This is a genomic window from Paraburkholderia dilworthii, assembly GCF_000472525.1.
Taxonomy (GTDB): Bacteria; Pseudomonadota; Gammaproteobacteria; order Burkholderiales; family Burkholderiaceae; genus Paraburkholderia; species Paraburkholderia dilworthii.
Genome location: NZ_AWZT01000027.1, coordinates 1 through 96,077, shown reverse-complemented (window position 1 = coordinate 96,077; position 96,077 = coordinate 1). Strand labels below are relative to the sequence as shown.

Below are 96,077 nucleotides of genomic sequence, written 5' to 3'. Positions count from 1 at the left end.
CGTAATCAACGGCGGCACGATCGACTGGTCGAAGAGCACAGGCATCGTCAGCGCGCTTTACGATATGAACGGCGGCTTTAGCGCAGGCACGCTTGTCGCTAACCCGGCCTGGCTCGCGCCGCTGTACAGCGGTCTCGTGACGCAGATAACCGGCTACCAGCTCGTCAACTCGCTCACCGACCTTCAGAAGATNGAGAACAATCTTGCCGGCAACTACGCGTTAGGCAAAGACCTCGACGCTGGCAATTCCACGTTCCAGACGCTTGGTTTCGCTGCCGGCACGTCGTTCACCGGGCAGTTCGACGGTATGTGGCATACGATCTCAAACCTTTTGCCGACCTACGTCGCGGTGTTTGGCGATATCGGTCCAAACGGCGTCGTGCGCGACCTGAACGTCAAAGCAAATGTCGGCAACCAATCGCCGGTTTTCTTTTTTGACGGGACCGCGATAGTAGCCATTGACAATTATGGAACGATCGCCAATGTCTTTACGTCCGGGGCCATTGCCTCATCGTTCGGTGATGCAGGCAACGTCTTCGCCGGGCTTGTCGCTGTCAACTATGGGTTGATCGCGCGCTCTGGCAGCAGCGCTACCGTCACGGCGGATAGTACTGTCGCCGGGCTGGTTGTCGGTAACGAAGGCACGATCACCGAGTCATATGCCACCGGCCCGGTCGTCGGATTTAATTCGCACAGTTCAGCCGGAGGACTCGTTGGATCATTCGTAGGGAACACCGGCGCGATCACACAGTCGTTTGCGTCCGGAAGGGTGGCCGCACTATCGGGGATAACTGGCGGTATCTGCGCCAGGTGCGGTGCTCTTGGAAGCGACGTTTACTGGAACGTCCAGACGACGGGTCAACCGTCGAGCGGTGGCAATCTACCGGCATCGAACGGGCTCACTACCGCTCAGATGAGCGACCCGAAAAGTTTTTCCGGCTGGGACTTCGGCCCGAACGGCGTGTGGGTGATGCTGCCCGGTGCCACCCACCCCGTTCTCGCCTGGCAGGTCGCGCCGCATTGAACCCAACGTCCGTCTGCGGAACATTTATAGCTGCGGGCAGTGGAACTTGCGTTCTCTCCGGAACTGGCCGGTTGACCCATCGTCTTCAACCGATTGATTGCTGCTCCAATTGAGGAGTTGTCAGGGAAGTGCGCACGGACAGGGTTTGGCGTAGGTAGGTCGCCGGAGGCCTGCCCGGCAAGGCCCCTTCAATACTTCGACGACAACGAATAGCAAAACTCAGAGACCTGCCTGCGGTCGTCCAAGTTGAGCCATTAGATGCTGCAACGGAAACAATAAATTCCGCTATTCCGTCATTCCGGGCGGTGTGTCTCCACTTGTCTGGGTGCGTCTAAATCCGCCACGCCGGCATAGGTTTGCCGGCGTTATGCAGCAGACTTAGCTAGACTTTCTTCTCTGACGACATGAGCGTCTTAGCGGCACGCGTAGTGCCTTGAAGTATTGTTTTGCGCATTGCGTGGCGGGTTGGCAATGATCCGTCGTTATCCGGATCAGCGCCCGACCGTTGCTTTATCGACTCGCCCGGATAGCGGCGTACGGTGCCGGCTCCGCCCTTATGCACTCGTGCTCAAGCGCGCCGAACTGAGCGTTGCTTATTGCCTGATGGTTGCCATTGCGATCCTCGAAATCGTTCTGTTTCGCGTTGCGTCCGGCGAAGCGGTTTCATCCTTCAAAGTGCGAGCGCTGCAGCGCGCATCTTCCGGACTTGAACTTCCCCGCTCATACAAGTGCCTCGCGATCTGTTGCGCGCGTAGACGATGTTCGATGACGGCGAGTGTGGGGCGAACGTCGAGTCGGGAGCTCGAGGCCGATCTGAGAGAGCATTCTTCATTTTCGGCCACAACAAAAAAGTTTTTGGGATAAAGCGTGCGCAAGCGCGCATTCGAGAGCCGATTCCGAGCGTTGCACGGTGGCAAATAACATAATCTGGGTGTACCGCAGCAGCCGAGCGGCTCGTTGAACGGACTGACTCCGCGAGAAGGACGGCCACCGTCCAGTCTCAGTACATACCCTATTGTCTACGCGAAAAATGAACAGCTTCGATACGAGCATCGAGACTTTTTTTAGCGGATTCAATTCTTGTGCTCTGTGCAATCATGCCGTGCGAGCCATCGCGGACATGTACACGTTCAAAGGTTTGATTCTGGTTCCCGTTCTATGGTGGCTATGGTTCCAGTCGGCCGAGCATCGGCAATGGCGGCGTGAAGTCGTTATTGCGACTACCGTGAGCGGACTATTGGCTCTTCTGGCTGGAAGACTTCTGGCACATTTTTTACCGTTTCGCATGCGCCCAGCGTATTCGGCCGAGCTGCATCTTCATTTCCCCGTTGTGCCGCAAAGCGAAAGCCTGTTGGCAGGGTGGAGTTCATTTCCGAGCGATCACGCAATGCTGTGGATGTCGATTGCGGTAGGCATCTTCATCGTCTCTCGCCGCGTCGGCATTCTAGCGCTCCTGTATGTCGCTATTTTCATTTGCATTCCGCGCGCCTACCTCGGGTTCCATTACCCCACGGACCTATTGGGAGGAGCCGCGATTGGCATCGTCATTACTTTCATCATGACTCGCGATTCTGTGAGAAGACATTACGCGACCTATATGCTGCGTTGGATCGAGCGCAACCCGGGACCATCGGCGATGCTTGGATTCGTGCTTTGCGTGGAACTTGTTACTCAGTTCGATGAAATTAGAGCCTTCGCCACGTCCGTCCTCAAAGTTGTTTGATTCGTTTGTTTTCCATACGGTTGACGGAACGATCGAGGCGGAGGTGCTCGTGCGAAGGCCGACCGTCTTGTCTCGCATCCCCCCGGAACATGCAGCTAGGAGGTCGCTTTGCGACGCCAACGAAGAGGCGGGATGAGCGCCAGCTTTCTTCCAAAAGATATCGCAGCGCAAAACGTCGACACAGTCAGAAAAGGAGCTTTGATGACTGCTCGAAAGGGAACGGTGCAGAGTGGCAGGCCGTTGTATTTGTGGAGCATCTGGCTGATTGCCACTGTTGTGGCTTCATCGCCGCTCTTCGTCTCGTCGATGCCACCATTGGGGCAGCACTTCTATAACATCGTCAGAGTAGACATTCTGGGGCATCCGGGTTCCTACGCTGGCAACTTCATAGTTAGGTGGGACCCCTTACCCGATCTTGCGATGGACCTGACTGTCCCGTGGATCGCGAAGCTGATGCCGGTAGAGTGGGCCGCATGGCTTTTTATCGTCGTCGAACTCGCGTTGCTGAGCTCGGGCTGCCTGATTCTCAGCCGTGCCGTGAATGGCCGCTGGTCGTGGTTCCCGCTGCTCAGTTTTCTGCTTCTCTACAACTGGATCCTGATACGCGGTTACGACAACTTTCTGTTCGGGGTCGGCCTTTGTTTGTGGGCCATAGCCTTGCATGTGGCGCTTCGTCCGTCCACGGTCGTGCGAATCATAGCGTCGTCTTGCTGCGCGCTTGTGATTTACTTTTGCCATCTTTTTCCTTTGGCCGTTTTTGCACTGGTCATAGGGACTTGGGAGCTTGGCTGTTTCCTGCAGGAAGGGATGCTGCTAAGCCGCTCGCTCGTCAGGCACGCAAGCGCAAGCCTGGTTCCGTTGATACTTCCCTTGGTATTGCTGGCGCATAGCAGTACCGGCGGACTTCGTGGCTCGGTCGATTTTGGCTTCGTTCATATATTCGCCAAGGTCCGCGGTTGGCTCGATGTCTTCGCTATCGGCAATCCCCCGGCCGACGTCACAGTTCTGGCGAGCCTGGGTCTGACGTTAGCCGTCGGCTTTCTCTTGAGATGGTGGACGTGTAAGCCTGAGTGCCGGATAACGGTAATTGTGCTTCCGCTCGTAGCACTGTTCGCGCCGTTTTCCGCATTTGCTTCTTATGGCGTGGTCGAGCGATGCGCGCTCAGCTTCGCATTCCTGCTGACTGCACTGGTGGATGTGCGGGCGTCGGCACCGCGTCTGCAACGTGTCGGCGCGCTCGCGCTTGCAATTGTTTTCCTGTTTCGCATTGCGACGGTGACGGCCGATTGGCGCGCTGCAAAGCCTGCCATTCAGGCATACCGCTCTACGTTCGCGTCCTTGAAACCGGGCTCGGTCCTGTTTCAATACAAGCAGGATACGACGTACCCATCCCCAAGGGTCGACCCTCACCGCTGGAATCCGTACCTGGATAAGGTCGTCGCGCTTGCAACGCTTGATCGGGTCCTCGTACCGGACCTTTATCTGAAGCCTGGCCAGCAGCCGGTGCTTTACCGCGCTGAAAACGTCGCATTGAGGAAGTTCCAGGACGATATCGAAAACGGCGACACTGCATTCCTCGCAAACGACGGCATGTTGCGCGCGTGGGCGGCAGACTTGCAAGACAGATTTCCGGACCTGCAAACCCGATTCACGGAAGTCTATCTGGCCGTGTTCGATCCGCAACGGCGCCTGTCTGAAACACTGACTGGTTGGCAACTTGTTGCGACTCTACCGGAACATCGACTTTACCGAATGCTTCCTCGATGAGCAGAGCTTCGCGCCTTCTTTTACCGCACGCAGCCGGTGTGCACGGTCGATCAGCGACGCAGCCAGCCGAGGGCAATCGGTGTTGTGAGCAGCTTGCGATACAGCGCGATCGCTGAGGATGTTATGGGCGTGCCGCCGATTCTCCAGAGCGGCGTCATCAGCGCGTAGGCGAGGCACGCGACAACAGCGGCCCCCATCATATCGAGCGGAAAATGCACGCCCACGAATACGCGTGCCCAAGCGACTGCCGCGCCGACGAATAGAGCGAGTCCTGAGCGCTTCGAGCTTTGTCATCGCGAAGAAGTATGTAAATTAATTCGTCAGGGGAGGTGTGCGGCTTGCCGCGTCACAAATCAGCACAGGAACAACGTCGAGTCTGATATCGGCATATCGACCGCGACAGTCCCGCCATCGGCCTCGTGTGCCGCTTGACAGGATCTCGCACGCGCTCGCGACAGTTTCATTAGACTCACTTGCTCCATTGCATCTCGCCGGGCGTGTTCCTGTCGAGTTGAAGCCGCTTGTCGATGGTTTGAATGATCTGCTGAACCGGCTCGACATCGCATCACAGTCTCAACGCACATTCGTGGCTGACGCCGCGCACGAACTTCGTTCGCCGCTAGCCGCATTGAAACTTCAGATACAGACTGCGGAGCGTGATGGCTCAGTAGCCGGTTCGACCACGTTTGCGCGCATCGAGGGCAGGCTCGACCGGTTGATCCACCTCGTGCAGCAACTCCTGACTCTTGCACGCGAAGATGCTCCCCGTGCTGTGCAGTTCAAAGTCGTCAGTCTGCGGGGATTGGCGGAGCGCGCAGTTGCAGACGCTTCCGTTCTCGCCGAGGCCAGGAAAATTGATCTCGGGCTGGAGTGCGACGATGCCTCCACTGCTCATGATCTCTATAACGTCCACGCAGAAGCCGGCGGTATCGAAGTCCTGCTAAACAACGTGATTGACAACGCTATCCGCTATACGCCGGAACACGGGAAGGTCGACGTAATACTTGCCCGAAACGGAGCGGAAGTCAGCGTACGGGTCGTCGATAGCGGCCCCGGGATTCCCGAGACAGAACTTGAACGGGTTTTTGACCGCTTCTATGGCAGCATCGGGAGAAAGGAGCAGGGTAGTGGTCTGGGACTGGCAATTGCGTCGCGCATCGCACAGAGGCATAACGCCACGCTTCGTCCGGAGAACAATAACGGGCGGCCCGGACTTAGCGTTGCTTTAACAGGTCTGCGCAGCGGCTAGCAAGCGTCGCGACGATCCGCTGGCCCGGAAGCCGACACAACGCGCAAGCGCCGTCCAGCCACGCGTACCGTGAAGGCGGGCGGTGGCATCCGAGTTACTTTGCACATTTTTGAGCGGCCATAGATCAGGACTGTACGACATTGGAAAACGCAAAGTGCCAAGACTCCGTCCGCTAGCGCAAATGGTGCGCACTGGTGCTCGGACGGCGTTGAGGGCCGCTATTATTCCAGGCGGCTGCAGACGCTGCGAGCGGCGTCCGCAGCCTGAACCGTCTAGAAGCTTCGTGCGTCGAAGCCCGGCAACGGCTGCGTGCCCTCCAATACCACTGCGTCAAGCAGCTTCGGATCGAGCCCGAGCACGCGCAGTATCGTTGGCGCGACCTGCGTTGTCTGCACGCGCTCACCGACCTCCCGACCTACACCGGGAGCACCGGGTACGTAGACGATGAGGCCCAGGTGGCTGTCATCCGGCGCATTGCCTCCGTGTTCCTCGTCCTTCTTGGTGCTACTCGTGTAGATGACGCCAGGGTTCGGCTGAACGATGATGTCCGGTGTTCGGCCCCGCGCTGGGTCGCCAAAGCGCGCCGCCAGCGGACGGCCATAGAGAATATAAGCCTGCGGGCCGTCCGCGCAGATTCCGGGCGCATTGCAACTCAGGTTGTCCTTAAGCGTCTTGACGGCGGCGGCGAGCTGACTCTGATCGCGCAGCCACACGAGCCCGACGTCGTCGGTCTGTATGAAGCCTGTAGCTGTGAGTTCTGTTCCGTCATTGAGGCTGCCGCTTTTTGTATTCGCTTGTCCAATGTTGCCGCCCGGATCGAAATAGTTGCCTGATTCAAGCAGCTTGGACAGCGTGTCGCCGTTTTTCACCAGCTTCGAGTGGTCCGTGGGCGACTGGCCATGCTTTGAGGTGACGATAATCGCGGTGGACTGATAGAGGCCGCGCTGCTTCAGTTCGGCCACCATTCGCCCAAGGGATGCGTCGATGTACGCGATGGCCGCTGCGACTTGCGGGCCGGGCGTGAAGCTCGCATCCAGGTAGCCGCCGCCGGTGGCCACTGGCGCCTTTTGTGCAACGCTTAGCGTTTGGAAGTTGGTGCCGAGCACGGTTGGCACACTGGCCGCTGCATCGCCCTTCGATGTCTTGCCGTCGATTTGATTGATGATTGCTGCGACGTGGAGGTCATCGAACTTTTCGGTATGGTTGTAGACATCCGTGTAATCGGTGCCGGTCGCGGGGTCGATCGAATTGATCTCGGTTCGCATGACATCGTCGACGCCGCGTCCGGAAGGGCCGTTCAGCCAGTCATAGCCCCACGCATGCTTGTCCGCCCAAGCCGTGCGCGCGCCTCTAAAATTCTGTTTGACGACTTCGAAGAGCGTGTTGGTCTTTACATAGTCGTGCGGATAAACGGGCTTGCAAACCCCATTGATCTTCGCGTGAGGGATGGCCTGCGGATTGAATCCGCCACCGCCATCAAGATGCGTCAGTGCGCCGCCATTCTCGGCGTCGATGCCGGTGGTTTCGTCGAACACGACGTTCCAGCCTTGGGGACCGCTGCATGTGGAGTCGGAGGGCGCGTATAGCGTTCTGTCGTACGAGACGTCGTAGAAAAGCCCTGCGCTCTTAGGCGAGCCGCCGGTTACAAGCGCGGCGAGACCCGGAAAAGAGTCTGACAAACCCGGCGTGTGGGCATTGGTGTAAATGGTGCCGGCCTTGGCAAGAAGCGCGATGTTAGGACACGCGTTCGAGGCGATGCATCGCGCCACGTCTTGTTCGTGCAGACCGTCGAAGCTGATAAGAAGCACGCGCGCGACGTCTGAGTGGCTGCCATGACGATCGCCATCTCGCCCGCGATGATGGTCCTCCCCTGCAGTTGCACTCGCTGCGCAAAATGCCGCGAGCGTCACGGCTGCACTTGACAACAAATTTTGCAAGGGCCATTGCGGTCTTCTTCGGTTCATGTCTCGTCCTCATTGATGGATAACAGAACAACCTGTCGGACCATCAATTTGCAACGCGTTTGCGTCGAGTCCGTGAACGTTGACTTTCGATTAGCTGTATTTCGCCGGGTTTGCACAAGAATTTAAATCGGGGAGCGTTAGGCTCGGTTAAGGTTTCCTTAAGGATGTCGTGATGTGGCGTGCGGAATGTATCGGTATCGACTTCGACGCAGTCACTCGAGTGGGCGGGGAACCACTGCGACGGTCGTCGCGTGTCCATATTAGTGCCGCAAGTCGGTCACATGGTGCCGGCCATCGCGGTGGTGCCGGGCCGAACGCTTACGCGCGACAACGGCCCTTGACTAGCGTGCGCACGAGGGACTGAAGAGTCTGAAGCTAATGACCGCCAGAGCGGTCTCGTGCCTGGCACGTCGTCGCAGCTCCTCTGCGAGCAGTTCCTGGAACACTGCCAATTCGGCTTCTCCATACGTCTCGCAAAATCCGGCGAGCGTCTCACCAATAGCGCGCTGTTCGGTTTCTGGAGTCAACGTGCTACTTATGTGCGACGAGCCGCGCGCCAGTTCGAGCGCATAAGCGATGCGCGCGCTCGCCGACACGGCACCGCGCGATTTTCCCTTTCTCATAGGTTTTGCTCTGTTATCTGTCCGCGCACGCCGGCTACTTGAAGGAGCGCGCTCGGTGCTTATTTACCATCCGATGCTTAAGGAAAATTTAAGGCGCATTCTTTTGAAGTGCAGTGGTTGGAATGTAGGTGAGTGCCGCGGCGGCTGCAAAATAGAAGGCTTCCGCAAAGTGCGGCTGGCAACGTTCGACACTCTGCTAAGTCATCGCCGGTCGAAACCACTTCATCATGTCCCTGAACTGCACCGCGACGCATGCAGGCGACGGCGGCCGGATACACCACTCGCGACAGCTGCTCAGCGGAATGAAGCGATGTTCGTGCATGAAGCTTTGCGGTGTCTAGTCAGTTAGCTGCAATTCCGCGACGTGGGCACTTCCAGGGAGCGGGGGATGCGCGCGATTTCGCCAAGCCCGACGCAGTCCATAGAGGGAAGGACCGGGAGTCGATTTAAGCGGCGGCAACGGTTGCCCCGTCGAGCGGTACTGAACACGCTCGTGGCTCACGCCGCTTATTTGGCGTACCTCGCCAACAACGAACGGATCGCCGGGTCATTCATGTTTTTCGGCGTAACGGTGACCACGTCGACGAATATATTGTGGGGCGGCGGATGACCCTGCAGTGCCTCGACCAGGGACGCCAAGGCGAGGTAACCCATGCGGTAAGGGTCCTGCAATATGGCGGCGTATACGATTCCTCTTTTGAGGCCTTACAGGAATTCCGGACGCCAGTCGAATAGCACAAGGCGCGGGCGCTGGCCAATTGCCGCGGTTTCAATTACTCGCACAACGCCGTAGGAGATTGGTTCGGCCGGCGCGAAAACGGCGTCCAGGCGGGCTGGGTAGGCGTTTATCACCTCAGCGATCAGCGCTTCAGCATCGCGGGGTCGATACCCCACGTAGGTGTCGATCACCACATCCCATCCCTCTCTCCGTGCGACGCTTAAGAATCCGCTTTCTCTCGCGGTAGTCGAACTCACGTTGGGCGCGAGCCGCAGCAGTCCGACACAAGCGCCGCATCGGCCGACACGCCCCAAGCATTGTGGTCCCCCTTCCGCGGAGGCGACGAGCAAGAAACGCGTGATATGTCCTTCCGCGCCATCTGCAAAGCAGCACATAACTGGCCGCTTCAGGCTTTCGCCCTTATATCGGACTGACCCTCTAGCGCTGAACATTGCCGGATGCGCCGTCAAACCGGACGCGCGCGGCATGGATGTCGGGATAACGACGATCGGCCCAATCGATGAGGGCCGCCATCGGATCCAACAGGGATTGGCCTAGTGGGGCGAGACGATATTCGACGCTTGGCGGGCTGGTGGGAAAAACGTGGCGGGTGATGAGTCCGTCGCGCTCCAGATAGCGGAGTGTCTGGGTAAGCATGCGCTTGGAGATGTCCGGGATAGCTCGGTGAAGCTCACTGAAGCGCTGCGATTGCGTCGCGAGCTCCATGATCATGAGCATGCTCCATTTGTCGCCGATGCGGTCGAGCACGTCGCGAACCGCGCAGTGTGCGGGCTGGGCGTCGCCCAACTGACGTTGATATCGGCTGAATCTCTCGATCGCATTCTGAGCGGTGGTCATTCGGGTTCCCTTTAACTCTTCTGGTAACAAAAAACTGCCTCCTTACGGCGCAAGGCATAGGTCTCTATGATAGACCTGCTCTCAGACAAAGACCGTCCCTCAGGGAGTTCTGATGCCAAGACCTGCGTCGGCCCCCTTTAGTAGCGGACTCGGGCGGACATCCGGGCCGGCGTGTGGTGGAGTCGCAGGGGGCGCCCAAGATTCGAATATCACCGCGTCCAGCCGCAGCCGCAGCCGCAGCCGCAGCGGCGGTCGCAGAAATATTGGTGTTTAAGGGCAATATTCATTTCAGGAGAAACACATGTTTTTGGTAATGGGAATTACGGGACGCGTAGGCGGCGCAACGGCCCAACATCTGCTGGCGCAAACCAGGAAAGTACGGGCGCTGGTCCGCAATCGCGAGAAGGCGACGAATTGGGCGGATCAAGGTGTGGAACTCGTCGACGGCGACTGGAATGATGCGGCCGCCGTAGAGAGAGCGCTCGAAGGGGTCGAAGGTGCATTTGTCATGCTGCCAGCTGTCTGGGCACCCTCGCCTGATTTCACGGAAGCAAAGAGCGTAATCGCGAACTATGTCGAGGCGCTGACGAAGGCGGCGCCGCCGCGGGTGGTCGTGCTGTCGTCGATGGGTGCGAATAGAACCAGCGGGCTGGGAATGATCACGGCCCTGTCGCTTCTGGAAGAAGGGCTACGCCACCTGACCGTGCCGATCGCCTATGTGCGAGCCGGCGGGTTTTTCGAAAACTTCCTTTACGGCTTGCACGTCGCCCAGGGCGGCACGCTACCCGTCTACTACAACCCGACGAGTCGCAAGTCGACAATGATAGCGACCGACGATATCGGCGCCGAGGTGGCGACGCTGCTGACCGGGCCGGCGTGGTCCGGGCATCGCGTCGTCGAGGTTGGCTCGATGGTCAGCGCGGATGAAGTCGCAGCCCAGCTGGGCGAAGTCTTGCAGCGCGACGTCAAGGCCTTTGCCGTCCCGCGGGACGGCTGGCCAGCAGCGTTCGAACAGTTCGGCGTCCCGAAGGGCCGGACTGGACCGGCCGAAGCGATGTTCGATGCCGTCAACGCGGGCTGGATGGACCTCGGCGTCGCGGGTACGGAGCACGTCGCGGGCACGACGTCCCCTCGCGATGTCTTTGCAGCGGCCCTCAAGGCCACTACGGCATGAACAGCGGAGATCGTCCGGCTCGTCAACCAGGCGGCCACACTGGCTCGTCGGCAGCGCCCTCATCGGAGAAGGTAGAACGAATGTCCAGGATTTCCTGGCGCCGAGTATTACCTTGGGTTCTTGCCGCTTTTTTTGTCGTGGGATCGCTCAGCAACATCGTCGCCCCGCGATCCATCTTCGAGGAATACCTGAAGTGGGGATATCCGCACTGGTTCCATTTCGTGACCGGTTCGCTGGAACTCATGACCGCCGTTCTGCTGGCGCGAGCACGGACGCGGTTGTGGGGCTCGGTGCTCGGCTGCACCGTGATGTTGGCTGCGCTGGCAACCGTCACAGTCCACGGCGAATACGGACATGGAGTGGCGCCACTTGTCGTGGCGGCACTATCGATTGTTGTCGGCTGGATTGCCTGGCCCAAGCGGCTCGCTGCCGGTTCTGTGGCTCGGGCCTAAACCTTACTCGGCCTTCAAGAGCCCAAAAGCATGCTCCGGACCGCATGACACATGAACCGGTTTGCAGGCGGAGCTCGCTCTTTACCAGCTTAAGAAACGACGACTGTAAATTCGAGCCCCGATTCGAAGTCCAGCGTCGTTGTCGAAAAACGCGGATTGTCGTCGAGGTAGCGCTTGTACGGCCGAACGGCGTCCTCCGCCGTGTACATGTTGTCTGCGAGAACGATAGATCCCGGGCGCAGCAGGCGCTCAGTCTGCTTGAACAGATCCAGATAGGTGTTGGCCCATACGTCGATAAACACCATATCGAAGGTGCATTCCAGTTCGGAAACGGTCTGGAATGCATCGCCTTCCCACAGATCGACATAGGCATCTACACCCGCCGCTTTGACGTTGGCCCGAAGATGTGCGCATTTAACCGCGTCGAATTCGGTCGCTACAACCATTCCACTGCCCAACGTGCAAAGGGCCTCGGCGAGATACAGCGTGGACACGCCGCAGGAACTGCCGAGTTCGAGGATTCGAGCCGGTTTATGCGAAAGCACCAAGTTGTGTAAAAACCTTCCCGTTTTCGCTGACACGGCTAACGATAGGGGAGTGCCTTGCGACGATTCGAAATCTTCGCTAGATAGTCCGAGCGTTTCGAGAAACCGTCCACGCAGTCGAGGTGCGAGCGTGTCATATTCTTCCGCGAGAGTCAGAAACTCATCGCTCGATCCCTCGAACTGCGCCTGTGCGCGGGCTATTATTTCTGTCTGGCTCTGTTCGTGAAGCTGCCGCAAAAGAACTGCGCTTGACGACGCCATGTGCGCTCCTTGACGAGATCGGTAGTGTTGATGAAGCATCCCGCGACTGACCGCTACCTCAGGCAGCCCGCGATGTCCTTACGCCATGGGCAAAGACGTATGGCGCTACGCCGTTCTGGCGAGCGTGATCGCGCGTTCAGGGCACGCGGTCACGCAAAGACCGCAAGACCGGCAGGCGTCCGCGTTCGGCGTATAGGCGACTTTCATTCCATGCACGCGTAGCTTGAGGCGATGCATCAAATCGAGACTAAGATAATCGACCTCGTCTATGCGCCTGATCTCAAACACATTCTCGGGGCAGACATCGAGGCAATCGGCCTTACCTTCGCAACGTTTCAGGTCGATGACAGGCGCAATCACGCCCGCCTTCTGTTTGCAGTCGGCCGTTGATTTCCCGCGCATATTCAATCTCCCGCGCGCCGGGCGCGGCCCGATCGCCATGCCGTCTGGAAATGCTCCCGTTCCTCAGGCGTCATCGCTTCCCACTTGCGCCAATGACGCCGTTCGCGCCAGCCGCCATGTCCGCGGAATCCGCCGAACAGGATGCGGCTCAAAACCAGCAAGCCCAACGCATGCGCGAAGTCGATCGCACGGGCGCCGACGAATAACGCCGGAATCACCCAGTTCCATAGAGTCATGACCACCCACCCGAGCACGCCTATGCCGACCACCACAAGCAGCACCTTACCCACACATCTGATTCGATATTTCATGCGTCGACTCCTCTAAATGCCTAGTTCGTCATAAATGGCCTGCAATCGGGCGCGCAGATGCAAGACCGCGTAGCGTTTGCGCGCGAGCAGTGTATTCAGCGTGACACCGCTTTCCGCCACCATGTCTTTGAAGGACCGTCCCTCGAACTCGTGCCCGATAAACACCTCCCGTTGATTCGGCGGCAACTCATCAAGCGCATCCTCCAAGGCCTTAAGCAACAGGGCGCGAGCGTAGAGCGCTTCAGGACCCGCATCGTGGGCCGGGAGGGCGAGGTCGAGGCGATACTCACCGTTGGTGTCATCCTCGCCCTCGGACAAATCTGTCAGAGGCTCTTCTCTCTTCTTGCGAAAACGATCGATGATGCGATTGCGCGCGGCGCGGAAAAGCCACGCGCTCGCCTGTTCGATGGGAGCGGGCAGCCGGTAGGCCTGCACAAATTCATGGAGCACATCCTGCAGGATGTCCTCGGCATCGTCTGGATCGCGTATTCGTCGCCGGATAAAATTGACGAGCCTCGTGCGCTCACGCACCACGGTCGCGGTGATGTCGTTGTCTCGTTCGGTCATCGTGTGCGAGGTGGGTGGCGGTTCCATGCGTCTGAAGACGTTTCAGGAACGCGAATATTGTGGCAAGTGTGAAAATTCTTTCCCTTGGCAACTGCAGGGTCGCCTGAGGCAGTGCGTAACGGGGTTGTGACCCAAGTGACAGTAAGAAGTCAGCGCGTTTCCGTAAAGATGCGGCTGAACCAACAAACGCCGATGGGCCCGATCGAGGCATGGCCGGGGTTCGTTTCAGGCAGAGTTGCGACGGTCGGCGTCCGAGCGCACGCAGCCTGGAAGCCGGGCGCAGGTCGCCAGTGGACATAAGCCGGAAATGAAGCGTTATGCAGAAGGGCGGAAAATATGTCGATGACCTGCGTCGACATTAACCGTTCGTCGGAACGCATCGGAATGTTGCCCCCGAAAAAACAGCAGTAAATTGCGAAACACAATTGATGCGCGCCGGGTTCACCCCTTTAGATGGAACGCAAAAAGGCTGCGGACATGCCCAGCTGGAGGTCGGATGAAAGGTTCCGCGAACGCGCTATCTCCTTGGTGAGCTGCATGACCGTACGGGAAGCAAGCGTCAGTTCGCCGTGGGGAGACATGGCAAGCGCAATGAAACGTGGCACTGGAGGGTCGACCACGATCGACGCCTGCAGCCGGCATTCCTTTTCAAGATTGGCAATCGCGTACGGTCCGAGCAAGGCATAGATCCCGCCGTCGGCCACGATATGCGCCTGGAGACTCAAAGAGTCCGCTTCCGCCGCGAAGTTGAGGGAGATCCGGTGTTCATCGGCAATCTGCTCAAGGCGGTCGCGCCAGCTGTTTGGGCGGCAGAAAGAGACTAGAGGGACCCCATCGAGCTTTGAAAAAGCAATCGTGGACTGCTTCAACAAAGGATCGCCCTCGGCGCCGACCAGGTAAGTCGCCGCCTTAACCAGATACTCGTCACCGTTTTTGGGCGTTGGACTGTTTCGAAAAAGGATTGCGAGGTCGACACTGCCGTTCTCCAGCCACGTTTCCAATAACGCCCCTTGACCTTCGCGCACCTGTAGTTGCACTAGCGGATAACGGTCTCGAAGACGATGGTAAAGGGTGCTCACAAGCGGATGCGCGGTTGACGGCAGGATCCCGATTCTGACCACGCCGATCGGCTCTCCCGCCGTACTGCGAATGTCGTTTGATAACTGTGCCGTACTGGCCAGCCACGCCCTTACACGCGGGGCGATACGCGCCCCCAACTCGGTCAATATCACGCCTCGCCCGGTCCGCTGAAACAGACGGCCACCGCAGTATTGCTCAAGCTCAACAATCTGACGGCTGATGTGCGGCTGACTTGTCCCATAGGCAACCGCGGTCTTACTCAGGCTCCCGAGTTCTGCGGCGTCGATGAATAGCTTCCAGGCAGCGTAGTCCACTCATTGCCCCGTTGAGATATGCCAATCCAGTATAGCTGAAATGTCCATTCGAGCAGTTCCTGCATAGGACGCGCCTCCCTACACTGCAACGCATGCACCGTTGTTCCGGCTTCAAGCGAAACGAGCAGCGGGCTCTCCTCTGCGGACAGAGGAGCCGAAAAGCTCAATTTGGATGGAGACGTCATGAAAGCGATTGATCTGCGCGGTTTGGTCCCGGCACCCGTCACACCCTTCACCCGCGACGGAGCGGTGGACCACGCAGCAATTCAACGGCTGGGTTCCTGGCTCGGCAGCATCGAGGGTGTTAAAGGCCTGACGGTTCTTGGACACGCTGGAGAAGGTACGTTCCTCACGCAGAAAGAACAGGCTGAGGTCATCCAGAGCTTCGTGAAGTCCGTTGACGGCAAGATCCCGGTCATCGCCGGTATCACGCTGGAAGGCACGGAAGTGGCTGTCGAAGAAGCGAAGCGTGCGGTGGAAGCGGGCGCGTCGGCCGGTCTGGTATACCCGTCGCACGGCTGGCTGCGCTTCGGTTACCAGAAGGGCGCACCGCAAGACCGTTACCGTGCCATCTACGAAGGCAGCGGACTGCCCCTGATTCTTTTCCAGTACCCGGATGCTACCAAGGCGACCTACAACCTCGAAACACAACTGGAGATCGCCGCACAGCCTGGTGTCTTCGCGATGAAGAACGGCGTGCGCAACATGCGCCGCTGGGATGTTGAGATCCCCATCATTCGCCGCGAGCGTCCGGAACTGCAAATCTTGACCTGCCACGACGAATATCTGCTCCATACGATGTTCGACGTTGACGGTGCGCTCGTCGGTTACGGCGGACTGGCCCCCGAGCCGCTCATCGAGCTGATCAAGGCAGGCAAGGCGAAAGACTACCGGGCGGCTCGCGCGATCCATGATCGCCTTCTGCCCATTACCCGCAACGTCTATCACCGCGGCTCGCACATGGAAGGCACCGTTGCACTCAAGCACGGTCTCGTTGCCCGAGGCATCCTCGAGCACGCCTCGGTGCGTTCACCCTTGCTGCCGCTTGCGGAAGGCGCAGACGTTGAAATTGCAGACGCGCTTCGTTCGGCGCGCCTCGTCGACTGACGTGGGAACTGTGGATCCATAGCTCGATGACGATAGCGAAGCGTCGACCCGCTTCGCTATCAGCTTTAACAGTCGGCGACACGCGACACCTCGCTCCGCGTCTTGCCCATAACAGGATCGGGAAACGATCGAAAAAAGCTCCGCGGCCGCGACACAAAAGATAAAAAGTGCGATCGGTGCTTCAAACAGGAACAAGACGAGGGTCCATAAAATGCAGCCTTACAGGAGACAGCATGAATACCCCTTCGACCGCCTATGGCGTGGGCTTTGGTCAATCCGAAAGCGAAACACGCACCGCCGGCGAGCAGTTGCGTGCGGCGAACCTACTGTTCCGCATAGAGAACGTACCGTTCTGCAGGTGGCACACCAAGGCACGCATTGTCATGGGCAGCGCGACCCTCTTTGACGCGTTCGATGCCCTCTCGCTTGCTTTCGTGCTTCCTGTGCTCGTCGGCCTCTGGCATCTTTCTGCCGCCGAGATTGGCGCGCTGATTGCCGCGGGCTATCTCGGCCAGGTCGTAGGAGCGTTGGTGTTCGGCTGGCTTGCTGAGCGCATTGGCCGGGTGCCGAGCGCGACGATAACGGTGGGTGTCATGTCGGCAATGAGCATCGTATGCGCCTTCACCGGCAATTTGCATATGTTGTTTTTGATGCGCTTCCTGCAAGGTATCGGAGTAGGCGGAGAAGTGCCAGTGGCGGCCACGTACATCAACGAGCTGTCTCAAGCGCACGGCCGGGGACGTTTCTTCATCCTGTACGAACTCATTTTCCCGCTGGGTCTTCTTGCGGCCGCACAACTCGGTGCCTTCATCGTCCCCCGCTTCGGCTGGGAGTATATGTTCCTCATCGGCGGGATCCCGGGCATCGCCGTAGCGATCATGATTGCCCGCCTTCCGGAATCGCCGCGCTGGCTCATTGGAAGGGGTCGTTTCGATAAAGCGGAACGAATCATCGAGCGTCTGGAGGCAAGCACGACGAAGCGCAGCCTCGACACGCAAACGCAGAGGGCCGAAGTTGACGAGCGCATCGGGAGCCTTCTGGACGGACTCCAGTCGAAGAAAAAGGGAACCTGGAAAGAACTCTTCTCCCCGTTCTACAGAGGACGCACCGTTGTCGTGTGGTTGCTCTGGGCGAGCTCTTATTTTGTGGCCAATGGCATTAACAACTGGCTACCGAGCCTCTACCGGACGGTCTACCATCTGCCTTTGCAAGAGTCGCTTCATATGGCGTCCATCTCCAATGTCCTTAGCACCAGCGGGGTGCTTGCCTGCGCGTTGCTGATTGACCGGGTAGGGCGCCGCCGCTGGGCCATGACATGCTTCATCGTCAGCGCAATACTGCTCGCCGCTCTGGGCATTCATGGAGCAAGCAGCGCCTGGTCAGTGATGTTCCTCGGATCGTCGGCCTACGCTGTGATGGCAACCACAACCGTACTTCTGTACCTTTACACCCCTGAAATCTATCCGACCCGGATGCGCGCCATCGGTACTGGTCTCGCGACTTCCTGGTTGCGAGCAGCGTCTGCTGCCGCACCAGCGATCGTCGGCGTCGTGTTGACAGGGAAAGGCATCGCTGCGGTATTCATCATGTTTGCCGTGGTCAGTGCAGTAGGCTTCTTCGTAGCTGCACGAATGGTGGAGACGACCAATCGCGCTCTTGAGGAGATTTCCCCGTAGCCACGCGCGTCCCTGGCGGCTCCTTCTCCTGACATGGCTCGAGGGGAGGAGCTGCCTGGCTCGTAACACCGTTAGCTTCTGCGACATGCTTGCGACGCGCGCCGTCACTCAAAGATGGTCAATAGGTAGTACTAACAAAAAAATAACTGGAGACAACCCAAATGAAAAAGGCACAACGGGTAATCGCCCGCTTTCCTGCGCGGAAAGTCGGCACCAGGCTCGGCGTTACGGCGCTTTTCTGCTCAGGTCTGGCATTGACTTCTGTCGACGCACACGCAGATAGCGGCTCCCAGGTACAACTTTATGGTCTCATCGGCACCTATGTCGGGAGTGTCAAACGTAGCGACATGCCGCAAGCTGCGGTACTGATGGGGAGCGGCGGACTTACCACTTCTTTCTGGGGAATCGGCGGAAAGGAAGACCTCGGCGGCGGCGTAAGCGCGATCTTCGCCCTTGAGAGCTTCTTCCAGCCTCAAAACGGCGCGCTGGGTCGCAGTGCGGCGGACCCATTCTGGTCCCGCAATGCGTACCTGGGATTTAAAGGCAACTTCGGCCAGTTAACCTTGGGGCGGCAAAGAAATCCGACTTATACGGCAGAATCTCTCGTCAATCCATTCGGATCATCTGTCGTCTTTTCCCCTCTCGTCGTTCAGACATTGGTGGCCAATTACGGGGGCACGATTATCGGAGATACGGTGTGGAATAACACTGCCAGGTACGCGACCCCGAACTTCAAGGGCTTTGGCGCAACGGTAATCTACGGCCTGGGTGGCGTTGCGGGTTCACCTGGCATCGGTAACCTCGGCGTTCACCTGAATTATCAAGGTCACGGCCTCACGGCGGTGCTGTCCGGCCAGCGCGTGCGGTACACGGCAGCAGGGCCGGCGGGAGCGCAGTATGCCTATCTCGCGGGCGCAGCGTACGATTTCAAGGTCGTGACGCTCTACGGGGCGTGGGCGATGACAAGTGACGTGAGTACACCTACAGGAAGCCACACGTATGAGGCGGGTCTGTCGATTCCCTTCTCACCGGCTGATTTCCTGCTCGCGGAGTGGGCGCGCACGCAACGGTCAGGGCCTACGCATACGACCAACAGCCTTCGCAACACTGCCGCTCTCGGCTACGACCATCTGCTATCCAAGCGGACGGACATTTACGCGATTTACTCAATTGACAAGCTGAGTGACCATCCCATCGGCAACACATTTGCCGTCGGCATTCGGCACACGTTCTAGGCAGCGTTCGTTTCTTTGTCATCGCTTCGTGCCTCTCAAAAACTCGGCGGCGAAGACCGCTTACGGCGGCTCGCATCCCTTTCGAGGCACCAAATCCGGTACCCGCTTTGTCGAGGCCTCGCGGGAACTCACGTGCGATAGTTTCCGTTATCAAGGGTGCTGTTTCTTAGGCATTGGTGAGCTCAAAGAAGACGATTCGATCACCCACGGTGGCCGCACGGGGCAAAGCGCGCGTGGTCCGTTGAAGGACCGCCTGGTCGGACGGTCGTGGTCCGCTTGTACCGTTGCATGGTCCACTGACATCCGTTTTGCAACCCAAAGCCGCCGTTGATGTTGCCTGTTCCGAAGTCTTCCGCAACGACTCACGTCCGGAGTCCGGATCGACGCAGTAGAACGGCACCGTTCATTCCACAGCGAGCGTGTGCAAGCGCGCGGTCATGTACTCGACGAACACACGAATGCGTGCGGGAACTGACTTCCGGTTCGGATAGCACAGATAGTGGCCGCTGTCGTCCGGCGCGTATTGCGCGAGACAGCGAAGCAATTTGCCCTCTGCAAGCAGGCCACAAACCTGATAGGTGGGCAATTGAGCAATGCCAAGACCATCCATGACGGCCTGCACAATCAGACTGGCATCGTTGAACGTGTGTTGTGCCACGAACTGCCGTCGTTGCGCAAGGCCGTCAACCTTGAATGTCCATGCCTGAATGCTCCCGCAACCAGTGCGAAGGTTGATGCAGCGATGATCCGCGAGGTCGTCGACAGATTGCGGCAAGCCGTACGTTCGCGCATAGCCGTGCGAAGCACACACCACCAGTTGCCGCGGCATCAACCGGCGCGCCACGATTCCCGCCTCTTGCACGGAACCCTCGCAAAACCACAAGTCGATGTGGTCTTGCCGGAAGTCGGCAGGACGATCGCTCAATACCAGTTCGAGCGCGATCGCTGGGTAGCGCGCATGAAAATCGCTCAGCAGTGGTGCCACGATCTTGCGGCCGAATCCGTGCGTCGAGAGAACGCGAAGATGGTCACGCGGCGGCCCGTTGCGAAGATCCCGCATAGCTTTCGTCGTCTGCGCATTGCGGCTAATGGACTAACGGCGCATGCCGGCCGACTCGCGCACGCACCGGCTTGCACGCATGCCGCCGATGAGGCCGCTAGTTCCCTTGCTTCTCGGGAACGAGAATTGGCGCGCCCTTGTCCTTGAGAAGGAGCACGAGGAACTTTGCGGGCTGCGTCTGGCTGGCGTTGCGCCCCACCGTGTGCACGTCGTGCGGGCCTTCGTAGAAGGTCTGGCCCGGCGTGAGCGTCACTTCCTGGCCTCCTTTTACCTGCATGACAATCGACCCCTCCAGCACATAAATAAAGCCGTGCGCGTGATGGCGATGCACCGGGTCCGCGGCGCCGGGCGGATACTCGACGGTAATCATCAAGGCTTCCTTGCCCGGATAGTCGGCAAGTGGCTGAGTCATCAACGGTGTGACGCTGGCCTCCGCAGGTGCCGCTGCGTGGACAGCGCCCACCGACGCGCCGACGGCAACCAGTACCGCTAATACCGCATGTTCCAAGCATTGCATGATCGTGTGCTCCGGTATGAGCCGGCCTGCAGCTTCCACAGGCCGGCGCAGAAGAAACGTGCAACGGAGGTGTTCAGGTGAGGTTGGCCTTGTCGAGGCCGAAAGCCTTGTCCGCGGAGCCCGGCACGGTCCTGAACGCGACGTTCGCCCGATTCCAGCCATTGATTCCCATGATTTCGTACGTAAGGTCGGAGAGCTCCTTTTCCGAGAATTGCTCTCGTACGCGTTCGTAGATGTCGTCCGGTACGCCATGTTCCGGCAGCTTCGTGAGCACTTCGGTCCGCGCTAGCGCAGCGCGCTCACGCGGCGCGAACAGCGTCGACTCGCGCCATGCGGCGAGATGATGAATGCGCAACTCGCGCTCGCCATGAATCTTCGCTTCCTTCACGTGCATGTCGAGGCAGAACGCGCAGCCGTTAAGCTGCGAGGCGCGTATCGATACAAGATCGCGGATGGACTCTTCGATCGTCCCTTCTTTCGAGAGATTGCTGAACTCGAGAAACTTCTTGAACAGTTGCGGAGATTGCTGGATGTAGTTGATACGCTGCGTCATGATGCCTCCTGTCGATAGTGAGCGGATCGCGGATATGCGGATTCGCTGATGCCCTAGGCGCTGGCCAACCGCATGAATTCATCTTAGGGACGCGCGACGTGTGGCGGTAGCCACTGCCGCTGGCTCACAGTGTTGTCGGCTACGCATCAATCGATGCGATGTTGGTATCGCGGGACTGGCGCACCGTGTTTGCGCCGCAAGCCTGGCGGCTGGCGGCTCATTTATGACCCGCGCACCGGCGGTCGATCTTGCACGTGCTCTTTCCCGCAGCACGCGTCGAAAGTAACGAAAGGGCGCGTACAGCACAAGCGCGAGCGCAATCGCGCCCAACGCCTGCCAGCAAAAGCGCCAGAGAAGCGGAACGGTATGGTCGATCTGCGACGCGAACATCGCACCTGTCGTGAGTGTCACAGACGCCCAAGGGCCAAGACCCGCACAGTCGTGCAACACGAACGGGCGCCATCGAATCGCCGTGGCGCCGCATAGCGGCACCGAGACGAACGAGAGTCCCGGTACGAACCGCGCGATGACAAGTATCCGCACACCGTAGCGCCCGAAGAATCGCTCCATGTGAGCGATGCAGGCGTGGCGTCCCACCGACAGTTTGCAAGCACTGCAAAGCGCTCGTGCGCCATAACGCTTGCCGCACAGAAACCAGACGAGATCGCCAAGCGCGCCGCCGGTCACGGCAGCGCCCAGCATTACGCCGCACTGCCCGATGGTCGACGATAAATCGCCCGCGGCGAGCGACATGCTTGCGCCAATCATGAGCAACGTTGGCGCTGCGGGTAACGGCAAGCCGAGCGAAGACCCAAACACATTCAGGAATACGATGAGCACGCCGTACCGCGCGATCAACTCGTGTGACAACATGATGTTCTCCTTCGCGCGGGGGAAACCCGTCAGGAGAAATCGTAGGTAGCACAGAGGCGCGGCAGTAGCCCTTGCGAGCGGCTCACCGTGTTGTCATCACATCAACAATCAAGGGCAGAACGAAAGAGGGTGGACTTCGGTGGAACATTGCAGATCGAGCGCGCGGATCTGTTCGGTCATGTAGTCGATGAACACGCGAATGCGCGCCGGCAAATGCTTGCGGCTCAGATAGCACGCGTAGTGGCCGCGGTCGTCCGGTGCGTACTGTGCGAGGCAAGCGAGCAGACGGCCCTCCCGCAGCAGATCGCTTACCTGGTAGGCCGCGAGTTGAGCAACGCCGTGGCCAGCGAGCACGGCTTGCAGCGTCAGTTCGGCGTCGTTGAAAACGTGCAGCGCCTTGGGGACGACCTTGCGGCCTACGCCGCTCACCTTGAATTCGCATTCGGCGATGCGTCCCGACGCAAGCCGGAAATTGATGCAGCGATGCGCATCGAGGTCTTCGACGGTGCCCGGCAAACCGTGCTCACGCGCGTACGGGGGCGAGGCGCACACCATCATCTGCATCGGGATCAGTTGTTTTGCCACGACCTGGCTGTCGTCCATCTTGCCGTCACGAAATGCGACGTCAATGCGCTCGGAGGTGAAATCGGCCGGTCCGTCCTTGAGCATGAAGTCGATGGCAATCTCGGGGTATGCCGCATAGAATCCGTTGAGCAGCGGCGCGACGATCTTGCGGCCGAAGCCTGTTGTCGAGCAAATGCGCAATTGGCCGCGCGGTGGTCCCTGGCGAAGTTCGCGCATGTCCTCGAGCGCCTGCATGATGCGCTCCACACCCGGATTGCAGTTTTGATAGAAAAGCTCGCCCTCGCGCGTCAGCGCGGTGTTGCGCGTGGTTCGCAGAAAGAGTCGCGCGTCGAGCTGCGCTTCGAGCTTCTGAACATTGCGGCTCACCGCCGAGCGCCCAATGCCGAGCCGGTCACCGGCCTTCGCGAAGCTGCCTTCACTCACCACCGCAAGGAAGGAAATCACGCCGACGTAGCTGGTGGCGAAGCTGGTCGCGAGAGAGTCCTCGCTCGCGGGGGGAGAAGTCGTCGAAGTGGTCGGGATGAGCATGCGCTTTTCCATTCGGTTCACGAACACCTAGTGAATTGACGTGCTGCGGAACTGCGGACGCGCATTTTCGACGCCAGGAAACAACGCAAGCGCGGATCTGATTGATAGGGCTGCAAAGGTATTCGGACAAACCACAACGTTAAGCTACGTGGAACCGCAGCGTTACCTCTATGGCATGGAATCGACAGTCTCGCTCTTCGAACCTGTACTTATACCCACGGCTTTCACAAATTACAAGTCTCGCCGCCTTTTCCGCAGCGCCGCAATCACGGCGCGTTTCCGCATCGGGCTCGACGTCCGATTGTTGTCTATCAGGCAACATCGTGCGTTGCACTCCAGGGCTTCCCCATTACACATAAGGCGGTTACGATCCCGCGCAGGGATGAATGAACCCGTTTGCGCATCGCGCCATTTGATTTTTACCGCACGCCGATTTGAAGAAACAACGGATCGACATCATGGATAAATTGACTCCGCCACCTTTGACCCTGCTCGACAAATACTATGGTCCCGAATTTCAGGGGCTGTACACGGCCCATATCCGCGTGACGGGTGGCGAGGCTGGCCACGGCAGGGCGTCGGGTGTCGTTCGTTCGGACGACGGCAATCTCGAACTGAATTTGCGTTTGCCCGAGGCGCTTGGTGGGCCTGGCGGCGGCACGAATCCCGAGCAGTTGTTTGCCGCCGGCTACGCTGCCTGCTTTCACGGCGCGCTCATGTTGATTGCGTCGAAGAACGGCATCGAGCTCGGCGAGAGCGCGGTGGACGCCTCCGTTACATTCGGCCGCGACCCCGTCGACGGCATGTATATGTTGACTGCCGACATTCGCATCACTTTGCCGGGTGTAGAGCGGGCGATTGCGGAGCAGCTAGTGCGCAGCACCGAGCGCGTTTGCCCCTACGCCAAGATGGCGAGACAGGGGATTACCAGTGTGATCTCGCTGCACCTCGATCCACCCGTGGCAGGGCACCCGAATCCCGCCGGCGACAAGCCTTGAGCGATTGGAGCTAATCCCGGCCATTGCGCACGGCCTGGGAGTTCAGGTGAGCGACATGCCGCCGTCGACACTCAGTTAATGCGGTTGATGAAGCTGCTTTCGTCGCGGAGAAGAAAGCCCGCGGGGCGCGAGTTTTTTGGGCCGGCCAAGTCGGCCAAGGCGACCCAGCGGTACACCGCGCGCAATAACTGCTTCGAACGCGGGCTGCTCGCTGTCCGGGACGCCACGCTTCGAAGGAATGGACGTGTCGACGGGTCCCGGGCTCATGACATTCACTCGAATGCCGCGTGCGCGGCATCCGCGTGCATTACGCAATCGCGCCTGTGATCGCCGCACACCGTACCGAACATCTCATTGCCTGCCCGTCGTGAATTGTTGTCCTCCGGACAACATGGTGTACGCATCCGCGATGCTACTGGCGTTCGCCCCTGCTAACTACAATCTGTCACACGCTCGGTCGAAATGCGAGCCAAACGAAGCGCGAAATTCGTGGTCGTGCTCGTGAACCGTGCCGCGCAGTGCGGCCTACTCCACTTAATCAACAGGACTCTTAATGATGAGCCAAACAACCCGCAATGTGCGGCCCGTTACCGCGAACCTTGGAAAAGAAGGTTCAGGCGAACTCGTGCCTTCCCGCTACGCCGTGCGCGTCGGTGACGTCGACGTCGTGCTGATCAGCGATGGCGTACTGCCGTTGCCGACCTCCACCATGTCCACCAACGTGAGCGAAGCGGACCGCAACGAATGGTTCGATGGTCGTTTCCTGCAACGTGACATGTTCGACTGGGCTCTGAATATCGCGCTCGTGCGCAGCGGCGAGCGCCTGATCCTGATCGACTCGGGCGTAGGCGACGGTTTCGAATACTTCACGCGTGCCGGTCAGTCGGTGATGCGCCTGGAAACGGCTGGCATCGACCTCGCTGCGATCACCGACATCGTGATTACGCATCTGCACATGGATCACGTCGGCGGGCTGAACGTTGATGGCGTCAAGGCGAAGCTGCGCCCGGACGTACGCATTCACGTGTCGGCCGCCGAAGTGGAGTTCTGGAAAAACCCGGACTTCAGCCGGACGGTGATGCCGGAAACCGTTCCTCCCGCGCTCCGCAAGGCTGCTGCAAAGTTCGTGAAACTCTACAGCGAAAACATCGTGCAGTTCGATCGGACCGTGCAAGTCGCAGCGGGTGTGTCGGCGCGCGTGACGGGGGGCCACACGCCGGGGCACTGCGTCGTGGACGTCGCGTCAAACGGCGAGAAGCTGACGTTCGTAGGCGACGCGATTTTCGAAGTCAACTTCGACAATCCGGATTGGCAAAATGGCTTCGAGCACGATCCTGAAGTGGCTATGGATGTGCGTATCGCGCTGCTCAACGAAGCCGCTGAAACCGGCGCTCTGCTGGCCGCAGCGCACGTCGCGTTCCCGTCCATCGGTCACATTGCAAAGAACGGTGAGGGCTTCCATTTCGTGCCGGTACAGTGGGACTACTGATTGATGCTCGACGGTCCATCATCGCTTGACGGTGATTGCAACGACCCGCAACGAATTTCGATTCGGAAAGCTAACTAAATTGGGCGTGAGCCGCTATGAAATAGAAGGTCGGGATTTGTCGACACGGATTGCGCAACGGAAACAGATCGATGCGGTACTGGATCTGGTTGGCAATAGCACGGTGCTGGATTCTCTTGCAATGGTGCGCCGCGACGGCAAGGTGTGTCTTGCTGGCTGGCTCGGCGGCCTTGCGCCGATTCCCGACTTTAACCCGCTTTTGCAAATGCCGAGCGGAGTTGATTTCACGTTCTTCGGTAGCTTTGTGTTCGGCACGCCCGAATTTCCGTTGTCCGATGTTCCGCTCCAGTCTATTGCAAGCGACATTGCCGCGGGTAAATATTCGGCGGCGCCGTCGCGCATCTTCCGCTTCGACGAAATTCGCGAGGCGCATCGTGTCATGGAGGCGAATGAAGTGAACGGAAAAATGGTTGTCGTTCACGACGAATAGAGCGGAGCGGCGGTCCATTTACCAGCATTAATCGGGATGCGCTGCCTCGCTATGCTTGAATGTGGCCCTAATCTGCCAGCTCTTACCCAGGCTCCGTATTGTCTTTTTGCCGTTGGCGAAACTTTGCCACTTTGTGACGGTTCCCGCAGATGGCCATGCTGCACCACCGTCTACGATGGGCTTTAGTTTTATCGTAGAACCATAATACGCAGTCGTCGGCCTCGCACTTGCGAACAAGATTGAAATCGCCTGTCGCGATCAGCTCTGCAGCGGCTAGAGCCACTGGCGTCAGAAGCTGTTCCGGTGTGTCCATATCGAAGTGATGCCTGACTTCCAACGTGCCGTCGTTTCCCCGTGCAAGCTGCACTTTGTATCTGCCGTGCATCAGAAAGGAGTTGAGCGCACCAATATCAATGCTTTTGCCGGATTTGCGCTGCATAACCAGTTTCCGGACGACTTCTCTCAACGCCCGCGCTCTGTCCGCCAAAATCTCGCGCGGAAAAGTGCGCTGATCTCTGCCGTTGAGATATCCGATGCTCTTTAACCAGGCTACCACGTCTTTATTGGTTTCCAAATACTCCACCGGCCCCTCTTCGCCTTGCGCAAGGGTATTTAGAAAATCCAGCGCCGGGTTGTCGGCAAGTATCAGGAATTCTTGGGCGGGCATCAGGCGTTCTCCGGTAACCGAGAACTAATTGTAACCATTGAAATAACATATAACAAGTTATCGATAACTGATGTTGGCTATAGCTTTCGAACCTTGCAGTTAAGGTTTGCTTTCTTCAACTCTGACTGGCGGGCGAGTCCTCAAACGTCTGCTCCGCAGGCTGTCGGTGTTTGTGCCGTTCTTTCCGGCCGTCGATATTGCCCGGCCTGATCTTGAACCAGATGGAGTACATCGCCGGCAGGAAGACGAGCGTGATAATCGTCCCCGCAAAAGTGCCGCCGATCAGCGTGTAGGCGAGGGTTCCCCAGAACACCGAATGAGTCAGTGGAATGAAGGCCAGGATCGCCGCGAGCGCAGTCAGGATCACCGGGCGGGCACGCTGCACGGTGGCTTCCACAACTGCGTGGAATGGATCCAGGCCCGCCTGTTCGTTCTGGTGGATCTGCCCGATCAGAATCAGCGTATTGCGCATCAGGATGCCCGACAGTGCGATCAGGCCGACCAGCGCATTGATGCCAAATGGTTGCCGGAAAAGAATCAGGGTTGGCACCACGCCGATCAGTCCCAATGGACTCGTCAGAAACACCATGACCATCGCGGAGATCGATCGCACCTGCAAGATGATGATCAGCAGGGTGATCGCCAGCATGATGGGGAAAAGCGGCAACATGGCTACCGTCGCCTTGCCTGATTCCTCGATGGAGCCGGCCTGCTCGATGCGGTAGCCGCCTGGCAATTTCTCGACGATGGGCTCAAGCTGCTTCGTGATTGCCGCTGACACGTCCGGCGGCTGCAAGTCATCGGCGATGTCGCCGCGCACCGTGATCGTCGGCATGCGATCGCGGCGGCGCATGACCGGTTCCTCCATGCGCACGTCGACCTTGCCCACCTGTGACAGCGGGATGCGCTGGCCGTTGGCGCCAGCCAGCGTGAAATCGCCGATCCGGGCCGGATCGAGCCGGACATCGCCGGCTGAACGCGCCATGACCTGCACTGTTCGAATGTCCTCACGCACGGTGGTGACAGGTACACCGGTCAGCAGGAATTGCAGTTGTTGCGCCACCGCGCTGGAGGTGAGTCCCACCGCCTGCAGCCGGTCCTGCTGCAAGGTGAAATGCAGCGTGGGCGTGCGCGTGCCCCAGTCGGTGTTGACCGTGCGCATCATCGGACTTGCCTGCATCACGTGTTGCACGTCGGCCGCGATATTTCGCAGCTTCTCCGGGTCCGGGCCCGTGACGCGGTAGGCGACAGGGAAGGGCGAATACGGACCGAATACGAGTTGCGTGACACGCACGCGCGCCTCTGGGGCGAGACCGCCGGCAATCGCCTCGCGCAGTCGCTGCTTCAACGCGTCGCGTTCATCCTGGCTGTCGGTGCGCACCACGATCTTCGCGAACGACGGATCAGGCAGTTCGGGGCCCATCGCGAGATAGAAGCGTGGCGCACCCTGGCCGACGTAGGCGGTGACGATCCGCGCTTCCTTCTGTCTGGACAGCCAGGCTTCCACCTTCTCCGAAGCAGCGCTGGTTTGGGAGATGGACGTGCCATAGGGCATCTGCACTTCGACAAGCACTTCGGGCCGGTCGGAGATCGGGAAGAACTGTTTCTTGACCACGGACATGCCCACCACGGCCAACACGAAAAGACCGACCACCGACCCGGCGACCAGCCATTTGCGCGCGACGACGCGCCCGAGCAAATCGCGAAACCGGTTATAGCGCGGCGTGTCGTAGATCGCGTCGTGGCCGCCTTCGACCTTCTTCAAGTCGGGCAGCAGCTTCACGCCCAGATACGGTGTGAAAACCACTGCGACCACCCACGACGCGATCAGCGCAATGCCGACGATCCAGAACATGTTGCTCGTGTATTCACCCGCAGTCGACCGGGCGAAGCCGTTGGGCATGAAGCCGACGGCCGTCACCAGCGTGCCAGACAGCATGGGCGCAGCGGTGTGGCTCCACGCATAGGCGGAAGCAGCGACGCGGCTGTAGCCTTCCTCCATCTTCACCACCATCATTTCGATGGCGATGATCGCGTCGTCCACCAGCAGACCGAGCGCCAGAATCAGCGACCCCAGCGTGATGCGGTCGAAGCTCTTGCCGGTCGCGGCCATCACCACGAAGACGGCCGCCAGCGTCAACGGCACCGCCGCGGCGACCACGAGGCCCACGCGCCAGCCCATGCTCACAAAGCAGACCAGCATGACCACGAGCAGCGCGGCGAAGAACTTGATCATGAACTCATCGACCGCCGAGCTGATATTGACCGCCTGATCGGTGACTTTCGTCAGGCTCATGCCCAGCGGCAACCCGGCGTTGATTGCGCCGACCTCGCCGTCCAGCGCCTTGCCGAGGTCGAGCCCATTCCAGCCGTCGCGCATGACGATGCCCAACAACAACGCCGGTTCGCCGCCATTGCGAATCATGAACGTCGCCGGATCTTCATAGCCGCGCTTGACGGTGGCAACATCCGACAGCTTGAGCGTGCGACCCTGCACGACGACTGGCGTGTCGCGAATCTTCTGCAATTTGTCGAAGGCGCCGTCCACGCGAACGAGCACTTCCGGGCCCCTCGTCTCTATGGAGCCGGCCGGCGTCAGCACATTCTGACTATTGAGCGCGGCGAACACGTCCTGGGCGCTTATACCGAGCGTTGCCAGACGATCATGCGAAAACTCGACGTAGATGCGCTCCCCCTGTTCGCCGATGATGTTGACCTTCTTCACGCCCGGCACGTGCAGCAGCCGCTGACGCAGCGTTTCCGCGTCGCGTACCAGCAGGCGCTGCGGTTCGCCTTTGGCCTTGAGCGCAAAGAGGGCAAACGTGACGTCTGCGTATTCGTCGTTGACCATCGGTCCGATCACGCCGGGCGGAAGGTTGACTGCCTCGTCGCCGACTTTTTTGCGGGCCTGGTAGAACTGCTCCTGCACTTCCGAAGGCGGCGTGCTGTCGAGCAAGGTCAAGGTCGTGAAGGCAAGCCCTGGTCTGGTATAGGTTTCCGTACGGTCGTACCAGCGCAGTTCCTGCATGCGCTTTTCGATTTTCTCGGCGACCTGGTCCTGCATTTCCTGCGCGGTGGCGCCAGGCCAGGCGGTGATGATGGTCATTACCTTGACCGTGAAGGCGGGATCCTCTGCACGACCGAGCTTGAAGAATGAAATGAGACCGGCCAGCGAAATCAGGCAGATCAGGAACAGCGTGATGGAGCGCTCGCGCACGGCAAGCGCCGACAGGTTGAAACGGCCTTCGCTCACGGACGTGCTCCCTCGGTCGTGGTCGCGGCGGCCTGGCCGGCGACCCGGACCAGCTCGCCTTCGCGCAGCAGATGAGCGCCGAGCGCGACGACCCGCTCGCCTGGCTGAAGTCGACCGGCGATGCGTGCGCCGTCGTCGTCGAGATGTTCGATCGCGACGGGCCGCCAGCCAACCTTTGCCGGCTCGCCGTTGATGACCCACACTCCCGGCCCCTTGCCCGCGTCGAACAGGGAGCCGATCGGCACCTGCAAGCCGCCTTGCACGGAGGAGAGTCCATCCGGAATCCGGATCGTGACCGTGGCGCCCAACGGCGCGTTGGCGAGCGCGCCGTCCAGTACATAGCGCGCCTCGAATGTGCGGGTAAGGCGATCCGCCGTATCCGAGAGCTGCCGCAGCGTGGCCGCGACACTGACGCCTTCCTTGCCGAACAGCGTGGCTTGCGCGATCGAACCAACCGCGGGCCGCAGAGTTTCCGGCAACTGGATGACGGCTTCGCGGCGCCCGGCGTGGGCGAGGCGCACGACTGTCTGTCCCGCGCTAACGACCTGGCCGGGCTCGACCAGCGTTTCCATCACCACACCATCGCCATCCGCCACGAGTTCCGCATAGCGGCTCGCATTGCGGGCCACGTCGGCCTGCGCTTCGGCCGCACTCAACTGGGCTTTGGCAGCGTCTGCCGCCGCCTTGATCTGATCGTAGGCCGAAGCCGAGATCGCGCCGGTGCCGCGCAAGTCGCGGTAGCGCGATTCATCCTCCGCTGTCTGTTGCGCGCGCGCCCGCGCGGCCGTCACCGCCTCCTGCTGCGCCTGCGCAGCCAGCTTCAGATCGACGGGATCGATGCGCATGAGCGGCTGGCCGCGTTTCACGGTCTGCCCGGCATCCACAAGGCGCTCCAGCACTTTGCCGGAAACGCGAAACCCGAGGTCGCTCTGCACGCGGGCGGCTACCGTTCCGGTGAACGAACGCGACGCGGGACTCGCGCTCTGGACGATGGCGGCCCGTACGAGCGGCGCTTCCATGCGCGGATCGGAAGGAGATTTTGCGCCGCAAGCGGCCAGCGCAAAGGGCAAGGCATAGACCACGGCAGAGATTGCGAGGCGACGCGAGCGCATGAAAGTTCCACCGACGAAATGAAGATGGCCTTCATTATGGTTCTAGTGACCAAATTAGTCAACAGTCACCATCGCCTCGCTTTAAGGAGAGAGGCTGCGAAGCACCAGGCTTGACAGTTTCGCCGGCGCTTCGTCGGTGTAATCGAAGCTGTGCTGAAGCATCAGCGGGTTGAGATAGGGGCGCAGGACCAGGTAGACCGCCATTGCGGTTTCGTCCAGCGGCGTCTTGCGTTCGAAGTCCCCGCTTTGCCGGCCCTCCTGAAGGATGTCCTGAAGCAGCTTCTGGATACGTTTTTCATAGGCGAGCGTCGCCTGCCAGTGTTCGGTGGCCGCCGACGTGGCAATTTCGTAAAGCTTCCGGTCCTGTGAGAATAGGCGCAGGCTGGCCTCCACGATCGCCTTGAACATCCGCCGCAGCTTCTCGGGCGGCCGGTCGGCTTCGTCCACGGCCGCCTTGACCTCGCTTTCGATCTCGCGCAGACAGTTCGCGCAGATCATCTCGCCAATGGCCTGCTTGGATTCGAAGAACTTGTAGATGTACGCCTTGGAAAAGCCGATTGCCTTCGCAAGATCGGAGACGGTTGTCTTCTCGTAGCCGTAGCGGCTGAAGTGCTCGGTGGCGGCCGCAACGATCTGGTCGCGCACGTCGTGGTCGGCCGGACCGCGGCCCGGAGTCGGATAGGTGGCTGCGTTTTTCATGGTCCTAGCTTACCGTCGTGCGCAGAAATCGACAACAAGTGACTAATATGTATTATAGTCACAGCCATTCGTTCCTCTTATCGGAAGAAGCTCATGCTGCCCAAGCGTACCTTTGCCATGCTCATCGTCGCTAGCCTGTCGGCAGGCTGCGCCGTCGGTCCCGATTACGTTCGGCCCGACGTACCCATGCCCGAGCGGTTTCAGGGCCAGGCCGCGGTCGATCAGCGGCAGGCGAGCGCCACTGCCGACCTCGCCGCGTGGTGGGCGGGCTTCGGCGATCCACAACTGGCAAGATTCGTCGCGCTTGCGCTCGAGCAAAACCTTGATCTCGCGCAGGCATCCGCTCGCGTCGAGCAGGCGCGCGCTGGACTCGGGGCGGCGAACGCGGCGTTGCTGCCTTCGGGCAATGTCAGCGGCCAGGCGGCCAGAGTCTATCAATCGGTCGAAACGCCCTTGGGGCGGGTCTTGAACTCGGCGCCCGGTTTCGACCGCTACGGTAACGATTACGAGGCCAATCTCAGCGCGAGCTGGGAACTGGACGTGTTCGGAGGGCTGCGTCGCGGACGCGAAGCGGCGCTGGCCGAGTACCAGGCTTCGGAGGCGGGCGCAGCGGCCACGCGCCTCGCTGTGGCGGCACAGACCGCCGACATCTACATCAGCATCCGCGGCTTGCAGGCGCGTTTGAGCGTTGCCCGGCGGCAGGTGCAGACGCAGCAGGATCTGCTCTCGACCATCAACCTTCTATATGGCAAGGGTTTGGCGGCCGAGCTTCAGGTAAGGCAGGCGGAGGGGGCTCTCGCCCAGGTGCGGGGCTCCGTTCCGGTCCTCGAAACGGGCCTCGACGCGGCCATGAACGCACTGGACGTGATGTTGGGCGCGCAGCCCGGCACGCATCGGGCGGAACTGCTGGAAGCTGGCGACATTCCGGCCGCCCCGCAGATCGCAGCCACCGGGTCGCCAGGCGAGCTGCTCAGGCGCCGGCCTGACCTGATGGTGGCCGAGCGGCGCCTCGCCGCATCGAATGCGCGTATTGGTGTCGCGATCGCCGAGTACTACCCCAAGCTGTCTCTGAGTGGACTGATCGGCAGCGCGACATCAGTAGCCAGCGGCAACCTGTTCTCGAGCGGTGCGAGCCAGGGAGCCGGCGTGCTGGGTCTGCGCTGGCGTCTGTTCGACTTCGGCCGTATCAATGCGCAGATCAACCAGGCTAAGGGTCAGGAGGCCGAAATGCTGGCGGTGTATCGGCTTGCTGCGCTCCATGCAACTGAGGACGTAGAGAACGCTTTTTCCGCGCTGGTCAAGCGCGAGGAACAGGCCGCTGTGCTAGCCCAAGGCGTGGACTCGCTCGGGCGCGCGCGAGCGGCTTCGTTTGCAGCCTATCAAAAAGGTGTCGTCAGCCTTATCGAAGTGCTGCAGGCCGACGAAAATCTGCTACGCGCCTCCGATGCACGTGTGCAGGCGCAAGCGGAATCAGCGCGCGCAGCGGTCGCTGCCTTCAAGGCGCTCGGCGGTGGTTGGCAACCCGATGCGTTTAACGCAGTCGCCGCCAGGTGACAACGGTACTTGTCCATAGCGCCGGTGACGAGCGAAAACCAGCGCGTTGGCCTGTGTAATGCACGTGCGGCCCCGATTGCGGGGCAGGACGCCCAGACCCAGCAACGCGAGATTCACATGTGCCAGATGGCGAGATACCTTGTCGCATGCAACGCAAACGCTTGAGCCGGGCAGAATCCCGCGAGCAGACCCGCCTGCGCCTGCTCGAAGCAGCAGCGTTGAGCATTGCCAGAAAGGGACTGGCCGCGACCAGCGTTGAGAGCATTGCCGCCCAGGCAGGCTATACGCGCGGTGCGTTCTACTCGAACTTCAACGGCAAGAGCGATCTGTTCGCCGAAGTGCTCCGCGTCGATCATCGGAATATGCAGGAACACTTGCGCAAGCTGCTTGACGCAGCCCAGTCCAGCGAAGAGCTGCAAAAGCGGCTCACCTCGTTCTACGCACAGCGTTACCGCGACAAGGATAACTACGTCATCTGGGCTGAGGCGCGTCTCCACGCTCTGCGAGACGCGAAGTTCCGGCAACGCCTGAACGCTTTGTGCCTGGAAAAGCGCGATATGCTCGCGTCGTTCATCGAGCAGTTCGTCGAGCAATTCAGCGATGGCGTCAATGTGCAGTTGCCAGGCCCTTGCGCCGACTACGCACTCGCCGCCATTGCATTGATGGACGGCGTCTTCTATTTTCCCATGACCATGCCCAGCGAGTTGCCGAACGATGCGGCGGAAGCGGTTTTGAGCAACATCTTGATGAGGATGTTGCTCAGCCCAGTGTCCTGAACTTCGTTGGCCGTGCGGCGCCGCTTCAGGGCTCGCGCGCCGCCGCGAGCCGTCATTCGACATCATCTGCCTGGATCTTCGACAATCGATCTCCCCCGCGTGGGCTAGGCTACGATCGAAACCGCCCGCTAACTCATCGTGCAGGCAAGCACTATGCGTGAAAGGTCACTTTGCCCATTCGCCGATGCGTAGTTCTCAAGCCCTTACCAGGTGCCGTCGTCACTGATGCCGAACGGCGAAATCAGAACTTGTGCCGCATGCCGATGCGCACGAGCTTGATGCTGTCCGACGATGACGGCGTGAGTACGTTAATCGCGGCGACGGCCGGGCTATTGGTCGAATCGGTGCCGGACGCGTGCTGGTAGATTGCCGACAGGTACAGGTCGGTCGTCTTCGAAAGAAAATAGTGGGTGCTCGCCTCCGCCTGGTGATATGTGGCGCCCTGGTTGACGTTGTTCGCATGTCCTTTCGTGTAGTCGTAAGCAATGCCGGCCATCCACACTGGCGTGATCTGGTAGCTGAAACTGGCTTCTGCGTTGTCGAAGGTCGCATTTCCGGTGTAGTGGGCGGGATTCGGCCCGGACGTGGTGTCGCCCATGTTGCGAAAGGAGATGTTCGAGTAGGTCGCGCCGAGCGTCGCCTTGCCGATCGTGTACGACGCGCCCACACCGATATCCTGATATGAGTGCGCGGACAGGAAGCCGCGATACACCGGCGACGCCGCGTTGGCCGCCGCAGCGGTGGCGGTCGTCGACAGGTTGCTGCCGAACAGGCTGGTGTTCGGATTTCGCACGTTCAGATAGGCCGCGCCAACGGAGAACGGACCATGCGTATAGCGCGCGCCCACTGCCCAAACCTGGTTGCGCGTTTCATCGCCGGCCGAGCCACCGAAGGCATACGTGCCGCCGAACGAGAAGCCGTTGTAGTTCGCGCTCGTGAACTTCACCGAATTGTTGCTGCGGAAGCTGTAGTTGAAGTTGTCGAGATCGCCCGGATGCGCGGAGACGTAGCCACCCCACTGGTTGCTGACCGAGTACTGGCTCACGAACTCGATCAGCGAGTCGTACTGGCGGCCGAAGGTCAGGGTGCCGTTCCTGCTGGCGAGGCCGACATAGGCCTGTCGGCCGAACAGCAAGCCGCCCTGGCCAAGCTTGCCGTTGGTGATGTCGAAGCCGTTCTCGAGACGGAAGATCGCCTTCAGTCCGCCGCCAAGGTCTTCGCTGCCGGTAAGGCCGAAGCGGCTGCCCTGGTTGACGCCGCTCGTCATCGCCAGGAGGCGGCCGCCTGACGCGTTCGACTGATAGTTCAGGCCGACATCCATGATGCCGTAGAGGGTCACGCTGCTCTGCGCATGCGCGGCGGTGCTAGCGACCCCAGCAACAGCGATGGCGAGAAGGGAGAGTGGGCGGGATTTCATGGTGAGTCTCCGTTGTTGTGCTTGTGGATGACACGCGTGATGAGAAAGGGCGCGAGCCGGCACGCGCGGGCAGCAAAAGCGTCGCGCGTCAGCTTGCTGCGTTGAAACGGGTATGAGCTATTTATGCAGTGCTGGCACTGCAGCACCGCCGACGTGTTTCGACAGGCATCGAGGCGAGGCCCCAACGCCATGTGAGGCCGGCCATATCAGCGGCACTCCGAGCTTCAGGTCCGCCGCGCTACGTCACTGTCGCGGGTTGGCCGCGTCGTGCGGGCCGACCGCGATCACAGTGACGGCGCCGATCAGCATCAGCGCGGCGAGGTAGTACTGGCCGGCTGCGAGCGAGTGCGTCGTTTCGTTCAGCCAGCCCACGATGCCCGGACTGACCAGGCTCCCGAGTCCGGCCAGCGTGCTGATCAGCGCGATACCGCCAGCGGCGGCGTGCCTGCTCAAGTAGAGGCTCGGCATCGCCCAGAACGGTCCCATTGCGGCAAAGGTGCCCGCGGCGGTCACCGTCAGCGCGACGACCGACAGCGCCGGACTCTCGCCGACGAGCGGCAACGCCGCCCAGCCAATGGCCGCGATCAGGCCCGCGAACGCCGCGTGCCAGCGGCGCTCCCTGCGTGCATCCGAATGGCGCGCCATCAAATACTGGCAGATGAATCCGGCGACGTAAGGCAGCGCGGAAAGCAGTCCGAGCGTCCACAGGTCGACAACGCCGGTACGGCGGATGATGGTCGGTAGCCAGAAGAACACGTTCGCCGTTCCCGCGAGCAGAGCCACGCCCATGCCGGTCAGCAGATAGAAGCGCGGTGAGCGAAGCGCCGCGGCGAACGACTTGTGTTCGGTATGGCGCGTGCTTTCACGGTCTGCACGCAGATCCCGCTCGATGATGGCGAGTTCATCCGCGCTGAGCCACGGCGCCGAAGCGGGCGTGTCATGCAGCATCCGCGCGACGAAGAACATCAGCACCAGCGCGGGCAGCCCTTCGATCAGGAACAGCCAGCGCCAGCTTTGCAGGCCGAGCACGCCGTGCATCGTGTGCATGATGAGCCCCGACACAGGGCTACCGATCACTCCCGCTATCGGAATCGAGGCCATGAATAAAGCGGTGAAACGCGCACGGCGGGAAATCGGCACCCAGTAGGTCAGGTAGAACAGAATGCCGGGAAAGAGACCGGCTTCCGATGCGCCGAGCAGGAAGCGCCAGAGGTAGTAGCTGTTCTGTCCTGTCATCGCGGCGAGCCCGGCGGAGCACGCAGCCCAGAGCAGCATGATTCGCAGGAAGGTCTGCCGCGCACCGATGCGGGCAAGCAGCAGATTGCTCGGTACTTCGAACAACATGTAGCCCGCATAGAAGATGCCGGCGCCAATGCCGAACACCGATTCGGAAAGCCCCAGGTCATGCAGGAAGCTCAGTTTTGCGAAGCCCACGTTCGAGCGGTCGATGAACGCGATCACATATAGCAGCATCAGCAGCGGCATCAGGCGCCAGAGCAGCTTGCGATAGACCATCTGCCCGGCCAGTGCGGCGTCAGGTAACGGGCCGGCGTGCGGCGCGGTTGTCTCTACTGCCACGGATGTCTCCTGGTTCTTTCTGATTAGGCGGCTCACTCGACGGTGGCCCCGACAACCCGGATTAAAATGCCATCGCTCATAAAAGTCAATAACATGACCTTTAGGGTTTTTACTGTCCTTGAAAGATCATAAACATGGTTTAATAGTCAAAGCGCAGGGCCTGACTCACGGCGGCGCGGGAATCTTCGCAAACCAGCAACAGACGGGCATTTCAATGAGCGGACCTCTTTCACATATCCGCGTCCTCGATCTCAGCCGCATCATGGCGGGTCCGTGGAGCGGGCAGATTCTTGCCGACCTGGGCGCTGACGTCATCAAGATCGAGCGGCCGGGCAATGGCGACGATACACGCAGCTGGGGGCCGCCGTTCCTGCGCACGCTGGACGATGCGCCGTCGAAGGAATCGGGCTACTTCCTGTCCGTGAACCGCGGCAAGCGCTCGGTGACCGTCGATCTGGCGACTCCCGAAGGGCAGGCGACCGTACGTGAGATCGCCGCGCACTGCGACGTAGTGCTCGAAAACTTCAAGGCGGGCGCGCTCAAGCGCTACGGTCTGGGCTACGAAGACCTGAAGGCGGTGAGGCCCGACATCGTCTACTGCTCGATTACCGGCTTCGGCCAGAATGGACCGAAATCCGATAACGCCGCCTACGACTTCATGATCCAGGCGATGGGCGGCCTGATGAGCGTGACCGGAGAGCGCGACGACGAACCGGGCGGCGGACCGCAGAAAGTGGGCGTGCCGATTGTCGACATCATGACGGGCATGTATGCCACCGTCGGCATTCTGGCGGCGCTCGCGAATCGCTCGCAGACAGGCGAGGGCGAGTACATCGACCTCGCGATGCTCGACGTACAGGTCGCGTTCCTCGCCAATCAGGCAATGAACTATCTCGTCTCGGGCAAGCCGCCCGCGCGTAACGGCAACAAGCATCCGAACATCCAGCCGCAAGACGTGTTCCGCTGCCGCGACGGCTATCTGGTGCTCGCCGTGGGTAACGACGGGCAGTTCCGCAAGTTCGCCGAAGTCATCGGCCATGCGGAACTCCCCGACGACGAGCGCTTCGCCACCAACGCGCAGCGTGTACGCAATCTGCCGGAGTTGCATGCGCTGATCCGCGCGGCGTTGCTCGAAGACGATCTCGCCGTGTGGCTCGCGAAGCTCGACGCCGCCGCCGTGCCGTGCGGTCCGATCAACACTATTCCGATGGTGTTCGACGACGCGCAGGTCAAGCATCGCGAGATGCTGCGCCATCTGCCTCATCCGGTGTCGGGCACCGTGCCGCAGGTCGTGAGCCCGCTGCGTCTGCGCAATGCGCCGCTCAGCTTCGACCGCGCACCGCCCACACTCGGCCAGCACACCGGCGAAGTGTTGCGCGAACTCGGCATCGTGGCGCGCTGACGCGCACCGGCTTTCCCTTACGAGGACTTATCTTGGCTCGCATTCCCCTGTTTTCTCCCGATTCGATGACGCCCGACCAGGAGCGCGTGTATCGCGCGGTGGTCGATGGTCCGCGCGGCACGGTGGTCGGTCCGCTGCGCGCGGCGCTGCATCGGCCTGAACTGGCCGACCGCTGGCAACGCTTCGGGGAGATCCTGCGCTACGGCACGTCTTTGCCCGCATGGGCGACGGAACTGGCGATCGTCGTAACGGCGCGGCGCTGGAACAGCCAGCTCGAATGGCATGTCCATGCGCAGGCGGCGGCGTCGGCCGGCATCGACGAGGCCTCGCTGGAGGCGATTCGTTGCGCGGGCGAAGTGCGCTTCAACGATGCGGAGCAGGCCGACATCTATGAATTCGCGCGTCAGCTTCAGCAGAGCGGCAACGTCGACGAAGCGGTGTATCAGCGTGTGATGAACCGCTGGGGCACGGTGGGTGTAGTCGAACTGGGCGCGGTGATCGGCTACTACACGCTCGTGTCGATGACGCTGAACGTGCACGATATTCCGCTGCCTGAAGGCGTGCGTGCGCCACTCGAACTACTGGGCGCGCAGCGAGGCGCGGGTGCGGCGCAGGCGCCCGGGGAGCCGTCGCTGCCCGTTCTTAAGCCGGCGTACATTGCGCAGGCCGAGCAGTGAACGGAACAGGACGGCACGGCGTGATGGACTCAGCGCAGACGGCGAGTACCGGAATGGTCAATAGGCTAGACGACCGGTTTTTTGCTTTACACTGGCAAGGTTTATCCGTGCGCGCAGGCGCGCCGCACTGTGTGGCGCGTGCGCGAGCGCATTTGACCTTTTCCGGAGTTGTAATGGCGACAGAAACTGCCGTCAGTCCTGCCCGTTCACTACCCATCGACTTCAGCCTGAGTGGCGTTGCGCGCTATATCCAGCTCGCTACGCTGTTCCGGCGGCGCATCGAAGCCGGGCAATGGCCGGTCGGCCAGCAGATCCCCACCGTCGACGAACTGGCCGAGGAATGCGCGGTCGCGCGTGCTACGGTGCGTCAGGCGCTCGACATCCTCGAAGACGACAAGCTGATCGAGCGCTTTCGCGCGAAGGGCACTTTCGTGATCCGGAAGCCGCAGAGCCAGTTGTGGTGCGCGGTGCCGACCGATCTGTCGGGTCTGCTGCTTGCCGCCGAAGGCGCGAGCATCGAACTGCTCAAAACCGAGAAGGGCGTGATGCCCGCGCACCTTCAGCACGATATCGGCGAGCTCGCGCCGTCGTACCAGCATTGGCGGCGGCGTCACTCGCGCGAAGGTCAGCCATATTATCTGGGCGACGCGTATGTCGACGAGCGGCTCACGCGGCGGATTCCGAAGTCCGCGTTCAAACAGCACACGACAATGCGCATTCTGCGCGACCTGCCCGGGCTCGAACTCAAGGAGATCGATCAGACGCTCACGGTGGGTACCGCGGATGTGGAACTATCGCGCATGCTCGCCATTCCGCTGAATGCGCCGGTCGCCCATGTCTACCGGACGGCGACGGACAAGGACGGTACCGTGGTGTTCGTCGGTAACGGCGTATATCGCGGCGACGTAGTGCGGCTCGACATCAAGGTAGAACTTTAGCGGCGGAGGGTCGTGGGTCGACCGATGATGCGTGCGCGATGTCATCGGTGTTTTCGCCCGTGGCGCTCCCGCCTTATAGGCCAATAAGCCATATGATTCGCTTTAACCGCGCGACCGTTGTCGCCGCATTGAACCGGAAGAGGATTTGCCGATGAAATTGCATTGGTCGCCCCGTTCGCCATTCGTCCGCAAAGTGATGGTGTGCGCCTACGAAGCCGGCGTTGCCAGCCACATCGAATGCGTGCGCACACCGGTCGCGATGGACACGCCGAACCTTGCGCTGCTGCGCGACAATCCGCTCGGCAAGCTGCCCACGCTGGTGCTTGACGATGGCAGCGCGCTTTTCGATTCGTCGGTGATCTGCGAGTACCTCGACACGCTCCACGAGGGCGTGCCGCTCTTTCCCCCAAACGGCCCCATGCGGTTTCGCGCGTTGCAGCAGCAGGCCTTCGCGGACGGCCTGCTCGACATCTATCTGTTATGGCGTCAGGAGCGCAACAAGCCGCCCGCGCAACAGCGTCCGCAATGGCTTGCCGCGTTCAAGGTGAAGTCCGATGCGTCGCTCGATGCGCTCGAAACCCTCGCGCCGTCGCTGCGGCTCGATGCAATCCAGATCGGCGATATCGCGATTGCGTGCGCGCTTGCGTGGCTCGACTTCCGCCTGCCGGACCTCGAATGGCGCGCAAATCGTCCGGCGCTGGCCGCCTGGCATGCGCGTTTTGCTGAACGCGATTCGATGCGCCGCACGCAACCCGGCGATGACGAGTGACGCGATGAACGCTCCGTCTCTTAACTCCGATCCGCTGCGGCGCACCGACGCCGTGCCCGCGAACATGCCGCGCGCGCCGGCCGCCGCACTGCCGCCCGATGCCTGCGATACCCATTCGCACGTGTTCGGTCCGTACAGCCGCTTTGCGTTTTCGATGGCGCCGAGTTATCCGCCGCCGCTCGCGCCGTTCGAGAGTTATCTGACGATGCTCGAGACGGTCGGCGCGCGACGCGGCGTGCTGGTGCAGCCCGCGCCGTATGGGACGGACAACACGGCGCTTGCCGATGCGCTTGTGCGCGGCGAAGGCCGGATCCGCGGCGTGGCCGTCCTCGCCCCCGATGCCGACGACGCGACGCTGAGCGCGCTCGAGCGCAGCGGCGTGCGCGCGCTGCGTTTCAACGAAATGCCGAGCCCGCAGACGGGCAAACCGTATGCGGGCAGCGTGGGTATCGACGCCGCGCTTTCACTGGCGAGCCGCATGCGCGACATCGGCTGGCACGCGCAGGTGTGGGCGCGTTGCGCGGACGTGCCGTCAATCGCGGACAAGCTTGCGAGCGTGGGGCTGCCCGTCGTATTCGAGCACATGGGCTCTCTTGACCCGGCCCTCGGCACCGGACACCGCGACTTTCAAAACCTGCTCGCCCTGCTGCGCGAGGGACGCATTGCCGTGAAGCTCGCAGTGTGCCGCGTATCGAAGCAGGCGCCGCATTACGCCGATCTGCGTCCGTTTCACGACAGGATGATCGAAGCGAATCCGCGGCAACTCGTGTGGGCATCGGATTGGCCGCATGTGCGAATGGGCGATGCGGCGCCCGATGTCGGCGCGTTGCTCGATACCTTCACCGATTGGGTGGACGACGCAGCGATCCGCAACGCGATCCTCGTCGACAACCCGGCGCGCCTGTACGGCTTCGGGTGCTGAGTGGCGGGGCGACGGGGGCGGCGGGGCGGCCGTCAGGTATCGAAGAGGCGAATGCAGATTCACACCCGGAAACAGAGATAGACACGCAAACAGGAGACAGCATGTCATTGAAAATCGAAAAGCGCGACGGCATCGCGATTGTCACGCTCGACCGTCCGCCCGTGAACGCTTTGACGCTCGCGCTTTACGCAGAGATCGCCGATCTGTTCGAAGGGCTCGGCAAGGAAATGGATGTGCATTGCGCGGTGTTCACCGGCGCGGGCCGGCGCGCGTTCTGCGCGGGTCTCGATCTGGACGAATTCCTGCGCGCGACGCCCGAGGAAGACCCGGCGCGCGCGGCGATCGTGCGGCGCACGTTTTCCTCGGTCTATCGTTGCGCGATTCCGGTCATCGCGGCGATCAACGGTCCGGCGCTCGGCGCGGGCTCGGTGCTCGCCACCGTGTGCGACGTGCGCATCGCGTCGAGCGCGGCGCGCTTCGGTACGCCGGAAATCAACGTCGGACGTTGCGGCGGCGCGGCGCATCACGGGCGCCTGATTCCGCAAGGCGCGTTGCGCCGCATGTACTTCACCGGCGAGCCGATCAGCGCGCAGGAGGCTTACCGCCTCGGTCTCGTCGATGAAGTCGTCGAACCGGACGAGGTGATGCCAACCGCGCTAACGCTCGCGGCCAGGATCGCCGCGAAGAGTCCGCTTGGCTTGCGCTACGCAAAACAGGCGCTCAACGATATCGAATCGATGCCGCTCGAAGCCGGTTATGAGCACGAACAGGGCTTCAGCACGAAGCTCATGCACACCGAGGACGCGCGCGAGGCGATCCGCGCATCGGTCGAGAAACGCACGCCGGTGTTCAGGGGCCGCTAGACGCGCCACGTGTTGTTCGCATCGTTCGCAGCCGTTTCAGAAGAGAGGCTGTGCTGGGAACTGTCGGGTGGAGGAGCGCATGTTCATCCATACGTCGATCTGTGTGGTGTGGCGCCGCTATCGGCGACCTCACCCATGTATCAACCGAGCGTCATCAGTCGATGGTATCAATCGACCATCATCAATCGAGCGTCGCGTACGCTGCAATGGCAGAGCGTACGCCACCCTCCAGTGCGCGTAGCGCGCGTAGAAGCGCAGCGCGCAGCGCGGGCGCATCTGCAAGCGACTCGGGGAAGACCTCCCTGAAGCCAAGCATCGCGTCGACGAGCTGTTCGGCGTCGTCCGCGTTCGTGGCGATCTGCGCCAGCCTGTCCGCGAGCGGATCGCTAATCACATACCGCTCGCCACTCTCAGCGCGCCCGCGCAAAAAGACGAACCACGACGCGATCGCCAGCGCGAGCCGCTCGAACGGCTCGCCATCACCCAGGCGCGCCCCGATCGTCGACAAAATGCGCGGCGGCAATTTCTGACTGCCGTCCATCGCGATCTGTGCGCAACGATGCTTGAGCGCCGGATTCGCGTACCGTTCGAGCAGCGCATCGCGATAAGCGAGCAGATCGAACGAGGCGGGCACGTCGAGCGTCGGCGCAATCTCGCGCGTCATCATCGCGTGGATGAGCGTGCGCAAGGGCGCGTGGCTGACGGCATCGCTGATGGTTTCGAAGCCCGCGAGCATCGACAGATACGCGAGTGTCGAATGTGTCGCGTTGAGCATGCGCAGCTTCGCGATCTCGAACGGTGCGACGTCCTCGACCAGTTGCGCGCCCACCGCTTCCCATGCTGGCCGCCCGGCCGGAAACCTGTCCTCTATGACCCATTGACGGAAAGGTTCACAGGGCACCGGCGCTTCGTCCGACACACCAAGCGCCGAGCGTATGGCTGCGCGATCCGCGTCGGTTGTCGCGGGCACGATGCGATCGACCATCGTCGACGGAAAAGCCACCTGTTCGTCGATCCACCCGGCCAGTGACGCATCGAGCTTCGCCGCGAAAGAACGGACCACCTGCTTCAGCGCCGCGCCGTTGTGCGAGAGGTTGTCGCACGAGAGCACGGTAAAGGGCGGCGTGCCGGCCTCGCGGCGCGCTTTCAATGCCGCGGTGAGGATGCCGGGCACGGTGGCCGCTTCGGCCAGACGCAGAAGGTCGTGCACAACTCTTTCGTTGGCGAAGTCCACATCGCCGGTTTGTGCGTCCCTACAATAGCCTTTCTCGGTGACGGTCAGAGACACAATTCGCACGCGCGGATTCGCGAGCAGCTCAAACAGGCGCGCTCGGTCGAAGGGCATTGCCAGCACTTCGCGAAGCGCGCGCGCGACCGTCACGCGCACGCCGCCAGGGCCGCGCTCGACGACGCTATAGAGCCCGTCCTGCGCCATCAGCGCGTCACGCTTCGTCACGTCGCCTTGCAGCGTCACGCCGCAAATGCCCCAGTCGCCGCCGCGCGCGAGCATCGCTTCTTCCGTGTAAAGCGCCTGATGCGCCCGATGAAAATTGCCGATGCCGAGATGGACGATGCCAATCTCCGGCTCATGCCATTTCGGCGAAAGCAGATGGGCGCGTAGTGCGTCGAGATGGGTGCGGGAAAGGGTGGATTCGCTGGTCATTTGTCGATCGAATAGAGGGATTCAGCAAGAGTCATTGAAGGGAAAACCCTCAGTGACTTAGTAACATACTGGTATGGTAGTATCGTCTCGACGGCTTGGCCATCTGAGGAATTCCCTATGAAGATCGTTCGCGCTGATGTCATTGTGACGTGTCCCGGACGCAATTTCGTCACGCTCAAAGTGGTTACCGACGAGGGCGTGTACGGTATTGGCGACGCGACGCTCAACGGCCGCGAACTCGCGGTTGCGTCCTATCTGAAGGACCACGTATGTCCGCTTCTGATCGGACGCGATCCCGGGCGTATCGAGGATACATGGCAGTTTCTCTATAAAGGCGCGTACTGGCGGCGCGGCCCAGTGACAATGTCGGCGATCGCCGCTGTCGACATGGCGCTCTGGGACATTCTCGGCAAGCTCACCAATACACCGCTTTACAAGCTGCTCGGCGGTGCATCGCGTGAGGGCGTGATGGTCTACGGGCACGCGACCGGCCGTGACATTCCCGAAGCGCTCGAGCGCTACGAAGAGCACATCGAGCAGGGCTACCAGGCGATCCGCATTCAATGCGGCGTGCCGAACATGCGCTCGGTGTACGGGGTCTCGAAGGGCAACGGCATGTACGAACCCGCGACTAAAGGCTCGGTGGAAGAGCAGAGCTGGTCGTCGGAAAAATATCTCGATTTTGTTCCGAAGCTATTCGAAGCGGTGCGCGCGAAGTTCGGCTTTGACACGCATCTGCTGCACGACGTGCATCACCGCCTGACGCCGATCGAAGCGGCGCGTCTCGGCAAATCTATCGAGCCCTATCGCCTGTTCTGGATGGAAGATCCGACTCCGGCCGAGAACCAGGCCGGCTTCCGCCTGATCCGCGAGCACACGGTTACACCGATAGCGGTTGGCGAGGTCTTCAACAGCATCTGGGACTGCAAGCAGCTGATTGAAGAGCAACTGATCGACTATATCCGCGCGACGCTCACGCATGCTGGCGGCATCACTCACTTGCGGCGCATCGCCGATTTCGCGTCGCTCTATCAGGTTCGCACCGGTTGTCACGGCCCTTCCGATTTGTCGCCCGTTTGCATGGGCGCGGCGCTGCACTTCGATTTGTGGGTGCCGAACTTCGGCGTGCAGGAATACATGGGCTTTCCCGAGGAAGCGCTCGACGTGTTCCCGCATGCGTGGTCGTTCGATCGCGGCATGATGCATCCGGGCGATGCGCCGGGACATGGCGTCGATATCGACGAGAAGCTCGCGGCGAAGTATCCGTACGACCCCGCGTATCTGCCGGTCGCGCGCCTCGAAGACGGCACGCTCTGGAACTGGTGACACAAAGACGCTATCAACTCATAGAGACACAAGGTTCATCATGCTTGCAGCCGTTCTCCACGAAGCAAAAAAACTTCGGATCGACGAAATCGAAACGCCGCAACCGCTGGCGGGACAGGTACAGATCCACGTGCGCGCGGGCGGTATCTGCGGGTCCGACCTCTCGTACTACTTCAAAGGTAAAAGCGGAGACTTCGCCGTGCGCGAGCCGTTTGTGCTCGGACACGAAGTGGCGGGCGAGATCGCAGCGCTGGGCGAGGGTGTCACGGGTTTGCGCGTCGGGCAGCGCGTTGCCGTCAATCCCGGCCTCAATTGCGGCGAGTGCCGGTTTTGCGTGAAGGGTATGCCGAATCATTGCCTGAACATGCGTTTCATGGGCAGTGCATCGACGTTTCCGCACATGCAGGGCATGTTCCGCCAATACCTGACGGCAGCCGCACGGCAGTGCGTGCCTGTGCCCGATACGCTCGACTACGCGCAGGCGTCGATGGCAGAGCCGCTCGCGGTGGCGCTGCATGCGCTGAGGCAGGCGGACACGCTCGTCGGGGCGAAAATGCTGCTGGTGGGCTGCGGGCCGATCGGCTGCATCGTGCTGGCGGCGGCCCGTCGTGCTGGCGCGCATCGCATCGTCGCGCTCGATCTCGCGCCTAAAGCGCTGGAGATGGCCGTCGCGCTCGGTGCCGACGAAACCGTGCTGGCAAGCGATCAGACGAAGATCGACGAATGGTCGCGCGAACGCGGCACTTTCGATGTGGTGATCGAGGCATCGGGCAGTCCTGCGGGTCTCGATACCGCGTTGCGCGCGGCACGCGCGGGCGGCACGGTGATCCAGCTTGGCAATCTGCCGGCCGGACAGTCGCCGGTGGCCGCGAATCTGGTGATGGCCAAAGAGTTGCGCTATCAAGGCTCGTTCCGCTTCACCGACGAGTACGCGATCGCCGCGGAAATGCTCGCGTCGCGACGCATCGATCTGACGCCGTTGATGACGCATTCGTTCGCACTCGAAGACGCAAATCGAGCGTTCGAAGTCGCACTCGACCGCAACCAGTCGATGAAAGTCCATATCCATTTCGACTGATACGGCGCTTTGCCGTTCAGGAATCAATCGAGCCGCCATCGAAGCACCAAAACAACACGCGGCCTATCGGAGACACTCATGATCAAAAGCCAACGATGGTTCGTCGTGAGCCTGCTGTTTCTCGCGGGCGTCGTGAACTACCTCGACCGCGCAGCACTCTCGATCGCCGCGCCGCTGATCCAGAAGGATCTGCACTTTTCGCACGCGCAGATGGGCGTCGTGTTCAGCAGCTTCTTCATCGGCTATGCACTATTCAATTTCGTGGGCGGCGTGCTGTCCGACAAGATCGGCGCGAAGAAAGTGTTCGGCGGCGCGATGGGTATCTGGTCGCTGTTCTGCGGCGCGACCGCGCTTGCGAGCAGCCTTGTCTCGCTGATCGTGTTGCGCGTGCTGTTCGGCATGGGCGAAGGACCGTTCAGTTCATCGAACAGCAAGATGGTCAACAACTGGTTCCCGCGTCGCGAAGTGGCGAGCGCGATCGGCGTCATCAGTTCCGGTACGCCGCTTGGCGGCGCGCTGGCGGGACCGGTCGTCGGCTACATGGCGATTCAGTTCGGTTGGCGCTGGGCGTTTGTAGTCATCATGATCATCGGTTTTGCGTGGCTCGTGCTGTGGACGCTCACCACAACCGAGCATCCGCAGCAGAACAGCCGCGTGACGAAGAACGAACTTGCGCTGATCGTCGCAGGACAGCAGACGCAAGCATCGATGGAACACAGCGCGCAGAGTGACAAGGCGGGTCTCGGCTTTTATCTGCGCCAGCCGATCATTCTCGCGACGGCGTTCGCGTTTTTCGCATACAACTACGTGCTGTTCTTTTTCCTGTCGTGGTTTCCGACGTATCTGACCGAAGCGCATCACATGTCGCTACACGACATGAGCATCGCGACCGTGATTCCGTGGTTGCTCGGCAGCATCGGGCTTGCAGGAGGCGGGTTCATCACCGACGCGATCCTGCGCATCACCGGTAAGCCCTTGATGTCGCGCCGGCTCGTGCTATCCATCTGTCTGGGCATGGCGGCGGTGTGCGTCGGCTTTGCTGGACGTGTGCAGACGACGCAAGGCGCCATCGCGTTGATGTCCGTGTCGATCTTCTTCCTCTATGTTACTGGCTCCGTGTACTGGGCGGTGATTCAGGACACCGTGCGCCGCGAGAACGTGGGTGGCGTCGGCGGATTCGTGCATCTGCTTGCGAATCTTGCAGGAGTGATCGGGCCGGCGGTGACGGGCTTCATTGTCGAGGCGACACATGGCGCTTACGGCGCGGCATTCGTGCTCGCAGGCGCTATTGCGGTGCTCGGCGCGCTGTGCGCGTTCGTGTGGATCCGCGAGCCGAGGCATGCTGCGACCCGCGAAACGCAAACGCGCAACGGCGCCGTCACGCGCTGATTTATGGACGCTGATTTATAGACGCCGGCTTCTATTCGATGACTTTCACGCACATCGGTGTGCCGATCCTCATCTCGTCGGCCTTTCCCACGATGCAGCCGCTTGCTTCATCGCGCCGCCATACGACGAGGATGTCGCTGTCCTGATTGGCCGCGAGCAGAAAGCGATTGGATGGCGACAGCGTGAAGCTGCGCGGCGTCCTGCCGCCGCTCGGATGAAACCCGCGACGTTCGACGATCGCGCCGTCGCTCGCAAGCGCATAGACGCCGATGCAATCCGCGCCTCTGAACGATGCATAGAGAAAGCGGCCGTCGTTTGAAATTGCGAGGTCGGCGGCATGACTTGCGGGGCTGTCGGCGGGCAATCCGTCGATTGTCTGCTGCAACGTCAGCGCGCCGCTCGCACGCTCGTAGCGGAGATGGCAAAGCGTATTGCCCAGTTCGTTCACGACATACAGGCAATCGAGCGATGGATGAAACACGAGATGGCGAGGTCCGCTGCCGGGCGCAAGATGCAGCGGCTCGATCTCCGGTGGCAGCAAGCCGTGCCCGTCCGGGTCGATGCGATACGTTGAAAGCGTGTCCGTGCCGAGATCGGTCACGCACGCGAAACGGTTGTCCGGCGACGCCACGACGCAATGCACGTGCGGCACGCCTTGCCGGTCGGCACGCGGCCCGGCGCCACGGTGCGCATGCTCGCTGACAGCCGGCGACAGCCCCCCGTCGGCCTGGATCGCATACGCGACGACATGGCGGCCGGGCAGTTCGTCTCGTGTCTCATGCGCGTAATTGGCGACGAACACATAACGTCCGTCACGATCGGTCGAGCAGTGGGCGCTCAGGCTGCCGCGCGTCGAATGAGTTTCGCCTACGCGTGTGAGCGAGCCGGCATTGTCGTCATACGCGTACGCTGCAATCGAGCCTTCTGTTTGGCCGAAAAGTTCGCTCGTCGCAAAGAGCATTGCGCGCGACGGCTGTATCGCGAGATAGGTCGGATTGTCCACGTCGCGGAACTCGGCGAGGTGCCGCAGCTTACCGGTCGATTCATTGAGCGAAAGGGTCGTCATGCCACGCCCGTTTGCTGCTCCAAAATGCGGCACGCCGCGATTCAGGCTGCCTACGAATACCAGCGATTCCTTGCGTTGTTTCATCGGGTCTCCTTACGTGCTCTGAATAAAACGAAGGTTACTCGTGCCGGGCGCGTATGGATTCCGGAAAACTACCTACTTGTATGGTAGTAGGTTGGAACCTATGATTGCATCACCAACGGGCCGCGACAAGACGGTCCGCGCGACAGCCAGTCGCCACCGTTCATTCAGATCATCAAGGAGACAACCGTGCCATCCAGTTCCATTCGCGTTGCAAGATTCGCCACCTTCACGCTGGCCGCGCTTAGCGTTGCGGCCTCCGCTGCCGTAGCGACGGGCGATACATCCAGGGACAAGATCGCGTTGTCCAACAGCTACGCGGGCAACACGTTCCGCCAGCAACAGCTGAAGAGCTGGGCCGAAGTGGCCACGCAGGCGAGGAAGGCTGGGCTCATCGCCGATGCGCCCGCATACACGACCGCCGAGAACCAGGCGACCGAGCAGGCGCAGCAAATCCAGAATCTCGTGCTTCAGGGCTACAAGGCAATCGTCATCAACGCCGCGTCGCCGACGGCGCTCAACGGCTCGGTCAAGCAGGCGTGCGCGGCGGGTGTGGTCGTCGTGTCATTCGACGGCATCGTGACGGAACCGTGCGCGTATCGCATTGCGGCGGACTTCCACAAGATGGGCGCGCAACAGGTGGACTTTCTTGCAAAGCAGTTGAACGGCAAAGGCAACCTGCTCGAAGTTCGCGGGCTTGCCGGTGTGTCGGTGGACGATCAGATTCATCAGGGCATTGTCGACGAGATGAAAAAATATCCGGGCATGAAGATCGTCGGCTCGGTGTACGGCCAGTGGACGCAGACGGTCGCGCAGAAGGAAGTGGCGGGCATTCTGCCTTCGCTGCCCCAGATCGACGGCGTCGTCACGCAAGGCGGCGACGGTTACGGCGTCGCGCAGGCGTTCCGCGCGGGCGGCCGCAAGATACCGACGATCATCCTCGGCAATCGCCAGGAAGAACTCGCGTGGTGGCAGCAGCAGGGCGTGGGCACCTACAAAACGATGTCGATTGCCGCCGACCCCGGCTCGTCGACTTTCGCGTTCTGGGCCGCGCAGCAGATACTTGCCGGCAACAAGCTGCCGCATGATATGTCGCTGCCGACGCTCACGGTCACGCCGGAATCGCTTCCGACTGTCTTGCCGAAGACGGCGCCCGGCACCGTTGCAAGCAATGTGTTCTCGCGGGAACAGGTAGTCGACATGGTGCAGGGCGCGAAGAAGTAAGCGCACGCGGCTCTGCGTGAGCCGCTTTTTCGATCCTTCTGAGGCAAGTCGGATGAATCATTCCGGAAGCGTTACGCTCGACGAGCCGCACGCTCATACGAAACTCCCGACGCTGTTATCCATTCGCGGACTAGCTGTGTCGTTTGGCGCGGTGCGCGCATTGCAGGGCGCTGACTTCGATTTTGCGGCGGGCGAGTGCGTCGCCATTGCCGGGCATAACGGCGCCGGCAAATCGACATTGATGTCGGTATTGTCAGGCGCCCGACGCGCGAGCGAGGGCGCAATTGAAATCGACGGTGACCGTTACGCTGACGGTTTCGATGCCCCGATCGCGCGCTCGCTCGGCATTCGCTGCGTGTTCCAGGAGTTGTCGCTGTGTCCGAATCTGACCATCGAGGAGAACATGCGCGCGGCGCATCCGCAACTGCGCGGCTTCGGGTGGCGCAGGCGGGCGCGGCAGACCATCGAGGCAGAGCTCGACATGATTTTTCCGGGCCACGGCTTGCGCGGCACGGACGTTGTTGGCGACCTGTCGCTGGCTCAGCAGCAGATGGTGGAAATCGCGCGTGCTTTCGCGCGCGTGGACGCGCCCGTGCGGCTCGTCATTCTCGATGAACCGACGTCGAGTCTCGACCGCTACACCGCGCAACAACTTCTCGCGCATATTCGCGCGTGTGCGGCCAACGGCATCAGTTGCATTCTGATCACGCACATGCTCGAAGAGATGCTGCGAAGCGCCGATCGCGTCATGGTGATGCGCGACGGCAAGATCGTCTCGACACTGCCGGCACCGAATCTCGAGAAGGAGCAGATCATTCGCGCGATGGGGCAGTTTACCGAAGCGGCAGAGCCATCGCCGCAGCGGGAGGCGAAAACGAGCGCGGCCGATTCCGCGTTCAGTTGGGCAATCGGGCCACGCGGACGCACGAGGATCGAGGCGGCGCGCGGCAGCATCGTCGGTTTTGCGGGCCTTGCAGGGCAGGGCCAGACCGACGCGCTGCTCGCGATTTACGCGCACGCCCGCAAGCGCGGCTCGCATCAGACTGTCGCATTCGTGGCCGGCGACCGTCGAGCCGATGGCGTATTCGCCGACTGGAGCATCGCGGAAAACTTCGATATCCGCGCGCTGTATGACGGCAAGAGCCGGGCATGGATCGACCGCGAAGGCTTGCGTGCATTGTTCGACACCTGGAAGGCGCGCATCAACATTCGCGGGGCCGCTGCGTCCGCTCCGATTCTCGCGCTGTCCGGCGGCAATCAGCAAAAGGTGCTGTTCGCGCGCGCCCTCGCATCCGACGCAGAACTCGTGCTGATGGACGATCCGATGCGCGGCGTCGATATCGGCACGAAGCTCGAGATCTACACGCTTTTGCAGGCCGAAGCCGCGAAGGGCCGCACATTCGTCTGGTACACCACCGAGAACGACGAGTTCGCCTACTGCGACAAGATCTATGTTTTTCGCGCGGGCCAGGTGACCCGCGTGCTCGACGCCAGCGGATGCACGGAAGATGCATTGCTGGCCGCGAGTTTCGACGAGGTGCCCGCATGAATACGACGACGGCCGCACACGCGGCTTCGACGCGGACAAAACGCAGCGCGGACCTGCGCGCCGCGCTGCCGGTGGTGTCGCTGCTGGCGGTACTCGTGCCGATGGTGATCATCCAGCCGAATACGTTCAGTTACTTCGGCATGGTGATGCTGCTGAACCTGGGCGTCCCGATCGTGTTCGCGACGCTTTCGCAGCTTGCCGTGATAACCGCGAACGAACTCGATCTGTCGATTGGCTCATTTGTGAGTCTGGTCGCGTGTATCGGTGCGACGCTGCTGGTCAAGACGCCGTGGCTAGGCTGTCTCGCGCTCGCGGGATGTGTCGTGCTCTATGCGCTGGTCGGCGCGCTGATCGAATGGCGGCGCATTTCGTCGGTGGTCGTCACGCTCGGGCTGTCGTTCGTCTGGAACGGACTCTCGGTGCTTCTTTTGCCTTCGCCCGGCGGCACGAGCCCGGAATGGCTGTCGACGCTGATGGGTTTCCAGTCGCCGGTCATTCCCACGCCACTCGTGTGGACCGCGGGCATTGCGCTCGCAGCACATCTGCTTCTGATGCGCTCGTCAGCAGGTGTGGCGCTGCGCGGCGTCGGCGGCAATGCGCACGCGATGCGGCGCTTCGGATGGTCGATCGTCCGGGCCAAGGCGCTGCTGTTCGGCTGCGCGGGGCTGTTCGGCGTGTGCTCCGGACTCGCGCTGCTCGGACTCACGACATCGGCGGACGCGAACATTGCGTTGCGCTACACGCTCCTGTCCGTGGCGGGCGTGATCCTTGGCGGCGGCGAGTTTGTCGGCGGCCGCGTGTCCGCGCTCGGCGCGGTGCTCGGTGCAGTCACGCTGACGCTGGCGTCGTCGTTCCTGTCCTTTTTGCAGATTGCGCCCGAATGGCAGATCGGTTTGCAGGGGCTGATTCTGATCGTCGTGCTATCGCTGCGGCTCGTGTTTCGCAAACGGGGAGGTCGTCAGTGAAAGCCATCGACAACGGTTTTATCGCCCGCACGCGTGAACTGCCGTGGCTCTGGTCGGTAGCCGGCGCAGTGATTGTCGGCATCGCCGCAATGATCGCGTTCGGGGCGTTCACGGCTGGCAACATGCTGTCGGCCGCATCGGCATTCGTCGTATTTACCGTGCTGGTCGGACTCGGGCAGATGCTCGTCGTGACGAGCGGCCCGGGCAACATCGACCTGTCGATTCCGGCGACGATTGCGCTCTGCGGCGGCGTTGCGATGCGTGTGATGAGCGCGCACGACGGCGCGTTGCTGGTGGGCGTCGCGGTGGCGATCGGCGTGGGCATCGGTATCGGACTGTTCAACTACGCGCTGATCCGGCTGCTGCGGATTCCGCCGATCATCGCGACGCTGTCATCGAGCTTCGTTCTGCAATCGATTGCGATCAGCCTGGGGCGCGGCAGCGCGGCGCCGCCGCCGATGCTTGAGAACTTCGCGCTTAGCCGCATCGCGGGCGTGTCCAGTCTCGCCTTCGTCGCACTGGCGGCGACGATGTTGGTGGCAGTCGTGCTGTTTCGCCTCGTGGCGGGGCGCAGCCTCTCCGCCGTCGGCCAGAACGCGCAAGCGGCGAATCTTGCCGGGGTGCGCGTCGAGCGCGTTCGATGCGCGACCTACGTAAGCTGCTCGGTGCTGGTCGCGCTGGCGGCGTTACTGCTGGCCGCGTTCGCCGGCGGCGCGACGCTCGATATGGGCGCAGACTACATGTTGCTGTCGGTGGCCGTCGTGGTGATCGGCGGAACGCAGGTATCCGGGGGGCGCGCGAGCCCGACAGGCGTATGGGGCGCGGCATGTTTCCTGTTTCTCATCAACGCGCTGCTGAACGCAAGCGGCGCGGGAGCGGGGCTGCGAGCGGTCGTGTACGGAGGACTGATCATCGCAGTGACGACGATTGCCGGCGGCGCACCCGCCGCGCGCCGGTAGTCCGCACGGGGTATCGGATCTTCGGAGAGTCCGGCTCGATAATGAAACATAGTAGGATGGCAGTATGGCAGGCGCACTGCGTTCCCGAAGCCTGCGTCTCACTACTTACCTGACCGCACCATCGCCATGAAAGCATCAAAATCCGACGACGCTATTTCGATCAACGCCGGCAGTGCCGAACTCGCGAGCCCGGCGCGAAAACGCGCGCGCCGTCGTCTTGGTGCAATCGAATCGGAAGGGGCGACTCTGCCCGACTTGCGCTCCCAGGTGTCAATGGATTCGTCTGAGCCCATCACACGGCAGATTCATCGCGCGCTGCGTCAGGCCATCTTCGCGGGTCAGATGGTGCCCGGTACTCCGCTGTCGGAGAAAGAAGTCTCCGACATGTTTCACGTCTCACGTCAGCCTGTGCGCGAGGCATTCATCAAGCTCGTGGAGGCGGGCGTGCTTCAGGTGCTCCCGCAGCGCGGCACGTTTGTGAAACGCATCTCGCCGCGCCGTGTGCGCGAAGGCCGCTTCATCCGGGAGGCGATCGAAACGGCCGTCGCGCGCAAGGCGGCGCAACACATTACCGACGAACAGATCAGGCAACTGACGGACAATCTGCGAGATCAACGCATTGCGGCCAAAGCGAACGACACGGCCGCGTTTCTCGCGCTGGACGAGGCATTCCATTCGACGATCGCGCAGACGATCGACTGCGGCGCTGCGTGGGATGCGATTCAGGACATCAAGGCGCAGATGGATCGCGTGCGCTATCTGAGTCTTCCGGACGACTCTCCGCTAGATCATCTTATCAAGCAGCATGCGAAAATCCTCGCCGCCTTGCGCGCGCACGACCCGGATGCTGCGGAAGCCGCGATGCGGGCACATCTACGTGAGATTCTGGTCACCTTCGGACCCATCGCGGCGCGCAATCCCGCCTGGTTCGAGGCGGATGAGCGTGAGACGGTGCCTTTGGCGGATTGACGTGCGGTGACGCTCACCCGGTCGCGCTCGCAAGTTTCGTTCGCTTGGTACACGACTCGGCCGTCGTTGCGGCTAACCGTAGCCACGACGATTTGCACGAGTGAACGTTTGTTGGCTCGCAGGCGATCTGAAGCTGATGTGCTCGAAAGCGACGATTGGATTGATCAGCCGTCGCCCTCGAAGACGCCGTTCTCATGCAGGAATGATCCGCTCCGCTTTCAGGCGGTCGAACAACGCAAAGAACGCATCAGACGTGCTCTGATAATCGAGAAAGCCTGCCTTGCGGCTCTTGCTCATGTCGGTCAGCACTTCCATCGGACGTCCGAGGTCGGCGTCCGTGTGCCACCACGACGCGAGCCTTCCGATATCCGGTTCTCCTAGCCGATAGCGCGCCGCGATTGCGGACCATTGCTTGCCCGCATCATGCATGCGATGTTCGAGCGGGCGGGTCTCGCCATCGAACGGCGCTGCGTCGATGCCGAAGTATTGCGCGAGCTGCGTCCACATCCATTTCCAACGGAAGACGTCGCCATTGACGACGTTAAAGTCCTCGTTGCGCGCATTCGGCGACGTGGCTGCCCATTCCAGATGCCTCGCGAGGAGCTGCGCATCCGTCATATCCGTGAGACCGTTCCATTGCGCACTGGAGCCAGGAAACACGAATGGCTGCCCCGTTTCCTTGCATAGCGTCGCATAGACAGCGAGCGTGACTCCCATGTTCATCGCGTTGCCGAGCGCGAAGCCGATGATCGTATGCGGCCGATGCACGCTCCAGCCGAAATCATATTGACGGGCTGCGTCGAACAGGCGGTCTTCCTGCTCGTAGTAAAAATTATCGACGGGTTGCCGGCCCTGTTCCTCACGAAACGGCGTGAGCGGTACGCTGCCTTGCGCATACGCTTCGAACGGACCGAGGTAGTGCTTCAGTCCGGTGACCAGCGCGGCATGTTCCAGCGTGCCGGCAGGTCCAAGCGCGTCGAGCACGTGACGGACCATTGCGCCGTTCACTTTGATGTTTTCGCGCTCGGTCGCCTGTCGTGACCACGCGGTGAAAAAGACGTGGGTAAAGCGCTGCCCTTGCAGCGCCTGCGTGACGGAGTCGGCCGAAGTGAGGTCGGCCGTGATGGAGTCGATCCCGCTATGCGCTGCGGTGCGGCCGCGCGAGAGACCCGTCACGCCCCAGTCGCCGCATGCAAGCAGATGCTGCGCGAGATTGCCGCCGACGATGCCCGTCGCGCCAATGATGAGTGCCCGTTTTTCCATGTGGATTGAAAGTTGAGAAGTAGCTGTGTTTGCACAATGAATCTGCGATGCCGGTCCGCCCAGGCGAGCGGTTATATGGCTTCGAACGCGAGGCCATCAGGCCGTATGCCGTCGAAAACATAGTTCAGCAAGCGATGTACCGCGCCATACCGCGGTGGTCGCGGATTGTAGTAACGCGCCTGCATTGCTGCCTTGACTGCCGCTTCGATACTGCCGCTTCGATATCGGCGCGGCGAAAGCGCAGCGCTTCGAGTTCGCAATTGACGAGCGGCGAGGCCGCGAAGCTATCGCCAATCACTTGGAGCATATCGAGCCAGCCGAGCCCGCCTCTTGTGTCGAGCATCAGCGCCTGCGCAAGCAGCACGACGGTAGATCGCAGGAAATGATTTATCGCAAGCATATCGCGTCCGTCGAATCGCGGGTTGGAACGTGGGTTGCTTCCTTCGAGTCGCGGTACGGCTCGCAAGGGCCGCGGCGCGTAGCCGCTGTCTTCGTCCTACCGCATTCGACGCCGCAGTGAGCAAAAGCCAGTGTATGCGCACTCGCCGTGGCAAATTACGATCCGCATTGCGTTCCCCGACGTTTTGCTTTCGCCTGCGTTTACGCAGCCGAAATGTCGGGCAGCACTGGTTTCGGCACGCGCGCGATTGCGGCCGACCCATGCGGATGCTCGTCGGTGTACATCCGGCAACGCCAGAAGGAGAACATGTGATTCGCGCACGCCGACTTTTTCCGCAGCTTGGCCGCGCGGCGCTGACTGTCGTACTTGCGTCACGTGTGCCGTACGCCTGGGCCGAGGCGGCTGTCGCGAACTCGACCGGACCGAGCGCGGACAAACCCACACCGCTCGCGTATTTTCTGCACGGCGCCGGCCCTGCGGCACAACCGGTGTTGCAGCTGGACTGGGCATTGGCGGCCATCTGCAGCGTTGTCTGCATCGTCATCGCAGTGATGCTCGGCATTGCACTCTTTCGTCGCCGTAAGCGTCAGGATCCCCGCGCGCTTACGGCGGGCGGCGGGACCCGTTTCGTGTACGTCGGCGGGGCGATATCTACGGTCGCGCTACTCGGTATTGCGGTGTACATGCTGATAGTGCTTGCGCAGGTGGCCGACCCGCCGCGCGAGCCGGCGCTTACCGTCACGGTCACGGCCTACGACTGGTGGTGGAAGGTGGACTACGGCGAGGGCGATCAGCACTTCACCACGGCAAACGAGATGCACATTCCGACAGGCGTGCCGGTGCTCGTGATGCTGAAAAGCGCCGACGTCATCCACGCGTTCTGGGTTCCAGAGCTCTCGGGAAAGACGCAAACCATCCCGGGCATCGTCAACCGTCAGTGGATACAGGCGGACAAGCCTGGCATTTACCGCGGTCAGTGTACGCAGTACTGCGGCGTGCAGCATGCGCATATGGCGTTCGAAGTCTACGCTCAACCGCAAGCGGAGTATGAACGCTGGCGCGCCGCGCAGCAGCGCACGGCCCCCGTGCCGGCGACGGCTCAGGCGGCGCGCGGCAGCAAGCTCTTCGAGGAGCGCTGCGCGGGTTGTCATACGGTGCGCGGCAGCAAGGCTGCGGGCGTGCAGGCGCCGGACCTCACGCATGTCCTGTCGCGCAGACTTCTCGCGGCGGGCACGCTGGTCAACACGCCGGAGAACCTGATGGACTGGATCGAGCATGTGCAGGAGATCAAGCCCGGCACGCTGATGCCCGACATGAAGCTCTCGTCGGCGGAGGCGCGCGATCTGTCCGCCTATCTCGCTACTCTCAGATAAGGAAAAGACGATGTCCGCGACCGGTGATCGACGCATTGGGCAATCAGGCCGGATCGCGTTCCGACGAACGCCCGAATTTGGCAGTGTTCCGCAAGGCTCGGAGGCAGAGAAGCGCCTCTGCGAGATATGGGAAGGAGCCTCTGGCTGGCGCGGCTTTCTCACGACAGTCGATCACAAGAAGATAGGGCTGCGCTACATCGTGACAGCCTTTGTCTTCCTGTTGATGGGAGGCGCCGAGGCGCTCGTGATGCGCATGCAGCTTGCCCGGCCAAACGAGACGCTGCTCTCGCCCGAGCAGTACGCGCAGCTCTTCACCATGCATGGCATAACCATGATCTTTCTGTATGCGCTGCCGGTGTTGAGCGGTTTTGCCAACTTCCTGTGGCCGCTGATGCTCGGCTCACGCGACATGGCGTTCCCGCGTCTGAATGCGCTGTCTTACTGGGTCTTTCTATTCGCCGGACTCTTTCTCTATAGCAGTTTTCCGTTAGGCGAGGCGCCCAATGCGGGCTGGTTCAATTATGTGCCGTTTGCATCGCTCGAATATAACCGGGGGCCCAACATCGACGTCTATTCACTGGGTATGGTGCTGCTCGGCATTTCAACCACGGTGGGCGCGGTGAACTTCGTCGTGACGCTGTTTCGCATGCGCGCCGTCGGCATGTCGGTGGACCGGCTGCCGATCATCGTGTGGGGCACGCTGACCATCTCTTTCGCCAACCTGCTCGCGGTTCCGGCTGTCAGCCTCGCGTTCCTGCTGCTGTGGATGGACCGCAACATTGGCACGCATTTCTTCGACGTCGCAAGCGACGGTCGGCCGCTGCTCTGGCAGCACCTGTTCTGGATGTTCGCGCATCCCTGGGTGTACGTTGTCGTGCTCCCGGCAATGGGCATCGTCTCCGATGCGCTCCCCACTTTTTGCAGGCGTCCGCTCGTGGCCTACGCGGCAGTCGCGATGTCCACGGTCGTGACCATGATCATCGGATTCGAGGTGTGGATCCATCATATGTTCGCGACCGGCATAGCGCCGCTTGCGCTGGCATTCTTCGGCGCGGCGAGCATGTTGATCTCGATTCCGAGCGCGGTCGCCGTATTCGCGTGGATAGCGACCATCTGGACGGGACGCCCGGTATTCACGGTCCCTTTTCTGTACTTTGCAAGCTTCGTGCTGATGTTCGTGGTGGGCGGCGTATCGGGCGTGATGACCGCTGCCGTGCCGCTCGACTGGCAGCTCAACGAAACCTATTTCGTGGTCGCGCATTTGCACTATGTGCTGCTCGGCATCAACGTATTCCCGGTGCTGGGCGGCATCACTTACTGGTTTCCCAAGTTCACCGGGCGCCTGATGAACGAACGAGTAGGCAAGCTCGCCTTCTGGATCGTGTTCGTCGGCTTCAACGCAGGCTTTTTCCCAATGCACATCTCCGGCCTGCTCGGCATGCCGCGGCGCGTATATACGTATCCGGACGGCATGGGATGGGACACGTCGAATCTGATCACGACGATCGGCTCGTTCGTGCTCGGCATCGGCGTGCTGCTGTTTGCGATCAACGCACTGGTTTCGGCAAGGCGCGGACGTAAGGCGCCGCCCAACCCGTGGGATGCGCCCGGCCTCGAATGGTCCACGGCATCGCCGCCGCCGCCGTATAACTTTGCGGTGCTGCCGGTTATCGAGTCGCGGCATCCGATGTGGGAGGACCGTCTGCAACCGTCCGGGCGTCGTTCGAGCCTTGAATCGGGGTATTTGCTGCATCAGGGACGCGAGGCGCTCGGCGTGAATCCGTTGAGCGGCAAAGCCGATGTAATTTTGAAGATGCCAGAAGACGCGTGGTCGCCGTTCTTTCTCGGCCTCTTCGCCGCCATCGTGTTCTTTGCGATGCTGCTGCATTCGCCGTCTCTTACCGTCGCGGCACTCGTTGCATGCGGCGCCACGCTGATTGCGTGGCTTTGGCCGCGGCGCTCGCTCGCGCAACGCGAGCCGCCGACGCCGAAGCAAACGGCGCCTGCGCGCGCCCGGGAAAACGACGATCTGCTGCCCGTTGGCAGTGCGGGCGAGCATTCGGGCGGATGGTGGGGCGTACTCGCGCTCGTACTGACCGAGGCGAGCTTGTTCGGCTATCTGATCTTCTGCTACTTCTACTCGCAATCGCAAACCACGCTGGCGTGGCCGCCGGAAGGCATGCCGAAAATCGGCATCGGTGGTCTCAGTACCGGCGTTCTCATTTTGAGTAGCGTATTTGCGTGGCTTTCGGAGCGGACTCTCAGAAAGAACCGCCAGTGGAAGGCGTTTGCCTGGATGCTGATCGCGATCGTGCTCGGCTGTGTCTTCGTCGGTATTCAGATGAAGGAATGGCGCGATCACCCGTATGGCATCTCCTCACATCTGTACGGCTCGCTTTACTTCACGATCACCGGCTTTCATCTGCTGCACGTGTTAGTCGGCCTTGTTATCCTCGTTGTACTGGCGGTGTGGATTGCTCTGGGCTATTTCGACGAGAACCGCAGTGCACCGATGCGAATTGGCGGCTTGTACTGGCACTTCGTCGACGTGGTGTGGATTTTCATCTTCTCGGCGCTGTACGTCTCCCCGTTCTGGTTAAGGGGCCATTGATGGAAGCTCGTCCGCAGAAAGAAGAGCGGTTGACGAGCGGCGAAAAGCGGCGGCTCATCTTGTGCGCGTGTGCCGGGTTCTTTCTATCTCCGGGCGCGTGGCTCTTGCAGGTGATGATTTCTGAAACGATCTCGGCCCAGGGTTGCAATGAAATATCGGCACCGCGAGCGAGGCCACTGTTTACTCATTTTCATGCGTGGCTGTACGGAGTTTCCGCCGCGGCCGTGCTGATTTCGATCGTCTGCGCCGCGCTGGCAACGCACGGTCTGCTCTTTCTGGAAAGAAAGCAGAAACGGATCAAAGCCGGGCGCGATAACGGCCCAGCCCGAGAGAAACCCTCGCGCGACGAAGAGCAGGTCGGCCGCATGCGCTTTATTGCGGTATGCAGTACGTTGCTCGGCTGGGGGTTTCTCATCGGCCTCGTGTTTACGATTCTCGCCGAAGTGTTTGTCACTTCCTGCAATCAATGGCACTGACAATGAACACCACGGGAACAACGAGCCGGCTTGCCGCCGCATTTATTCTTGGCATTGTCGCCTTGCTCGGTGGATGCCCGGCAGACGAATCCGGCAGTGTTCCGGCCAACGTGACGGCGCAGTCGCCGATCGCGAGCGACCCGAAGCTCGTCGCGCGCGGCGAATATCTTGCGAAAGCGGGCGATTGCCGTGCGTGCCATGATGCCGCGGATCATGCGCCGCTCGCCGGCGGACTGCCGGTCAACTCTCCGTTTGGTCCCATCTACGCCACCAATATCACGCCCGACCCGACGTACGGCATCGGACGCTATTCGCTTCGGGAGTTTTCCGACGCGCTGCGTTTCGGCAAACGTAGGGACGGCAAGCGGCTGTACCCCGCCATGCCTTACCCGTCATTTGCCCACATCACGGACGACGATGTGCTCGCACTTTATGCGTACCTGATGCACGGTGTGAAGCCGGTGGCGAAACGCGCGCCCGAGACGCATCTGCCGTTTCCGTTCAATCTGCGCTGGGGAATGCTTTTCTGGACGCTGACTGTGGGCAACCGCGACCAGTACGTCCCTGATCCGAAGCGCAGTAGTCAATGGAATCGCGGGGCTTATCTCGTGCAGGGGCTCGGGCATTGCGGCGCGTGTCACACGCCGCGCGGACCCGCGTACAACGAACTCGGCTATAGCGAGAGCTCGCCGTGGTATCTGACCGGGGGCGTCAATGATCACTGGTTGGCGCCGAATCTGACCGGCGATCCGGCAAGCGGCCTCGGACGATGGTCTACGGACGACATCGTCAACTTTCTGCGCACCGGCCACGGCGCCGGGGCTATCGCTTTCGGCGCGATGGCGCCGGTTGTCGGAGAGAGTACCCAGTACATGTCCGACGAGGACCTGCGTTCGATCGCCACCTATCTGAAGGCGCTGCCGCCGCACGAAACCTACGGCACCTTCGCAAATACGGAGCACGCGAGAGCGCTTACCGCGCGAAGCATTGAAACGGGGGAAGTGGAGCGTCACGGCGCCGGTATTTACCTGTCGTTCTGTGCGCGCTGCCATCAGGCGAACGGGCAGGGGCAGCCCGGCAAAGTCGCGGCACTTGCAGGAAATCCGCTAGTGTTGGCGGCCGATCCGACTTCGGTCATGCGTATCGTGATCGAAGGCAGCAAAAGCCCGGTGACAGACGAAGGACCCGCGCCGCAGAAAATGCCCGGATTCCACGGGCAACTGACGTCGGCTCAAATTGCGCAGGTCGTCAGCTTCATTCGCAATACATGGGGAAATCACGCGGCTCCGGTGTCCGACCGTGAGGTCGAACGGCTCCGCTCGAAGATCCACCAATAGGCACGGCGATTCGTCGTTCGATGCGTTGATGCAAGGAACCACCGGCCTCGTCGCAAACGAGCAGGGGTTGAGGTTGCGCGCAAGCAGGATCCGCAGGCGATGTGTGATTCCGTTATCGTGTCGGTTCAACGTCGCGTCGAACGGTTCGAGGACTTCGGGCGGGTTAGAACAAGCCGAAGTCGTCGTTGCTGTCGGGAATCGCGTTGAGCAGATCACGAAGCGCGCGCCAGCCCACCAGTGCCAACACGGTCAGCACGATCGCCAGTAAGCGGCTCGCATCGGCGCGCGGTAGTGTCGCTTCGGGTCGCGCTTCGGGTCGGAAAGAGCAGGTCGACATCTCCATCCTCCTTGCTCACGCGCTGCGGGCCGCGTCATGCGGCACGATTGCCGCTAGCGCCTGCGCCAATGTCGTGGAGCCGAACCACTGTTCGCTGACGCCGGCCTGCACGTCGATGCAGCCCGCGTTGTGCGCGTCATGGAGATCGATTATGAGCCGTGCGTGCTGCTCGCCGAGGCCAGCGCCTTCGAGCATCGCCAACCATTGCTCGTGCGGCACCGCGTGCGCCGCGACCGGCCGGCCCGCCAATTCGCCGATTGTGCGTGCGACGTCGATCACGCTGACGCGTTCTTCACTTTCTACGCTCACGACACGTGGGGAATGCTGCGGCGGCTTGTCATCGAGCAGCAATTGCGCCGCCAGCGCGCCGACATCCTGCGCAGCCACGGTAGGAAAGCGTTTATTCAGCGGATGATGCAGGCTCGGCAGCACGCCTTTGGACAATGCGAACGGCACTACGCGCGCCCAGTTGTGCATATGCTCGGCCGCGCGGAGGAACGTCAACCGGGTGTCGACGCCACTGAGCTGCGTTTCGACGTAATGGAACAGCGTGGTGATGCCTGTTCCGCTTGCGTGCTCGGCGCCGTAATCGGAAAGCGCGAGCACATGCGGCGGCGGATTCGTACGCAATGCGTCGACGCTTACGTCGATCATGTGGCGCATCGCGTTTGCGGGGTCGTCGTGATGGCGCGGCACCGGACATAGCGTCTGCACCGCGTGCGCGCCTTCGAGGGCGCGCGCCACCGCGGCCCGATCATGCAGATCGGCGACCGCGACATGGCAGCCCATCTCCGCGAGCGGCCCAGCCTGCGCCGCGCTGTGAACGACCGCGCGCACGTCGCGACCGGCGCGCCGCAACGCGGCTGCGCTTGCTTTGCCAACATTGCCGCCTGCCCCGAAAATCACGAACATGTTAAGGCTCCTTATCGGATCGTCATGGCCCGATCATAAGGACGCCGTCAGCAGAAAACGCACACGCGAAGATGTGAACGAGCAGATTCGGATGATCGTCTCGCTCGTTGCCGCCGCGCGGTCGGGCTCCAGGAAACCGTATTGGGCGGAGCCCGGAAAAACCAGGCACAATGCGCGGAGATCGACCGCCATCCGCGAGGTAAAACGAATGAATGCCGTCACACAGATACGCACGCCGATTCCGCCCGCGCACACGGGCTCCCGGATCGCGCTGCGTTCGAGCAAAACGCTTGGCTGGCAGGGTTTCGGCGCCGAGCTCGTGAACGTGTCAGCCGGATTGCACCGGATACCGGCGTTCAGGCATCATCGGGTGGGCGTGCATGTGGGCGCGCCGGTCAGAGCGCGCTGTCATTGCAACGAGAAGCCGCACTCTCGCATTCAGGCGCACGGCGACGCGGACGTGATTCCCGCGGGACTCGACGGGCAATGGAGCGACGAATCCGCCTGCACGATCTTCAGCGTATGGATCGGCGAAGATTTCGCGCAAAGAACCGCCGAACAGTTGGCGTTAAAGGCGAGCGGCGCGCAGATTCGCCCGCAATTCCAGATGCGCGATCCGCGCTTTCAGCATCTTGCGTGGGCCTTGCGCGCCGAACTCGAGGCGGACGAGGCATCCGATCCGCTCTACGCCGAAAGTCTGTGCACGGCGATGGTGGTGCGTCTGATCGGCGGCGCGCCCTCGCTCGACGACAAGCGGCGCACGCTCGCACCCAGAACAGCGGCACGCGTGACGGAGTTTATCGAAGCGCATCTCGATCGCCGCCTCACGTTGAGCGAACTCGCCGCGCTCGCCGACCTTAGCGTGCCGCATTTCAAGGTGCTGTTTCGCGCGACGCTCGGCGTGCCCGTGCATCACTATGTGGTGCAGCGGCGTGTCGAACGCGCGCGGACCCTGCTGCTGCAAGGCCGGCTAAGCGCAAGCCAGGTCGCGCTCGACGCGGGCTTTGCGCACCAGAGCCACATGGCGCACTGGATGGGGCGGCTCCTCGGAATGACGCCGCGCGAGCTCGTCAAGTCGGGCGCGCGCTAACGTACCGCGGCAGGCCATCCGAGCATCAGCCCGGCGGAGAGGGCGCGGCCGCCGTCAATTGCGAGTACACGTCATGCGACAGTTGCAGCAACTGCTTGCGGTCGATACCGCCTGAAACCGCGTAGCCGAAATCGCCGTCGACCCAATAGAACACGTTCACCGGTCCGTCCTGATACAGCTTGAACGCCGTGGTGTTCGCGTTCACCTGGCGGCGCGAGATACACAGCGTCACGCGTTCGCCATTCGGGCCGCGATACATGAACTGCGCGGTATCGCCGTCGGGGCCAGGCAACAGGCGCCCACCTGAGAGCGCGAAGCCCGCCTTCGACAGCATCGGCGGATGCACATTCGTGCCGAGGCGATTCGCGAGCCACTGCACGAAGTCCTGCTCGTGATCCGCGGTCATGTCGGTGGGCCGGTCGACCGTCGCCATATACACGACATGTGCAACCGCAGCCTGATGCGCGAATACTTCGGTGCTGTCGGCACTGACCGCGCGCGTATTCGACGAACCCGCCACCGGCCGCAACGCGTCCTGCCCCATATGCGCGCCGACGCCGATGCCGATTCCCATCACGAGCGCCGCCGCCATCCCCGCGAACTGCGGCCAGTTGGCTGCAATGCGCGAGCGGCGCGGCGCGCCCGGCTGCAAGCGCTTCGGCACGGGTTCGTTCAATACGCGGTCGTAGCGCTCATGGAACATGCTGTTCAGCGAAAAATAATCGCTGATACGCGTGGCCAGGTCGGGATTCTGTTCGAGCGCGCGCTCCACATCCGCACGCCGTTCCTCGGACAGCGTACCGTCCACGTAAGCGTGCAGTTCTTCTTCGCTGATTGGCGTATGTTGCTCGCTCATCGCACCACCTGTAGTTTCGCACCGGGCTGACTGCCCGCCATCAATGCCCGAAGCCGTTCGCGCCCGCGCGAAAGCCGCGACATCACCGTGCCGATGGGCACGTTAAGCGCAAGCGCGACATCGGCGTAGCTCATTTCCTCGAGGCCGACCAGCAGCACGACTTCGCGCTGCTCGATGGGCAAACGCTGCAACGCATAGTCGAGATCGCGCATTTCGAGCGAGCGGGCCTGTTGCGCCGGCACGGCGAACTCGCTTTCATGCACGCTTTCGTCGTCGACCGCCACGTGGACCGCGCGTGACGATGCCTTGCGCGCCTGATTGGCGAACACGTTGTGCATGATCGTAAATAGCCACGCGCGCAGATCGGTGCCGGGCTCGAACATTCCGGTGCGGCCGAGCGCGCGTTCGAGCGTGTCCTGCACCAGATCGTCCGCGAGATCACGATTGTTGATCAGCGCGCGTGCGTAGCGCCGCAAGCGCGGCACGTGTTCCATCAATTCGTCACGAACATCCATTGTTCATCCCGGTCATGGGGCCGCTCGTGGACACGGAGCGGCGGCGCGTTCTTCGGGGCGTCGCACGCGTTTGAAGGGCAAACACGCGTGAGTGCGTTCTATTCGTTGGCGGAAGTGCCTCACCGCATGACGGCGCGTGCTTCATTGCATGGTCATGACGTCGGCGGCACGCATCAGGCCATGCGTGCGTGCATTGCCCGCGACCACGAAGCGCTGCCGCTGTGCGGTCCATGTCAGGAGACGCACGTCGCCGATGCGCCGCGCGGACCATTGCGGCTGCGCGGGCGCGAGGAGCGCGAGTGTCGACAGCACGACCACGGGCTGATTGTCGCCATTCAGATAGACGAATTCGGTAGCGCGCTGCAGCAGGCCGAGTGACAGCACGCGCTGATCCACGAGCCGCAGCCCGATCGCCTCCAGGTTGGGGGCGGACGGGGCCATGCGGCTGGGCGATGCGGCGGGAAACGGCGCGGCGGCGGTCTCGGCCAACACCATCACGGCCGCGTTGTTGAGCGCCTGCTGGGTGACCTGCGTCGCCGCGAGCCAGCCGCTTACGGCGATGCAGGCGATCGCGAGAGCAGCCAGTGCCCTGAACGGCTTGTACCAACGCGGCCTTGCAGCAGTCTTGCCTAAGCGGTTGTCTGAGTTGCGCCGGCCGCTCGATGCGCGCGGGGCCGGTTCGTCGGCGGTCTGAAACGAGCGCTGAATCTGCTCGTTCAATGTGCCGTAGAAGGCCACGCGGCGCGCTTCCGCCGGATCGCGGCCCAGATAGTCGCGCAGAAACGCCGTCCGCGCCGGCGACAGGGTGCCGTCGGCATAGGCCTGAATGTCGGCCTCGGAAAGCGGCGAATCGGCAGGGGCGTCGGTCGGGTTCATGATGAAAGGTCTCCAGTCAGGATCCGGCTATTGAGGAGTGAACACGGCCGGGCGCCGGTTTATTCCGGTCGCACGACAGGTCATGCCGACATCCTTCACTTTGCCATTATCTGTCGTTGCGTCGTTGCAGGAGGGCGGAGGAAACCCTTCTGACAAGCATTTTATTCCCAGCGCCGACAATGTTTTTTACATGCGGCTCGCACAGGAATAAAAGCGGGTGCGGCGTGGTTCTCCCTGATGCAAACCCGTACACAACTCACCGGAGTTCATCATGAAGAAGATCGCTTTTGCCGCATTGTCCGTCGTCGTTCTTGCCGCATCGTCGAATGTTTTTGCGCAGGGAAAGACTCGCGCCGAGGTCTATCAGGAACTGATCGAAGCACAGCAGAACGGCCTCGATTATGTAACCGATGCGTCGTATCCGGACGTTAGCCCGGTATTCGCACATCAGGTCGAGCAGCATAAGGAAGCGCTTGCTGCACAGGCAGCCGCGAGCCGCGTGGCAAGCCAAAGCGCGCCGGCGGGCAGCGCGAATTAACGCAGGCGACAATGCCGGCGACCGGCGCGCCACGCAAAAGAGCGCGCCGGACATAGAACGGAACAGACCCGCGTCTCGTGCGCGGCGCGCTCGCGTTGCGTGGGGGCTCGCTTTTACGCTGTTCGACAGGGTGCCGCTGCGTCCCGCGTTCTGCGTTATTTCAAGGTCCGGTCGGCCGCGACGGCGGGTTATGGAAATATGGCGCGCGCGGCGGACGTTCGACGCTGCGCGTCAACTATGCACGCGTTCGGGGCGGATTGCGTCGACCTGCTTGTTACTGACGAAGCTCCCGCGCCGGCGCTTGCCGAAACGTTGACGGGTGCCGGTGTGGATGTCCTTGTCGGCGCGCGGCCGCGCGCTGAGGCGCCAGATGGCGGAACGGACGCGACGGGCGGGACCGGCGAGGGGCGCGCGGCGCGCGTCGAGTAGCAACCGGCTGGAAGGAGAGCGGCCTGGCGCGGGAAATACGCGCACCGAACCAAACTGGCTTGTCGCGCCAATCCGGGGGACCGTGTGAAGTCGGTCGCCCGCTAGAAAAAACTGCCCGCTCCGCGCACAGCAGGTCTTGTGAGCGAAGCGCGTGCGGGGCGAAACCCTTCCTCACGCGAAACCGGTTGCCGCGTGGACTTGCTCCCACGCGACCGTCACCGCACAAACCCTCCCGAATCAAACCATTCCGAATCAAACCATTCCGAATCAAACCATTCCGAACCAAACCATTCCGAACCAAACCATTCCGAACCAAACCGTTCCGAACCAAACCGTTCCGAACCAACTCCTCCGCCCAGACTCTCCATCCCCCCAAAACCTGCCTCAACGCGAGCGCCACCTCGCACAGCCAATTCCCGCCAACGCGTAAAATGGCCGGTTATCACTGGCAGCGAGGCCTGGAGCAAACACAGTGGTGGACAGCGCGCCGTCCGCCGGGCAGAGGTCCTGCGCCGCTTGCCTTCACCGGCTTCAAGAGGATGCACCCTGATGTCGTCAGTTTTCTTTGATCGGGAACGGATTGCAGAATGGCTCGGTGACCACACCGTCGCCAAGGCGCGTGCGGTCGGGCCCGTCAGCAACGTGGCATGGCACGGAGCGACGCTCACGGGCGACGTGCAGGGCACGCAGCCGCTTCCTTACAGGACGCGCGTACGATTTCGCACCGATGGCGGCTCACCCTGGGCGCAGAGCGACTGCACCTGCCCAGTGGGCCGCAACTGCAAGCATGTCGCCGCACTGCTGCTGGCCGAGCTCGAGTACCACGACGAGATGGACCACATCATCCGCGTGGATGACGATGAGCGCAGCGATAGCGCCGCAGCCTTCGCGAAGTTTGCAGCGGTGGAACGCGGCGCTTCGCAACCGGGCGTGCGTCCCGAGCTGGTGAGCTGGCTCGAACGTTTCCGGGCGCGCGCAGAAGCCGCCGATGCGGCGGTCCAGAAGGCGGGCGCGGCGCGTACTGAGACGCTCGCCTATCGGCTGAATTGGTCCGACTTCCATATGCGGCACGAGGTCGCGCTATACCGCGCGCGCTGCCATCCGGACGGCCGGATCGTCTCGGTCGGCGAAACCTGGGGCAACGTCGAAGCGGCGTTAGTGAAGCAACCGGGGTTCGTCTCAGACGAAGATCTGTCCATCTTGCGCGGCCTGTGGCTCGGGCGTTCGCGCGAAGACTTCGGGCAATTCATTCTGCGCGGCACGAGCGGCGCCGAGATGCTGCAAAAGCTGATTGCCACCGGGCGCCTGTTCGTCGACTTCAGGATCGCGCCCGGTCACGACGGGCCCCCGCCGCTTGTGCGTGCAGCGGACCGGCCCGGGCGCATCGAATGGGAGCCGCTTGCCGATCAGCGGCTGCGCCCCGTTCTATGCACCGAACCGCGCGCCAGCATGGTGTTGCCCACCGAGCCCGTCTGGTATGTGGACGGCGCGGCCAACGAGGCCGGTATCGTGCGCTCGTCGCTGCCGTTTCAACAATTGCCCGATTACCTCGCCATGCCGCCGATCTCGCTCGCCGAAGCGCCCCTCGTGGCGTCGGTCCTGCGCGAGGTGGCGCCCGAGTTGCCGCTGCCGCCCACGCATGACGCGCGGGCGATTCGCGTCATCGATGTCGAGCCGGTGCCGGTGCTGTCGCTCAACAGCCACGCGCTGCCGTCGGCGGGAAAAGCGAAAGGCCAGGCCGTCGAACTGGCCGGCGTGAGTTTCGACTACGACGGCATCAGCATCAACGTGGACAGCAGCGTGACGCTAGTGCCGATGCCGGGCGGCGACGTCATTCACATCCGCCGCCGCTACGAGGTCGAGAAAAAGCGCTTGCTCGAGCTGCGCAAGACAGGGCTGCAGAAAGTCCCCACGAGCCGCGTGTTCACGTCGCGGCATCTGCCCGATACGATGCTCGGCCTGGCCGATGCCGACGCGTGGTCCGCGTTCGTCAGCGACGCCGTGCCGGAACTCGTCAGCAAAGGCTGGCGTGTGACGATGGCGCCCGAGTTCCGCTACAACGTCATCGAGATCGATGCGATCGACGGCACCGCGCACCAGGCCGGCGACGGCTGGTTCGATCTGGAAATGGGCATACGCATCGGGGAGCGCACGGTACGGCTCGAACCGCTGCTTGCCGATCTGTTCCGGCGCGACCGACGCTGGCTGGGCGGCGCGCTGGAGGCGATTGCCGACGACGAACCCATCGAGCTAAAGACCGAGGAGAACAAGCGTCTCAGGCTGCGCGCCGACCGGTTGAAGCCGGTGGTGCGCGTGCTGGTCGATCTGTTCGATTCGCTCGGCGGCAGCCTGGCCGACGGCGCGCCGCTGCGCGTGCCTTCTGTCGACGCGGGCCGTCTTCAGGCATTAAGCGATACAGGACGCTGGCAGTTTCGCGGCGACGATTCCATCCGCGAACTCGCGCAGCGGCTGCAAGCCGGTCCGGGCTTGCGCGAGGTGCCGGCGCCTCGCGGCCTGCGGGCCGAACTGCGCGCATATCAGCAGCAAGGTCTGAACTGGATGCAGTATCTGCGCGAGCAGGGTCTTGCGGGTGTACTCGCCGACGACATGGGCCTCGGCAAAACCGTGCAGACGCTCGCGCATATTCTTGCCGAGAAGGAAGCGGGCCGGCTCGACCGGCCTGCGCTCATCGTCGTGCCGACCACGCTCGTGCACAACTGGCGTGAGGAAGCGCGGCGCTTCGCGCCCGAGCTCAACGTGCTGGTGCTGAACGGCCCGCAGCGCAAGGAGCGCTTCGAACAGATTGGCGAACACGAACTGATTCTAACCACCTACGCATTGTTGTGGCGCGATCAGAAGGTGCTCGCCGAACACGAATACCACCTGCTGATTCTCGACGAGGCGCAGTACGTCAAGAACGCAACGACGAAAGCCGCGCAGGCAATCCGCGGTTTGAACGCGCGGCACCGGCTGTGTCTGACCGGCACGCCGCTCGAAAATCACCTGGGCGAATTGTGGTCGCAGTTCGATTTTCTGCTGCCGGGTTTCCTCGGCAGCCAGAAGGACTTCACGCGCCGCTGGCGCAATCCGATCGAGAAGAATAACGACGGCGTGCGCCGTTCGTTGCTCGCGCGCCGCATCCGCCCATTCATGCTGCGGCGTCGCAAGGACGAGGTCGCCAAAGAGTTGCCGGCCAAGACGACGATTATCTGCTCCGTCGACCTGGAAGGCGCGCAGCGCGATCTGTACGAGACCGTGCGCACGGCGATGCAGGAGAAAGTGCGCGCCGCAGTGAGCGCGCAAGGACTCGCGCGCAGTCACATCATTGTGCTCGACGCGCTGTTGAAGTTGCGGCAAGTGTGTTGCGATCCGCGGCTCGTGCGCGCGATCAGAACCGCGGGCGAGGGCGACGAACGCAGTCACGATGCAGCCGCCAAACCGGCAAGCCCAGATAAGGCGGACAAGGGCGCACGCGGCATACGCTCGGCCAAACTCGACTTGCTGCTCTCCATGCTGCCGGAGTTGATCGAAGAAGGGCGCCGCGTTCTGTTGTTCTCGCAATTCACCGGCATGCTGGCACTGATCGCCGAGGCACTCGATGAAGCCGCCATTCCCTATGTGATCCTGACCGGCGATACGACGGACCGGATCACGCCCGTGGAGCGTTTTCAGCGAGGCGAGGTGCCCTTGTTCCTGATCAGTCTGAAGGCGGGCGGCGTTGGGCTGAATCTGACCGCTGCGGATACCGTGATTCATTACGATCCGTGGTGGAATCCCGCAGCGGAGAATCAGGCTACGGACCGTGCGCATCGGCTCGGACAGGACAAGCCCGTGTTTGTCTACAAGCTGATCGCGGCGGGCAGCATCGAAGAAAAGATCGTGGAATTGCAGGAGCAGAAGGCCGGTCTCGCCGACAGCATTCTCTCGGAGGACGCCGCGGGCGCGGCCAAGTTCTCGGACGACGACCTCGACGCGCTGTTCGCGCCGATGCCCGATCTCGAAGGCGGAAGGTAACGCGTACTGTCTTCGTGCCCGTGTGCAGCGATGATGTTCATAGACATCGGGCATCGGCATCGGCGATCGAATACCGCCGTGTCCGCGGTATTCAAATTCACCAGATCTGACTGTGTATTGTTCAAAGGCGTCACAAGTCGTCAAGAAGCGCGGAGATTGTCCACCCGCCGTCAACGGTTTTTTCCGGTACTCGTTGAACACGCGACCATCATCAGGTCAGTCAACGCAGTACGTTAAGGAAATCTCCGCCATGAACAAGCATCTCGTCGCCGCCGCTATCGCCGGCCTTTTCTCGATCGCCGCATTCGCGCAGGCTTCGGCACCGGTCGCGGCATCGTCGCAACCCGCTGTTGCTGCTCCGCAAGAGGCAAAGCCGGCGGTCCAGCATCACCGCGCCAAGAAGCAACACAAGCATGCTCATAAGCACGCGCATCATGCGGCGTCGGCTGCCAGCAGCGAAAAGGATGCCGCACCGGCAGTCGACGAAGCAGCGCCCGCGAAGCCGTAAGCTCTACGCCGCGTAGCGAGCCTGTGAAGATGCGGGCCGATGCATGCCATCGGCCCGTTTTCTCGTCCATCACTCATCGCATGAAATTGATGCGCGGCGCACAACACGGCTTCGTGGAACGGTGTGGTTACTGATTATTGCCGCCTGTCGTCGTGGTTGTCGTCGTTCAGATTGAAATCAGGTTAGTTAGGACTATTGTATGAAACGTATTTGTCTTCCGCTCGCCGTTGCTTGCGCGATGAGCCTCTGCGTCGCGGCGCACGCGAACGGCTTTGGCCTTGCGGTCAGCCCTTCCGCGCGCACGGTTGTGAGCGCACCCGCGGCCCAAGGCTGGCACGATGGCCGCTATTGGGACGGTCAGCGCTACTGGTCGCGCGACGAGTGGCAAGCTCGGCACGTGCGTGCAACCGATGGCCACAACGCTTATCGCTTCAATTACGACGCTCACTGTCCGCCGGGACACGCGAAGAGGCACGAGTGCTGATGTTCGCGCCCGCATTGAATGCGCGCGCCGGCTACGCAGCGCGTTCGACAGGCGTATCACTGCATCGCGACGGCCGCGCCACCGCAGCGGTTGGCGCTCGATGCGCCGCCTTGCAATATCAAGTTCTCGCCCGACTGTTCCAATGAAAATCTGTTTGCCGCGATGTGCCAAACCGGCCGTCACAATCCTGCTCGCCCTCTGGTTGGCTGCTGCGCTGAGCGGTTGCTCCCTGCTCGCGCCGAGCGGCTCGCCTACGAATCCGCCGCCGGCATGGCCCGCTGGCAATGTGCCTGCAATCGCTAACGAGGCAATGGTTCCCGCGGGCTTCTATTGGGTGAATGCAGGCGACACCTTGGCTGGCATTGCGCGAGAGTTCGGCCGCGACGCAGCGGCCATTGCGCAGTGGAACCACATGTCGACCGATGGCGCGCTGCGTGCCGGGCAACTGTTGCGCGTGGCGCCACAGCCGGGCGCGGCGAGCGCTCCTGCGGGATCGAGTGGACGCGCGGCGGCAACTACCGATCCTCGCGCGAACCCGGTTCAGGGCGCCGCGGCCATCACCAAAGCGCGGCTTGTATGGCCGGTGAATGGCGCTCTCGCAGCACCGTTCGTGGCAGGTAAAACCAGGGGCATTGCAATCGCCCCGCTTGCGGGCGAACAGGTGAAAGCAGCGGCGAGCGGCAGGGTGGTGTACGCGGGCGGCGGCATTGCGGCTTACGGCCTGCTGATTATCATCAAGCACGACGCACACCTGTTGACCGCCTACGGCAACAACCGCGCGTTGCTCGTGAAAGAAGGCGCACTCGTCAAGAAGGGGCAGGCCGTTGCAGAGCTTTCCGCCGATGCCCACGGCGACGCGTTTTTGCATTTCGAAGTGCGCGACGGCGGCAAGCCCGTCGATCCGCTCATCTATCTTCCCAAGCGCCGTTAAGTCGGCGTTGAGGCGGCATTGCCGCTTTCTCCAACCGGACTCGACGCGGCGCGCTGTTGGATAAAGCGCGCCGCGCGATGTGACGCCTTATGAGCTTTCGCTTTTCCAGCTTTTCCATCTGTACCAGTTCCACCGGCTTTCCTGACTCAGCTGCTGGCCGGCTCGGTCTCATGCTCGTGTCGCTCGGCTGTGCATTGTCGCTGGCCGGCTGCGCGCCGTCGGTCGTCGAGCCAGCCGCGCTAAACAGCAGCGAGCCGGCCGTTCGCACACTCGAGCGTGCGGCGCCGCATGCGTTGCAAGGTAACGATGACGACGAACGCGGCACCGCGCTGGCGCCTGGCGCGTCGGCTGACGAGCCGCGATCCGACGTGCAGCCCGCGGACGACGATTCGCCGGCCGTACCGGCCTGCGATTGCAGCAAGCGCTTTCAGCAGACTGGCCTCGCGTCCTGGTACGGCAGCATGTTCCACGGCCGCCGCACTGCAAGTGGCGAGCGCTACGACATGAATGCATTGACGGCCGCGCATCGCACGTTGCCATTGGGCGCCTGCGTGCGTGTGACGACGCTGGGTCGCGCGCGTTCGGTGGTAGTTCGGATCAACGACCGCGGGCCGTTCGTGCACGGACGGATCATCGACCTGTCGTATGCCGCTGCAGAGGCGATCGGCGTGCGAACGGCAGGCAGCTTGCCGGTGAGAGTCGAACATATCGCGCCCGCGCGCGGCGTGGACGGCGCACGTCGGTGCGTGGACCGGCCGGCATGAAAGAGACGACTTACCATTCGATGTCGACGGATTTCGTCGCACTTACGCCTGAGTCAATTTCGTTGCGCATTCAATCATTCGCGTGACGCGCGACTGTAACAAAACCTCGCGTCTGTAAATGCGCGGATGTCAGTGTCTTTCATCACAACGTTTTCGACGCCGCGTGCAACATCGGTTTCGCGAGGCGGGCTATTACGTCCTGCGTAATATCTACCGCATGGCTCGTTACAAACGAAGTTCTTTCATCTTGAGGAAGAATTCCGTAGCGGTTATTTTTTGTTCACTCGTGAGGTAGCCCCCGCGAGCGTGTGGTGTTTTTCTAGCGGCGTCGTCTCCTGATCGGGCACGACGCCTTTTTTTCAGGCCGCATTGCGCGTGTCGTACAGCATGAAGCTTTGAAGGCGCGTTGTTGGGGTAGGCAGCGCGAAACGGAATTATCGACTCAACCTGGGATTCTGGCGAAGCTCAGGCAGCTTCGGTCTCGCGATTCGCCGTTGCGCGACGCGCCACTTGCGCTCGCGCGGTCCGCCGATGCGCGGCCTCGGCGAAAGCGAAAGCTATGGCAATCAGCACCGCGGCCACGACGCTCAGATAACGCCCGCCCATCGACTGAAGCACGGCGCCGCCGAGCACGCCCGAGCACGCCAGCCCGATATACGTGGCCGTATTGTTGAGCGCGAGCAGCAAGGGCGCGACTTGCGGTGAAAGTTGCACCAAGCGGTGCTGTTGCGGAACGATGAGTCCCCACCCGCATATTCCCCAGATCGTCAGAGCGAGCGCAGCACTCAACGCATGCGCGGAGGTCCACGGCAGCGCACAGAAATTGATAGCGGCCACGCACAGCATCGCATTGATAATGTGGCGGCTCCTGAACCTGTCGACGAGGCGGCCGGCTAGCAGATTGCCGAGCGTCGCCGCCACGCCCCACAACAGAAACATGCCGGCGAGAATGCGCTCGTCGCCGTGCGTCACGCGATTCAACACGACGCCTGCATACGTGTAGACCATCAGGAAACCACCGAACGCGAACAGCGACGTGAGCAGCGTCAACGCGATGCGCACGTCGCGAACCGGCGCCAGCCTGTCGCGCAACTTTACGGACGGGGGGCGCGCCACCGATGGCAGCATCGTCCATACGCCGATCATCGAGACAAGCCCAAGCAGCGTGACGAACCAGAGCGTCGTTCTCCAACTGCCGAATCCGCCGATAAACGTGCCGATCGGCGAGCCGAGCGCGGTTGCGCCCGTCAGGCCCGCCGTGACGGTGGCAAGTGCGCGGCCGCGTTTTTCGGGCGCGGCGAGCGACGACGCAACGCCCAATGCGGTCGGAGAGAACAGTGCGGCGCCAAATCCCGCGAGAGCCCGGCTCCACAGAACCCAGTGCAGTTCCGTGGCAAGCGCGCTGATTGCGTTGCCGACGACGAAAATGCCCAGCGCGGAAACCAGCAGCAGCTTACGCGGCCATGCGCCGGCGACCGCGGCCATCACCGGAGCAGAGATCGCGTCGGTCAGCGCATAAAACGTCACCATCAGGCCGGCTGCGCTGACGGATGTACGCAGCGATGCCGCGACGCCCGGCAGGATACCGGCGATCACGAAATTGTCGGTGCCCATTGCAAACATGCCTAGCGCGAGTATCAGTAGTCGGCGGTCCATATGAAGCTTCCTGGCCAAGTGGGTTGAGTCTGGTCGTGCGCCGCAGCCATGCCGCAGCCGTCTGGTCCCGTCCGCGTCGGATCGCCGACGGGATACATGGGCAAAGGATAATCGTCGTTGACCGCGTCTCAAATGTCATATATACAAGCAATTCAGGACATCGTTGGGAGGGCGCATGCACACGATCGGTTTCGTCGTATTCCCCAATTTTTCCCTGATGGGCTTTGCGGCAATTACCGCATTCGAACTCGCCAACGGCGTGCTCGAAGAGCCGGCATACGAAGTGACGGTTCTGTCGGAGAAGGGAGGGCTGGTGCTCTCGTCGGCGGGCATCCGCGTGCAGACGCAGCCGTTCGGCGACACCACGTTCGATACGATCATGTTCGGCTCGGGTGTCGACATCGACATTGGGTCGGCCGCACTGACGGCATTCGTCAAGCGCTCGCTGGAGACGTCGAGACGAATCGCGGCGCCATGTACGGGTGCTTTCGTTCTCGCCGAAGCCGGCGCTCTCGACGGCCGGCGCGCGACGACCCATTGGCGGTTCGCCAACGATCTACAGCGGCGTTTCCCAAAGATCGCAGTGGAGGAAGACCAGATTTTTATCGTCGATGGGCCGATCTGGACATCGGCGGGCATGACCGCAACGATCGACATGGCGCTTGCAATGATCGAGAAGGACCACGGCCAGGACGTGTCGCGCGCGGTGGCGCGCAAGCTGGTTATTTACCATCGGCGCGCAGGGGGCCAGTCGCAGTTTTCGACATTGCTCGACCTCGATCCGAAGTCGGACAGAATCCAGAAGGCGATCGACTATGCGAACGCGAATCTGCGCCGAGCATTGACCGTCGAGGAGCTCGCCGATGTGGCGGGCTTGAGCCCGCGTCAGTTTAGCCGCGCGTTCAGCGCGGAAACGGGTCAGTCGCCCGCGAAAGCCGTTGAACATTTACGCGTGGAAGCGGCGCGGCTGATGCTCGAGAAGGGTCGCCTATCGCTGGATGTGATCGCGGACGAAGTGGGGTTCTCCGACCGCGAGCGAATGAGGCGCGCGTTCCTGCGCACCATTGGACAACCGCCTCAGGCGGTGCGTCGGTTGAGCCGGGAAACGCGCGGGGCGCTCGGGCGAGTGGAGCCGGAGCTCGTGTCCTGAAGGCGTGGGATCTTGTAGGCGGACCGATATACGAGAAGCATTGTCGCCATGCGGGCCGCGCCGTCGATTCCCGCTGAACTGGCCAAGCTGCATACGGCAATCGCATGACTTCGATTACTGCGGTCAAGGAGGTATTTCGGACAGCTATAGCGTCGCACCGATGCACCGAGTGCCTGGCGTGGCGCGGCGCGAAGCTGCGCATCGCTATAGTGAACTGCGCGCTCACAACGGTTTGGCGACGTCGCTTCTTCTCCGTGCAATGGTCAGCAGCTAGGGCCAGCATCGCTGACGGCCCTTGTTGCAGCGAATTGCGCGTGCCGGCCAATGCACGTGTGCTGGCAGCATCCAATCGATTTGACAATCCTTAAACGATTTATTTTGAGACGGTTTCTATACTGACTCACAAATTGTCAAATCGCTGTTTCTGTGCTGTTTCTGTGCTGTTTCCCTCGCTGTTCGGGATTCCGGCTGCGGTTTGAAAAACGAAGGCGGCGGGGCCAGCACTGCGTGAGAGAGACCACCTGATTCGAAATGACGAGCCCATACGGGCCGATAGAGTAACCGGCAGGACCTGAGAGGCGTCGGCAATGGCGCGGGAGCCGGCAGTAGCGGCATGCGATCGGACGGCCGCCGCCGGCGAAGCGCTTAATGGCATTCAATAAAAACGACCGTTTTTTCGATTATGATTATCGGCGGTTTGATAATCGCCGCTCCCGAATCGAAAAATGCGCGCTAATTTTGAGATGGATTGCAGCAGGTGGGAGCAGGGTGTACGGGGCGCGAGGCGAAGGACCATTAGTCGAAAGAAAGTCGAAGAAACTTCGAATTGAGATGAGTGAGAGGCCGGATCGCCGGGGCCCGCGAGCACCGCCATCCCGGCCGATCCACCGGCTTGCCGTAAGCGGTCACGGCTACCGGTGCGCCAGATACAAATGACGAACAAACGACGAAGTCGCGTTGCGGGGTTTTATGAGAATTGCTGTCCTGGATGACGATTCGGCGCAGGCCGATCTTGTTTGCCAAACACTGTCGGCGGCGGGTCATATCTGTCGCGCATACGGCGCGGGCCGGGAACTCGTGCGGCAGTTACGACGCGAAACATTCGATCTTCTGGTGCTGGACTGGAATGTGCCTGATATGTCGGGCGAAGAAGTCCTGCGCTGGGTTCGCGAAAGCCTGTCGGAACGCTTGCCGGTGCTGTTCATGACGAGCCGCGGGCAGGAGAGCGACATCACGTCGATTCTGAACACCGGTGCCGACGATTACGTCGTCAAGCCGGTTTCGGCCGCCGTGCTGCTCGCGCGCGTCGGTTCGCTGCTGCGCCGCGCCTATCATCTGAAGCCGCCGGCGGCGAAGGAAGTCTTCGGCGAATTCGAATTCGACCTGCATGCGAAGCATGTGGTGGTGCGCGGCACGAAAGTGGCGGTCACGCAAAAGGAGTTCGAGCTCGCTCTGCTGCTGTTCCAGCACCTGAGCCGGCCGTTGTCGCGCGCACATATTCTCGACGTCATCTGGAAGCAGGCGACCGATATCCCGTCGCGCACTATGGACACGCATGTCTCGATGCTGCGCAGCAAGCTCGGCCTGCGGCCTGAACGGGGCTACCGTCTGACGCCGATTTACGGCTATGGCTACCGGCTCGAGCGGCTCGAATCCGCAGGCGAGGCGCCGGCCGCCGCCGAGCGTCCACAGGCGGGGCAGGCGTGACGTTTTTTTTCGACGTCGCTTCAGCTATGCACGGCAGTACGGGTTCGACGGGCCGCCGCGCGGGCCTGTTGCTGGCGACGGCAGGACTGCTCGCGATCGCCTGCATAGCGCCCGGTTCGGCGCAAGCGCAGTCGTCGCGCGCACTGAAGCAGCGCGCGACGACTGCGCCGCCCGCCTATGTCGCCTATGTGACGCATGAAGGCGACACGCTCTACGAGATCGCCAGCCGCTATCTCAGCAGCAGCGGCGACTGGGCCTTGCTGAGCCGCCTGAATCACGTGAGCGCGCCGCGTCGCATGCCCGCCGGCATCGCGCTGCGTTTGCCGGCCGACAAGCTGAGGCAGGACCCCGAGACGGCGCGCGTGATCGCGACGAGCGGCCCGGCCGAGCATGCGTTCGGAGCGAACCGTTATCTGCCGCTCACGGCTGGCGCGACGCTCGTCGAAGGCGACCGCATCCGCACTGGAATCAACGGCTTCGTCACACTGGAGCTGTCCGACGGCTCGCACGTAACGATGACGCAGGACGGCATGCTCGACATTGGCAAGCTGCGGCGGACCGCGTTGACGGGCGCGGGCGACCGTCAACTGGAACTGCGCCGCGGACAAGTCGAAAGCCAGGTTACGCACGCGACGAAGAAAGACGACCGCTTCCAGATCCGCTCGCCGTCGGTGGTCGCGGGGGTGCGCGGCACGCGCTTCAGAGTCGCTTATGACGGCGACGCCCAAAGCACCGCTGTCGAAGTGCTGGACGGCGCGGTCGGCGTGGACCCGGCCGCGGTTCGCGCGCCTGCGCCCGCGCCGGGCGTGCCGCTGCAAGCATCGGCGCAACTGCTCGCGGCGCGCTATGGCAGCGTTACGCGAGCCGGCGGCGCAATAGGCGATGCGGTGGAACTGCTTGCTGCGCCCGCGCTGAGGCAGCCGGCGCGAGTGCAGGACGGCAAGACGGTGGCGTTCGACCTGATACCGGTGGGAACTAGCGGAACTGCAGGAACTGCCGGGACCGCCCCAACCGCCGTCGCCTACCGCGTGCAGATTTCGCGCGACGCCGACCAGCTCGATCTGATCCGCGATCTGCGCGTGAGCGCGCCGCACGCGGAATTCGGCGATCTGGCCGACGGCATGTATTTCGTGCGGATCGCCGGCATCGACGCCAACGGGCTTGAAGGCTTGCCGCAGGTCTATGGCTTCGAGCGACGCCAGTTTGGCCTTGCGGCGTCGGCTGCGCCGCGCAGCGGCAGCCACGACTATGAATTCCGCTGGTTCGTGAGCCGCGCGCCGGCGTCGATGGACACGCGCTTTCGCTTCGTCATGGCGACGACGGCCGATTTGCGTCATCCGATTGTCGATCGCGCTGATCTGACGGGCGGCCAATTGGTGCTGAGCAATTTGCCGCCAGGCGTCTACTACTGGACCATCATTGCCGAGCAGTTCGACAACGGTCGCTTCTATGAGACGGGCAGCGCGGTCCGGTCGTTTATGCTTGCGCGCTGACGCTGATAGATTCAGGGCGCAGCACAGCGCCCGGTCCGCTCTCAAGCTCTCTACCTCTCCAACAGCCACGCCTTGTCGAACACATCTACGCGTTTGAGCCTCGACCCGCGCGCCCGTCTTGGACGGCGCGCCGGCCGGCGCTTTCTGATCGAATGGACGGCCATCGGGTGCCTGGGCCTCGTCGTGATTCTGCTCAGTTCGCTCGGCCGGATGAGCGCAAGTGTCGATCATCTGGTGTACGACCGCTTATTGGGTCTGTACGCGCAGCCGGTGCTGCCGGACATCGTCGTCCTCGAAATCGACAACCAAAGCATCGCGCAGCTCGGCCGCTGGCCCTGGCCGCGCAGCGTTCATGCCCGATTGTTGCAAGAGATCGCGAAAGCGAAACCGGCGGCGGTCGTCTACGACGTGCTCTTCACAGAATCCAATCCCGACGATGCGGAGCTTGCCCGCGCGATCGCCCTGAGCCCAACCTATCTGCCGGTGCTGCTCACCGACTCAGGGCGCGGCGCACCGCGTACCGTCGTCGAACCGGTGGCGCCGCTTGCGCGTGCGGCAGCTGGCCTCGGGCACATCAACCTCGAAGTGGACAGCGACGGCATCGTGCGCAGCGTCGCCCAGTTCGAAGGCGATGCCGACTCGCGCTGGCCGCAGTTGATGCTGACGGTGGCGCGGGCGGCGGAGCGGGGTACGCTCGGCCTGAACGCGCTGCCGACGAGGCGCGTGTCGCTCGAACCGGCGAGCGATGCAAGCGATGAAAGCGCCGGCGCCATCAACGACGCGCAGAGCGACGGCCGCTTCCTGATTCCATTCAGCCGCAACGCGCAGAGCTACGCGAAACTGAGTTTCGCGAGCGTGCTCGCCGGCCACGTTCCGCCCGAAAAGCTGCGCGGGCGCATCGTCGTGATCGGCGTGACCGCGTCGGGGCTCTACGACCGCTTCGCGACGCCGGTGTCCGGCGAGTTGGGGCCGCTGCCCGGCGTCTATATTCATGCGAATGTGCTCGATACGCTGCTGACGGGCCGCGAAGTCGCGCCGGCCGCGCGATGGCTGCTACTGGCCGTTTCGCTGGTTCCGCTCGCGGCGTTGCTGGCCGGTTTTCTCGTGCTGTCGCCGCGCCGCTCGCTGCTGCTGACGGGCGCGCTGTGCCTGCTTGCGACCTCCGGCAGCGCCATCCTGCTGTACGGCGCGCGGCTATGGCTGTCGCCGGTTCCGGCGATCGTCGGCGTGGTGACGGTCTATCCGATCTGGAACTGGCGCCGCCTCGAAATGACGATGGCCTATCTGCGCAAGGAACTGCAGCGCCTCGCGGACGAACCGCATCTGCTGCCGCAAACGCCGCAACGGCGGCGCCAGTTCGGCGGCGATGTGCTCGAGCAGCATATGGCGCTGATGGCGCAAGCCGCGCAACGCGTGCAGGACATGAAGCGCTTTGTGTGGGACAGCCTCGACAGCATGCCCGAGCCTATTCTCGTCAGCGACGTGCGCGGCATCGTGCTGATCGCGAACCATGCCGCGAAGGCGCATTTCGCCCGGCTCGGCGCACCCATGCCCGAGGGACGCTCGATGCAGGCCGTTCTCGGCGGCCTGACGCTCGTGAAGGCGATCGACAGCGGCGCGGCATCCTATGCGGAAAACAACCTGCTCGCCCGCGCGCATTGGCCTGCGGTGCTGGATCCGGAGCGCCGCGAATTTGCCGCGCTGATGGCGCAGGGCGTCGAAGTGCGCGACGCGAACGAGCGCGATCATCTGCTGCGTTATGCCAACTGCACAAACGCGCAGGGCGAGACGACCGGTTGGATCGCCGGTCTCGTCGATGTATCCGCGTTGCATGCGGCCGAGCGCCAGCGCGAAGACGCGCTGCGGCTGTTGTCGCACGACATGCGCTCGCCGCAGGCGTCGATTCTCGCGCTAGTCGAGATCGAGCGGGCCCGCGAGAAGCCTGCACCCGGGCGCGGCGTGCTGGAGCGCATCGAACGTTATGCGCAACGCGCGCTGACACTCGCCGACGACTTCGTGCAGCTCGCACGCGCCGAATCGCAAACCTACATGCTGGAGCCGGTTAATCTGGCCGAGCTGATGATCGACGCGAGCGACGAAGTCTGGCCGCAGGCGCACGCGAAGCGCATCGCGCTGCATGCCGGAACGGACAGCCCGACCGAAGGCGACGACATCGACGAGAGCGGCGACGAGGGCCACTGGATCTGCGCGGACCGTTCGCTCATGACGCGCGCGCTCGTCAACATCCTGAACAACGCGGTCAAATACAGCCCGCCGGATACGCGCATCACCTGCGAGCTAGCGCACGCGGCGCCAGCACGCACATCAGCGACGGGCCATCCGGTTGCAGCCGCAACCTTAAGTGGCGCGACGAGGCGTGTCTCGTGCACGATCCGCGACGAGGGCTATGGGATCCCGAAAGAGCGGCAGGCGGACCTGTTCGAACGCTTCAGGCGCTTCCACGAAACGGAGCGGCCGGAAGTGGGCGGCGCGGGGCTCGGCATGGCTTTTGTGAAGACCGTTGTGACGCGTCATGGCGGTGAGATCGAGGTGGTGAGCGCGCCTGGCCGCGGCACGGCGGTCACGATCTATCTGCCGGTACTCGATGAAGCGCAACTGGACCTGCCTGCGTACCGTCGTCACGACGCCTGAGCACGCGGCTTATGCATCTTATCGAAGCGAGGAATGAACGGTGGAAGCGGTGAAAGCGGTGAAAGCAGTGAAAGCAGTGAAAGCGACCTTTGTTTGTGCCGCGCTCGCCGCGTCGACGCTCGCCGGCTGCACCGGTATGCACGCCGATGTGCACACCGCGACGCCTGCGGCCGCACTGCCCGGCGAGCGGACCTACACGTTCGCGCGCATGCCGATGCAGGATGCGGGCGGCGGCCATGCGCAGTTCGAAACCCTGCTGCGCGATGAACTCGCGACGCAGGGTTTCGCGGATACAGCAGCGCGGCCTGCACATTACCTGCTCTCCGTCGGATACGAGACGCGGCCTGCGGAAATCGGCGTGGGCGTGAGCGACTGTGCGGCTGCCGATTGTGACCGTCAGAGCGGCGCACCGAGCGGCGCACCGTTCTCGCTGTTCGGCGCACGCGCGTACCGGCATACGCTGACGCTGCGGTTCTTCGAGCGTACGAGCGGACGCGAGGTCTACAAGGTGAGCGCGGCGAGCACGGATCGCGACGCCGACCCGCTGCGCGCAATGCCTGCGCTGATCAGAAGCGCGCTCGCCCGATTCCCGTTTGACGCGCCGGCCGACTGGCGCGTGAAATTGCGCACGAATGAAACGCGCGGCGTACCGGAGGTGGTGTCGGTCGCACCTCTGCAAAGATAAGGCGAGCTATAGAGGATCGCGCGGCGGCGGCTGTTGCGCCTGCTGCTCCTGCTGCGTTTGCAGGTCTTGCGGCCAGTGGTTTTCGAACACGCAATCGGTAAGCGGCACGCGCTCGGCCCATCGTTCGGTTTGCAGCATCGGCTCGCTGTAAAACTGATCGATGTGGCCAAGACACAGTATGGCGACGGGTCTTGCGCCTTCAGGCATGTGCAGGAGCCGGCGCACCGCATCGACATCGAAAAGCGACACCCAGCCCATGCCGAGCCCTTCGGCGCGCGCGGCGAGCCACATGTTCTGGATCGCGCAGGCCACCGACGCGAGATCCATCTCCGGTAGTGTGCGGCGGCCGAAAATGTGCCGCTCGCGGCCGTCCATCAGCGCCATCACGAGCAGTTCACCGCATTCCAGCATGCCTTCCACTTTCAGCTTCATGAATTCTTCGCGACGTTTGCCGAGCGCGTCGGCGGTGGCGAGCCGTTCGCTTTCCACGTTTTCATATAAGGCGCGACGCAAAGCCGGATCGGTGATGCGTGCAATACGCCACGGCTGCATAAAGCCCACGCTCGGCGCGTGGTGCGCGGCATCGAGGAGACGCTGCAATACCGCGGCATCGACGGGATCGCGCACGAAATGGCGCATGTCGCGGCGCTCGTAAATCGCGCGATAGACCGCGTCGCGCTCGGCTTCGTTAAAAGGCTTCGCCATTGAACAGAGCGGCCGTGAAGGCCGGGTTAGAGGGCCAGTAAGCATGCATGTAAGTCGCGACAATCGAGCCGACGCGATAGACGGCCTCGCCTGGCGCATCGCCCTGAGGCCGCGTGGCCGAACGCAGCGGCGCGAGTGACGTGCTCAGCTTCGAGTAGTGAAACGCATGGCCCGTCATCGGGCCATGCATGCTGTCGATCTGCTGCATGCCGAGCGCGGTGAAACGTGTTTGCATCGTCGCGTGACCAGGCAGCAGGCTGAGCATCGGCGTGCTGACGCCTTGCGTGTCGGTGAGCTTGTCGAGCAGATATAGCATGCCGCCGCATTCGGCGACGAGCGGTTTGCCGGCCGCCGCGTGCGAGCGAATCGCCGCGGTGCTGCGGCTATTGGCGGCGAGCGCCGTGGCGTGCAGTTCGGGGTAGCCGCCGGGCAGATAAAGCGCGTCGGTATCGGCGGGTAACGCTTCGTCGGCGAGCGGCGAAAAGTAGTGGACGTGTGCGCCGAGCGCTTCGAGCAGCGCGACGTTGGCCGGATAGATGAACGAGAAAGCGGCATCGCGCGCGATGGCGATTTTTCTGCCTTGCAGAAGGCGCGGCAGCGCTTGCGGCGCCGGCATGCCGAACTCCACGGCGGGCGGCAGATCGGCGAGCGCGGTATGGCTGAGCGCATCGGCGGCGCGATTAAGACGCGCGTCGAGATCAGCGATTTCCGCGGCCTGATGCAAGCCGAGGTGGCGATCGGGCAACTCGATTTCGTCGTTGGCGGCAATGTGTCCGCACCAGCCCAGCGTCGGCGGCAAGGCTTCTTCCAGCATTTGCGCATGACGCGCGGAGCCGACGCGGTTTGCGAGCACGCCATGAAACGGCACTTGCGGCCTGAAATTCGCGAGACCGAAGGCGACCGCGCCGAAGGTCTGCGCCATCGCCTTCGCCGAGATCACCGCGAGTACCGGCACGCCGAAGGCGGTCGCGAGATCGGCGCTGCTCGGCGTGCCGTCGTAAAGGCCCATCACACCTTCGATCAGGATCAGGTCGGCTTCGGCTGCCGCTTGTGCGAGCAGGTTGCGGCAGGCGTCCTGGCCCACCATCCACAGATCGAGCGACAGCACGGGTGCGCCGCTCGCGCGCGCGAGAATCATCGGGTCTAGAAAGTCGGGCCCGGTCTTGAACACGCGCACACGCCGTCCCAGCCGCCGATGGTAGCGTGCGAGACCCGCGGTGATCGTGGTCTTGCCCTGACCCGACGCGGGCGCGCTGATGAAGAGCGCGGGGCACGCGGACATCGCTCAGAACTCCACGCCGCGTTGCGCCTTGACGCCTTGCTCGCGGTACGGATGCTTGACGATCCGCATTTCGGTGACGAGGTCGGCGGCCTCGATCAACGCATCGGGCGCGTGGCGGCCCGTCACGACCACATGCAACATGTGAGGGCGCGCGTTGATGACGGATAGCACTTCGTCGAGCGGCAGGTATTCGTACTTGAGCACGGTGTTCAGTTCGTCGAGGATCACCATCTGATAGTCGCCGCTTTCGATCATCCTGCGCGCTTCGTCCCAGCCCTTGCGCGCAGTGGCGATGTCGGCATCGCGGTTCTGCGTGTTCCAGGTGTAGCCGTCGCCCATCGTGACGAAATCGCAGTTGGCAATCGCGCCGAGAAAATCGCGCTCCGACGTATGCAGCGCGCCCTTGATGAACTGCACCACGCCGAGGCGCATGCCGTGGCCGAGAACGCGCACGGCCATGCCGAAGGCTGCCGTCGTCTTGCCCTTGCCGGTACCGGTGTTGACGATCAGCAGACCTTTTTCGACGGTTGCGTTGGCCTGCTTTTTTTCATGGCCTTCGCGCCGGCGTTCGGTCATGCGCTGATGCGATTCGGGATCGGTCTTCATGAAAGGTCCTGTTGGATGAGGGTGGCAATGTTTCTTTGTGCACGTTCGGTCGATGCAATCGCGACGGTGACACCAGCGTAAACCGTTTTGCGAGCGATGAGGTGTGCTGTGCGAGCGACGGACGCTCCAAGCAACGCGCACGGTTCGCACACGCCGTCCACGCCGAGATGCTCGCGCGCGGCAGCCGACGGTTCTTCAACGCTGATCGCGGCAATCTGCTCGCGGCTGAACAGTTTGAGCCGCAACGCATGGCGCGCACAGAACTCAAGCAAGCCACGTTCGTCCGCTTTTGTTTCGATAGAGGCCACCGTCGCAATCTCTTCGAAGGCGTGCGAGCCGAGCGCCGCACGCACCGCGATTTCGATTTCGTCCGCCGACGTATGCAGGCGGCAGCCGATGCCCACGCTAAGCGTCTTCATTGCGCGCCCCTGCGAAGATGCTGCATCCGACGAACTTGCTGCGGCGGCACGCGCGAGCGCCAGCGACGCGACACCGCCGATCACCACGATTGCAGGCGAGCCCAGCCCCGCACGCGTGACGGCATCGGCGAATTCGCCGAGCGTCGCGAGTACATGGCGCTGCTCCGGACGCGTAGCCGATTCGATTGCCGCGCACGGCGTATCGGCGTGCATGCCTGCCGCGAGCAATGCGCCGACGATATCGTTCAGCCGCCGCATGCCCATATAGACGACGAGCGTCATGCGTGTGGCGGCGAGCGCGCCCCAATCCGGCTCGCCGCTGCCCGCGCCGTGGCCGGTCACGAACACCACGCCTTGCGCATGATCGCGATGCGTCACCGGAATGCCGATAGCCGCGGGCGCCGCGATTCCAGCTGTGATACCGCTGACGATTTCAACTTCGATACCCGCGGCATGCAGCGCCTGCTGCTCTTCGCCGCCTCGGCCGAACACGAATGGATCGCCGCCCTTGAGACGCGCCACGCTGCGCCCCGCGTTCAGATGATCGAGCATCTGCGCGACGATGCCTTCTTGCGGCGTCGACGGATGACCGCCGCGCTTGCCGACGTGGACAATTAACGCATCGGCGCGCGCGAATTGCAGCACGTCCGGGTTCACGAGATTGTCGACGAGTATCACGTCGGCTTGTGCGAGGGCGCGCGTCGCCTTAAGCGTGATGAGTTCGACGTCGCCGGGACCAGCGCCGATCAGCCACGCGCGTGTCATCGCGGCTCGCTGACCGTGCACGGCAGGGACGATGCGCGCCACGCCGACACGCACCATGCGGTGCGGCACATGAACGGGCGCAATTCAGTGGAGATCGAAGTCATTCAAAGCGGTGTATTCACACACGACGGCGCGCGTGGGTCGCGGACCCCGTCGCCATATCGTGCTTCAACGCCTTCACATCCGTCCCTCGCGGATTCCGGCGGCCGGCGGCGTGACGTCATGAAACGCACAGCCGCCTCGCGTCTGGCCGGTATCCGGGCTGGCGGCCTCACGCGCTTTGCCTTCCCGCCCGCATTCATTCGAATGTATCGGACAGTGGCATCGAAAACGCATGCGCGGCGCAGCAAAAAACATTGCACCGCAGGTCGCTTACCGTTGCGGGGACAGCACAGATTGAGCGCCGGAGCGCTGCCTGTTTCCCGTTTAACTGCACACGCGAATGCATGTGCGGGCACCAAACGCGCACATACGATAGCACACGGGAAGCCCGTCCGATAAGCGCGCCGGGCCGGTGTTTCCTTGACGGCGCCAGGCGCTCGGCCTACACTCGCACGCACTTCTGGTGCTCGTGTGCGCGCTCGTGCGCATGCAGTTAAACGGGAAACAGGGCGCCCGCCTGTCACGGTGTGGGCCAACCTGTGCTGCCCCCGCAACGGTAAGCGAAAAGTGACGTCATGGCGGTTCGCATGGCGTCGCAGAGCCGGCTTCGATGTCCACGCGCAAGGCCGCGTCGGCATATCACCACTGGGCGAGAAATCACTCGTTCGGGAAGGGGAAGCGGCGCTTTCGCAAGCCCGGATACCGGCCGGAACACGAAGGGCGAACGTCGCGGGGATGCGGCGCTGCGCTCATGCCCTCATACCCGTTTCTGCGTTTTCCTGTTGTAGCAAGGCCGTCGTCATGCCCGCGTTGCGCGCTGCGAACTCATGCACGCCAACCACGCAGGCCGGCGTCTGCAACTCCTACGGATGGACCTCACGATGCAAACTCAAATGCGCAAGATCCCCGTCACTATCGTCACGGGTTTTCTCGGCAGCGGCAAGACCACACTGCTGCGGCACATTCTTCAGCATGCGGGCGGCAAGCGCATCGCGGTGATCGTCAACGAGTTCGGCGAACTCGGCATCGACGGCGAAATCCTCAAGGGTTGCGGGATCGGTTGCGACGAGAACGGCGGCGAGACCGAAGGGCAATTGTATGAACTCGCGAATGGTTGCCTGTGCTGCACGGTGCAGGAAGAATTTTTTCCGGTGATGGAGAAGCTCGTCGAGCGCCGTGAGCAGATCGACCATGTGCTGATCGAAACCTCGGGGCTCGCGTTGCCGAAACCTCTCGTGCAGGCGTTCAACTGGCCGCAGATTAAAAACAGCTTCACCGTGGACGCGGTGATTACCGTTGTTGACGGCCCCGCTGCGGCAAGCGGCCAGTTCGCGGAAAACCCGCTCGCCGTCGACGCGCAGCGCAAGGCCGATCCGAACCTCGATCATGAGTCGCCGCTGCACGAGTTGTTCGAAGATCAATTGTCGTCGGCCGATCTGGTGATTCTGAACAAAACGGATTTGCTCGACGAGGCTCGCCAGAACGCGGTCGAAACCGTGATACGCGAGGAGATCCCGCCGCAAGTGAAGATCGTGCGCGCGCAGATGGGGCAGCTCGATCTGCACACGTTGTTCGGGCTCGAAGCAGCATCGGAAGAAACGATTCACTTGCGCCACGACCATCACGGTTCGGCGAACGACGCCGATCATCATCACGATGAATTCGACTCGGTGGTTGTGCATGCCAATGCGTTGTCACGTGAAGCCGTGATCGCCGCGCTGCAAACGCTTGTTGAAAGCAACACGATTTACCGTGTGAAGGGTTTCGCGGCATTGCCGGGCGCAGCGATGCGTCTCGTGATTCAAGGCGTGGGCCGCCGTTTCGACAGCTATTTCGATCGACGCTGGCAACCCGGCGAAGCGGGCGAAAGCCGCTTCGTGCTGATCGGTGAAGACCTCGACCAGGCCGCGCTGCAACGGGCATTCGACGCGGCGCTCGGTGTGTCGAGCGCCACAGTGTCGAACGCCGCTGCGCTACGGGCGTAAGCGCACATGCATCTGCTGCGCACCACGCCGGGCGGTTTCGTCGATGATACGCAAGGCGTGATCCGTATCGATCAGCAGCCCGCGGATATCGTCGTGCTGAGTTCCGCGGATACCACGCTGTCGCTTCTGGCAAGCGTGTTTCCCCGTCTCGGCGGGGGCTTTCCGAGCGTGCGCCTCGGGAACGTCACGTATCTGCGGCAACCGGCATCGGTCGATTTCTACGTCGAAGACGTGCTGCAACATGCGCGCGTCGTCGTGGTCGATCATCTTGGCGGCGAGGCGTATTGGCCTTACGGGATCGAGCAGGTCGTCACGCTCGCGGAGCGCAAACAGCAAACGCTCGCGATGTTTTCGGGCGATCTGCAGGAAGATCCGAATCTGCTTGCGCGCAGCACTGCGGATGCCGATCTGTGCCATCAGCTATGGTGTTATCTGCGCGAAGGCGGCCCGCAGAATGCCGAGGCGTTTCTGCGCTGCATCGCGCATCGCGCGCTGGGTTGGGGGCAGGAACCTGCGCCGCCGCGCGCGTTGCCGGCCGCGTCGCTTTACCATCCACAACGCGACACGCCGACAATCGCCGACTGGCAAGCGCGCTGGCGGCACGATGCGCCCGTTGCAGCGATTCTGTTCTACAAGGCGCATCTTCAGGCGGCCAACACGGCGGTGTTCGACTCGCTGATCGAAGCACTTGAATCGCAGGGCGTGAATCCGCTTCCGATCGCCATCACGTCGTTGAAAGATGCCGTGAGCCGCGAAGTCGTGCAGTCGCTGTGCGCGCAACATAACGCGGCGCTGGTGCTCAATACGACTGCGTTCGCCGCTTCCGCGATTGACGACCCCGAGCCGCTTGCGCTCGCTGGCGATGCGCCTGTGCTTCAGGTGATCCTGAGCGGCGGCAATCGTGAGGACTGGCTTAAGGACAATCAAGGCCTGAACTCGCGCGACATCGCCATGCATATCGCGCTGCCCGAAGTCGACGGGCGCATCATCACGCGCGCGATCAGTTTCAAGGGACTCGCGTATCGCTGTCCGCACACGGAAGTCGACGTGGTCCGTTATCAGCCGGATCTCGAACGCGTGGGTTTTCTCGCGGAATTGAGCCGCCGCTGGTGCCGCCTGCGCTCGCTCGATAACGCGGACAAGAAACTCGCGCTGATTCTCGCCAACTATCCGATGAGCGAAGGGCGCATCGGCAACGGAGTCGGGCTGGACACGCCGGCGTCGGTAGTCGGCATTCTGTCGATGTTGCGCGACGAAGGTTATCGCCTCGCAGAAGTGCCCGAGAACGGCGACGCGCTATTGAAAAAGCTGACCGAGGGCGTGACCAACGATCCGGTGGTGCGCGATCTGCGGCCCGCTTTGCAAAGCCTTGCGCTTGGCGATTACCTCGCCCGTTTCAACGCGCTGCCTGCCGAAGCGCGGGACGCGCTGAATGCGCGTTGGGGCCCGCCGGAGCAGGACCCGTCCGTGCGGCGCGGCCGTTTTATGATTGCGGGATGGCGTTGCGACCACGTGTTCATCGGCATTCAACCATCGCGTTCGCGCGAGCAGGGCGATTACGCGAGCTATCACGACGCGGAGCTCGTGCCGCCGCATGCCTATCTGGCGTTCTATTTCTGGCTGCGCCATCAGTTCGGCATCGACGCGATCGTGCATGTCGGCAAGCATGGCAACCTCGAATGGCTGCCGGGCAAGAGCGTCGCGTTAAGCGATACATGTTGGCCCGATCTGATTCTCGGACCCATGCCGCATCTGTATCCGTTCATCGTCAACGATCCGGGCGAGGGTAGTCAGGCCAAGCGCCGCGCGCAGGCCGTGATTGTCGATCATTTGATGCCGCCGCTCACGCGCGCCGAAAGCTACGGGCCGTTGCAGGATCTCGAACGCCAGGTCGATGAATACTATGAAGCGCTGATGGTCGACCCGCGCCGCTCGAAACTGCTACGGCGCACGATTCTCGCGACTATCGTCGAACATAAACTGCATGAAGAATTGAGCCTGTCCGAGCCGAAGGGTGAAGACGATGAAGATGCTTTGCTCACGCGCGTCGATGCGTGGCTGTGCGAATTGAAAGAAGCGCAGATTCGCGACGGGCTACACACGTTCGGCCAATCGCCGCAAGGCGTGCAACGACGGGATACGTTGCTTGCGTTAGCGCGCTTTCCTGTCGGCGACGGGCAAGGCAGCAACGCCGGTTTGATCGATGCGTTGGCGCGAGATCTGCGGATAGATCATTTCTTCGACCCGTCATCCGTGGATTGGTCCGCGGCCTGGACCGGTCCGCGTCCCGACATTCTGCAACAGGTGAGCGATGCGCCCTGGCGGCATTGCGGCGATACGCGCGAGCGTCTGGAACTGTTCGCAGCGGAAATATTGCGTGGCCTATGCGAAGAGCAAACGCCTATGCATGCGTCGACCGCGTTGGCCGAGGGACGCCTGCCGCAAGCGGCGCGGGTTATCGAGCGCTTGCGCAACGACGTGCTGCCGCGGCTCGACGCATGCGGCACGCAGGAAATGATGCATCTTAAGCGCGGCCTCGAAGGGCGTTTCGTGCCGCCGGGGCCAAGCGGTTCGCCATCGCGTGGCCGTCCTGACGTGCTGCCGACTGGCCGCAACTTCTATTCGGTCGACACGCGTGCGGTGCCGACGCAAGCGGCATGGTCGCTCGGCCTGAAGTCCGCGCAGCAGCTGATCGAGCGGCATTTGCAGGAACATGGCGATTACCCGCGCGCAATCGGTCTGTCCGTGTGGGGTACGGCGACGATGCGAACGGGCGGCGACGACATCGCGCAAGCGCTCGCATTGCTCGGCGTGCGGCCGAAGTGGGCGCCGGGAAGCCATCGCGTAACCGACTTCGAAATCATGCCGATCGACGCGTTCGACCGGCCGCGCATCGACGTCACGTTGCGTGTATCCGGCTTTTTCCGCGACGCGTTTGCTAACGTGATGCATCTGTTCGATGCAGCGGTGCAGGCCGTCGCCGAACTGGACGAACCCGCGGAACTCAATCCGATTCGCGTGCGCGTGCAGCACGAACGCGATGTGTTGGTCGCACGCGGCATGGACGCAGCGGAAGCGCGCAAGCGCGCCGGCTGGCGCGTGTTCAGTGCGCGGCCTGGCGCATATGGCGCCGGTTTGCAGGACATGATCGACTCGCAGCAATGGCAGACGGACGCGGACCTCGCGAATGCATATCAGGCGTGGGGCGGTTACGCATACACGCAGAAAGGCGCAGGCGAAGAAGCGCGCCACGCATTCGGCACACGCCTCGCCGCGATGGATGTCGTATTGCAGAATCAGGACAACCGCGAACACGACCTGCTCGATTCGAACGACTACTACCAGTTCCAGGGCGGCATGGTCGCAGCCGTGCGGCATCTTGCGGGTAGTCAGCCGAGCGTTTATCACGCCGATCACAGCAATCCCGCTGCGCCGCGCGTTCGCACGCTTCACGAGGAGATCGCGCGCGTGGTCCGCTCGCGTGTGGTCAATCCGAAATGGATCGACGGCGTCAAGCGGCATGGTTATAAGGGCGCTGCTGAAATTGCCGCAACGGTCGATTATCTCTATGGCTACGACGCGACGGCACGCGTGGTCGCGGATCATCAATATGCGCTCGTCACCGATGCTTATCTGAACGATGCGGACACGCGCGAGTTCTTGCAACGGCACAACCCGCATGCGCTGCATTCGATTTGCGGGCGTCTGCTCGAAGCGATGCAGCGCGGTTTGTGGCAGATGCCCGGTGACTATCGCGCGCAGGTCGAACAGCATCTGCTCGCGAGCGAACAGCAGATTGAAGGAATGCAATCATGAATGCAGCTACGCAAGAGGCGCGGCAAGGCGCCGCGCAAAGGCTCGCGTTTCCGTTTGCCGCGTTGATCGGGCAGGCGCCGTTGCAGCAGGCGTTGCTGCTCGCGGCGATCGATCCGGGGCTCGGCGGCGTGCTGGTGAGCGGGCCGCGCGGCACGGCTAAATCGACGGCGGCGCGCGCGCTCGCCGAGTTGCTGCCGGAAGGGCAAGTGGTGAATCTGCCGCTCGGGGCGAGCGAGGATCGTCTGATCGGCACGCTCGATATCGAAACCGTGCTGCGCGACGGTTCCGTGCGTTTTTCGCCGGGGCTGCTCGCAAAAGCGCATCGCGGTGTGTTGTATGTGGATGAAGTCAATCTGCTGCCCGATGCGCTCGTCGATGCGTTGCTCGATGCGGCGGCAAGCGGTGTGAACACCGTCGAACGCGACGGCGTATCGCATAGCCACGAGGCGAGTTTCGTGCTGATCGGCACGATGAATCCGGAAGAGGGTGAGTTGCGGCCGCAATTGATCGACCGCTTTGGTTTGATGGTGGAGTTGCAGAACTGTTTCGAGCCGCGCGTGCGTGAGCAGATCGTGAAGGCGCGGCTCGCGTTCGATCTCGATCCGGTGGCGTTTCGCGCCGGTTATGCACGGCAACAGGCGCAATACGTGGAGCGGATTCGCGCGGCTCGCGAAAAGTTGGCGCAGCTATCTTTCGACGACGCCGTGCATGCGCATGTCAGCGCGTTGTGCATCGACGCCGCGGTGGACGGCTTGCGCGCCGACCTCGTGATGCTTCGCGCGGCGCGTGCGCTGGCTGCGCTGGAGCAGGCCGATGCAGTGACGTCGCAGCATGTCGATCGCGTTGCCGAGGCGGTGCTCGTGCATAGGCGGCATCAGCGGGACATGTCGTCTGCCGGCAGTACGGCTGGCAGCGAAGCAGTGCCGCGCGATTTAACCCAGAGTTGGGCTGCGCCTTCGTCGTCTGATGTCGAGGGCGGCGATGGTGATTGGGGTTATCTGCCGCCAGCACCGGCCGCGACCGCCCATGTCAAAGGCGTGATACCGCTTAACGTAAAAAAACGCTAAGCCATCGGAAGGGCGCCGCCGCTGACTCGCGCAGCGGTTTTCGATGGCCGCCACGGGCGGACACACGTTTGTCTTCGTGCGGCGATGCGCGTGGGTATCTGCGTGGCGAACCGGGGCGGCGGGTCGCATGGCCGCAGACATTTGTCGCGAGCGGACAGCGAGGGCAGCGAGGGCAGCGAACAGAGCAGGGGCAACTCGCGTTGTGCGCGGAAGATCTGTGTTTCGTGCGTGAGACATCGCGCGGCGGTGTACTGCATTGTTTCGTGCTCGACTGTTCCGGTTCGATGCTGGCCGGCCAGCGCCTCGCACTCGCGAAGGGTTTGCTGATTGCGCTATTCGACCGCGCGAGTGCGATGCGTGCCGAGGCCGCGCTGGTTTGCTTTGGCGGAGCCGGCGCCGATCTGCGTTTCGGCCCCGCCGTGCCGCGCTGGTGGAACGAGCGATGGCTCGAACCGGTCGGCGGTGGCGGCGGTACGCCGTTCGCAGCGGGCGTTCGACATGCAGCGCAATTGCTCGAGCGCAGCGCGCGACGCAAGCCCGCGCAGCAGCGTTGGCTCTGGATTCTGACCGACGGCCGCACGACCGATGAAGCGACGCGTCCACTGCATGCGGACGAAGTTGTATTCGTCGACTTCGAGAGCGGCACAATTCCGCTTGGCCGCTGCGAGAGACTGGCTAGCGCATGGGGCGCGCCGCGCTTAACGCCGGAAGATCTGATCGAATGAATGGCGAGTGGCCGGCGTCGTTGGTTACGGGTGAGGTATTGAGCGGTTTAATCAGATCGGATATCTAACTATTTTCTCCGGGAGGAGAAAGAGCCGTTTCTTCTGCTCCTGAACTTTTTTGAAAATAATTGCATGTGAGGGGTTGACGGGCTGCGGGCCGCATCGCATAATTCGCCTCCCGTTTGATGACGGACGCGAAGAAAGCAGAGCTTCTTCACGAATGATCTTTAAAAACTAACAGCCGATAAGTGTGGGCGCTTGATGCGCGATGCGCGCCGGGCCTTGCGGGTTATTCCGTGGGGTCTGGCGATAAAGCGGAAGTATCAAGTCTCACACAGTAATGAAAGGAAGGTTTGACTGTCGCAAGATGGTTGGATCATTCGTCAGTACGTTGAGTGAGCGACCGGGTTCGAAAGAGCCCGAAAAACAGTAACAGGTTTGAACTGAAGAGTTTGATCCTGGCTCAGATTGAACGCTGGCGGCATGCCTTA

At 62.1% G+C, this 96,077-nt stretch carries 81 protein-coding genes, 3 pseudogenes and 2 riboswitches; of the genes and pseudogenes, 47 read left to right on the top strand and 37 right to left on the bottom strand.

What is annotated here, in order from left to right; genetic code table 11:
* Positions 1 to 2,054 precede the first annotated feature (2,054 nt).
* A complete protein-coding gene (locus F759_RS0122140) occupies positions 2,055 to 2,747 on the top strand; it encodes a phosphatase PAP2 family protein (protein WP_027801792.1) in 693 nt (230 codons plus the stop codon).
* Between the two features lie 132 nt (positions 2,748 to 2,879).
* The gene (locus F759_RS0122135) at positions 2,880 to 4,514 is read left to right on the top strand and encodes a hypothetical protein (protein ID WP_244438884.1); all 1,635 of its coding nucleotides are present in this window, start codon (positions 2,880 to 2,882) and stop codon (positions 4,512 to 4,514) included.
* A gap of 50 nt (positions 4,515 to 4,564) precedes the next feature.
* Here the strand turns inward: F759_RS0122135 and F759_RS42870 are convergent, their stop codons facing one another.
* Positions 4,565 to 4,738, bottom strand: a complete 174-nt coding sequence (locus F759_RS42870) for a phosphatase PAP2 family protein (protein ID WP_154670915.1) — start codon at positions 4,736 to 4,738, stop codon at positions 4,565 to 4,567.
* Between the two features lie 200 nt (positions 4,739 to 4,938).
* Here F759_RS42870 and F759_RS38235 point away from each other — a divergent pair.
* Positions 4,939 to 5,763 (top strand): annotated as a pseudogene (locus tag F759_RS38235) (sensor histidine kinase); the annotation flags it as partial.
* Positions 5,764 to 6,035: 272 nt separating this feature from the next.
* On the opposite strand, the gene F759_RS0122120 reads toward F759_RS38235, so the two are convergent.
* The 5 genes from F759_RS0122120 to F759_RS0122100 form a co-directional block, all read right to left on the bottom strand.
* Complete coding sequence (locus tag F759_RS0122120) at positions 6,036 to 7,727, bottom strand: alkaline phosphatase family protein (RefSeq protein WP_036024942.1); 1,692 nt, start codon at positions 7,725 to 7,727, stop codon at positions 6,036 to 6,038.
* Positions 7,728 to 8,068: 341 nt separating this feature from the next.
* Positions 8,069 to 8,350, bottom strand: a complete 282-nt coding sequence (locus F759_RS0122115) for a hypothetical protein (RefSeq protein ID WP_027801789.1) — start codon at positions 8,348 to 8,350, stop codon at positions 8,069 to 8,071.
* Between the two features lie 507 nt (positions 8,351 to 8,857).
* Positions 8,858 to 9,004 (bottom strand): hypothetical protein, encoded by a 147-nt coding sequence (locus tag F759_RS44235; RefSeq protein WP_244438883.1) that lies wholly within the window; start codon positions 9,002 to 9,004, stop codon positions 8,858 to 8,860.
* Between the two features lie 51 nt (positions 9,005 to 9,055).
* Positions 9,056 to 9,259, bottom strand: a complete 204-nt coding sequence (locus tag F759_RS44230; protein ID WP_244438882.1) for a type 1 periplasmic-binding domain-containing protein — start codon at positions 9,257 to 9,259, stop codon at positions 9,056 to 9,058.
* A gap of 247 nt (positions 9,260 to 9,506) precedes the next feature.
* Positions 9,507 to 9,926, bottom strand: coding sequence for a winged helix-turn-helix transcriptional regulator (locus tag F759_RS0122100; RefSeq protein ID WP_027801787.1), 420 nt, complete (start codon positions 9,924 to 9,926; stop codon positions 9,507 to 9,509).
* A 301-nt stretch (positions 9,927 to 10,227) separates the two neighbouring features.
* On the opposite strand from F759_RS0122100, the gene F759_RS0122095 reads away from it, so the two are divergent.
* Positions 10,228 to 11,100 (top strand): NmrA family NAD(P)-binding protein, encoded by an 873-nt coding sequence (locus tag F759_RS0122095; protein WP_027801786.1) that lies wholly within the window; start codon positions 10,228 to 10,230, stop codon positions 11,098 to 11,100.
* 80 nt (positions 11,101 to 11,180) lie between these two features.
* Positions 11,181 to 11,552 (top strand): DoxX family protein, encoded by a 372-nt coding sequence (locus tag F759_RS0122090; protein WP_027801785.1) that lies wholly within the window; start codon positions 11,181 to 11,183, stop codon positions 11,550 to 11,552.
* Between the two features lie 89 nt (positions 11,553 to 11,641).
* On the opposite strand, the gene F759_RS0122085 is transcribed toward F759_RS0122090, so the two are convergent.
* The 5 genes from F759_RS0122085 to F759_RS0122060 all read right to left on the bottom strand — a co-directional run bounded on the left by F759_RS0122085 (position 11,642) and on the right by F759_RS0122060 (position 15,032).
* A complete protein-coding gene (locus F759_RS0122085) occupies positions 11,642 to 12,358 on the bottom strand; it encodes an O-methyltransferase (RefSeq protein WP_027801784.1) in 717 nt (238 codons plus the stop codon).
* A 105-nt stretch (positions 12,359 to 12,463) separates the two neighbouring features.
* Complete coding sequence (locus F759_RS41110) at positions 12,464 to 12,760, bottom strand: 4Fe-4S dicluster domain-containing protein (RefSeq protein WP_084534320.1); 297 nt, start codon at positions 12,758 to 12,760, stop codon at positions 12,464 to 12,466.
* A gap of 2 nt (positions 12,761 to 12,762) precedes the next feature.
* Positions 12,763 to 13,071: a hypothetical protein gene (locus F759_RS0122070; protein WP_027801783.1), complete on the bottom strand. Its 309-nt coding sequence runs from the start codon at positions 13,069 to 13,071 to the stop codon at positions 12,763 to 12,765.
* A 12-nt stretch (positions 13,072 to 13,083) separates the two neighbouring features.
* Positions 13,084 to 13,665: an RNA polymerase sigma factor gene (locus F759_RS0122065; protein WP_027801782.1), complete on the bottom strand. Its 582-nt coding sequence runs from the start codon at positions 13,663 to 13,665 to the stop codon at positions 13,084 to 13,086.
* Between the two features lie 422 nt (positions 13,666 to 14,087).
* Positions 14,088 to 15,032 carry a LysR family transcriptional regulator gene (locus F759_RS0122060; RefSeq protein ID WP_027801781.1) on the bottom strand — a complete coding sequence of 315 codons (945 nt, stop codon included), beginning with the start codon at positions 15,030 to 15,032 and terminating at the stop codon, positions 14,088 to 14,090.
* 183 nt (positions 15,033 to 15,215) lie between these two features.
* On the opposite strand from F759_RS0122060, the gene F759_RS0122055 reads away from it, so the two are divergent.
* The 3 genes from F759_RS0122055 to F759_RS0122045 all read left to right on the top strand — a co-directional run bounded on the left by F759_RS0122055 (position 15,216) and on the right by F759_RS0122045 (position 19,050).
* Positions 15,216 to 16,139 (top strand): dihydrodipicolinate synthase family protein, encoded by a 924-nt coding sequence (locus tag F759_RS0122055; RefSeq protein ID WP_027801780.1) that lies wholly within the window; start codon positions 15,216 to 15,218, stop codon positions 16,137 to 16,139.
* Between the two features lie 233 nt (positions 16,140 to 16,372).
* Positions 16,373 to 17,815 (top strand): MFS transporter, encoded by a 1,443-nt coding sequence (locus tag F759_RS0122050; protein WP_027801779.1) that lies wholly within the window; start codon positions 16,373 to 16,375, stop codon positions 17,813 to 17,815.
* 161 nt (positions 17,816 to 17,976) lie between these two features.
* Positions 17,977 to 19,050, top strand: a complete 1,074-nt coding sequence (locus F759_RS0122045; RefSeq protein WP_027801778.1) for a porin — start codon at positions 17,977 to 17,979, stop codon at positions 19,048 to 19,050.
* A 403-nt stretch (positions 19,051 to 19,453) separates the two neighbouring features.
* Here F759_RS0122045 and F759_RS38225 read toward each other — a convergent pair.
* From F759_RS38225 to F759_RS0122020, 5 genes and pseudogenes are all read right to left on the bottom strand, one after another.
* Positions 19,454 to 20,140, bottom strand: a pseudogene (locus F759_RS38225) (substrate binding domain-containing protein); the annotation flags it as partial.
* A 67-nt stretch (positions 20,141 to 20,207) separates the two neighbouring features.
* Complete coding sequence (locus tag F759_RS0122035; protein ID WP_027801777.1) at positions 20,208 to 20,627, bottom strand: cupin domain-containing protein; 420 nt, start codon at positions 20,625 to 20,627, stop codon at positions 20,208 to 20,210.
* 73 nt (positions 20,628 to 20,700) lie between these two features.
* A complete protein-coding gene (locus F759_RS0122030) occupies positions 20,701 to 21,180 on the bottom strand; it encodes a carboxymuconolactone decarboxylase family protein (RefSeq protein ID WP_027801776.1) in 480 nt (159 codons plus the stop codon).
* 78 nt (positions 21,181 to 21,258) lie between these two features.
* The gene (locus tag F759_RS38220; RefSeq protein WP_051377404.1) at positions 21,259 to 22,053 is read right to left on the bottom strand and encodes a DedA family protein; all 795 of its coding nucleotides are present in this window, start codon (positions 22,051 to 22,053) and stop codon (positions 21,259 to 21,261) included.
* A gap of 108 nt (positions 22,054 to 22,161) precedes the next feature.
* The gene (locus F759_RS0122020; RefSeq protein WP_152530686.1) at positions 22,162 to 23,166 is read right to left on the bottom strand and encodes a LysR family transcriptional regulator; all 1,005 of its coding nucleotides are present in this window, start codon (positions 23,164 to 23,166) and stop codon (positions 22,162 to 22,164) included.
* A gap of 458 nt (positions 23,167 to 23,624) precedes the next feature.
* Here F759_RS0122020 and F759_RS0122015 point away from each other — a divergent pair, with 458 nt between their 5' ends.
* The 3 genes from F759_RS0122015 to F759_RS38215 all read left to right on the top strand — a co-directional run bounded on the left by F759_RS0122015 (position 23,625) and on the right by F759_RS38215 (position 26,161).
* On the top strand, positions 23,625 to 24,164 hold the full coding sequence (locus F759_RS0122015; protein ID WP_027801774.1) for an Ohr family peroxiredoxin: 540 nt from the start codon (positions 23,625 to 23,627) through the stop codon (positions 24,162 to 24,164).
* Between the two features lie 556 nt (positions 24,165 to 24,720).
* On the top strand, positions 24,721 to 25,653 hold the full coding sequence (locus tag F759_RS0122000; RefSeq protein WP_027801773.1) for an MBL fold metallo-hydrolase: 933 nt from the start codon (positions 24,721 to 24,723) through the stop codon (positions 25,651 to 25,653).
* Positions 25,654 to 25,684: 31 nt separating this feature from the next.
* Positions 25,685 to 26,161 carry a zinc-binding dehydrogenase gene (locus tag F759_RS38215; RefSeq protein WP_244438885.1) on the top strand — a complete coding sequence of 159 codons (477 nt, stop codon included), beginning with the start codon at positions 25,685 to 25,687 and terminating at the stop codon, positions 26,159 to 26,161.
* 82 nt (positions 26,162 to 26,243) lie between these two features.
* On the opposite strand, the gene F759_RS0121990 is transcribed toward F759_RS38215, so the two are convergent.
* The 4 genes from F759_RS0121990 to F759_RS0121975 all read right to left on the bottom strand — a co-directional run bounded on the left by F759_RS0121990 (position 26,244) and on the right by F759_RS0121975 (position 31,892).
* A complete protein-coding gene (locus F759_RS0121990; RefSeq protein WP_027801772.1) occupies positions 26,244 to 26,828 on the bottom strand; it encodes a CGNR zinc finger domain-containing protein in 585 nt (194 codons plus the stop codon).
* Between the two features lie 115 nt (positions 26,829 to 26,943).
* Entirely contained in the window at positions 26,944 to 30,081 is a 3,138-nt protein-coding gene (locus F759_RS0121985) for an efflux RND transporter permease subunit (protein WP_027801771.1), read from the bottom strand.
* Positions 30,078 to 31,193: an efflux RND transporter periplasmic adaptor subunit gene (locus tag F759_RS0121980; RefSeq protein ID WP_027801770.1), complete on the bottom strand. Its 1,116-nt coding sequence runs from the start codon at positions 31,191 to 31,193 to the stop codon at positions 30,078 to 30,080. The genes F759_RS0121985 and F759_RS0121980 overlap by 4 nt, the downstream gene beginning before the upstream one ends.
* 81 nt (positions 31,194 to 31,274) lie before the next feature.
* Positions 31,275 to 31,892: a TetR/AcrR family transcriptional regulator gene (locus tag F759_RS0121975; protein WP_027801769.1), complete on the bottom strand. Its 618-nt coding sequence runs from the start codon at positions 31,890 to 31,892 to the stop codon at positions 31,275 to 31,277.
* Positions 31,893 to 31,985: 93 nt separating this feature from the next.
* Here F759_RS0121975 and F759_RS0121970 point away from each other — a divergent pair, with 93 nt between their 5' ends.
* Entirely contained in the window at positions 31,986 to 33,446 is a 1,461-nt protein-coding gene (locus F759_RS0121970) for an efflux transporter outer membrane subunit (RefSeq protein ID WP_027801768.1), read from the top strand.
* Positions 33,447 to 33,565: 119 nt separating this feature from the next.
* The gene (locus F759_RS0121965; protein WP_244438881.1) at positions 33,566 to 34,222 is read left to right on the top strand and encodes a TetR/AcrR family transcriptional regulator; all 657 of its coding nucleotides are present in this window, start codon (positions 33,566 to 33,568) and stop codon (positions 34,220 to 34,222) included.
* A gap of 241 nt (positions 34,223 to 34,463) precedes the next feature.
* Here F759_RS0121965 and F759_RS0121960 read toward each other — a convergent pair whose 3' ends face one another.
* Both F759_RS0121960 and F759_RS0121955 read right to left on the bottom strand, forming a co-directional pair.
* Positions 34,464 to 35,639 (bottom strand): porin, encoded by a 1,176-nt coding sequence (locus F759_RS0121960; RefSeq protein ID WP_027801766.1) that lies wholly within the window; start codon positions 35,637 to 35,639, stop codon positions 34,464 to 34,466.
* Between the two features lie 243 nt (positions 35,640 to 35,882).
* Positions 35,883 to 37,217 (bottom strand): MFS transporter, encoded by a 1,335-nt coding sequence (locus F759_RS0121955; protein ID WP_244438880.1) that lies wholly within the window; start codon positions 37,215 to 37,217, stop codon positions 35,883 to 35,885.
* A 214-nt stretch (positions 37,218 to 37,431) separates the two neighbouring features.
* On the opposite strand from F759_RS0121955, the gene F759_RS0121950 reads away from it, so the two are divergent.
* The 6 genes from F759_RS0121950 to F759_RS0121925 all read left to right on the top strand — a co-directional run bounded on the left by F759_RS0121950 (position 37,432) and on the right by F759_RS0121925 (position 42,788).
* Positions 37,432 to 38,619, top strand: coding sequence for a CaiB/BaiF CoA transferase family protein (locus tag F759_RS0121950; RefSeq protein ID WP_027801764.1), 1,188 nt, complete (start codon positions 37,432 to 37,434; stop codon positions 38,617 to 38,619).
* 32 nt (positions 38,620 to 38,651) lie between these two features.
* Positions 38,652 to 39,296 carry a carboxymuconolactone decarboxylase family protein gene (locus F759_RS0121945; RefSeq protein WP_027801763.1) on the top strand — a complete coding sequence of 215 codons (645 nt, stop codon included), beginning with the start codon at positions 38,652 to 38,654 and terminating at the stop codon, positions 39,294 to 39,296.
* A 173-nt stretch (positions 39,297 to 39,469) separates the two neighbouring features.
* A complete protein-coding gene (locus F759_RS0121940) occupies positions 39,470 to 40,234 on the top strand; it encodes a GntR family transcriptional regulator (RefSeq protein WP_027801762.1) in 765 nt (254 codons plus the stop codon).
* A 151-nt stretch (positions 40,235 to 40,385) separates the two neighbouring features.
* The gene (locus tag F759_RS0121935; RefSeq protein WP_027801761.1) at positions 40,386 to 41,003 is read left to right on the top strand and encodes a glutathione S-transferase N-terminal domain-containing protein; all 618 of its coding nucleotides are present in this window, start codon (positions 40,386 to 40,388) and stop codon (positions 41,001 to 41,003) included.
* 4 nt (positions 41,004 to 41,007) lie between these two features.
* Entirely contained in the window at positions 41,008 to 41,925 is a 918-nt protein-coding gene (locus F759_RS0121930; protein WP_036024954.1) for an amidohydrolase family protein, read from the top strand.
* Positions 41,926 to 42,026: 101 nt separating this feature from the next.
* A complete protein-coding gene (locus tag F759_RS0121925) occupies positions 42,027 to 42,788 on the top strand; it encodes an enoyl-CoA hydratase-related protein (RefSeq protein WP_027801759.1) in 762 nt (253 codons plus the stop codon).
* A 181-nt stretch (positions 42,789 to 42,969) separates the two neighbouring features.
* Here the strand turns inward: F759_RS0121925 and F759_RS0121920 are convergent, their stop codons facing one another.
* Positions 42,970 to 44,451 (bottom strand): mannitol dehydrogenase family protein, encoded by a 1,482-nt coding sequence (locus tag F759_RS0121920; RefSeq protein ID WP_027801758.1) that lies wholly within the window; start codon positions 44,449 to 44,451, stop codon positions 42,970 to 42,972.
* A gap of 117 nt (positions 44,452 to 44,568) precedes the next feature.
* Between F759_RS0121920 and manD the strand changes: the two genes are divergently transcribed.
* From manD to F759_RS0121905, 3 genes are all read left to right on the top strand, one after another.
* Positions 44,569 to 45,777 (top strand): D-mannonate dehydratase ManD, encoded by a 1,209-nt coding sequence (gene manD, locus F759_RS0121915; RefSeq protein ID WP_027801757.1) that lies wholly within the window; start codon positions 44,569 to 44,571, stop codon positions 45,775 to 45,777.
* 40 nt (positions 45,778 to 45,817) lie between these two features.
* Positions 45,818 to 46,855: an L-idonate 5-dehydrogenase gene (locus F759_RS0121910; protein WP_027801756.1), complete on the top strand. Its 1,038-nt coding sequence runs from the start codon at positions 45,818 to 45,820 to the stop codon at positions 46,853 to 46,855.
* A gap of 78 nt (positions 46,856 to 46,933) precedes the next feature.
* Complete coding sequence (locus F759_RS0121905; RefSeq protein ID WP_027801755.1) at positions 46,934 to 48,244, top strand: MFS transporter; 1,311 nt, start codon at positions 46,934 to 46,936, stop codon at positions 48,242 to 48,244.
* A gap of 31 nt (positions 48,245 to 48,275) precedes the next feature.
* Here F759_RS0121905 and F759_RS0121900 read toward each other — a convergent pair whose 3' ends face one another.
* A complete protein-coding gene (locus tag F759_RS0121900; RefSeq protein WP_027801754.1) occupies positions 48,276 to 49,394 on the bottom strand; it encodes a lactonase family protein in 1,119 nt (372 codons plus the stop codon).
* 186 nt (positions 49,395 to 49,580) lie between these two features.
* On the opposite strand from F759_RS0121900, the gene F759_RS0121895 reads away from it, so the two are divergent.
* From F759_RS0121895 to F759_RS0121875, 5 genes are all read left to right on the top strand, one after another.
* Complete coding sequence (locus F759_RS0121895; protein ID WP_244438879.1) at positions 49,581 to 50,615, top strand: ABC transporter substrate-binding protein; 1,035 nt, start codon at positions 49,581 to 49,583, stop codon at positions 50,613 to 50,615.
* Positions 50,616 to 50,667: 52 nt separating this feature from the next.
* Positions 50,668 to 52,164: an ATP-binding cassette domain-containing protein gene (locus F759_RS0121890; RefSeq protein ID WP_051377402.1), complete on the top strand. Its 1,497-nt coding sequence runs from the start codon at positions 50,668 to 50,670 to the stop codon at positions 52,162 to 52,164.
* The gene (locus F759_RS0121885; RefSeq protein WP_051377401.1) at positions 52,161 to 53,129 is read left to right on the top strand and encodes an ABC transporter permease; all 969 of its coding nucleotides are present in this window, start codon (positions 52,161 to 52,163) and stop codon (positions 53,127 to 53,129) included. Before F759_RS0121890 ends, F759_RS0121885 begins: the two co-directional genes overlap by 4 nt.
* Positions 53,126 to 54,088 carry an ABC transporter permease gene (locus F759_RS0121880; protein ID WP_027801750.1) on the top strand — a complete coding sequence of 321 codons (963 nt, stop codon included), beginning with the start codon at positions 53,126 to 53,128 and terminating at the stop codon, positions 54,086 to 54,088. Before F759_RS0121885 ends, F759_RS0121880 begins: the two co-directional genes overlap by 4 nt.
* A 126-nt stretch (positions 54,089 to 54,214) precedes the next feature.
* On the top strand, positions 54,215 to 55,057 hold the full coding sequence (locus F759_RS0121875) for a GntR family transcriptional regulator (RefSeq protein ID WP_084534315.1): 843 nt from the start codon (positions 54,215 to 54,217) through the stop codon (positions 55,055 to 55,057).
* Between the two features lie 192 nt (positions 55,058 to 55,249).
* Here F759_RS0121875 and F759_RS0121870 read toward each other — a convergent pair whose 3' ends face one another.
* On the bottom strand, positions 55,250 to 56,320 hold the full coding sequence (locus F759_RS0121870) for an SDR family oxidoreductase (RefSeq protein ID WP_027801748.1): 1,071 nt from the start codon (positions 56,318 to 56,320) through the stop codon (positions 55,250 to 55,252).
* Between the two features lie 124 nt (positions 56,321 to 56,444).
* A complete protein-coding gene (locus F759_RS0121865) occupies positions 56,445 to 56,720 on the bottom strand; it encodes a hypothetical protein (protein ID WP_027801747.1) in 276 nt (91 codons plus the stop codon).
* Positions 56,721 to 56,980: 260 nt separating this feature from the next.
* On the opposite strand from F759_RS0121865, the gene coxB reads away from it, so the two are divergent.
* From coxB to F759_RS0121840, 4 genes are read left to right on the top strand one after another with little or no spacing between them, the layout of a single operon-like run.
* Positions 56,981 to 58,093, top strand: coding sequence for a cytochrome c oxidase subunit II (gene coxB, locus F759_RS0121855; protein ID WP_407668546.1), 1,113 nt, complete (start codon positions 56,981 to 56,983; stop codon positions 58,091 to 58,093).
* Between the two features lie 10 nt (positions 58,094 to 58,103).
* Positions 58,104 to 60,704: a cytochrome c oxidase subunit I gene (ctaD, locus tag F759_RS0121850; protein ID WP_051377399.1), complete on the top strand. Its 2,601-nt coding sequence runs from the start codon at positions 58,104 to 58,106 to the stop codon at positions 60,702 to 60,704.
* Positions 60,704 to 61,180: a hypothetical protein gene (locus F759_RS0121845; RefSeq protein ID WP_027801744.1), complete on the top strand. Its 477-nt coding sequence runs from the start codon at positions 60,704 to 60,706 to the stop codon at positions 61,178 to 61,180. Before ctaD ends, F759_RS0121845 begins: the two co-directional genes overlap by 1 nt.
* A 2-nt stretch (positions 61,181 to 61,182) precedes the next feature.
* Complete coding sequence (locus tag F759_RS0121840; RefSeq protein ID WP_244438878.1) at positions 61,183 to 62,517, top strand: c-type cytochrome; 1,335 nt, start codon at positions 61,183 to 61,185, stop codon at positions 62,515 to 62,517.
* Between the two features lie 163 nt (positions 62,518 to 62,680).
* Here the strand turns inward: F759_RS0121840 and F759_RS43385 are convergent, their stop codons facing one another.
* Complete coding sequence (locus F759_RS43385; RefSeq protein WP_167334035.1) at positions 62,681 to 62,854, bottom strand: hypothetical protein; 174 nt, start codon at positions 62,852 to 62,854, stop codon at positions 62,681 to 62,683.
* Between the two features lie 15 nt (positions 62,855 to 62,869).
* Complete coding sequence (locus F759_RS0121830) at positions 62,870 to 63,766, bottom strand: NmrA family NAD(P)-binding protein (RefSeq protein WP_027801742.1); 897 nt, start codon at positions 63,764 to 63,766, stop codon at positions 62,870 to 62,872.
* A 208-nt stretch (positions 63,767 to 63,974) separates the two neighbouring features.
* On the opposite strand from F759_RS0121830, the gene F759_RS0121820 reads away from it, so the two are divergent.
* The gene (locus F759_RS0121820) at positions 63,975 to 64,856 is read left to right on the top strand and encodes an AraC family transcriptional regulator (RefSeq protein ID WP_027801741.1); all 882 of its coding nucleotides are present in this window, start codon (positions 63,975 to 63,977) and stop codon (positions 64,854 to 64,856) included.
* Positions 64,857 to 64,881: 25 nt separating this feature from the next.
* On the opposite strand, the gene F759_RS0121815 is transcribed toward F759_RS0121820, so the two are convergent.
* The 3 genes from F759_RS0121815 to F759_RS0121805 all read right to left on the bottom strand — a co-directional run bounded on the left by F759_RS0121815 (position 64,882) and on the right by F759_RS0121805 (position 67,103).
* Positions 64,882 to 65,712, bottom strand: coding sequence for an anti-sigma factor family protein (locus F759_RS0121815; protein WP_027801740.1), 831 nt, complete (start codon positions 65,710 to 65,712; stop codon positions 64,882 to 64,884).
* A complete protein-coding gene (locus F759_RS0121810) occupies positions 65,709 to 66,227 on the bottom strand; it encodes a sigma-70 family RNA polymerase sigma factor (RefSeq protein WP_027801739.1) in 519 nt (172 codons plus the stop codon). The genes F759_RS0121815 and F759_RS0121810 overlap by 4 nt, the downstream gene beginning before the upstream one ends.
* Positions 66,228 to 66,368: 141 nt before the next feature.
* Positions 66,369 to 67,103 carry an anti-sigma factor family protein gene (locus tag F759_RS0121805; RefSeq protein ID WP_027801738.1) on the bottom strand — a complete coding sequence of 245 codons (735 nt, stop codon included), beginning with the start codon at positions 67,101 to 67,103 and terminating at the stop codon, positions 66,369 to 66,371.
* Between the two features lie 271 nt (positions 67,104 to 67,374).
* On the opposite strand from F759_RS0121805, the gene F759_RS0121800 reads away from it, so the two are divergent.
* From F759_RS0121800 to F759_RS0121765, 6 genes are all read left to right on the top strand, one after another.
* Positions 67,375 to 67,641, top strand: coding sequence for a DUF4148 domain-containing protein (locus F759_RS0121800; protein ID WP_027801737.1), 267 nt, complete (start codon positions 67,375 to 67,377; stop codon positions 67,639 to 67,641).
* 978 nt (positions 67,642 to 68,619) lie between these two features.
* Entirely contained in the window at positions 68,620 to 72,084 is a 3,465-nt protein-coding gene (locus tag F759_RS0121790) for a DEAD/DEAH box helicase (RefSeq protein ID WP_027801735.1), read from the top strand.
* A 250-nt stretch (positions 72,085 to 72,334) separates the two neighbouring features.
* Positions 72,335 to 72,592, top strand: a complete 258-nt coding sequence (locus F759_RS0121785) for a hypothetical protein (RefSeq protein ID WP_027801734.1) — start codon at positions 72,335 to 72,337, stop codon at positions 72,590 to 72,592.
* Between the two features lie 199 nt (positions 72,593 to 72,791).
* Positions 72,792 to 73,076, top strand: a complete 285-nt coding sequence (locus tag F759_RS0121780) for a hypothetical protein (RefSeq protein ID WP_027801733.1) — start codon at positions 72,792 to 72,794, stop codon at positions 73,074 to 73,076.
* Between the two features lie 142 nt (positions 73,077 to 73,218).
* The gene (locus F759_RS0121770; RefSeq protein ID WP_027801732.1) at positions 73,219 to 74,007 is read left to right on the top strand and encodes a peptidoglycan DD-metalloendopeptidase family protein; all 789 of its coding nucleotides are present in this window, start codon (positions 73,219 to 73,221) and stop codon (positions 74,005 to 74,007) included.
* A gap of 89 nt (positions 74,008 to 74,096) precedes the next feature.
* Positions 74,097 to 74,771 carry a septal ring lytic transglycosylase RlpA family protein gene (locus F759_RS0121765; protein WP_036024935.1) on the top strand — a complete coding sequence of 225 codons (675 nt, stop codon included), beginning with the start codon at positions 74,097 to 74,099 and terminating at the stop codon, positions 74,769 to 74,771.
* Positions 74,772 to 75,236: 465 nt separating this feature from the next.
* On the opposite strand, the gene F759_RS38210 is transcribed toward F759_RS0121765, so the two are convergent.
* Positions 75,237 to 76,427: an MFS transporter gene (locus tag F759_RS38210; RefSeq protein WP_036024932.1), complete on the bottom strand. Its 1,191-nt coding sequence runs from the start codon at positions 76,425 to 76,427 to the stop codon at positions 75,237 to 75,239.
* A gap of 175 nt (positions 76,428 to 76,602) precedes the next feature.
* Here F759_RS38210 and F759_RS0121750 point away from each other — a divergent pair, with 175 nt between their 5' ends.
* From F759_RS0121750 to F759_RS0121725, 5 genes are all read left to right on the top strand, one after another.
* Positions 76,603 to 77,577, top strand: coding sequence for a GlxA family transcriptional regulator (locus F759_RS0121750; protein ID WP_027801730.1), 975 nt, complete (start codon positions 76,603 to 76,605; stop codon positions 77,575 to 77,577).
* Between the two features lie 969 nt (positions 77,578 to 78,546).
* On the top strand, positions 78,547 to 79,284 hold the full coding sequence (locus F759_RS0121740; RefSeq protein ID WP_027801729.1) for a response regulator transcription factor: 738 nt from the start codon (positions 78,547 to 78,549) through the stop codon (positions 79,282 to 79,284).
* Positions 79,285 to 79,310: 26 nt separating this feature from the next.
* Positions 79,311 to 80,777, top strand: a complete 1,467-nt coding sequence (locus F759_RS0121735) for a FecR domain-containing protein (RefSeq protein WP_027801728.1) — start codon at positions 79,311 to 79,313, stop codon at positions 80,775 to 80,777.
* A 72-nt stretch (positions 80,778 to 80,849) separates the two neighbouring features.
* The gene (locus F759_RS0121730) at positions 80,850 to 83,429 is read left to right on the top strand and encodes a CHASE2 domain-containing protein (protein ID WP_027801727.1); all 2,580 of its coding nucleotides are present in this window, start codon (positions 80,850 to 80,852) and stop codon (positions 83,427 to 83,429) included.
* Positions 83,430 to 83,478: 49 nt separating this feature from the next.
* Complete coding sequence (locus tag F759_RS0121725; protein ID WP_051377406.1) at positions 83,479 to 84,114, top strand: DUF4136 domain-containing protein; 636 nt, start codon at positions 83,479 to 83,481, stop codon at positions 84,112 to 84,114.
* 6 nt (positions 84,115 to 84,120) lie between these two features.
* On the opposite strand, the gene bluB is transcribed toward F759_RS0121725, so the two are convergent.
* The 5 genes and pseudogenes from bluB to cobA all read right to left on the bottom strand — a co-directional run.
* Positions 84,121 to 84,819 carry a 5,6-dimethylbenzimidazole synthase gene (gene bluB / locus F759_RS38205; RefSeq protein WP_051377398.1) on the bottom strand — a complete coding sequence of 233 codons (699 nt, stop codon included), beginning with the start codon at positions 84,817 to 84,819 and terminating at the stop codon, positions 84,121 to 84,123.
* Positions 84,803 to 86,101 (bottom strand): cobyrinate a,c-diamide synthase, encoded by a 1,299-nt coding sequence (locus tag F759_RS0121715; RefSeq protein WP_027801725.1) that lies wholly within the window; start codon positions 86,099 to 86,101, stop codon positions 84,803 to 84,805. The genes bluB and F759_RS0121715 overlap by 17 nt, the downstream gene beginning before the upstream one ends.
* 3 nt (positions 86,102 to 86,104) lie before the next feature.
* On the bottom strand, positions 86,105 to 86,707 hold the full coding sequence (cobO, locus tag F759_RS0121710; RefSeq protein ID WP_027801724.1) for a cob(I)yrinic acid a,c-diamide adenosyltransferase: 603 nt from the start codon (positions 86,705 to 86,707) through the stop codon (positions 86,105 to 86,107).
* Positions 86,704 to 87,126, bottom strand: a complete 423-nt coding sequence (locus tag F759_RS45035; RefSeq protein WP_322787105.1) for a cobalamin biosynthesis protein — start codon at positions 87,124 to 87,126, stop codon at positions 86,704 to 86,706. The genes cobO and F759_RS45035 overlap by 4 nt, the downstream gene beginning before the upstream one ends.
* A gap of 21 nt (positions 87,127 to 87,147) precedes the next feature.
* Positions 87,148 to 87,891: pseudogene (gene cobA / locus F759_RS45030) on the bottom strand (uroporphyrinogen-III C-methyltransferase); the annotation flags it as partial.
* A gap of 231 nt (positions 87,892 to 88,122) precedes the next feature.
* Positions 88,123 to 88,368: riboswitch (cobalamin riboswitch) on the bottom strand.
* A gap of 69 nt (positions 88,369 to 88,437) precedes the next feature.
* Positions 88,438 to 88,718: riboswitch (cobalamin riboswitch) on the top strand.
* A gap of 156 nt (positions 88,719 to 88,874) precedes the next feature.
* Between cobA and cobW the strand changes: the two are divergent.
* The 4 genes from cobW to F759_RS0121685 all read left to right on the top strand — a co-directional run bounded on the left by cobW (position 88,875) and on the right by F759_RS0121685 (position 95,586).
* On the top strand, positions 88,875 to 89,978 hold the full coding sequence (cobW, locus tag F759_RS0121700) for a cobalamin biosynthesis protein CobW (protein WP_036024944.1): 1,104 nt from the start codon (positions 88,875 to 88,877) through the stop codon (positions 89,976 to 89,978).
* A 6-nt stretch (positions 89,979 to 89,984) separates the two neighbouring features.
* Positions 89,985 to 93,794: a cobaltochelatase subunit CobN gene (gene cobN / locus F759_RS0121695; RefSeq protein ID WP_027801721.1), complete on the top strand. Its 3,810-nt coding sequence runs from the start codon at positions 89,985 to 89,987 to the stop codon at positions 93,792 to 93,794.
* Entirely contained in the window at positions 93,791 to 94,861 is a 1,071-nt protein-coding gene (locus tag F759_RS0121690) for an ATP-binding protein (RefSeq protein WP_027801720.1), read from the top strand. Before cobN ends, F759_RS0121690 begins: the two co-directional genes overlap by 4 nt.
* A 98-nt stretch (positions 94,862 to 94,959) precedes the next feature.
* Complete coding sequence (locus F759_RS0121685; RefSeq protein ID WP_027801719.1) at positions 94,960 to 95,586, top strand: vWA domain-containing protein; 627 nt, start codon at positions 94,960 to 94,962, stop codon at positions 95,584 to 95,586.
* The last annotated feature ends 491 nt before the right edge of the window (positions 95,587 to 96,077 follow it).

Excerpts from the sequence above, each read along its gene's own strand:
- F759_RS0121830 (WP_027801742.1), bottom strand. The coding sequence starts at position 63,766 with ATGTTCGTGATTTTCGGGGCAGGCGGCAATGTTGGCAAAGCAAGCGCA.
- manD (WP_027801757.1), top strand. The coding sequence starts at position 44,569 with ATGAAGATCGTTCGCGCTGATGTCATTGTGACGTGTCCCGGACGCAAT.
- F759_RS0121815 (WP_027801740.1), bottom strand. The coding sequence starts at position 65,712 with ATGAGCGAGCAACATACGCCAATCAGCGAAGAAGAACTGCACGCTTAC.
- F759_RS0121975 (WP_027801769.1), bottom strand. The coding sequence starts at position 31,892 with ATGAAAAACGCAGCCACCTATCCGACTCCGGGCCGCGGTCCGGCCGAC.
- F759_RS45035 (WP_322787105.1), bottom strand. The coding sequence starts at position 87,126 with ATGAAGACGCTTAGCGTGGGCATCGGCTGCCGCCTGCATACGTCGGCG.
- F759_RS0121790 (WP_027801735.1), top strand. The coding sequence starts at position 68,620 with ATGTCGTCAGTTTTCTTTGATCGGGAACGGATTGCAGAATGGCTCGGT.
- coxB (WP_407668546.1), top strand. The coding sequence starts at position 56,981 with ATGCGGATGCTCGTCGGTGTACATCCGGCAACGCCAGAAGGAGAACAT.
- F759_RS0121800 (WP_027801737.1), top strand. The coding sequence starts at position 67,375 with ATGAAGAAGATCGCTTTTGCCGCATTGTCCGTCGTCGTTCTTGCCGCA.
- F759_RS0121970 (WP_027801768.1), top strand. The coding sequence starts at position 31,986 with ATGCTGCCCAAGCGTACCTTTGCCATGCTCATCGTCGCTAGCCTGTCG.
- F759_RS0122055 (WP_027801780.1), top strand. The coding sequence starts at position 15,216 with ATGAAAGCGATTGATCTGCGCGGTTTGGTCCCGGCACCCGTCACACCC.
- F759_RS38210 (WP_036024932.1), bottom strand. The coding sequence starts at position 76,427 with ATGGACCGCCGACTACTGATACTCGCGCTAGGCATGTTTGCAATGGGC.
- F759_RS0121845 (WP_027801744.1), top strand. The coding sequence starts at position 60,704 with ATGGAAGCTCGTCCGCAGAAAGAAGAGCGGTTGACGAGCGGCGAAAAG.
- F759_RS0122035 (WP_027801777.1), bottom strand. The coding sequence starts at position 20,627 with ATGCAATGCTTGGAACATGCGGTATTAGCGGTACTGGTTGCCGTCGGC.
- F759_RS0121925 (WP_027801759.1), top strand. The coding sequence starts at position 42,027 with ATGTCATTGAAAATCGAAAAGCGCGACGGCATCGCGATTGTCACGCTC.
- F759_RS44235 (WP_244438883.1), bottom strand. The coding sequence starts at position 9,004 with ATGGGTTACCTCGCCTTGGCGTCCCTGGTCGAGGCACTGCAGGGTCAT.
- F759_RS0122070 (WP_027801783.1), bottom strand. The coding sequence starts at position 13,071 with ATGAAATATCGAATCAGATGTGTGGGTAAGGTGCTGCTTGTGGTGGTC.
- F759_RS0121690 (WP_027801720.1), top strand. The coding sequence starts at position 93,791 with ATGAATGCAGCTACGCAAGAGGCGCGGCAAGGCGCCGCGCAAAGGCTC.
- F759_RS0121805 (WP_027801738.1), bottom strand. The coding sequence starts at position 67,103 with ATGAACCCGACCGACGCCCCTGCCGATTCGCCGCTTTCCGAGGCCGAC.
- F759_RS0121810 (WP_027801739.1), bottom strand. The coding sequence starts at position 66,227 with ATGGATGTTCGTGACGAATTGATGGAACACGTGCCGCGCTTGCGGCGC.
- F759_RS0122085 (WP_027801784.1), bottom strand. The coding sequence starts at position 12,358 with ATGGCGTCGTCAAGCGCAGTTCTTTTGCGGCAGCTTCACGAACAGAGC.
- F759_RS0121735 (WP_027801728.1), top strand. The coding sequence starts at position 79,311 with ATGCACGGCAGTACGGGTTCGACGGGCCGCCGCGCGGGCCTGTTGCTG.
- F759_RS0121840 (WP_244438878.1), top strand. The coding sequence starts at position 61,183 with ATGAACACCACGGGAACAACGAGCCGGCTTGCCGCCGCATTTATTCTT.
- F759_RS0121885 (WP_051377401.1), top strand. The coding sequence starts at position 52,161 with ATGAATACGACGACGGCCGCACACGCGGCTTCGACGCGGACAAAACGC.
- F759_RS0122050 (WP_027801779.1), top strand. The coding sequence starts at position 16,373 with ATGAATACCCCTTCGACCGCCTATGGCGTGGGCTTTGGTCAATCCGAA.
- bluB (WP_051377398.1), bottom strand. The coding sequence starts at position 84,819 with ATGGCGAAGCCTTTTAACGAAGCCGAGCGCGACGCGGTCTATCGCGCG.
- cobO (WP_027801724.1), bottom strand. The coding sequence starts at position 86,707 with ATGAAGACCGATCCCGAATCGCATCAGCGCATGACCGAACGCCGGCGC.
- F759_RS38220 (WP_051377404.1), bottom strand. The coding sequence starts at position 22,053 with ATGTTGTCACACGAGTTGATCGCGCGGTACGGCGTGCTCATCGTATTC.
- F759_RS43385 (WP_167334035.1), bottom strand. The coding sequence starts at position 62,854 with ATGTCGACCTGCTCTTTCCGACCCGAAGCGCGACCCGAAGCGACACTA.
- F759_RS0122030 (WP_027801776.1), bottom strand. The coding sequence starts at position 21,180 with ATGACGCAGCGTATCAACTACATCCAGCAATCTCCGCAACTGTTCAAG.
- F759_RS0121940 (WP_027801762.1), top strand. The coding sequence starts at position 39,470 with ATGGCGACAGAAACTGCCGTCAGTCCTGCCCGTTCACTACCCATCGAC.
- F759_RS0121715 (WP_027801725.1), bottom strand. The coding sequence starts at position 86,101 with ATGTCCGCGTGCCCCGCGCTCTTCATCAGCGCGCCCGCGTCGGGTCAG.
- F759_RS0121890 (WP_051377402.1), top strand. The coding sequence starts at position 50,668 with ATGAATCATTCCGGAAGCGTTACGCTCGACGAGCCGCACGCTCATACG.
- F759_RS0122100 (WP_027801787.1), bottom strand. The coding sequence starts at position 9,926 with ATGACCACCGCTCAGAATGCGATCGAGAGATTCAGCCGATATCAACGT.
- F759_RS0121920 (WP_027801758.1), bottom strand. The coding sequence starts at position 44,451 with ATGACCAGCGAATCCACCCTTTCCCGCACCCATCTCGACGCACTACGC.
- F759_RS0121935 (WP_027801761.1), top strand. The coding sequence starts at position 40,386 with ATGAAATTGCATTGGTCGCCCCGTTCGCCATTCGTCCGCAAAGTGATG.
- F759_RS0122015 (WP_027801774.1), top strand. The coding sequence starts at position 23,625 with ATGGATAAATTGACTCCGCCACCTTTGACCCTGCTCGACAAATACTAT.
- F759_RS0121950 (WP_027801764.1), top strand. The coding sequence starts at position 37,432 with ATGAGCGGACCTCTTTCACATATCCGCGTCCTCGATCTCAGCCGCATC.
- F759_RS0122065 (WP_027801782.1), bottom strand. The coding sequence starts at position 13,665 with ATGGAACCGCCACCCACCTCGCACACGATGACCGAACGAGACAACGAC.
- F759_RS0121750 (WP_027801730.1), top strand. The coding sequence starts at position 76,603 with ATGCACACGATCGGTTTCGTCGTATTCCCCAATTTTTCCCTGATGGGC.
- F759_RS0121875 (WP_084534315.1), top strand. The coding sequence starts at position 54,215 with ATGAAAGCATCAAAATCCGACGACGCTATTTCGATCAACGCCGGCAGT.
- F759_RS0121930 (WP_036024954.1), top strand. The coding sequence starts at position 41,008 with ATGAACGCTCCGTCTCTTAACTCCGATCCGCTGCGGCGCACCGACGCC.
- F759_RS0122095 (WP_027801786.1), top strand. The coding sequence starts at position 10,228 with ATGTTTTTGGTAATGGGAATTACGGGACGCGTAGGCGGCGCAACGGCC.
- F759_RS0122120 (WP_036024942.1), bottom strand. The coding sequence starts at position 7,727 with ATGAACCGAAGAAGACCGCAATGGCCCTTGCAAAATTTGTTGTCAAGT.
- F759_RS41110 (WP_084534320.1), bottom strand. The coding sequence starts at position 12,760 with ATGCGCGGGAAATCAACGGCCGACTGCAAACAGAAGGCGGGCGTGATT.
- cobN (WP_027801721.1), top strand. The coding sequence starts at position 89,985 with ATGCATCTGCTGCGCACCACGCCGGGCGGTTTCGTCGATGATACGCAA.
- F759_RS0122045 (WP_027801778.1), top strand. The coding sequence starts at position 17,977 with ATGAAAAAGGCACAACGGGTAATCGCCCGCTTTCCTGCGCGGAAAGTC.
- cobW (WP_036024944.1), top strand. The coding sequence starts at position 88,875 with ATGCAAACTCAAATGCGCAAGATCCCCGTCACTATCGTCACGGGTTTT.
- F759_RS0121820 (WP_027801741.1), top strand. The coding sequence starts at position 63,975 with ATGAATGCCGTCACACAGATACGCACGCCGATTCCGCCCGCGCACACG.
- F759_RS0121740 (WP_027801729.1), top strand. The coding sequence starts at position 78,547 with ATGAGAATTGCTGTCCTGGATGACGATTCGGCGCAGGCCGATCTTGTT.
- F759_RS0121980 (WP_027801770.1), bottom strand. The coding sequence starts at position 31,193 with ATGCGCTCGCGTCGCCTCGCAATCTCTGCCGTGGTCTATGCCTTGCCC.
- F759_RS0121990 (WP_027801772.1), bottom strand. The coding sequence starts at position 26,828 with ATGCCCGCCCAAGAATTCCTGATACTTGCCGACAACCCGGCGCTGGAT.
- F759_RS0122090 (WP_027801785.1), top strand. The coding sequence starts at position 11,181 with ATGTCCAGGATTTCCTGGCGCCGAGTATTACCTTGGGTTCTTGCCGCT.
- F759_RS0122135 (WP_244438884.1), top strand. The coding sequence starts at position 2,880 with ATGAGCGCCAGCTTTCTTCCAAAAGATATCGCAGCGCAAAACGTCGAC.
- F759_RS0121770 (WP_027801732.1), top strand. The coding sequence starts at position 73,219 with ATGAAAATCTGTTTGCCGCGATGTGCCAAACCGGCCGTCACAATCCTG.
- F759_RS0122140 (WP_027801792.1), top strand. The coding sequence starts at position 2,055 with ATGAACAGCTTCGATACGAGCATCGAGACTTTTTTTAGCGGATTCAAT.
- F759_RS0121960 (WP_027801766.1), bottom strand. The coding sequence starts at position 35,639 with ATGAAATCCCGCCCACTCTCCCTTCTCGCCATCGCTGTTGCTGGGGTC.
- F759_RS0122115 (WP_027801789.1), bottom strand. The coding sequence starts at position 8,350 with ATGAGAAAGGGAAAATCGCGCGGTGCCGTGTCGGCGAGCGCGCGCATC.
- F759_RS0121785 (WP_027801734.1), top strand. The coding sequence starts at position 72,335 with ATGAACAAGCATCTCGTCGCCGCCGCTATCGCCGGCCTTTTCTCGATC.
- F759_RS0121780 (WP_027801733.1), top strand. The coding sequence starts at position 72,792 with ATGAAACGTATTTGTCTTCCGCTCGCCGTTGCTTGCGCGATGAGCCTC.
- F759_RS0121900 (WP_027801754.1), bottom strand. The coding sequence starts at position 49,394 with ATGAAACAACGCAAGGAATCGCTGGTATTCGTAGGCAGCCTGAATCGC.
- ctaD (WP_051377399.1), top strand. The coding sequence starts at position 58,104 with ATGTCCGCGACCGGTGATCGACGCATTGGGCAATCAGGCCGGATCGCG.
- F759_RS0122000 (WP_027801773.1), top strand. The coding sequence starts at position 24,721 with ATGAGCCAAACAACCCGCAATGTGCGGCCCGTTACCGCGAACCTTGGA.
- F759_RS0122020 (WP_152530686.1), bottom strand. The coding sequence starts at position 23,166 with ATGCTCATCCCGACCACTTCGACGACTTCTCCCCCCGCGAGCGAGGAC.
- F759_RS0121865 (WP_027801747.1), bottom strand. The coding sequence starts at position 56,720 with ATGCTTGCGATAAATCATTTCCTGCGATCTACCGTCGTGCTGCTTGCG.
- F759_RS0121765 (WP_036024935.1), top strand. The coding sequence starts at position 74,097 with ATGAGCTTTCGCTTTTCCAGCTTTTCCATCTGTACCAGTTCCACCGGC.
- F759_RS0121870 (WP_027801748.1), bottom strand. The coding sequence starts at position 56,320 with ATGGAAAAACGGGCACTCATCATTGGCGCGACGGGCATCGTCGGCGGC.
- F759_RS0121910 (WP_027801756.1), top strand. The coding sequence starts at position 45,818 with ATGCTTGCAGCCGTTCTCCACGAAGCAAAAAAACTTCGGATCGACGAA.
- F759_RS0121905 (WP_027801755.1), top strand. The coding sequence starts at position 46,934 with ATGATCAAAAGCCAACGATGGTTCGTCGTGAGCCTGCTGTTTCTCGCG.